The 114385-nt window shown below is 61.7% G+C and carries 101 protein-coding genes and 2 tRNA genes (2 of these 103 only partly in view); 52 read left to right on the top strand and 51 right to left on the bottom strand.

What is annotated here, in order from left to right; translation table 11 throughout:
* The 5 genes in view from GV002_RS20865 to GV002_RS20845 are tightly spaced (at most 57 nt apart) and all read left to right on the top strand, a layout consistent with a single transcriptional unit that may run on beyond the window.
* On the top strand, positions 1–103 hold the 3' portion of the coding sequence (locus GV002_RS20865) for an ABC transporter permease (RefSeq protein WP_160020155.1). It extends 1346 nt beyond the left edge of the window; 103 of the gene's 1449 nt are visible here — the last part of the coding sequence; its start codon lies beyond the left edge, outside the window; the stop codon is at positions 101–103.
* On the top strand, positions 103–801 hold the full coding sequence (locus tag GV002_RS20860) for an ABC transporter ATP-binding protein (RefSeq protein ID WP_160020154.1): 699 nt from the start codon (positions 103–105) through the stop codon (positions 799–801). Before GV002_RS20865 ends, GV002_RS20860 begins: the two co-directional genes overlap by 1 nt.
* Positions 802–858: 57 nt before the next feature.
* Complete coding sequence (locus GV002_RS20855) at positions 859–1947, top strand: acyltransferase family protein (RefSeq protein WP_160020153.1); 1089 nt, start codon at positions 859–861, stop codon at positions 1945–1947.
* Positions 1944–5402, top strand: a complete 3459-nt coding sequence (locus GV002_RS20850; protein ID WP_160020152.1) for a glycosyltransferase — start codon at positions 1944–1946, stop codon at positions 5400–5402. Before GV002_RS20855 ends, GV002_RS20850 begins: the two co-directional genes overlap by 4 nt.
* A complete protein-coding gene (locus GV002_RS20845; protein ID WP_160020151.1) occupies positions 5399–6346 on the top strand; it encodes a hypothetical protein in 948 nt (315 codons plus the stop codon). The genes GV002_RS20850 and GV002_RS20845 overlap by 4 nt, the downstream gene beginning before the upstream one ends.
* Before the next feature lie 262 nt (positions 6347–6608).
* Here the strand turns inward: GV002_RS20845 and GV002_RS20840 are convergent, their stop codons facing one another.
* From GV002_RS20840 to cysD, 3 genes are all read right to left on the bottom strand, one after another.
* Complete coding sequence (locus GV002_RS20840) at positions 6609–7310, bottom strand: sulfotransferase domain-containing protein (RefSeq protein WP_160020150.1); 702 nt, start codon at positions 7308–7310, stop codon at positions 6609–6611.
* A gap of 188 nt (positions 7311–7498) precedes the next feature.
* Positions 7499–9412 (bottom strand): sulfate adenylyltransferase subunit CysN, encoded by a 1914-nt coding sequence (gene cysN / locus GV002_RS20835; RefSeq protein WP_160020149.1) that lies wholly within the window; start codon positions 9410–9412, stop codon positions 7499–7501.
* Positions 9412–10881 (bottom strand): sulfate adenylyltransferase subunit CysD, encoded by a 1470-nt coding sequence (gene cysD / locus GV002_RS20830; RefSeq protein ID WP_160020148.1) that lies wholly within the window; start codon positions 10879–10881, stop codon positions 9412–9414. Before cysD ends, cysN begins: the two co-directional genes overlap by 1 nt.
* Before the next feature lie 69 nt (positions 10882–10950).
* Here cysD and cysQ point away from each other — a divergent pair, with 69 nt between their 5' ends.
* Both cysQ and GV002_RS20820 read left to right on the top strand, forming a co-directional pair.
* Complete coding sequence (cysQ, locus tag GV002_RS20825; protein ID WP_160020147.1) at positions 10951–11739, top strand: 3'(2'),5'-bisphosphate nucleotidase CysQ; 789 nt, start codon at positions 10951–10953, stop codon at positions 11737–11739.
* Complete coding sequence (locus tag GV002_RS20820) at positions 11736–12515, top strand: sulfite exporter TauE/SafE family protein (protein WP_075750567.1); 780 nt, start codon at positions 11736–11738, stop codon at positions 12513–12515. Before cysQ ends, GV002_RS20820 begins: the two co-directional genes overlap by 4 nt.
* Before the next feature lie 410 nt (positions 12516–12925).
* Here the strand turns inward: GV002_RS20820 and GV002_RS20815 are convergent.
* The 6 genes from GV002_RS20815 to GV002_RS20790 all read right to left on the bottom strand — a co-directional run bounded on the left by GV002_RS20815 (position 12926) and on the right by GV002_RS20790 (position 17621).
* Positions 12926–13001: transfer RNA gene (locus GV002_RS20815), tRNA-Thr, on the bottom strand.
* Positions 13002–13295: 294 nt separating this feature from the next.
* Positions 13296–14510, bottom strand: a complete 1215-nt coding sequence (locus GV002_RS20810; RefSeq protein WP_160020146.1) for a methyltransferase — start codon at positions 14508–14510, stop codon at positions 13296–13298.
* 52 nt (positions 14511–14562) lie between these two features.
* On the bottom strand, positions 14563–15252 hold the full coding sequence (locus GV002_RS20805) for an ABC transporter permease (protein ID WP_160020214.1): 690 nt from the start codon (positions 15250–15252) through the stop codon (positions 14563–14565).
* Positions 15253–15329: 77 nt separating this feature from the next.
* Positions 15330–16025 carry an ABC transporter permease gene (locus GV002_RS20800; RefSeq protein WP_160020145.1) on the bottom strand — a complete coding sequence of 232 codons (696 nt, stop codon included), beginning with the start codon at positions 16023–16025 and terminating at the stop codon, positions 15330–15332.
* A gap of 54 nt (positions 16026–16079) precedes the next feature.
* Entirely contained in the window at positions 16080–16832 is a 753-nt protein-coding gene (locus GV002_RS20795; RefSeq protein ID WP_160020144.1) for an ABC transporter substrate-binding protein, read from the bottom strand.
* A 15-nt stretch (positions 16833–16847) separates the two neighbouring features.
* Positions 16848–17621, bottom strand: coding sequence for an ABC transporter ATP-binding protein (locus tag GV002_RS20790; RefSeq protein ID WP_160020143.1), 774 nt, complete (start codon positions 17619–17621; stop codon positions 16848–16850).
* Positions 17622–18047: 426 nt separating this feature from the next.
* On the opposite strand from GV002_RS20790, the gene GV002_RS20785 reads away from it, so the two are divergent.
* Genes GV002_RS20785 through GV002_RS20765 form a run of 5 tightly spaced genes read left to right on the top strand, consistent with a single transcriptional unit; the run spans position 18048 to position 26555 of the window.
* Positions 18048–20024, top strand: coding sequence for a type I restriction-modification system subunit M (locus GV002_RS20785; RefSeq protein ID WP_160020142.1), 1977 nt, complete (start codon positions 18048–18050; stop codon positions 20022–20024).
* Positions 20021–21343 (top strand): restriction endonuclease subunit S, encoded by a 1323-nt coding sequence (locus tag GV002_RS20780; RefSeq protein ID WP_160020141.1) that lies wholly within the window; start codon positions 20021–20023, stop codon positions 21341–21343. The genes GV002_RS20785 and GV002_RS20780 overlap by 4 nt, the downstream gene beginning before the upstream one ends.
* On the top strand, positions 21344–22375 hold the full coding sequence (gene rhuM, locus GV002_RS20775; RefSeq protein ID WP_160020140.1) for a virulence protein RhuM/Fic/DOC family protein: 1032 nt from the start codon (positions 21344–21346) through the stop codon (positions 22373–22375). It abuts the gene before it with no gap.
* A gap of 41 nt (positions 22376–22416) precedes the next feature.
* Positions 22417–25617: a type I restriction endonuclease subunit R gene (locus GV002_RS20770; RefSeq protein WP_160020139.1), complete on the top strand. Its 3201-nt coding sequence runs from the start codon at positions 22417–22419 to the stop codon at positions 25615–25617.
* Between the two features lie 26 nt (positions 25618–25643).
* Positions 25644–26555 (top strand): restriction endonuclease, encoded by a 912-nt coding sequence (locus GV002_RS20765; RefSeq protein ID WP_160020138.1) that lies wholly within the window; start codon positions 25644–25646, stop codon positions 26553–26555.
* Between the two features lie 120 nt (positions 26556–26675).
* On the opposite strand, the gene GV002_RS20760 is transcribed toward GV002_RS20765, so the two are convergent.
* From GV002_RS20760 to GV002_RS20745, 4 genes are all read right to left on the bottom strand, one after another.
* A tRNA-Phe gene (locus tag GV002_RS20760) sits at positions 26676–26751 on the bottom strand.
* A 187-nt stretch (positions 26752–26938) separates the two neighbouring features.
* Positions 26939–27211 (bottom strand): oxidative damage protection protein, encoded by a 273-nt coding sequence (locus GV002_RS20755; RefSeq protein ID WP_099526032.1) that lies wholly within the window; start codon positions 27209–27211, stop codon positions 26939–26941.
* Positions 27208–28275, bottom strand: a complete 1068-nt coding sequence (mutY, locus tag GV002_RS20750; protein WP_160020137.1) for an A/G-specific adenine glycosylase — start codon at positions 28273–28275, stop codon at positions 27208–27210. The genes GV002_RS20755 and mutY overlap by 4 nt, the downstream gene beginning before the upstream one ends.
* Positions 28272–30497, bottom strand: a complete 2226-nt coding sequence (locus GV002_RS20745) for an AsmA family protein (RefSeq protein ID WP_160020136.1) — start codon at positions 30495–30497, stop codon at positions 28272–28274. Before GV002_RS20745 ends, mutY begins: the two co-directional genes overlap by 4 nt.
* 373 nt (positions 30498–30870) lie before the next feature.
* On the opposite strand from GV002_RS20745, the gene GV002_RS20740 reads away from it, so the two are divergent.
* From GV002_RS20740 to GV002_RS20700, 9 genes are all read left to right on the top strand, one after another.
* On the top strand, positions 30871–32529 hold the full coding sequence (locus GV002_RS20740) for an OFA family MFS transporter (RefSeq protein WP_160020135.1): 1659 nt from the start codon (positions 30871–30873) through the stop codon (positions 32527–32529).
* 146 nt (positions 32530–32675) lie between these two features.
* Positions 32676–33269 (top strand): imidazoleglycerol-phosphate dehydratase HisB, encoded by a 594-nt coding sequence (gene hisB, locus GV002_RS20735; RefSeq protein WP_017675949.1) that lies wholly within the window; start codon positions 32676–32678, stop codon positions 33267–33269.
* A complete protein-coding gene (hisH, locus tag GV002_RS20730; protein WP_160020134.1) occupies positions 33270–33908 on the top strand; it encodes an imidazole glycerol phosphate synthase subunit HisH in 639 nt (212 codons plus the stop codon). It abuts the gene before it with no gap.
* On the top strand, positions 33908–34162 hold the full coding sequence (locus GV002_RS20725) for a DUF2164 domain-containing protein (protein WP_160020133.1): 255 nt from the start codon (positions 33908–33910) through the stop codon (positions 34160–34162). Before hisH ends, GV002_RS20725 begins: the two co-directional genes overlap by 1 nt.
* Positions 34163–34199: 37 nt before the next feature.
* Positions 34200–34937, top strand: a complete 738-nt coding sequence (gene hisA, locus GV002_RS20720; protein ID WP_160020132.1) for a 1-(5-phosphoribosyl)-5-[(5-phosphoribosylamino)methylideneamino]imidazole-4-carboxamide isomerase — start codon at positions 34200–34202, stop codon at positions 34935–34937.
* A gap of 84 nt (positions 34938–35021) precedes the next feature.
* Positions 35022–35792 (top strand): imidazole glycerol phosphate synthase subunit HisF, encoded by a 771-nt coding sequence (hisF, locus tag GV002_RS20715; RefSeq protein ID WP_064495061.1) that lies wholly within the window; start codon positions 35022–35024, stop codon positions 35790–35792.
* Between the two features lie 165 nt (positions 35793–35957).
* Positions 35958–36692, top strand: coding sequence for a substrate-binding periplasmic protein (locus tag GV002_RS20710; protein WP_160020131.1), 735 nt, complete (start codon positions 35958–35960; stop codon positions 36690–36692).
* Between the two features lie 84 nt (positions 36693–36776).
* A complete protein-coding gene (locus GV002_RS20705) occupies positions 36777–37532 on the top strand; it encodes a substrate-binding periplasmic protein (RefSeq protein WP_160020130.1) in 756 nt (251 codons plus the stop codon).
* Positions 37533–37665: 133 nt separating this feature from the next.
* Positions 37666–38421 carry a substrate-binding periplasmic protein gene (locus GV002_RS20700; RefSeq protein ID WP_160020129.1) on the top strand — a complete coding sequence of 252 codons (756 nt, stop codon included), beginning with the start codon at positions 37666–37668 and terminating at the stop codon, positions 38419–38421.
* A gap of 180 nt (positions 38422–38601) precedes the next feature.
* Here GV002_RS20700 and GV002_RS20695 read toward each other — a convergent pair whose 3' ends face one another.
* From GV002_RS20695 to gpmI, 3 genes are all read right to left on the bottom strand, one after another.
* The gene (locus GV002_RS20695) at positions 38602–39918 is read right to left on the bottom strand and encodes a S41 family peptidase (protein ID WP_160020128.1); all 1317 of its coding nucleotides are present in this window, start codon (positions 39916–39918) and stop codon (positions 38602–38604) included.
* A 172-nt stretch (positions 39919–40090) separates the two neighbouring features.
* Positions 40091–41338, bottom strand: a complete 1248-nt coding sequence (locus GV002_RS20690) for a murein hydrolase activator EnvC family protein (protein WP_160020127.1) — start codon at positions 41336–41338, stop codon at positions 40091–40093.
* 165 nt (positions 41339–41503) lie between these two features.
* Positions 41504–43036 (bottom strand): 2,3-bisphosphoglycerate-independent phosphoglycerate mutase, encoded by a 1533-nt coding sequence (gene gpmI / locus GV002_RS20685; RefSeq protein ID WP_160020126.1) that lies wholly within the window; start codon positions 43034–43036, stop codon positions 41504–41506.
* A gap of 147 nt (positions 43037–43183) precedes the next feature.
* On the opposite strand from gpmI, the gene GV002_RS20680 reads away from it, so the two are divergent.
* The 3 genes from GV002_RS20680 to secB are packed head-to-tail and all read left to right on the top strand — an operon-like array spanning position 43184 to position 44373.
* Positions 43184–43597, top strand: a complete 414-nt coding sequence (locus GV002_RS20680) for a rhodanese-like domain-containing protein (RefSeq protein ID WP_160020125.1) — start codon at positions 43184–43186, stop codon at positions 43595–43597.
* A 1-nt stretch (position 43598) separates the two neighbouring features.
* Positions 43599–43859, top strand: coding sequence for a glutaredoxin 3 (gene grxC / locus GV002_RS20675; RefSeq protein WP_160020124.1), 261 nt, complete (start codon positions 43599–43601; stop codon positions 43857–43859).
* A 28-nt stretch (positions 43860–43887) separates the two neighbouring features.
* Complete coding sequence (gene secB / locus GV002_RS20670) at positions 43888–44373, top strand: protein-export chaperone SecB (protein WP_160020123.1); 486 nt, start codon at positions 43888–43890, stop codon at positions 44371–44373.
* 101 nt (positions 44374–44474) lie between these two features.
* On the opposite strand, the gene trmL is transcribed toward secB, so the two are convergent.
* On the bottom strand, positions 44475–44942 hold the full coding sequence (gene trmL, locus GV002_RS20665; protein ID WP_160020122.1) for a tRNA (uridine(34)/cytosine(34)/5-carboxymethylaminomethyluridine(34)-2'-O)-methyltransferase TrmL: 468 nt from the start codon (positions 44940–44942) through the stop codon (positions 44475–44477).
* Between trmL and GV002_RS20660 the strand changes: the two genes are divergently transcribed.
* Positions 44941–45384 (top strand): hypothetical protein, encoded by a 444-nt coding sequence (locus tag GV002_RS20660; protein ID WP_160020121.1) that lies wholly within the window; start codon positions 44941–44943, stop codon positions 45382–45384. The genes trmL and GV002_RS20660 overlap by 2 nt on opposite strands.
* A gap of 336 nt (positions 45385–45720) precedes the next feature.
* Here GV002_RS20660 and GV002_RS20655 read toward each other — a convergent pair whose 3' ends face one another.
* Entirely contained in the window at positions 45721–48099 is a 2379-nt protein-coding gene (locus tag GV002_RS20655; protein WP_178094743.1) for a penicillin acylase family protein, read from the bottom strand.
* 120 nt (positions 48100–48219) lie between these two features.
* Here GV002_RS20655 and GV002_RS20650 point away from each other — a divergent pair, with 120 nt between their 5' ends.
* The gene (locus tag GV002_RS20650; RefSeq protein ID WP_160020119.1) at positions 48220–49251 is read left to right on the top strand and encodes an AraC family transcriptional regulator; all 1032 of its coding nucleotides are present in this window, start codon (positions 48220–48222) and stop codon (positions 49249–49251) included.
* A 182-nt stretch (positions 49252–49433) separates the two neighbouring features.
* Here GV002_RS20650 and GV002_RS20645 read toward each other — a convergent pair whose 3' ends face one another.
* Entirely contained in the window at positions 49434–50015 is a 582-nt protein-coding gene (locus GV002_RS20645) for a DUF6436 domain-containing protein (protein ID WP_160020118.1), read from the bottom strand.
* 124 nt (positions 50016–50139) lie between these two features.
* On the opposite strand from GV002_RS20645, the gene GV002_RS20640 reads away from it, so the two are divergent.
* On the top strand, positions 50140–51081 hold the full coding sequence (locus GV002_RS20640; protein WP_160020117.1) for an alpha/beta hydrolase: 942 nt from the start codon (positions 50140–50142) through the stop codon (positions 51079–51081).
* On the opposite strand, the gene GV002_RS20635 is transcribed toward GV002_RS20640, so the two are convergent.
* Positions 51078–51845: a hypothetical protein gene (locus GV002_RS20635; protein WP_160020116.1), complete on the bottom strand. Its 768-nt coding sequence runs from the start codon at positions 51843–51845 to the stop codon at positions 51078–51080. The two genes, GV002_RS20640 and GV002_RS20635, sit on opposite strands and share 4 nt — an antisense overlap.
* Before the next feature lie 113 nt (positions 51846–51958).
* On the opposite strand from GV002_RS20635, the gene GV002_RS20630 reads away from it, so the two are divergent.
* Positions 51959–52582, top strand: a complete 624-nt coding sequence (locus tag GV002_RS20630) for a 2OG-Fe(II) oxygenase (protein ID WP_160020115.1) — start codon at positions 51959–51961, stop codon at positions 52580–52582.
* A 33-nt stretch (positions 52583–52615) separates the two neighbouring features.
* The gene (locus tag GV002_RS20625; RefSeq protein ID WP_160020114.1) at positions 52616–53107 is read left to right on the top strand and encodes a DUF523 domain-containing protein; all 492 of its coding nucleotides are present in this window, start codon (positions 52616–52618) and stop codon (positions 53105–53107) included.
* Between the two features lie 368 nt (positions 53108–53475).
* Here GV002_RS20625 and serA read toward each other — a convergent pair whose 3' ends face one another.
* Positions 53476–54705 carry a phosphoglycerate dehydrogenase gene (serA, locus tag GV002_RS20620; protein WP_160020113.1) on the bottom strand — a complete coding sequence of 410 codons (1230 nt, stop codon included), beginning with the start codon at positions 54703–54705 and terminating at the stop codon, positions 53476–53478.
* Positions 54706–54886: 181 nt separating this feature from the next.
* Here serA and GV002_RS20615 point away from each other — a divergent pair, with 181 nt between their 5' ends.
* The 5 genes from GV002_RS20615 to GV002_RS20595 all read left to right on the top strand — a co-directional run bounded on the left by GV002_RS20615 (position 54887) and on the right by GV002_RS20595 (position 59602).
* Positions 54887–56281: an FAD-binding oxidoreductase gene (locus tag GV002_RS20615; RefSeq protein ID WP_092378399.1), complete on the top strand. Its 1395-nt coding sequence runs from the start codon at positions 54887–54889 to the stop codon at positions 56279–56281.
* Positions 56282–56361: 80 nt separating this feature from the next.
* On the top strand, positions 56362–57027 hold the full coding sequence (locus GV002_RS20610) for a fumarylacetoacetate hydrolase family protein (protein WP_160020112.1): 666 nt from the start codon (positions 56362–56364) through the stop codon (positions 57025–57027).
* 222 nt (positions 57028–57249) lie between these two features.
* Complete coding sequence (locus tag GV002_RS20605; protein ID WP_160020111.1) at positions 57250–58167, top strand: SdiA-regulated domain-containing protein; 918 nt, start codon at positions 57250–57252, stop codon at positions 58165–58167.
* Between the two features lie 101 nt (positions 58168–58268).
* Positions 58269–58616, top strand: coding sequence for a NirD/YgiW/YdeI family stress tolerance protein (locus GV002_RS20600; RefSeq protein WP_160020110.1), 348 nt, complete (start codon positions 58269–58271; stop codon positions 58614–58616).
* Positions 58617–58687: 71 nt separating this feature from the next.
* On the top strand, positions 58688–59602 hold the full coding sequence (locus tag GV002_RS20595) for an SdiA-regulated domain-containing protein (RefSeq protein WP_160020109.1): 915 nt from the start codon (positions 58688–58690) through the stop codon (positions 59600–59602).
* On the opposite strand, the gene GV002_RS20590 is transcribed toward GV002_RS20595, so the two are convergent.
* Together GV002_RS20590 and cadR are read right to left on the bottom strand one after the other, a co-directional pair.
* Positions 59599–59934 (bottom strand): YegP family protein, encoded by a 336-nt coding sequence (locus GV002_RS20590; protein ID WP_160020108.1) that lies wholly within the window; start codon positions 59932–59934, stop codon positions 59599–59601. The genes GV002_RS20595 and GV002_RS20590 overlap by 4 nt on opposite strands.
* 60 nt (positions 59935–59994) lie before the next feature.
* Complete coding sequence (gene cadR / locus GV002_RS20585) at positions 59995–60447, bottom strand: Cd(II)/Pb(II)-responsive transcriptional regulator (RefSeq protein ID WP_160020107.1); 453 nt, start codon at positions 60445–60447, stop codon at positions 59995–59997.
* 79 nt (positions 60448–60526) lie between these two features.
* On the opposite strand from cadR, the gene GV002_RS20580 reads away from it, so the two are divergent.
* Both GV002_RS20580 and GV002_RS20575 read left to right on the top strand, forming a co-directional pair.
* On the top strand, positions 60527–62731 hold the full coding sequence (locus GV002_RS20580) for a heavy metal translocating P-type ATPase (RefSeq protein WP_160020106.1): 2205 nt from the start codon (positions 60527–60529) through the stop codon (positions 62729–62731).
* Positions 62732–62742: 11 nt separating this feature from the next.
* The gene (locus GV002_RS20575) at positions 62743–63078 is read left to right on the top strand and encodes a DUF3703 domain-containing protein (RefSeq protein ID WP_160020105.1); all 336 of its coding nucleotides are present in this window, start codon (positions 62743–62745) and stop codon (positions 63076–63078) included.
* A gap of 176 nt (positions 63079–63254) precedes the next feature.
* Here the strand turns inward: GV002_RS20575 and rpiA are convergent, their stop codons facing one another.
* Positions 63255–63926: a ribose-5-phosphate isomerase RpiA gene (gene rpiA, locus GV002_RS20570; RefSeq protein WP_017675919.1), complete on the bottom strand. Its 672-nt coding sequence runs from the start codon at positions 63924–63926 to the stop codon at positions 63255–63257.
* Positions 63927–64015: 89 nt separating this feature from the next.
* On the opposite strand from rpiA, the gene ilvA reads away from it, so the two are divergent.
* A complete protein-coding gene (gene ilvA / locus GV002_RS20565) occupies positions 64016–65599 on the top strand; it encodes a threonine ammonia-lyase, biosynthetic (protein ID WP_160020104.1) in 1584 nt (527 codons plus the stop codon).
* Between the two features lie 97 nt (positions 65600–65696).
* Positions 65697–66137: a DUF2269 family protein gene (locus GV002_RS20560; protein ID WP_160020103.1), complete on the top strand. Its 441-nt coding sequence runs from the start codon at positions 65697–65699 to the stop codon at positions 66135–66137.
* Positions 66138–66267: 130 nt separating this feature from the next.
* Here GV002_RS20560 and GV002_RS20555 read toward each other — a convergent pair whose 3' ends face one another.
* Positions 66268–66921 carry an HAD family hydrolase gene (locus GV002_RS20555; RefSeq protein WP_160020102.1) on the bottom strand — a complete coding sequence of 218 codons (654 nt, stop codon included), beginning with the start codon at positions 66919–66921 and terminating at the stop codon, positions 66268–66270.
* Between the two features lie 144 nt (positions 66922–67065).
* Here GV002_RS20555 and GV002_RS20550 point away from each other — a divergent pair, with 144 nt between their 5' ends.
* A complete protein-coding gene (locus tag GV002_RS20550) occupies positions 67066–67545 on the top strand; it encodes an RNA pyrophosphohydrolase (protein ID WP_160020101.1) in 480 nt (159 codons plus the stop codon).
* Between the two features lie 18 nt (positions 67546–67563).
* Entirely contained in the window at positions 67564–69843 is a 2280-nt protein-coding gene (gene ptsP / locus GV002_RS20545) for a phosphoenolpyruvate--protein phosphotransferase (protein WP_160020100.1), read from the top strand.
* 78 nt (positions 69844–69921) lie between these two features.
* On the opposite strand, the gene GV002_RS20540 is transcribed toward ptsP, so the two are convergent.
* Positions 69922–70665, bottom strand: coding sequence for an NRDE family protein (locus GV002_RS20540; RefSeq protein WP_160020099.1), 744 nt, complete (start codon positions 70663–70665; stop codon positions 69922–69924).
* Between the two features lie 130 nt (positions 70666–70795).
* Between GV002_RS20540 and GV002_RS20535 the strand changes: the two genes are divergently transcribed.
* From GV002_RS20535 to GV002_RS20520, 4 genes are all read left to right on the top strand, one after another.
* A complete protein-coding gene (locus GV002_RS20535) occupies positions 70796–71578 on the top strand; it encodes a sulfite exporter TauE/SafE family protein (RefSeq protein WP_160020098.1) in 783 nt (260 codons plus the stop codon).
* Between the two features lie 10 nt (positions 71579–71588).
* The gene (gene lgt, locus GV002_RS20530; protein ID WP_160020097.1) at positions 71589–72389 is read left to right on the top strand and encodes a prolipoprotein diacylglyceryl transferase; all 801 of its coding nucleotides are present in this window, start codon (positions 71589–71591) and stop codon (positions 72387–72389) included.
* Positions 72389–73183: a thymidylate synthase gene (locus GV002_RS20525; RefSeq protein ID WP_160020096.1), complete on the top strand. Its 795-nt coding sequence runs from the start codon at positions 72389–72391 to the stop codon at positions 73181–73183. The genes lgt and GV002_RS20525 overlap by 1 nt, the downstream gene beginning before the upstream one ends.
* A gap of 65 nt (positions 73184–73248) precedes the next feature.
* The gene (locus GV002_RS20520; protein ID WP_256667149.1) at positions 73249–74310 is read left to right on the top strand and encodes a transporter substrate-binding domain-containing protein; all 1062 of its coding nucleotides are present in this window, start codon (positions 73249–73251) and stop codon (positions 74308–74310) included.
* A 180-nt stretch (positions 74311–74490) separates the two neighbouring features.
* Here the strand turns inward: GV002_RS20520 and GV002_RS20515 are convergent, their stop codons facing one another.
* The 3 genes from GV002_RS20515 to GV002_RS20505 form a co-directional block, all read right to left on the bottom strand.
* Positions 74491–75873, bottom strand: a complete 1383-nt coding sequence (locus tag GV002_RS20515) for a GTPase/DUF3482 domain-containing protein (protein WP_160020094.1) — start codon at positions 75871–75873, stop codon at positions 74491–74493.
* Between the two features lie 138 nt (positions 75874–76011).
* Positions 76012–77403, bottom strand: coding sequence for a DUF2868 domain-containing protein (locus tag GV002_RS20510; protein ID WP_160020093.1), 1392 nt, complete (start codon positions 77401–77403; stop codon positions 76012–76014).
* A 60-nt stretch (positions 77404–77463) separates the two neighbouring features.
* Positions 77464–78606 carry a glycerophosphodiester phosphodiesterase gene (locus GV002_RS20505; RefSeq protein WP_160020092.1) on the bottom strand — a complete coding sequence of 381 codons (1143 nt, stop codon included), beginning with the start codon at positions 78604–78606 and terminating at the stop codon, positions 77464–77466.
* Between the two features lie 115 nt (positions 78607–78721).
* Between GV002_RS20505 and GV002_RS20500 the strand changes: the two genes are divergently transcribed.
* Positions 78722–79252 (top strand): dihydrofolate reductase, encoded by a 531-nt coding sequence (locus tag GV002_RS20500; RefSeq protein WP_160020091.1) that lies wholly within the window; start codon positions 78722–78724, stop codon positions 79250–79252.
* A 112-nt stretch (positions 79253–79364) separates the two neighbouring features.
* Positions 79365–80012, top strand: coding sequence for a YitT family protein (locus GV002_RS20495; protein ID WP_046492844.1), 648 nt, complete (start codon positions 79365–79367; stop codon positions 80010–80012).
* Positions 80013–80079: 67 nt separating this feature from the next.
* Here the strand turns inward: GV002_RS20495 and gloA are convergent, their stop codons facing one another.
* The 11 genes from gloA to GV002_RS20440 form a co-directional block, all read right to left on the bottom strand.
* Entirely contained in the window at positions 80080–80607 is a 528-nt protein-coding gene (gene gloA, locus GV002_RS20490; protein WP_160020090.1) for a lactoylglutathione lyase, read from the bottom strand.
* Between the two features lie 299 nt (positions 80608–80906).
* A complete protein-coding gene (locus GV002_RS20485) occupies positions 80907–81365 on the bottom strand; it encodes a metallophosphoesterase family protein (RefSeq protein ID WP_160020089.1) in 459 nt (152 codons plus the stop codon).
* 123 nt (positions 81366–81488) lie between these two features.
* Positions 81489–83327, bottom strand: coding sequence for a dihydroxy-acid dehydratase (gene ilvD, locus GV002_RS20480; RefSeq protein ID WP_160020088.1), 1839 nt, complete (start codon positions 83325–83327; stop codon positions 81489–81491).
* A gap of 247 nt (positions 83328–83574) precedes the next feature.
* Positions 83575–87954 (bottom strand): MBG domain-containing protein, encoded by a 4380-nt coding sequence (locus tag GV002_RS24210; protein ID WP_160020087.1) that lies wholly within the window; start codon positions 87952–87954, stop codon positions 83575–83577.
* A 77-nt stretch (positions 87955–88031) separates the two neighbouring features.
* On the bottom strand, positions 88032–89696 hold the full coding sequence (locus tag GV002_RS20470) for a ShlB/FhaC/HecB family hemolysin secretion/activation protein (protein WP_160020086.1): 1665 nt from the start codon (positions 89694–89696) through the stop codon (positions 88032–88034).
* A gap of 123 nt (positions 89697–89819) precedes the next feature.
* Positions 89820–90770, bottom strand: coding sequence for an AraC family transcriptional regulator (locus tag GV002_RS20465; RefSeq protein WP_160020085.1), 951 nt, complete (start codon positions 90768–90770; stop codon positions 89820–89822).
* A gap of 122 nt (positions 90771–90892) precedes the next feature.
* Positions 90893–91747, bottom strand: coding sequence for an ABC transporter permease (locus GV002_RS20460; protein ID WP_160020084.1), 855 nt, complete (start codon positions 91745–91747; stop codon positions 90893–90895).
* A gap of 133 nt (positions 91748–91880) precedes the next feature.
* A complete protein-coding gene (locus GV002_RS20455) occupies positions 91881–93116 on the bottom strand; it encodes an ABC transporter permease (protein WP_160020083.1) in 1236 nt (411 codons plus the stop codon).
* 120 nt (positions 93117–93236) lie between these two features.
* Positions 93237–94310, bottom strand: coding sequence for an ABC transporter substrate-binding protein (locus tag GV002_RS20450; RefSeq protein WP_160020082.1), 1074 nt, complete (start codon positions 94308–94310; stop codon positions 93237–93239).
* Positions 94311–94344: 34 nt separating this feature from the next.
* Positions 94345–95463 carry an ABC transporter ATP-binding protein gene (locus tag GV002_RS20445; RefSeq protein WP_160020081.1) on the bottom strand — a complete coding sequence of 373 codons (1119 nt, stop codon included), beginning with the start codon at positions 95461–95463 and terminating at the stop codon, positions 94345–94347.
* A gap of 384 nt (positions 95464–95847) precedes the next feature.
* Positions 95848–97047 carry a class I SAM-dependent rRNA methyltransferase gene (locus GV002_RS20440; RefSeq protein WP_160020080.1) on the bottom strand — a complete coding sequence of 400 codons (1200 nt, stop codon included), beginning with the start codon at positions 97045–97047 and terminating at the stop codon, positions 95848–95850.
* Positions 97048–97185: 138 nt separating this feature from the next.
* Between GV002_RS20440 and GV002_RS20435 the strand changes: the two genes are divergently transcribed.
* From GV002_RS20435 to GV002_RS20415, 5 genes are all read left to right on the top strand, one after another.
* A complete protein-coding gene (locus GV002_RS20435) occupies positions 97186–98052 on the top strand; it encodes an HDOD domain-containing protein (RefSeq protein WP_160020079.1) in 867 nt (288 codons plus the stop codon).
* A gap of 110 nt (positions 98053–98162) precedes the next feature.
* Positions 98163–98975, top strand: coding sequence for a bifunctional DNA-formamidopyrimidine glycosylase/DNA-(apurinic or apyrimidinic site) lyase (gene mutM, locus GV002_RS20430; RefSeq protein ID WP_160020078.1), 813 nt, complete (start codon positions 98163–98165; stop codon positions 98973–98975).
* 262 nt (positions 98976–99237) lie between these two features.
* Entirely contained in the window at positions 99238–99816 is a 579-nt protein-coding gene (locus GV002_RS20425) for a lysophospholipid acyltransferase family protein (RefSeq protein WP_160020077.1), read from the top strand.
* 76 nt (positions 99817–99892) lie between these two features.
* Positions 99893–100225, top strand: a complete 333-nt coding sequence (locus tag GV002_RS20420) for a multidrug transporter (protein WP_160020076.1) — start codon at positions 99893–99895, stop codon at positions 100223–100225.
* Positions 100226–100314: 89 nt separating this feature from the next.
* Positions 100315–102150 (top strand): Na/Pi cotransporter family protein, encoded by a 1836-nt coding sequence (locus GV002_RS20415; protein WP_160020075.1) that lies wholly within the window; start codon positions 100315–100317, stop codon positions 102148–102150.
* A gap of 33 nt (positions 102151–102183) precedes the next feature.
* Here the strand turns inward: GV002_RS20415 and ggt are convergent, their stop codons facing one another.
* The 6 genes from ggt to GV002_RS20385 form a co-directional block, all read right to left on the bottom strand.
* Positions 102184–103842 carry a gamma-glutamyltransferase gene (gene ggt, locus GV002_RS20410; RefSeq protein ID WP_160020074.1) on the bottom strand — a complete coding sequence of 553 codons (1659 nt, stop codon included), beginning with the start codon at positions 103840–103842 and terminating at the stop codon, positions 102184–102186.
* 108 nt (positions 103843–103950) lie between these two features.
* Positions 103951–104202, bottom strand: coding sequence for a YfhL family 4Fe-4S dicluster ferredoxin (locus GV002_RS20405; RefSeq protein WP_003464019.1), 252 nt, complete (start codon positions 104200–104202; stop codon positions 103951–103953).
* 143 nt (positions 104203–104345) lie between these two features.
* Complete coding sequence (gene coaD, locus GV002_RS20400) at positions 104346–104828, bottom strand: pantetheine-phosphate adenylyltransferase (protein ID WP_160020073.1); 483 nt, start codon at positions 104826–104828, stop codon at positions 104346–104348.
* Between the two features lie 104 nt (positions 104829–104932).
* Entirely contained in the window at positions 104933–106531 is a 1599-nt protein-coding gene (locus GV002_RS20395; protein WP_160020072.1) for a GMC family oxidoreductase, read from the bottom strand.
* A 266-nt stretch (positions 106532–106797) separates the two neighbouring features.
* A complete protein-coding gene (locus GV002_RS20390; protein ID WP_160020071.1) occupies positions 106798–107343 on the bottom strand; it encodes a twin-arginine translocation pathway signal protein in 546 nt (181 codons plus the stop codon).
* A 42-nt stretch (positions 107344–107385) separates the two neighbouring features.
* On the bottom strand, positions 107386–108816 hold the full coding sequence (locus GV002_RS20385; RefSeq protein WP_160020070.1) for a coniferyl aldehyde dehydrogenase: 1431 nt from the start codon (positions 108814–108816) through the stop codon (positions 107386–107388).
* A 210-nt stretch (positions 108817–109026) separates the two neighbouring features.
* Between GV002_RS20385 and GV002_RS20380 the strand changes: the two genes are divergently transcribed.
* Positions 109027–109686: a TetR/AcrR family transcriptional regulator gene (locus GV002_RS20380; protein WP_160020069.1), complete on the top strand. Its 660-nt coding sequence runs from the start codon at positions 109027–109029 to the stop codon at positions 109684–109686.
* A gap of 162 nt (positions 109687–109848) precedes the next feature.
* Here GV002_RS20380 and GV002_RS20375 read toward each other — a convergent pair whose 3' ends face one another.
* From GV002_RS20375 to GV002_RS20355, 5 genes are all read right to left on the bottom strand, one after another.
* The gene (locus GV002_RS20375; protein WP_160020068.1) at positions 109849–110832 is read right to left on the bottom strand and encodes a hydrolase; all 984 of its coding nucleotides are present in this window, start codon (positions 110830–110832) and stop codon (positions 109849–109851) included.
* A gap of 178 nt (positions 110833–111010) precedes the next feature.
* Complete coding sequence (locus tag GV002_RS20370) at positions 111011–111229, bottom strand: hypothetical protein (protein WP_160020067.1); 219 nt, start codon at positions 111227–111229, stop codon at positions 111011–111013.
* A complete protein-coding gene (gene rsmD, locus GV002_RS20365) occupies positions 111226–111825 on the bottom strand; it encodes a 16S rRNA (guanine(966)-N(2))-methyltransferase RsmD (RefSeq protein ID WP_160020066.1) in 600 nt (199 codons plus the stop codon). The genes GV002_RS20370 and rsmD overlap by 4 nt, the downstream gene beginning before the upstream one ends.
* The gene (locus tag GV002_RS20360; protein WP_160020065.1) at positions 111825–113285 is read right to left on the bottom strand and encodes a M16 family metallopeptidase; all 1461 of its coding nucleotides are present in this window, start codon (positions 113283–113285) and stop codon (positions 111825–111827) included. The genes rsmD and GV002_RS20360 overlap by 1 nt, the downstream gene beginning before the upstream one ends.
* Positions 113275–114385: the 3' portion of a M16 family metallopeptidase gene (locus GV002_RS20355; protein WP_160020064.1), read on the bottom strand. It continues 263 nt past the right edge of the window; 1111 of the gene's 1374 nt are visible here — the last part of the coding sequence; its start codon lies off the right edge, out of view; the stop codon is at positions 113275–113277. The genes GV002_RS20360 and GV002_RS20355 overlap by 11 nt, the downstream gene beginning before the upstream one ends.

Raw genomic sequence — 114385 nt, 5'->3', positions numbered from 1 at the left:
TAGTTTGGGCTACGTCATTCTGGCAAGCGCCGTCGTGTTCTTGGCCAATTACTTCATTTATACAAGTCAGCGCAGCAACTTCGTACGGCAGGGCATGCTGTGATGAGCAAGGTATTTCTTTCTCTGCATGATGTGAGTGTGCGCTTCAAAATGAGCGGTAAGGCCAGCCAAAATGACTATATCGAACCGCTTAAAGGTATTTCCCTAGATGTGCACGCAGGTGAAACACTGGGCATCCTCGGGGCCAATGGGGCCGGCAAATCTACCCTGCTCAAAATCTTGTCAGGCGCGCTGCACCCGGACGGCGGTAAAGTGATCAATCGGGACGCTTCAGTTGCACTGTTGGCGCTGCAAGCAGGCTTCGATAGCAACCTAAGTGGGCGGGACAATGCCATCTTCCGCGGAATGTTGCTGGGCTACAGCCGCCGCGAGGTGCTGGAGCGTCTGCAGGAGGTAAAGGCCTATTCGGAGTTGGGCGATTTCTTCGACGAGCCGGTGCACAAATACTCCAGCGGCATGTCGGCCCGTTTGGGCTTTGCTATTAGCACCATTATCAACCCGGATGTTCTGCTGGTGGATGAAGTGCTAAGCGTGGGTGATGCCAATTTCAAGATAAAGGCCGAACGTACCATGATGAAAAAAATTTCTTCCGGTCAAACGGTGGTATTAGTTTCTCACTCTCGTGATCAGATTGCCAACTTATGTGATCGTTGTCTTGTGTTAAATAATGGCAGTCTGATTCAGGGTGAGTCGGTGGATGATGCTCTAAAGATTTACGATAAAATCATGTGGGCCGGATAAGGCTTGGACAGCTTCGCCCAGTACCTTTAAAAGGTATTATTTAGACCTGGAATAAATATGCGGACACTTGCTCAAGCAACAGAATCTCAAGATAATAATCTTACACTGCTTCGCCTAGTCGCTGCGTTAGCAGTGCTGTATTACCACTGTTACCCTCTAGCGATTGGGCGAAATGCACATGATCCGATATCTTTCTGGCTCTTTGAAAACGTCAAAATTGGCCTTGGCGGACTTGCAGTTGGACTCTTTTTCGCTGTAAGCGGATTTCTTGTTACAGCCAGTTACGTGAACCGCGACAGTATCTTCGCTTTCGTCGAGGCGCGGGCGCTGAGGATATTTCCTGGCTTATTTGTCGCTGTTCTCTTTTGTGTGCTACTGGTTGGTCCTCTAGCCACCACACTACAACTAGGTGACTATTTTTCGGATGCCCGCACTTGGCGCTTTCTAGCTTCAAATACAGCCTTGATCTACGGTATTCAGTACAGACTTCCTGGAGTATTCGAAGGTAATCCTTTTGGACCGGCCGTGAATGGCTCATTATGGTCGCTACCGGTTGAGGTCTGGATGTACTCGTGGGTGGCGATTGTCGGGGCACTGGGAGTACTTAAAGAGCGCTCAGTGTTTAATGGCGTTTTCTTTATTGGCGTGCTGGTCTATTTGGCGGCTCCAGAGAAATTTCCCATTACGCAAGTAGATGGGTCGATCCGCAATCCACTATTTTTCCTAATAGGATCTTTTTTTTACGTCAATCGACACTATCTACCTTTAAATTTTCCGGCATTGCTGATTGTTTCGCTGGCAATGCTGGTTTGGCAATATTTTGGGAGTGCAGGGATAGTTTCGGTTACTATTTATATTTCCTATTTGATTTTTTATGTCGCTTACTTTCCTCCATTGTTTGCACTTCGGGCAGGTCGCTTTGGTGATATATCGTTTGGTATCTATATCTATGCCTTTCCTGTCCAGCAGATTATAGCCCACTATTTTATCGACGTCTCACCCATGAGTATGTTTGCGCTCTCCTTGCCAGTGACGCTTGTCCTTGCCTTCGGATCTTGGTGGCTAATTGAGAAGCCGGCCCTGCGTCTTAAGGGAAAAATCCCGATAGGGCGGCGGTTCTTAGATTCAAGAGTAACTGGTTTATGAGTAGTTCAATATGCATTGGGTCAAGTGCTTCTACACCGGTCATCATATTGGGTATGCACCGCTCGGGTACTAGTGCAGTCGCCAGTGTTGTGAGTTCGTTCGGCTATGAGTTTGGTGACAACCTGATAAGTGCAGATAAAGATAATCCCAAAGGGTTCTGGGAAGATCGTGCCCTTGTGGCGATCAATGATCGTCTGCTAGGTGGAAAAAGCTGCTGGGCGAGAGTCATGCCTCATGAGGAGTTTTCTAATGAGCTTCAAGCTGAAGCGAGTACTTGGTACTCCGGGCTAATCGCTATCGGCGAAGGCAAGGTGGCATTCAAAGATCCGCGATTGTGCCGTTTAATGAGATTCTGGTTGGATATTGTCGATCGCCCTAAAGTGCTTCTCGTGCAGCGTAATCCCATCGCGGTGGCCGCTTCACTTCAACGCCGTAATGCATTTACACTCACACATGGAATACTCCTTTGGATCGTCTACAATTATGAAGCCGCCCGCGCAGTAGCAGACCATGGGCTGCAATGGCTGGTCATAGATTATGATCGTCTGATCCTTAATCCTGTCAGTATTACCGAAGAAATTCGGGTTTTCCTTGGCGCCGATGGAGGGGAACCTGAGATGATTGATGAAACTTTGCGGCATAATACTGAGGCGGAGACTCCGGTGCTACCAACAACTTTGACTGATTTCTCGATGCGAATGTATCGGGCAATTCTTGTTGAAGGCCCCTCCTCAATTGTTAGCTTTGAGAACGAGTACCGCCAAATTCTGCGAGACTATGCTTTTGTTGATGAACTTGTTAATTTTCATGCGCACGAAAAGTCTGAGTGGTCTGAGTATCAGCAGCATCTAGAGCGAGATCTGGCTGAGCTTAAACTAAATCTTGATAATCAGTTTAAACTGCATGCGCACGAAAAGTCTGAGTGGTCTGAGTATCAGCAGCACCTAGAACGAGATCTGGCCGAGCTTAAACTAAACCTTGATAATCAGTTTAAACTGCATGCGCACGAAAAGTCTGAGTGGTCTGAGTATCAGCAGCACCTAGAGCGAGATCTGGCCGAGCTTAAACTAAACCTTGATAATCAGTTTAAGCTGCATGCGCACGAAAAGTCTGAGTGGTCTGAGTATCAGCAGCATCTAGAGCGAGATCTGGCCGAGCTTAAACTAAACCTTGATAATCAGTTTAAGCTGCATGCGCACGAAAAGTCTGAGTGGTCTGAGTATCAGCAGCATCTAGAGCGAGATCTGGCCGAACATAAAGTAAATCTTGATAGTCAGTTTAAATTACATGCACATGAAAAGGCTGAATGGTTTGAGTACAGAAGAATGTCTGAGGATAAACTAGCTGAAATGAAAGGATTCCTTTGTAATCAAGTCAATGAACAGAATCTAGTTAAAACAATGTCAGAGTCAGTCAAGGATAGATTAGAACAAGAGTTGGCAGACATTAAAATCCGCTTCGAGGATCTGGAACAACGCTACGTCGCGATGGAAAAAGTCCGCTGGGAGGTCGACGAGTTATTGCTTGAGGCCTACCGGTCGCGGTCATGGCGTTTCACTCGCCCATTCCGGGTAGTGGACGACGTTATTCAAAGTTCTTGCAAGAATATGATCTATTTAAGCAAGGAGTTTTTTTACAGAGCAGCTCTTCGACTATCAGGATTAGCAAACTCTAGCCAGTCTGCAAAGGCAATGGATGCTCTTGTTGAGATGCGCAACTCGGTGGATATCACTGCACTGATGCGTAATCCAGAATGCGAAATCGTGGAGTGGCCAGAGATAACAATCAGTGTCGTCACACACAACAATGGGCACTGGCTCGAAACATTCATGGTCAGCCTACTTGATCAGAAATATCCACTGAACAAGATACATCTTGTTTTTGTTGACAACGACTCCTCCGACGATACCCCCTTAAGGCTAACCGATGCGGTTAAAACTCACGGATGGCGGTTTGCTAGGGCTACCGTTGAGGCGCGAAGTAATAAAGGATTTGGGGCAGGCCATGACTTCGCAATACGTGGCGCTTCTACTCCATTCATCTTGGTCAGTAATATTGACCTCGCATTCATGGTCGACTCAATCACCCGAGTGGTAGCTGTGGCGCTACACGATCCTGAGGCAGCATCGTGGGAGTTACGACAAGCTCCATATGAACATCCAAAATTTGTTGACCCAGTTAGCCTTTGTGTTAATTGGTCCTCGCATGCCTGCATCCTGCTCGCGCGCGAGCACTATTTGCAGGTAGGCGGCTACGAGAAGAGAATCTTCATGTATGGTGAAGATGTCGAGCTGTCTTACAGGCTGAGGAGAGCAGGCCACCTACTGCGCTACGTACCCTCTGCAGTGGTGAGCCACTATACTTACAAGGAGGCTGGTGAATTAAAGCCGCTCCAATTCAGTGGCAGCATTCTCTCTAACTATTATTTACGCCTACGTTACGGCAATATAAAAGATATTCTGTATGCCTTCATAATTCTGTCGAAACTGTTAGCCCGAGGAGCCGGCTTCAAAGGGAGTCGCCGCATGCTACTTTCAGTGCTGCCGCGTGCGATACTGATGACTCCTGCCTTTCTTATGACTCGTGAGCGTACAAAAGCCAACTTTCCTTTCCGTAGCTTTGACTATGAAATTTCGCGCCATGGGGCATTCCATGAAGTGATACCGTTACCCCAATATACCGACGAACTACCCCTGATCACCGTCGTTACTCGTACCGTCGCTGGACGGGGAGCGCTTTTGCGCCAGTGTATGATCTCAGTAATCAATCAGACTTATCCGAAAATTGAGCATCTAGTGGTGGAAGATGGGGGTAACTCTGCTGCCGAATTAGTCGCAGATCTAGCGCGGAAAGCTGGTTCTGGGTATACGGCAAGGCATATAGCCTGCGAGAAGAGAGGGCGATCTCATGCAGGTAATAGGGGGATGGCTGAGGCTGATGGGAAATATTATCTGCTGCTTGATGATGACGATCTCCTGTTCCCAGATCACATTGAAACGCTATATCAGGCATTGGTGAATAGCAAAGCCGATGCCGCATATGCGTTGGCATGGGATGTCCCTGTCGATTATATTGAAAAAGAGGCAGGGCGGTATCGCGAACATAATCACTTCACTGCGCCGCTTTTCCATCAACAATTTGACCGTGAAGTTCTTCGGAAGCATAACTATTTGCCAATTCAAGCGGTGCTTTTCAGTTCGCAATTGTTTGCTCGTTGCGGTGGATTTGAGGAGGAATTATCCCACTTGGAAGATTGGGTCTTGTGGAAAAAATATGCTTTTAACGGGGAGTTCATCTTCGTGCCGAAGACTACCTCGCTCTATAAGACTCCGGCCAATTTACTTGAAATGATGCATCGAAGAGAACTCTTTACTCAAGCGTATGAGCTAGCTTATAAATGGCCGATTCTTTCATACCCGACAGCGACAGACAACGTTCGAGCAGATGCCCCATGACTGGTAAAGTTTATATTCACGTCGGTCTTGAGAAGACAGGCTCTACCTACCTTCAGAGCGTCATCGGGATAAATGAAGAACTTCTCGAATCTAACGACATGAAGTTTTTGCGGGCAGGAAGGGAGTCAGGGCATCACTATTGGGTGGCCAAGGCGTTAAATTTCAAGTACCAAGATATAGCAATTGATCCAACAATGGAGAGAAAGGCGTTAGAGGAGTTGGCTGACGAAGTCGAGGAGGCGGCTGGTCGAACACTTCTACTTAGTAGCGAGCACTTCGATTTTAACGTCGATACTGGTAACACCACCCGTTTGGTTAAGATGTTTCCTGGTCGTGAAGTTCACATAATTATGGTTCTAAGGAATCAGGTCGACTACTCTCGGTCTCTTTATATAGAACATCTGAAGTGGGGTGGACTGCGCACTTATGGCGAGTTCATTCGACATACAATAAAACAGAAAAGGTACAATTTTCTAAGGCGCTATAGATTGTGGCAGGAGGCGGGAGCTAGGGTGACTGTAATTGATTACAGCTCTGGGCGTCTGCTAAAAGATTTTTTGGGTGCAATCGAACTATCGAACCTGACCGACATACTGGAGCTACCTCCTAGCGAGCAGAACGTAACACCATCTATTGATTTGATGGAGTTTGTCCGGCTTGTCAATCAAGGCCTACCACCAGCCAATCGACGCGGGAATTATGAAAAGATTGTGCATCAAATTTCGAGTGTACTGCCCGACTTACTAAAAAAGCGTGATTTTCCGATACCGCCGATTGCTCGTGAAATTTTTATGCAAGAGGAGGCGAATAATCACAAGCTTGCATCGATCCTCGATTTACCGCAGGAGCATTTTCTTGGTGGTCCGATCATCGATCGCCTTAAGGATTGCGACCTCGTGCCGGGACCAGACATTCGTCGCATCGTGGATCATTACTTTTCCTGATTGTCACCGAAAGCTGACTTAGGCATTCAACTGCTGCTGCTCAAATTTTGAGCAGTGGCATGCGGTGCGATCAATACGAAAATGATGGGAAAATCTGGAGGGTCGCCGCTCATTTATAGTCCGGCCGCCCGAGCGGGTACTGAGAGTTGTCTACTTTAGTATGACAGGTCATGCCAGCCATTCTGAGCAGTCCCAGCCAAGAGCTGCTTCCAACTCTTTTATTCCTGTTGAATATACTTCTTTTAGGTACGCGCGCTCACTGTCAGACATCGAGTTTGTATATACTCCTTGGTGTGCTATTAGGGGGGGCGTGAGGTAGTGAGCCTGTATTCTCCGAGCTTTCAATGCCTAGGAAATTATGTATCTCTAGTAAAGTCTCGCGCTGATAATTTTTTAGTCGCCCGCTATCTATAATTAGCGTCTGTTCTTTGTTGAATATATCCCACAGTTTGTTTAGCTGTTTAATATAATGGCCGCGATCTACATAGGAGTAGATTCTATGCTGTTCCGGTAATGCCTCGGCGCAGCGGTGCGCTTCGCAAGTTATGGCCTCCAGGAAGGTTAGATTTTCATTTCCTCTGTTTCGCTCCATATTCCAATGAGAAAACGCTCTTTCAATTGGATTTCGCAAGACTACAATTATTTTAATTTTGTCATTGTATTTTTTTATTCGATCTAGCGCACCATTCCAATATAAATATATTGGCGTTGCCTCGCCTATCGCGCTTTGTTTTTTGTATTCGAGAAAGTGTGAGTGATAGTTTTGGTAGTTGATATCGTTTTCGTATATTGACTTGTTGTCAAAGTAATGTATTTCCTTCTTTGGTATGAATATTGATGGATGCTTTATTAGACTTTCGTGTAGCGCTGTCGTTCCACACTTTTGCGCTCCTACAATAATGAAGTTAACTTTCATTTTTGGCTGTCTTGTATTGAGACTGATGGCGTGTCTGTCGAGGTTCATTGCTTTTTATTTTTCTTTCGATAGCCATGTTTAGATTTGGTTTTTTCAAGGGTGGGTGATTGTTGCTTTGCTGCCACTTTTTATCGCTGTATGCGGTGGTAACATCATGTATTATGGTGAGCGTTTTACTTCATTAATGATTGACTCGTCGCGTCAATATTAAGAAGCCTTGTTTGATCTGGTTGAGATTATAAGTCAGCACTAAACTTCTCAAGCAACTTTCTTGCGATGGCGTCAGGATCTTCTAGTGCGGCGTCAATCTCAATGTCTGCATCAATTGGTGGCTCATATGCACTTCCCACGCCAGATAGATTTGGCAGTAGACCCGCGCGCGCCTTTTTGTAAAGTCCTTTTACATCGCGTTGCTCGCAGGCTTCTAGGGATGTGCTGACGTATATTTCAAGAAAGTTTTTTTCCCCTATAAGCTCTTTTGCCATTTTCCGCTCTCTCCTGAACGGTGAAATAAATGCAGTCATGACAATCATTCCCGCATCCATCATTAGCCTAGCTACTTCTGCAATACGCCGAATATTTTCCACCCGGTCGGCATCGGTGAAGCCCAGGTCCTTGTTCAGGCCTTGGCGAACGTTGTCGCCATCGAGGATATAGGTGCGTTTGCCCAGTGCGAAAAGTTCTTTCTCCAGGGCGTTGGCGATGGTCGATTTTCCCGAGCCGGAAAGGCCGGTGAACCAGATGACCTTGCCTTTATGGCCATTGAGGCGTTCGCGGTCCTCGCGGGTAATGCTGAGTGCCTGGCGGTGTACGTTCTGTGCGCGGCGCAGGTTGTGGCGGATCATGCCGGCGGCGACGGTGTTGTGGGTGTATTTGTCGACCAGCAGGAATCCGCCCAGGGTGTTTGATTGAGCGTAGGTATCGAAAACCAGTGGCTTGCTCAATGCAAGGTTTGCTACTGCGATGTCGTTAAGCCGCAGTTGGCGGCACGATTCATGAGCTTGAGTGTTGACGTCTATGCGGTGCTTCAGTGCGGTAAGGCTGGCGCTGGCCCATTGGTTCGCCAGCTTGATCTCGTAGGAGCGGCCTATCAGGCCAGGCTCGTCGTGCATCCAGACCAGGGTGGCTTCGAACTGGTCGGTCATTTCCAGCGGTTGCTCAGCGCGAGCCAGTATGTCGCCTCTTGAGGAGTCGACTTCTCGGTCCAGCACCAACGTGATTGCATCACCCGGGTTGGCGCAGTCGAGATCACCGTTGGCGGTGACGATGCGTGAGATTTTGGCCGTTTGCCCGGAAGCCGTTACGCGCACTTCGTTGCCAACGGCTAGCTGGCCGGAGGCCAATGTGCCGCTGAAGCCTCGGAAGCTGGCATCCGGACGGTTGACCCATTGAACGGGGAAGACCGTTTTGAATGCCTTGGGGGGGCGAGGGTCGATGGTTTCCAGGCAGGCCATGAGGGTCGGGCCCTGGTACCAGGGCGTATGCGCCGAGCGTGAGGTGATGTTGTCGCCTCTGAGAGCCGACAATGGGATGGCGGTGATGCTGTCGAATCCCAATGGCTCAGCCGCTGTATTGAATGCAGCCAGGGTATCAGCGAACACCTGGGGGTCATACGCCACCAGATCCATCTTGTTGATGGCCAGGATGATGTGCTTTATGCCCACCAGTGACGCCAGGTAGGCGTGCCGGCGGGTTTGCGTCAGCACGCCCTGGCGCGCATCGACCAGCAGTACCGCAACGTCGGCGGTGGAGGCTCCTGTGATCATGTTGCGCGTGTACTGCTCGTGGCCAGGGGTGTCGGCCACGATGAATTTGCGATGCGGTGTGGAGAAGAAACGATAGGCCACATCGATGGTGATGCCCTGTTCTCGCTCGGCTGCCAGGCCATCCACGAGCAGAGCGAAGTCAATGTCGTTACCTTGCGTGCCGTGGCGTTTGGAGTCGGCCTGCAGCGTACTCAACTGATCGTCGAAGACCTGTTGGGCTTCCCACAGCAAGCGGCCGATAAGCGTGCTTTTGCCATCATCGACGCTACCGCAGGTGATAAAACGCAACAGGTCCTGATTGGCTTGCTGCTCGAGCCATTCGCTCAGTGTTGCCGTCTTGTGGGCGTGTTGTTCGGGCGAGGTGCTTTTCTTGAGGCGTGCCATCAGAAGTAGCCCTCTTGTTTTTTCTTCTCCATGGAGCCTGCGCTATCCGTATCGATTCGACGGCCCTGCCGTTCGGATTGTCGTGTGTTGATGATTTCCAGCAGGATGTCTTCCGGCGTCTGCGCTTCTGACTCCACGGCTCCTGTAAGCGGGTAACAGCCTAGTGTGCGAAAACGCACTTTGCGCATCTGAATTTCTTCGCCGGGCAGCAGTTTGCAGCGCTCATCGTCGACCAGCATGATCATCTCGGGACGCACGACTACAGGCCGCAACTTGGCAAAGTACAGGGGCACCATGGGGATGTTTTCCATGTAGATGTAGTGCCAGATATCGAGTTCAGTCCAGTTCGACAGGGGAAATACTCGAATGCTGGCATCCTGGCTTTTACGGGTGTTGTAGAGGTTCCAGAGTTCCGGGCGCTGGCTTTTCGGATCCCAGCGCTGGGTTGCGCTGCGAAACGAGAAGATGCGCTCCTTGGCGCGGGATTTTTCTTCATCGCGGCGCGCGCCACCAAACACGAGGTCAAATTTGTACTTGTCCAGCGCCTGCTTGAGCCCTTCGGTTTTGGTGATGTCGGTATGCAGCGAAGAGCCATGATCGAAAGGGTTGATATTCTTTTCGATGGCTTCCGGGTTGGTGTGTACCAGCAAGTCCATGCCGCTTTCACGTGCTATGAAATCACGGAACAGATACATCTCCTGAAACTTCCAGCGCGTGTCTACGTGCAGTAACGGAAAGGGTGGCGGTGAGGGGAAGAAGGCCTTGCGGGCAAGGTGGAGCATCACGCCACTGTCTTTGCCGATGGAATAGAGCATCGCCGGATTCTGCGCCTCGGCTACCGCCTCACGGATGATGTGAATGCTCTCTGCTTCCAGGCGCTTGAGGTGCGGGGATAGTTCGGATACCGCCTCTGCGGGCATTGAATCGAACCGGTGGAGCTTGAGATGAGGCGGTAGCACCGGCTGGTAGACCTGCACGCAGCAGTGGATGTCAGGCATCTCGTCCGCGTTGCGCATCGAGGCTACCAACGAGCCATGCGGAAACACCGCGACGGGCTTGCCGATGTGTTGTTGCAATGCGACACAGGCCGTACGAATTGTCTCCCGCGCGACATTTGCCAATGGCACCCAGAAGCGCGCGCCCCTGGCATCGTTTGCGTGCAGACAGGGCTTTCCGCTGGGTAGCGGGCTCAGTTGAACGAACAGCACTCTATCGCGGCGTTTGCGCGCTTGCTCCATGGCCCAGGCCAGTACGATTCTGTTGGGGGCGCGGCCATGCTCGTCTTGCAGTGCTTCTTCAGCCAATTCAGCAGGCAGCAGACCCTGAGCGTTCAGGCGGCGCTCGGCGGTGCGCTTGGTATCGGCCTCGCCGCACGCTTTGAGGTGTTCGTAGGCGAGATGGGTATCCCAGACCTGTTCGGCCTCGAGCCCGGTAAAATCACCTGCAGAGGCTGTCGTAGTTTGGGTCATATTGATTCCGGGCAATAAAAATCGCGTGATAAGATTCGCTGATCAAATTAAATCACAGGGATTTACATTATGCGACAGCGTGTATCGATCGACTTGGCTGCTCTTTTGTTGCCAATCGCTCGTCAGGCGGGTGATGCCATCATGTCGATTTACAGCAGCGGGCAGAGCGGTGTTCGTGAGAAGGCAGATCACAGTCCGGTTACCGAGGCTGACTTGGCCGCTCACGTTGTCTTGACCAACGCCCTTGGTTCTTTGCCGCCCGGCTATCCAGTGGTGTCGGAAGAAGATGAGCGTTCGCTGGCGCATCGCAATGGCTCGGGGCGCTTTTGGTTGATCGATCCACTTGATGGCACCAAGGAATTCATTGCGCGTAATGGCGAGTTCACGGTCAATATCGCTCTCATCGATCAGGGCCGCAGTGTGTTGGGTGTGGTCTATGCACCTGCTATCGACTGCATGTATTGGGGTGGCGCCGGCCTGGGTGCATTCAGAGAGACAGCCGCAGGTACGCAGCCGATCAAGGTCAGCGCGGCTGAACCGGATGATGGTTGCCGCGTTGTGGCCAGCAAGAGCCATCTGAACGAAGAAACGCAGGCATTCATCGAGCGGCTTGGATCGGTCAGTCTGATACAGGCTGGCAGCTCTTTGAAATTTTGCCGAGTGGCGGAGGGGGTGGCTGATATCTATCCGCGCCTGGCGCCTACCTGTGAGTGGGACACTGCGGCTGCGCAGGCGGTGCTTGAAGGCGCAGGGGGCGTAGTGCTGGATCGGGAGGGTAATCCCCTGCGCTACGGCAAACCCGATGTTCTGAACCCCTCGTTCGTGGCTGCGCGCAACGCCGTGCTGATCCCTGCATGATTGATTGGACATATTCACTGGCAGGTGCGCTGACCGGTTTTGTCGTCGGATTGACGGGGGTTGGCGGCGGCGCCTTGATGACGCCAATCCTGCTGCTGGTATTTGGGGTGTCGCCAGTCACTGCAATTGCAACCGATCTGTGGTTTGCCGCCATTACCAAGCTGGTGGGCGCGCGTATTCATCATGCCAACGGCCAGGTGGACTGGCAGGTAGCCAAGCGTTTGTGGTTGGGCAGCCTGCCCCTGGCCTTGTTCGTCGTAGTGCTGGTGAGCCTGGGCGCGCAGGTGGCCAAGGTGGAATGGCTAAGCAAGGCAATTGGCGTGGTGGTTTTGATCACTGCCGTGGGGCTGTTGGCGGCGCCGAGGTTGATGGCATATGCCCGAAACCGTCGCGTCAGCCAGGCAGAGCGCTTCAAGGCCGTGCAGCCTGTCCTGACCGTGGTTTCAGGCGCGGTGCTGGGGCTCTGTGTGGCCTTGACCTCTGTTGGCGCTGGCGCGCTGGGTAGTGTGATGCTGTTGTTTCTCTACCCTCTGCGCATGACTCCCCATCGCCTGGTGGCCACCGATATCGTGCATGCCATTCCGCTCGCTGTCGTTGCGGGGCTGGGTTATCTGTTTGCCGGGATGGTGGATGGGTGGATGTTGATCAGCCTGTTGCTGGGTTCGGTCCCGGCGGTGCTGCTGGGGAGCTTGCTGGCCGGAAAAATCACCGGGCGCTGGATTCAGATCGGGTTGGCGCTGGTCCTGATGGTGGCAGGCGTAAAGGTGCTCGCATGACGTTCGCCGGCGCGTATCTGCTGATGCGTGTGTCGGGACAAGTTGGCTCAAGCTGCGGCGGTGTCCCGGTTAAGGGAGCACCTTCTGGCCTGTCTGCTGCGTAGTCCCTGGCAGCTATTTGATCAGGCCAGGTAGCGTTTTTCAAAACTACGCATGATGTCGGCATGTCAGGCATCGCCTGAAGACCCCGATGGGCGTGTCTTCAGGGGCGCGTTTGGTTCGGAAGGTGCTGTAGCAGGTTGGCCGGCTGGTTTTGCGGATTGCCGCTTTCCAGGTGTCGGAGAGTTATTGCGAGAGTTGCCATGTGTTCCCCGAGATGTGCTCGGTACGGGGCTGTACCGAAACTCCAGCTCGGGAACATCCGATTACGGGTTTAGGAAGTTCCAAAGCCCGTAACGGCTTGATGTAGATGGTGCCGGCACCAGGAGTCGAACCCGGGACCTACTGATTACAAGTCAGTTGCTCTACCAGCTGAGCTATACCGGCATTGTGGGGGCGCCATTATATCCATTCGTCAGCCTGAGTAAAGCCACCTTCGAGCCAGGTTTTTCCGGGCTCGGCTATCAGCAGCTTTCGGCTTATGCACAAAGAGAAGGCGTATCCGATAGCCGCGCACCGGCTCTGTGCGCTGGATCACGATTTTTCGCAAGTCATTGTTTTTGCTATAGCTTTGAGTGCTGTACGAAAAATGATCAGATGTCTACGAGGCAATTCCCAAGTGGCTTTGCAGCATTTGCCCAGAAAGGATCAACAGAGTTATCCACAGCTTCTGTGCGCAACTCAGGCGCGCTCGGCCAGCAGTAGCAAGTTGCGCGGGCTTAGTTGGTAATCACAGAAGGTGCCCAGCTTCACCTTGTAGCCCTGGTCCTGCAGATACAGGGCGCGGTCGAGCAGCAGCCAGAGTTCCAGTGGCCGGCGGAACAGGTTGCGCAGCAGTTCCAGATTGCGCACTTCGGCCAGGCGTTGCCAGCCGCGAGCTTCCAAGGCCGGCCAGTCCTGCTCGCCAGGCAGTGGCACGTCGCGCAGCTCGGCGAGGTCATGACAGAAGCTGGCGAACGGTTTGTTGAACCAGTCGCTGGGCAGTGATGGCGTTGGCAGGTAGTCATCGATACCACGTAGCTGACGTTGCAGCAGATCGAAAGCCAGGCGCCAGGCCATCGACTGATTGCGTTGTCTGCGCACGCGGGCACCAGCCGTGACGGTTTCGCTCAGCGGCAGGCCGAGGTCATCGCGGGATAGTTGCAGGCCTGAGCCCTGCGCCGCTGCCGACAGCGGCTGGTAGTGCATGCCGGCGATGCGGTTGTAGCAGCAGGGCGCTACCGCCAGTTGCGGGCATCCGTTGCGGCTGGCCAGTTGCAGCAGGCGTACATGCAGGTCGCCGCAGGCGTGCAGGGCCACGGGAGTATGTTCTTTCGTCAGGCGTTCGTTGCAGTCATCGGCAAGCACATCCTGCTTTAGATGTGCGGCGTTCAGTCCAAGGCGGTTGCTCAGTGCGCTGCCGGACTCGATCAGCGCCGGATCGTATTCCAGGCAGGTCAGGTGTTGATCATCCTGAGTCAGCCAACGACCGAGGTGGCCTTTGCCGGAGCACCAGTCGAGCCAGTGCGTGGGGCGCTGGCGAAACTGCAGGTGACTGGCAAAGGCCTGGATCTGCGCCAGCTTCCTGCCGGGTACATCGACGCTCAAGGCGTGTGCGCGCGGTGGACTGTCCAGGCTCGGAATCTCACCCAACTGACTGAGCGCCTGCGCCTGGCGGGCCAGGTCGGGAAAGGGCGCTGGTGCAGAGAGTGCGAAGGGGCTGTTGTCGCTGGCCTCAGCCTGTTCCAGGGAGCGGCCGCGCAGCCAGGTAGCAAGTGCCGCCAGCTCTGCTTCCCAAGGCAGTTGCAGGTGATGAAACGGGCGCGGGCGCCACAGCGCCTGATGCTGAAGAAGAAAGCTGTCCAGGGCCCGGAAGCGAGCGAGCAGATCGCCAGAGGTAAGGATGGGATCGGACATGGCGTTCATGCGTCTGGTTGAACCGGGCTGCCAAGTGGGCCGCCCGATTGGCTTAGCGACCCTGGCAGGCGTCGACGCGCAACCAGCGCTCCAGCAGGCGGAAGGCGCGCACCAGAACGAAGGCGATGACCAGGTAGAACAGGCCTGCGGCAAAGAAGATCTCCACCGGCAGATAGGTGCGCGCGATGATGGTGCGCGCCATGCCGGTAAGCTCGAGCAGCGTCACGGTGCTGGCCAGGGCGCTGGCCTTGAGCATCAGGATCACTTCGTTGCTGTAGGCCGGCAGACCGATGCGTGCTGCACGCGGCAGGACGATGTAGAACATGGTCTTGGCTCGCGACATGCCCAGCGCGCGCGCCGCTTCTACTTCACCGGGCGGCACGGCCTGAATGGCGCCGCGCAGGATTTCGGCGATATAGGCGGCGGTGTGCAGGGTCATGGTGATGATCGCGCACCAGTACGGCGAGCGCAGGTAGGGCCAGAGTGGGCCCTGGCGCACGGCGTCGAATTGCGCCAGGCCGTAGTAGACCAGGAACAACTGCACCAGCAGTGGTGTGCCGCGGAAGAAGAAGATGTAGCCATAGGGCAGGGCGCGCACGTACCAGTGCTTGGACGCGCGAGCTATACCCATCGGCAGTGCGAGGATCAGGCCGGCGACGACCGCGATAGCCACCAGTTCCAGGGTCAGCAGCGCGCCTTCGGACAGGCGCGGCAGCCACTTGATGATGACGGTCCAGTTCAGGCTGGAAAGGCTCGACCAAAGCGCGTAGGCGACGAGAAGGCCTGCTGCGAGCCAGGCGACGATAGCGGCGTTCTTTCTCATGAGGCGCTCCGGACGAAGCCGCGACTGGCGCGCTTCTCAAGGAAATACAGGCCGATCATGGCGAGAACGGTCAGGCCCAGATAAATGAAGGCTGCAACCATATAGAAGGTGAAGGGCTCCTTGCTGGCGGTCACCGCAATCTGCGAGCGGCGCATGATTTCCTCCAGGCCGATCACCGATACCAGCGCGGTGTCCTTCATCAGAATCATGAACAGGTTGCCCAGGCCGGGCAGGGCGATGCGCCACATCTGCGGCAGGATCAGCTTCCAGAGAATGCGCGCCTTGGACATGCCCAGGGCCATGCCGGCTTCGCGGTGGCCCTTGGGTATGGCCAGGATGGCGCCACGGAACACCTCGGTGGCGTAGGCGCCGAAACACAGGCCAAGGGCGATGGTGCCCGCAGCGAAGGCGGAGAGTTCGAGGCTCTCGACACCAAGCAGGTCGGCCAGGCTGCGCATCAGGCCAACCGTGCCGAAATAGATCAGCAGCACCCAGAGCAGTTCGGGCACGCCGCGCACGAGGGTGGAATAGCTGCCGCCGAGCCACTGCAGCGGCTTGTACGGCGAAGTCTTGGCCAGCGCGCCGAGCAGGCCGAGCACCAGACCTACAGCCAGCGCGCAAAGCGCCAGTTGGATGGTCATCAGGGTGCCGGCGGCCAGGGCGGGGCCGAATCCGTGGAGTTCGAAAATCATCGGAGGGCTCGGGCAACTGCGCCGCCCAATGGGCGACGCAATGCCTTCAGGTCATCAATAGATGCTGAACGGGAAGTACTTGTCGTTGATCTGCTTGTAGGTGCCGTCTTCGATGATGGCTTGCAGAGCGGTGTTCAGCTTCTCGCGCAGCGGGTCGCCCTTGCGCACGGCGATGCCGATCTTGTCGTTGTCGAATACCGGGTCGCCCTTGAACTCGAAGGCCTTGCCGGCGTCGCTCTTGAGCCATTCCCAGTTGACGAAGGTGTCAGCCAGCACGCCATCGAGACGGCCGGAAGCCAGGTCGAGGTAGGCGTTTTCCTGAGTGTCATACAGCTTGATGTCGACCACCTTGTCCAGGTTGTCTTCCAGCCAGGTGCCGGCGATGGTGGCGCGCTGCGCACCGATCACCTTGCCTTTTAGACTGGCAGCATCGGTTTTGAAGTCGCTGGTTTTAGGTGCGATGAACTGCAGCTTGTTGGTGTAGTAGGGCTCGGTGAAATCGACCGCTGCCTGACGCTCTTCGGTGATCGACATCGAAGCGATCAGGAAGTCGAACTTCTTGGCGTTCAGGGCCGGGATGATGCCATCCCAGTCGGACGTGACCACTTCGCATTCGGCCTGCATCTTGGCGCACAGCGCCTGGCCGATTTCCACGTCGAAGCCGGTGACCTTGCCACTGGCGTCGATCAGGTTGAAGGGCGGGTAGGCGCCTTCGGTGCCGAGTTTCAGTTTGTCAGCTGCGACAGCGCTGGTGCCGAAAGCCAGGGTAGCGGCTGCGGCCAGCAGGATCTTCTTATAGTTCTGCATGCATGTTGCTCCGTGTTAGCGATTGCTGGACATGAATTGTTTACAGCGTGCCGAGTTCGGGTTGTCAAACACCTGGGCGGGTGGCCCTTGTTCCTCGACCAGGCCCTGGTGGAGAAACACCACCTCGCTGGAAACCTGGCGAGCGAAACTCATTTCATGGGTCACCAGCAGCATGGTGCGACCCTCGTCGGCAAGCGCGCGAATCACATTAAGCACTTCTTGTACCATCTCCGGGTCGAGCGCCGAAGTCGGCTCGTCGAACAGGATCACCTTCGGCTGCATGGCCAGGGTGCGGGCGATGGCCGCGCGTTGCTGCTGGCCGCCGGAAAGCTGGTTGGGGTAGACGTGACGTTTGTCGGCGATACCGACCTTGGCCAGCAGCGCTTCGGCCACCTCGATGGCCTCGGCCTTGCTCTGGCCAAGTACACGACGCGGCGCCTCGATGATGTTGTCGAGCACGCTCATGTGCGGCCACAGATTGAAATTCTGGAAGACGAAACCGATCTCGCTGCGCAGGCGATTGATCTGCCTGTTGTCGGCGGCAACCAGCTCACCGTTCTTCGCGGCCTTGAGCTTGAGCTCCTCGCCAGCGACGAAAATCTGACCCTTGTGCGGGTTTTCCAGCAGATTGATGCAGCGCAGGAAGGTGGACTTGCCGGAGCCGGAAGAACCGAGAATGGAAATGACGTCGCCGTCTTTGGCGGTCAGGGAAATACCCTTGAGCACTTCGAGATCGCCGTAGCGCTTGTGCAGGTTGCGGATTTCCAGCGCGGGCGTCGCCTCGGCCATGGGGTGGTGTCCTCTTCTTCTTCGAATGCGCTCCGGCGTACGGCGGGCCGTCCTGGCTGGCGGCCAAGCTAGCATAGCGTTTCCGTGACCGCCAAGCCGTTTGCTGGCCCATGGCTTGCTCTATGGTCAGGGTGTCGCCTGGTTACAGCAGGTTGTCGCGCAGATGCAAAACGGGTCGATCAGCTTGCGTCGCTCAAATACAGCTCGGCCATGTCATCGAGGTGCAGCTCATGTTTGGGCAATGCGTTGAAGATGTCACTCGTATTTACCGCTGAGCTCACCCGTATTTGAGGTGATATAGCGATTATTCGGTTGCCGGCTAGGGGGCGGGCAGTCCCTGGCACTACGCTGGATTTAAGGCTGGGCGGCCGATAGGCCAGCGGGTAGTCTTGCGGTTTTATTTTTCCGCGTATTTGGAGTTGTTGCGTGAACACGGAGAATCATTCCCAGACTGCCGCCTTTCTCTGGTCGATTGCCGACCTGCTACGCGGGGACTTCAAGCAATCTCAGTACGGCCGCATCATCCTGCCGTTCACCCTGCTGCGGCGGATGGAGTGTGTGCTGGAGCCGACCAAGGAAGCGGTGATCCGTGAGTCCTATGCGCAGGAAGGCCGGCCTGATCTGGTGCGTGAGCGGCTGTTGCTGCGTGCGGCCGGCCAGCAGTTCTTCAATGCCTCCAAGCTGACCCTGGGCACGCTGTCCGACACCCAGACCGCCGCCGACCTGATGAGCTACGTGCAGTCCTTCAGCAAGGACGCGCGCGAGATCTTCGAGCACTTCCACTTCGAAGACTTCGTGCAGCAGCTCGCCGCCGCCAACCTGCTGTATCAGGTGGTGCAGCGCTTTGCCGCCACCGATCTGAGCCCCGAGCGCATCAGCAACTTCGGCATGGGCATCATCTTCGAAGAGCTGATCCGCAAGTTCGCGGAAAGCTCCAACGAAACCGCCGGGGAGCACTTCACCCCGCGCGATATCGTGCACCTGACCACCTCGCTGGTGATCACCGGGCAGGACGACAAGCTCAAGCCCAACAGCATCGTCACCATCTACGACCCGACTGCCGGCACCGGCGGCTTCCTCTCCGAGGGCGACGAGTACATTCAGTCCATCAGCCAGCAAGTCACCGTGTCGCTGCACGGCCAGGAGCTCAACCCCGAGTCCTATGCCATCTGCAAGGCGGACATGCTGATCAAGGGCCAGGACGTCACCAGCATCAAGCTGGGCAACACCCTGTCCGACGACCAGCTGGCCGACAGCCGCTTCGACTTCATGCTCAGCAACCCGCCGTTCGGCGTGGAGTGGAAGAAGGTACAAAAGCAGATCACCGACGAGCACACGGAAAAAGGCTTCAACGGCCGCTTCGGCCCTGGCCTGCCGCGTGTGTCCGATGGCTCGCTGCTGTTCCTGCTGCACCTGGTCAGCAAGATGCGCGACCCGCGTGAAGGCGGCTCGCGTATCGGCATCATCCTCAACGGCTCGCCGCTGTTTACCGGCGGCGCCGGTTCGGGCGAGTCGGAAATTCGCCGCTACCTGCTGCAGAACGATCTGGTCGAAGCCATCATCGCCCTGCCCACCGACATGTTCTACAACACCGGCATCGCCACCTATGTGTGGGTGCTGAGCAACCACAAGGCCGCCGTGCGCCTGGGCAAGGTGCAGTTGATCGACGGCAGCCAGCACTTTGCCAAGATGCGCAAATCGCTGGGCAGCAAGCGCCAGTACCTCACCGAGGAGCAGATCGACGAGCTGGTGCGCCTCTATGGCCGCTTCGAGGAAACCCCGCAGAGCAAAATCTTCCCCGTCGAAGCCTTCGGCTACCGGCGCATCACCGTCGAGCGCCCGCTGCGCCTGAACTTCCAGACCAGCGCTGAGCGCATCAAGAAAGTGCTGGAAGAAAAAGCCATCGAGAAGATGGACGCCCCGGCCCGCCAGCGCCTGATCGAAGCCCTGCAGGCCATGGACGAAAGCCAGCTGCATCGCAACCGCGAGCAGTTCAGCAAGCTGCTGAAGAAGGCGCTCAGCGCTCATGACGTATCGCCCAGCACGCCCGAGCTGAAGGCCATCCTCAATGCCCTGAGTGAGCGTGATCCCGAGGCGGATATCTGTATGGTCAAGGGCCAGCCGGAAGCCGACACCGGCCTGCGCGATAACGAGAACGTGCCGCTGGGTGAGTCGGTGTACGACTACTTCGAGCGTGAAGTAAAACCACACGTACCGGATGCCTGGATCGACGAGAGCAAGACAGATGCGCAGGACGGCGAAGTCGGCGTCGTTGGCTTCGAAATTCCCTTCAACCGCCACTTCTACGTATTCCAGCCGCCGCGCTCGCTGGCCGAGATCGACCGCGACCTGAAAGCCTGCACCGACCGCATAAAGCAGATGATCGAGGGGCTGTCGGCATGAGTTTTCCTGCTTATCCGGTTTGCAAAGACTCCGGGGTTGATTGGTTGGGCGAAATTCCTAAAGGGTGGAGCATTAAGCCTCTTTGGGCTTTGTTTCGGAGGCATAAGCTTACGGGGTTTCCTGATGAGCAATTGCTATCTGTTTATCGCGACTATGGCGTCATTCCAAAAGCTTCGCGCGATGACAACTTCAACAAGCCTTCAGACGATTTGGGTGCGTATCAACTTGTTCAAGTTGGTGATTTGGCGATTAATAAAATGAAGGCATGGCAAGGTTCCGTAGGAATATCTAGCCACAAAGGAATCGTCAGCCCGGCCTACCATGTTTATGCGCCTGGTCACTCAGAAGCGCCTCAATATCTACATCATCTTTTTCGGTGCAATGAGTACATAGCGGGTTATCTAGCGAACTCGAAGGGTATCCGCGTAAACCAGTGGGACTTGGAGCCACAGCAGCACTCACGCATGGCTGTATTGCTACCCTCATTTCAAGAGCAAAACCAAATCGCCCGCTTCCTAGACCACGAAACCGCCCGCATCGACGCGCTGATCGAAGAGCAGCAGCGCCTGATCGAACTGCTCAAGGAGAAGCGCCAGGCCGTGATCTCCCGCGCCGTTACCAAAGGCCTCGACCCGACGGTGCCGATGAAAGACTCTGGCGTGGAGTGGCTAGGCGAGGTGCCGGCGCACTGGATAGTCCGTAAAGTATCGGTCGATTTTCTAGCCTCAAAAGGCCCAAGAGGAGCGCTACTCACGAAAGAGTATTGCCATGAACACGCTGGGGAATACCCCGTTTACAGTGGCCAAACTGAGAATGGTGGCATCCTGGGAGAGATTGCGGATTTTGATATCGACCTTGGTGCTGAGGGGGCAGTTCTTTCAACAACGGTTGGCGCAAAGGCAATGTCCGTGATGCATATCTCGGGACGTATTAGCCTTTCTCAGAACTGCATGATTATTCGGCCGCTCAGTTCTCATGTGAAGGTGAGGTTCTTTTTTTATCACTTTCAACCTCTGTTCTCCTTAGAGCGACGGATGATCCCTGACCATATGCAGCCATCTTTCCGTATGGAGGACCTCTACTCATTTAGAGTCGCTGTACCTCCGGTAAGTGAGCAAAACCAGATAGCTGAATATCTCGACGCTGCTGTAAATCTATTCGATGAGTTGATCGGTGAGGGAGACAACGGCATTGCTCTGCTCCAAGAGCGCCGCTCCGCCCTTATCTCCGCCGCCGTCACCGGCAAAATCGATGTGCGCGGCTGGCAACCCCCGGCCAGCAGCCAAGCCCACGAACCAGCTATAGCAGAGGCGATGTAAATGGCGGACAGCAAGGAAGCGCCTGACCTGCCGGCCACAAGCCAGCAGATTCAGCTGTTTACCTCGGCCGATGGGCAGGCACAGCTGCAGGTCGCCCTGGAGCACGACACGCTTTGGCTGAGCCAGGCGCAAATGGGCGAACTGTTCGATACCACGCCTGAAAACGTGCTGATGCACCTGAAAAATATCTTCAACGATGGCGAGTTGGTCGAGCTGGCAACCACTAAGGATTTCTTAGTGGTTCGTCAGGAAGGTGCCCGCCAGGTGCGTCGGCGCATCAAGCACTACAGCCTGGATGCCATCATTTCGGTGGGTTATCGCGTGAGTTCCAGGCGGGCTACCCAGTTCCGCCAGTGGGCTACGCGGGTGTTGCAGGCGCATCTGGTCGAGGGTTACACCCTCAATCAGCGCCGTCTTGCGGAGCGCGGTATCGAGTTCGAACAGGCGCTGAGCCTGTTGTCGCGCACCCTGGCCAACCAGCAATTGGTCAGCGAGCAGGGGCGCGCCGTGCTGCAGGTAATCGGCGACTATGCCCGCAGTTGGAGCCTGTTGCAGGGCTTTGATGAGCAAAGCCTGCAAGAGCAGAGCGCACGTCAGACCGACATGCGCGCCCTGGCGCTTGACGATGTGTTGGCGGCCATCGCGCAGTTGAAGGCCACGCTGATGGCCAAGGGCGAGGCGACCGAGCTGTTCGGCCAACTGCGCGGCGATGGCCTGGCTTCGGCCATTGCCACTATCGAGCAGGGCTTTGCTGATGACTGGTTCTACCCCAACGTGGCCAGCCGCGCGGCGAATCTGCTGTATTTCGTCATCAAGAACCATCCGCTGGCCGATGGCAACAAGCGCAGTGGTTCGTTTTTGTTTCTCTGGTATCTGCAACTGAACCAGCACCTGCTGGCGCGCCCGGTGGAGCAGTTGATCAACGACAACACGCTGGTGGCGCTGGCACTGTTGGTGGCCGAGAGCCTGCCTGAACAGAAAGAACTGATGGTGCGCCTGGTGGAGCATTTCGTGCTGCTGAGGCCGCTTTAAAGAACAACACGCACATTGCCGAGCAAGGAGCATAGAGCGTTATGGCGGATAGCCGGGAAGCCCAGTTTCAACACGACATCATCACCGCCATGGTCGCCCAGGGCTGGCTGACCGGCCCGGCCAGTGGCTATGACCGGCGTACTGCGTTGTATACCGAGGACTTTCTCGGTTACTTCAAGGCCGCTTGGCCCGAGCGCTGGGACAAGTTCGCCAAGGCCAACCCGAACAACCCGGACGGCGTGCTGGTGCAAAAGCTGGTGCGCGAACTGGAGCAGGACAGCACCCTGGATGTACTGCGCCACGGCTTCAAGCTGCCGGGGGTGAAGATCGAGACGTGCAGCTTCAAGCCCGACCACGGCATGAACCCGGACACCCTCAAGCGCTACCAGTGCAATCGCCTGCGCGTGGTGCCGGAGGTTTCGTATTCACCTCACTACCGGGAAGGGGAGTACAACCCGCGTCTGGATCTGGTGCTGTTCGTCAACGGCATCCCCACCGCCACGCTGGAGCTGAAAAGCGAGTTTAAGCAGAGCGTGGAAAACGCCAAGCGTCAGTACCGCCAGGATCGTCCGGTCAAAGACCCGCTGGCGCGCAAACCCGAGCCGCTGCTGACCTTCAAGCGTGGCGCGCTGGTGCATTTTGCCGTGAGCCAGGATGAGGTGGCGATGACCACCCAGCTGGCCGGCAAGGAGACCTTCTTCCTGCCGTTCAACCTCGGCAGCCTCGACGGCGGCGCCGGTAACCCGCCGGCGCCGGATGACAGCCAGTACGCCACCGGCTACCTGTGGCAGCGCCTGTTCCAGCCCGATGCCTGGCTCAAGGTGCTGGGGCGTTTCCTGCACCTGGAAAAGAAGACCCGTGAGGATGCCGACGGTAAACGTGTCACCAAAGAGACACTGATCTTCCCGCGCTATCACCAGTGGGAAGTGGTCAACAGGCTGATCGACACCACTCGCAGCGAGGGGCCAGGCAGGCGTTACCTGATCCAGCACAGCGCCGGCTCGGGCAAGTCCAACTCCATTGCCTGGACTGCGCACCAACTGGCTTCGCTCTACGATGCCGAGGGCCAGCGCCTGTTCAATTCGGTGATCGTGATTACCGACCGCACCGTGCTGGACAAGCAGCTGCAGGACACCATCTACCAGTTCGAGCACGCCCAGGGCGTGGTCAAGCGCATCACCCGCGATGTCGGCAGCCAGAGTAAGTCCGAGCAGCTGGCCGAGGCGCTGGCCGAGCAGACACGCATCATCATCGTCACCATCCAGACCTTCCCGGCGCTGTTCGACGCGCTGGACAAATATCCCAAGCTGGCCAGCGGGCGCTATGCGGTGATCGCCGACGAGGCGCATTCCTCACAGACCGGCTCGTCGGCCAGCAAACTCAAGCAGATTCTCGGCAGCGATGCCTCCGGCTCTGATAAAGCAGAACCTGAGGAGATCAGCGCCGAAGAACTGTTAGACGCCGCTGTGGCTGCGCGTGCGCCCAACGAGCGCATCAGCTACTACGCCTTTACCGCTACGCCCAAGCCCAAGACTCTGGAGCTGTTCGGGCGCGTACCCGACCCGACATTGCCGGCCAGTGCCGACAACAAGCCCGAGGCCTTTCACCTGTACTCCATGCGCCAGGCCATCGAAGAAGGTTTCATCCTCGATGTGCTGCGCAACTACACCACCTACAGCACCGCCTGGAAGATCGCCCACCCGGATGGCGACGACGAGGAAGTGGACTCGAAGAAGGCGCGCATGAAACTGGCGCGCTGGGTGCGTCTGCACCCGTACAACATCAGCCAGAAGGTGGAGGTGATCGTCGAGCACTTCCGCGCCAATATCCGCCACCTGCTGGGTGGCCAGGCCAAGGCCATGGTGGTCACCGGCAGCCGGCAGGAGGCGGTGCGCTACCAACTGGCGGTGCAGGCCTACGTGAAGCAGATGGGCTACGGCGACGTGCATCCGCTGGTGGCCTTTTCCGGCAGCGTGATGCCGGATGGGGTGATTCCCGACGAGGTGACGGAAAGCAGCAGCCTGCTCAACCCCGGCCTGAACGGGCGTGACCTGGCTGAAGCCTTCGACACCCAGGACTTCAACGTGATGATCGCGGCCAACAAGTACCAGACCGGCTTCGATCAGCCCAAGCTGTGCGCCATGTACGTGGACAAGAAGCTCCAAGGCGTGGACTGCGTACAAACCCTGTCGCGCCTGAATCGTACCTTTGGCGGCAGCAAGCCGACCTTCATCCTCGACTTCTTCAACGACGCCAAGGACATTCTCGAGGCCTTCCTGCCGTACTACACCAAGGCCGAGCTGACCGATGTGACCGACCCGCAGCTCATCTATGACCTGCAGAAGAAGCTGGATGCCGAGGGCGTCTACCACTGGGAAGAAGTGGCGGCGTTCGCCATCGCCTTTTTCGACCCCAAGGCCGCCGCCAGCAAGCTCAGTTATTACTGCGCGCCGGCCAAGGAGCGTTTTGCCAAGCGCTACAAGTTGGCCCAGGAGTCACGCCAGCATGCGCTGGACTTCAAACGTACCGCCGAGCGCAGCGGCGACAGCGTGGGCTTGAAGAAGGCTGAGGCGGCAATCAAGGAAGCCGGCGAGCAGATCGATCAGCTCGATCTGTTCCGCAAGAACCTGCAGAGCTTCGTGCGCCTGTACGAATTCCTCTCGCAGATCATTCCCTATGAGGATCGCGAGCTGGAGCAGCTGTGCGTGTATGCCAAGCACCTGTATCCGCTGCTGCGTATTGATCGCCTGGATCAGGATGACGTAGACCTTGGTGAGTTGCAGTTGAGCCATTACCGCCTTCGCAAGCGCGCTGAACATCAGTTGCGGCTGAGCGAGGAGCAAGGCCATTACGGGCTCGATCCAGCGAGTGCGCTAGGCAGCGGCAAGGCCCATGACCCGGAGAAGAAGCGGCTATCGGAAATCATCGACGCACTGAACGATATATTTGGTGCGGAAGTGAGCGATGAGGACCAACTGCAGTTCCTCACCGGCATCGCCAAGCGCATCAGCCGCCAGGAAGATGTCATGGCTCAGGTCAACAACCACTCGGTCGAGCAGGTGATGCATGGTCTGTTCCCCAAGCGCGTGTTGGACTCCGTGTTGGATGCCATGACCGACAACGAAAAGATGTCGCTGGAAGTACTGGATAACGAGACCAAGAGCCGGGCGTTTGCGTTGGTGATTTTGAAGATGCTGACGCAACAGACTGGCTTCGAAGAAAGCCGCCTGCGCGGTGTGTGAGCGCCGAAAGGGGAAAGGGAGTAGAGATGGCAATTCCGGATTTTCAGAGCGTGATGCGCCCCGTGCTGGCCACTGTGCAGGATGGTGCGCCGCTGCCGCTCAACGAGTTGCGTGAGCGCGTGGCCGAGCATTTTCAGCTGACCGAGGAAGAGCGCAAGGAGCGCCTTCCTTCAGGCCATCAGACGGTGATCAACAACCGTGTGGGCTGGGCGCGTACCTACCTGAACAAGGCCGGCCTGTTGTGTATTCCGGCCAAGGGCATGGTGCAGATTACCGCGCGTGGCCGGGATACCCTTCTCAGCGGTCCGCAGCGCATCACTGTGAGCTGGTTGAAGCAATTCCCTGAGTTCGCCGACTTCCATACCGCCAAGCCGCAGGCTGCTGATGCACCGGCCATTTTGGCGCTCGATGCCGCAGAGACGACGCCGGATGAGCAATTGGTCGAGGCTCATCAGGCTCTTGTGCAGTCGCTGGCCGATGAGCTTTTGGCGCAGGTGCGGGCGGCGACGCCAGGCTTCTTCGAGCAACTGGTGGTCGATCTGATGTTGGCCATGGGTTACGGCGGCTCGCGCAAGGAAGCCGGCAAGGCGACCCAGGCCACCAACGATGATGGTATCGACGGCATCATCAAGGAAGACAAGCTTGGCCTTGACGTGATCTATCTGCAGGCCAAGCGCTGGAGCAACACCGTACACCGGCCCGAAATCGACAAGTTCATCGGTGCTCTGACGCGCCAGCGAGCTCGCAAGGGCGTTTTCATAACCACTTCGGACTTCTCCACGGGCGCACGCGAAGCGGCCTTGGGGCTGGATATCAAAGTGGTGCTGATCGACGGCGTTGAGTTGGCGCGCCTGATGGTGGAGAACAACCTGGGGGTGAGCGTCAAGCAGGTGTACGAGGTGAAGCAGCTCGACAGCGACTATTTCGCTGAAGAGTGACGGTGACGAGAGAGCTGGGCTTAAGCGGCTTCCCGTGAAAACGCAGGCAATAAAAAACCGGCTCAAAGGCCGGTTTTTTATTGCCTTCAGAAGGTACTTAAACCATCTGAAGTCTGTATATGGTGCCCAGGGACGGAATCGAACCGCCGACACGGGGATTTTCAATCCCCTGCTCTACCAACTGAGCTACCTGGGCCAACGGGGCGCTATTAGACGGATTTGAAGGATCAGTGTCAAGCGCGGGTTTGAAAAATATTTAATTATTTCGGGCGCTTAGGCTCGTGACGGGTAGGGGGCACCGTGCGCACCGCGCTCGAGAGCCGACGGCTGGTGTGTGGGGATACCAGTCCTTGTCGCGGCTAAAGCCCCTCCCACAAGCATTCTTATTCGCTTGGCGGTACGTAGCCTTCGGCCTGGGCGTATTCCTCGCCGGAGAGGAATTTGTCCATCTCGGTTTGCAGGAACTTGCGGTCCTCGGCGTTCATCATGTTCAGGCGACGCTCGTTGATCAGCATGGTCTGGTGCTTTTGCCACTCGTCCCAGGCCTGCTTGGACACGTTGGTGAAGATGTCTTCGCCTTTGGGGCCGGGGTAGGGCGCGCGATCCAGGCCGGGCAGTTCCTGTTTGTATTTGCGGCACTGTACGGTGCGGGTCATGTCGGTTCTCCAGCGGTAATGGCTTGCGCCGCGCGTTTCAGCAGCTTCTTCACCGGGGCGGCGAGCCCCAGGCGCGGCGGGGTGGCGAGGTTATACCAGAGCCAGTCGGCCTCGGCCACGCGACCTGGCTGTTCGGTTACCTCGATCAGCCAGGGTTCGATGGCCAGTTGGAAGTGGCTGAAGGTGTGGGTCAGGCCTTCCTGTTCGCGGCGTTCGCCGAGTGCGAGCTGTTGCTGCTGGGCAAGGTCTGCGAGTTGTGCGAGGTCGTCCAGTTCCGGCAGGCTCCAGAGGCCGCCCCATAGCCCGGTGGAGGGGCGGCGATAGAGCAGGATGTCGCCGGCAGCGTTGACCAGCAGCGGCATCAGGGTGCGTTTCTGCGGCAGTGCCTTGCGCGGTTTGGACACCGGGTAGCGGATTTCCAGGCCGAGCAGGTGCGCCTGGCAGCCGCTGCGCACCGGGCACAGCAGGCAGGTGGGTTTGCTGCGGGTGCAGAGGGTGGCGCCGAGGTCCATCATCGCCTGGGTGTAGTGGTTGACCCGTTCGTGCGGGGTGAAGCGCTCGGCGACGTCCCACAGCTGTTTGGCCACTTTCGGCTCGCCGGGGTAGCCCTCCTGCGCGACGTAGCGCGCCAGTACGCGCTTGACGTTGCCGTCGAGGATCGGTGCACGCACGCCCATGCTCAGGCTGGCGATGGCGCCGGCGGTGGAGCGGCCGATGCCGGGCAGTTCGCTAAGCGCCTCTACGCTGCGCGGGAACTCGCCGCCGTGCTCGCGCATGACGATCTGTGCGGTCTTCTGCAGGTTGCGGGCGCGGGTGTAGTAACCCAGGCCGGTCCACAGGTGCAGCACTTCGTCTTCCGGCGCTTCGGCCAGGTCCTTCACGGTCGGCAGCGCGGCCATGAAGCGATCGAAGTAGCCGAGCACGGTGCTGACCTGGGTCTGTTGCAGCATGATTTCCGACACCCAGACGCGGTAGGGCGTGATGCCCTGCTGCCAGGGCAGGTCCTTGCGCCCGTGCTGGTCGTACCAGGCCAGCACGGCGCCGTTGAATTGCTCGGGGCTCATCGGTTGAACAGGCCCTTGAGTGCGTCTTTCAGTTCCGGGCTGACCTTGTCGCCGAGCTTCTCTTCCAGCTTCTCGGTCAGCTTGTTGCCGGCCAGGCGCGCGGCGATCTTGCCGAGGCCGTCCTGATCCAGGCGGCAGGCCTTGGCGCCGAGTTCCAGCGGGCCACGGCAACGCAGCGGCCATTCGATGCCGACATAGCGCTCGTTGACCTGGCACGCCGGGTCCGGCATTTCGCGCTGGTCGCCTTCCAGGGTGATGCCGACCTTGTAGTCGAGGCCGAGCACGCGCAGGTCGAGGTCGCCGTTGCCGCTGACTGCCAGACCCGGCACCTGGGCCTTGAGGTCCGGGTTGTGGGCGACGCCGTCGCGTACGCTGAGGCTGCCCTTGAGTTCGCGGAAGGGGGTGTCCTTGCCGGTTGGTGGGTTGCTCAGTGTCTTGCGGTTGAGGGTGGCAATGCCACGGCACAACTGCTGTTCTAGGTTGGCGTCGACCAGCACGCCGTCGTTGAGGACGAAGCTGGCGTTACCGTTGAGTGCTTCGACCCAGGCCTTCTGGCTGTTGCCGCGGGTGTTGAATTTGGCATCCAGGTCGAGCAGGCCCTTGATCGGCGAAGGCTGATCGTCCTTTTTCAGCAGCGGCTCCAGCGGTATGCGGGTCAGGCGTTTTTCCACGCTGAGCATCGGCTCGGCCTGGCGCACGTCGATGCGCCCGCTGCTGACGAAGCTGCCGCCCTGCAGTTTGCCGCGCGCCTCTTGCAGGGTGATCAGGCCGCCACGGCCATTGGCCTTGAGATTGACGTCGCTGAGCTGATGCTTGTCGTAGGTGAGCTGGGCGAGGCTGAGCGCCAGTTGCAGGTCGAGTTTGCGCAGCTGATCCACCGGCAGCACTTTTTCGTCGCTCCAGGCCTGCTGGGTGGGTTTGTTGGGCAGTGGGGTGGTGCCGTCCTTGCCGGCGCCGGCGATGCTGTCCTTTACCTCGGCCTTGCGCGCGGCAGCGGCGCTGTCCTGGGTTTTCGGCGGCAGGTAGCGGTTCAGGTCGAGCTTGTCGCCCTTGAGATCGGCGCGCAGGGCCTGCTTGGCAAAGTCGCTCACGCCGAGGTTGCCGCTGAAGGTGCTGCCGTCGAGTTTGAGGTTGAGCTCTTCGAGCATCATGCCCTTGCCCGAACCGTTCAGGCGGCTGACCAGTTCGAACTGGCTGAGGGCATCGCTGGCCTGCATGGCCGGCAGTTCGACGCCGACGCCGTCGAGGAATTCACGCAGGTTGAGCGAGGCGATGGACAGCCCGCCGGAAATCCTGGCGTCCTTGTCCAGTTCGCGTGCCTTGATTTCGCCGAGGGCGCGCAGCTGGTTGGCGGAGAGCTTGAGGCCATTCCACTCGGCAATGTTGGCGGCCAGGTCGACCAGCAGTTGGCCCTGGGCGGAGAAGTTGAGGGTCTTGCCCTTGAGCGGTTCACCCGAGGCTTCGCCGGCCAGTTTCAGATCTTCGAACTGGTAGCGCTTGAGCGCGCGGTCGAAACGCAGCTGGCCTTCAACTTCGCTGCGTGCGCGCAGCACCGGCTGATTGGTGCCGAAGAAGGCGCTGAGTTTGACCGGGATGCTGGCGCCTTCGCGGATGGCGCCGGTTTTCAGCTCGATGTTCTCGACGGTGAATTGCTGACCCTTCTGCGCGTCGCTGTAATCAACGCGCGAGTTGCTCAGGGTGAGGCTGTCGATATCCAGCTTGACCGGTTGGCCGGCCGGTTTGTCGCTCGGCTGGCTCGGCGGCGTGGTGTCGCTCGGCGCCAGCTCGCCAGGTGCTTGCTGCGGCGCGCTGGCCTGGGCCGGGCGGCCGACGCCTTCCCAGTTACCACGGCCTTTGTCGTCACGCTGCAGGTTGAGATTGAGGCCGTCGACGCGGATATCGCTCATCTGCACTTCCTTGCGCAGCAGTGGCATCACGCGCACTGACAGGCCGATCATGCGCAGGTCGGCGAAGGGCTTGTCCGGGGTGTCGGCGCTGGCCAGGGTGGCGTCGGTGAGTTCCAGGCCCAGCCAGGGGAACAGGCTCCAGCCGATGTCGCCCCTGAGCTGCAGTTCGAGGTTGGCCTTGTCGCGCGCGATCTGGCGAATCTCGTCCTTGTAGTCGTTGGGGTCGAACAGATGAGTCAGGGCGAACAGCAGCGCCACTACGATCAGCAGCAAGCCGAGAAAGAAAAGGCCCAGGATCTTGCCTAACGCTTTCATGGACGGGTCCTTGGTTTCGAGAGCTGGAATGGCGGTTTGTAGACGACTGCCGATTATAGCGTCATGCCGTCATGTCCAGGCGCCTGCTTGAGGCGGTGAGCAGGGATCGGCTCGAGCTTGGATCGGAATAGGTTCGAGCGGTTCCCCGGCGCTGTGGCGTGCAGCAGGCGGGGTGTATCGACAGCATCTATCACGCAATAGATGAGGCCTTTTGGGTTTTTGCGAAAAAAACAAGAAATCTGCATGAATTGATAAAAATTGACTTCTTGCGCGGCGATTTGTCGCGCCCTGGTGCTACTCTCCGCAAGCTTTTGCTTCGGCGAGTTGATGCGATTGCCCTTGCTTGCTCGTAACCATAAGAAGAGACCTCTCTATGACTGACGCCTTTGTATTGGACGACGATGTGGCGAAGCCTGCATTCCTGTCCAAAGAGCGCATCATCGCGCGACCCGGTTTCAACCGTTGGCTGGTTCCGCCAGCCGCTCTCGCTATTCACCTGTGTATCGGTATGGCCTACGGCTTCTCGGTGTTCTGGTTGCCGCTGTCGAAAGCGGTCGGCATCACTGCCGCCACGGCCTGCGTACCGGAAATGGGCTTCTTCGAGCAGATCTTCGCCAGTAACTGCGACTGGCAGATTTCCATGCTCGGCTGGATTTACACCCTGTTCTTCGTTTTCCTCGGCTGCTCGGCTGCCATCTGGGGTGGCTGGCTGGAGCATGCTGGCCCGCGCAAGGCTGGCGTGGTTTCCGCGCTGTGCTGGTGCGGTGGTCTGCTGATTTCCGCGCTGGGTATCTATACCCACCAGATCTGGCTGCTATGGCTGGGTTCGGGGGTAATCGGCGGTATCGGTCTCGGCCTGGGCTACATCTCGCCGGTTTCGACCCTGATCAAGTGGTTCCCGGACAAGCGCGGCATGGCGACCGGCATGGCGATCATGGGCTTCGGTGGTGGTGCGATGGTCGGTGCGCCGCTGGCGGCGATTCTGATGAATCACTTCGCTTCGGCTGAAGGCGTTGGTGTCTGGCAGAGTTTCGTGGTCATGGCGGTGATCTACTTCATCTTCATGATGGGCGGCGCGCTGTCCTACCGCGTACCGCCGACTGGCTGGAAGCCGGCAGGCTGGACCGCGCCGGTGGCCAAGGCCAACAACGCGATGATCACCAAGGGGCATGTGCACGTAAATACCGCGTGGAAGACCCCGCAATTCTGGCTGGTCTGGGCTGTGCTGTGCCTGAACGTATCGGCGGGTATCGGCATCATCGGCATGGCTTCGCCTTTGCTGCAGGAAGTCTTCGCCGGCAAGCTGATCGGTGTCGACCTGGCATTCAACGAACTCAGTTCCGCGCAGCTGGTCGAGATCGCCGCCATTGCCGCCGGGTTCACCGGGCTGCTCAGTCTGTTCAACATCGGCGGCCGCTTCTTCTGGGCCTCCTGCTCGGACTTCATCGGGCGCAAGGGCACCTACTTCGTGTTCTTCGGCCTGGGGTTCGCGCTCTACGCTTCGGTGCCGATGCTTGCTCACCTGGGTAGCCTGGCGCTGTTCGTGTTGGCGTTCTGCATCATCCTGTCGATGTACGGCGGCGGCTTCGCCACCGTGCCTGCCTACCTGGCCGACCTGTTCGGCACGCAGATGGTCGGCGCGATTCATGGTCGCCTGCTGACCGCCTGGGCAGTGGCAGGTGTGCTCGGTCCGGTGCTGGTCAACTACCTGCGCGAGTACCAGCTGAGCATCGGGGTGGAGAAGGCTGCGGCCTACGACATCACTCTGTATATCCTGGCCGGCCTGCTGGTGCTGGGCTTCATCTGCAACGCCCTGGTGCGTCCGGTGGCGCCGAAGTACTTCATGACCGAGGCCGAGCTGGCCGCCGAGCGCGCCCATGGCGAGAAGTCGGCGCCGGCAGCTAGCGAGCTGGAGTGGTCGGCTGACCCGTCGAGCAAGCCGGTGGCGGTCGCCGCCTGGCTGGTGGTGGGTATTCCGCTGGCCTGGGGTGTGTGGATCACCCTGCAGAAGACCGTCGTGCTGTTCCAGTAACGTCGTGCTTGTGGAAAAGCCCGCGCAGGCCTGTCGCCTGCGCGGGCTTTTTCGTTTCTGGCCGTTCGACCATCGCCGGTAGCCGTTGTCGCCCCTGCACGCCTATAATGCTGGCCTTTTTCCGTTAGTGATTCGTGGAGCTGGTGATGGCCGAACGTACGGCATTCGTCGAGCGCAACACCCTGGAGACCCAGGTCAAGGTTTCGATCAACCTGGATGGCACCGGCAAGGCGCGCTTCGATATCGGTGTGCCCTTTCTCGAGCACATGCTCGACCAGATCGCCCGTCATGGTCTGATCGACCTCGATATCGAGTGCAAGGGCGATCTGCATATCGACGACCACCACACCGTCGAGGACGTCGGCATTACCCTCGGCCAGGCTTTTACCAAGGCCATCGGTGACAAGAAAGGGATGACCCGTTACGGCCATTCCTATGTGCCGCTGGACGAGGCGCTGTCGCGCGTGGTGATCGACTTCTCCGGTCGTCCGGGCCTGCAGATGCACGTGCCGTTCACCCGCGCGGTGGTCGGTAACTTCGACGTCGATCTGTTCCAGGAATTCTTCCAGGGCTTCGTCAACCACGCGCTGGTCAGCCTGCACATCGACAACCTGCGTGGGCACAACACCCACCACCAGATCGAAACCGTGTTCAAGGCCTTCGGCCGCGCGTTGCGCATGGCCGTGGAGCTGGATCCGCGCATGGCCGGGCAGATGCCGTCGACCAAGGGCTGCCTGTAAATGCAGACCGTAGCCGTAATCGACTATGGCATGGGCAACCTGCACTCGGTGGCCAAGGCGCTGGAGCACGTAGGCGCTGGCCGCGTACTGGTGACCAGCGACGCCAAGGTGATCCGCGAGGCTGATCGCGTGGTGTTCCCTGGTGTCGGTGCGATTCGCGACTGCATGGCCGAGATCAGGCGCCTGGGCTTCGACGAGCTGGTGCGTGAAGTCAGCGCCGACCGCCCCTTCCTCGGCATCTGCGTCGGCATGCAGGCGCTGCTCGAGCGCAGCGAGGAGAACGACGGCGTCGATTGCATTGGCCTGTTCCCCGGCCAGGTGCGCTTCTTCGGCAAGGATCTGAACGAAGATGGCGAGCGCCTCAAGGTGCCGCATATGGGCTGGAACGAGGTCAGCCAGGCGGTGAAGCACCCGCTCTGGCACGACATCCCGGACCACGCGCGCTTCTACTTCGTGCACAGCTATTACATCGAGGCTGGCAAGCCGCAGCAGGTGGTCGGTCGCGGTCACTACGGCAAGGACTTCGCCGCAGCGCTGGCCGAGGGCTCGCGCTTCGCCGTGCAGTTCCACCCGGAGAAGAGCCACACCCATGGCCTGCAGCTGCTGCAGAACTTCGCCGCCTGGGATGGCCGCTGGTAATGGCTCGCGCCAAGGCTCCCAGTCTGGCGCTCGAACCTGCCCAGGAGCAGGCCGCGCTGCTGATGCTGCAACGCTTTCTCGACGAGCGTTTCGAGCTGCAACTGGGCACCTTCGAAGTGCAGGAAGTCCTCGACCAGATCACCCGCGAGCTGGCGCCGCACTATTACAACAAGGCGATTCTCGATGTGCAGGCGCACCTGAAAGACAGGTTCGAGAGCATCGAGAGCGACCTCTGGGCGCTCGAGAAGAGCTGAGCGCCTTACCGAATTCAAACTTGAGCAGGTTCAACCGATGCTGATTATCCCCGCTATCGATCTGAAGGACGGCGCCTGCGTGCGTCTGCGCCAAGGCCGCATGGAAGACTCCACGGTGTTCTCCGATGACCCGGTGAGCATGGCCGCCAAGTGGGTCGAGGGTGGCTGCCGTCGTCTGCATCTGGTCGATCTCAATGGCGCTTTCGAAGGCCAGCCGGTCAACGGTGAAGTGGTCACCGCCATCGCCAAGCGCTACCCGACTCTGCCGATCCAGATCGGTGGCGGCATCCGTACTCTGGAGACCATCGAGCACTACGTGCGCGCCGGGGTCAGCTACGTGATCATCGGTACCAAGGCCGTGAAAGAGCCCGAGTTCGTCACCGAGGCGTGCAAGGCGTTCCCTGGCAAGGTGATCGTCGGTCTGGATGCCAAGGATGGTTTCGTTGCCACCGACGGCTGGGCTGAAGTGTCCAGCGTGCAGGCCACCGACCTGGCCAAGCGCTTCGAGGTCGATGGCGTGTCCGCCATCGTTTATACCGACATTGCCAAAGACGGCATGATGCAGGGCTGCAACGTCGAAGCCACCGCCGCGCTGGCTGCCGCCAGCAAGATTCCGGTGATCGCTTCCGGCGGCATCCACAACCTCGGCGATATCGAGAAGCTGCTGCTGGCGCGTTCGCCCGGCATCATCGGCGCCATCACCGGGCGTGCCATCTACGAAGGCACCCTGGATGTGGCCGAGGCGCAGGCCTTCTGCGACAACTTCAAGGGTTAATGGCGGGTGTGCTCGGCCGCCTAGGCTGCGCGCACCGCTGACGGTTTATCGGTGCGCGCGGCGCACCCTACGAGAGAAGTCGACATGGCACTGGCTAAACGCATTATCCCCTGCCTCGACGTGGACAACGGCCGCGTGGTCAAGGGCGTCAAGTTCGAGAACATCCGCGACGCCGGTGATCCGGTGGAAATCGCTCGCCGCTACGATGAGCAGGGCGCCGACGAGATCACCTTCCTCGACATCACCGCCAGCGTCGATGGCCGCGATACCACGCTGCACACCGTCGAGCGCATGGCCAGCCAGGTGTTCATCCCGTTGACCGTCGGTGGCGGCGTGCGCACCGTGCAGGACATTCGCAACCTGCTCAATGCCGGCGCCGACAAGGTGTCGATCAACACTGCTGCGGTGTTCAACCCCGAGTTCGTTGGCGAAGCCGCGGCGCGTTTCGGTTCGCAGTGCATCGTCGTCGCCATCGACGCCAAGCGCGTTTCCGCGCCGGGTGAACCTGGCCGCTGGGAGATCTTCACCCATGGCGGGCGCAAACCGACCGGCCTGGATGCCGTGGCGTGGGCGCGCAAGATGGAAGAGCTGGGCGCCGGTGAAATCCTGCTGACCAGCATGGATCAGGACGGCGTCAAAAGCGGTTACGACCTCGGTGTTACCCGCGCCATCAGCGAGGCCGTGCGCGTGCCGGTGATCGCCTCCGGTGGTGTCGGCAACCTGCAGCACCTGGCCGACGGCATCCTCGAAGGCAAGGCCGATGCCGTGCTGGCCGCGAGCATCTTCCACTTCGGCGAGTACACCGTGCCGGAAGCCAAGGCCTACCTGGCCAGCCGCGGTATCGTGGTGCGCTAGGTTCTGGCCTGTTGACCGCTTGGCGAGACAGGTATCTAAAGCTGCGGGCGAGTCGACGGCAAAGTGCCAGCGATGCGATTAAAATTGCCCACCATTCCTGAGTCCTATGCCCTCTGCTTCTGGCGGAGGGCATTCCCTTGCCGAACTTTCCGACACGGAGTCCCCATGTTCCTTCTTCGATTCGTGACCATTCTGGCGCTCTTCTGCGGTCTGAGCCTCGCGCGCGCAGAGTCGCTGGTGCTGCTCACGGAAAACCTGCCACCGTTCAACATGTCAGTCAGTGGCAACAACTTCGCGCGGGACGACAACGTCACCGGCATCAGTGCCGATATCCTGCGCGCGGTCTGCGCGCGCGCCGAGTTTGATTGTCAGCTGATCCTGCGTTTCCCCTGGCAGCGCGTATACCAACAGACCCTGAGCGATGCCGGTTACGGCCTGTTCTCGACCGCGCGCACGGCAGAGCGCGAGAAGCTGTTCAAGTGGGTCGGCCCCATCGCCAGTAACGAATGGGTGCTGTTCGCCAAAGGCGACAGCGCCATCCAGCTGGGCTCGCTGGAGGATGCACGGCGTTATCGCATCGGTGGCTATAAAGGCGACGCCAAGACTCAGTTCCTGCTCGATCGTGGGCTGGAGGTGCAGACGGCGTTGCGTGATAGCGAAAACGTCAAGAAGCTGGAAAAGGGTCAGATCGATTTGTGGGTTACCTCCAATCAGGCGGGACGTTTCGTCGCGCGCCAGGAGGGCGTGGAGAATCTCAAGGTGGTGCAGAATCTGCACACCGCCGATCTCTACCTGGCGCTCAACCTGCAGACACCTGACGAGCTGGTGCAGAAGTTGCAAAGTGCACTGGACTCGTTGCGGGCCGAGGGTGCGTTGAAGAGTATCGAGGCGCGCTACTGAGGCACACTGCCAGTAATCGCTGGGCCGGGGAGGGCGCGGCGGTTATCCTGAGGCGGTCTGCCTTTTCATAGAAAGAGAAATGTCATGTTCAAACGTCTGCTAATCACGCTCGCTGGCACCCTTATGGTGCTCGCTGGTGCGGTGCGCGCCGAAGTGGACCCGAACTACAGCGTGGTCCTGCTTACCGAGAATTTTCCGCCTTACAACATGGCGATCAACGGCAAGAATTTCGCTCATGAAGACAACATCGATGGCATTGCCGTGGATGTGGTCAGAGAGATGTTCAAGCGTGCCGGGGTCCAGTACAGCCTGACCCTGCGGTTCCCCTGGGATCGCATCTACAAGCTGGCGCTGGAAAAGCCGGGCTACGGCGTCTTCGTCACCGCGCGCCTGCCGGAGCGTGAGGAATTGTTCAAGTGGGTTGGCCCGATCGGTCCTGACGACTGGGTGCTGCTGGCCAAGGGTGACAGTTCGATCAATCTGGCCAGCCTGGATGAGGCCAAGCAGTATCGCATCGGCGCCTACAAGGGCGACGCCATCTCAGAATACCTGGTGGACAAGGGCGTGGAGCACAGCACCTCGTTGCGTGACCAGGAAAATGCACGCAAGCTGGTGGCCGGGCAGATCGATCTCTGGGCCACGGGTGACCCTGCTGGCCGCTACCTGGCCAAGCAGGAGGGTGTCTCCGGTCTGCGGACCGTATTGCGCTTCGATAGCGCCGAGCTGTACCTGGCGCTGAACAAGGAAACGCCCGACGAGATCGTCGCCAAGCTTCAGGCAGCGCTGGATCAGATGCGTGCCGAAGGCTTCGTCGACGATATTCTCAACAGCTACCTGTAAGCACCGAACACGCGACCAGCCAAGAGCTGGTCGTTTGCCACGGACGGCAGAGCCACTGAGTGCCAATGACCGGGCTCGGGCCCATGCAAGGATGTCGCTAGCCATAACCAAAATCATGCGAGCGGTACGTCTTATGCTGAATACTCTGAAGAAAAGCCTGTTTGTCGCCTTGTTCATGCTCTGCGGTTCCGCGCACGCGGAGTTGCCGCAGGATTACAAGGTGGTGCTGCTGACCGAGAATTTCCCGCCCTTCAACATGGCGGTGGACGACAAGAACTTCGCCCGTGACGACGGTATTGACGGCATCAGTGCCGACATCGTGCGCGAGATGTTCAAGCGTGCCGGCATCGACTACACCCTGACCCTGCGCTTCCCCTGGGACCGCCTGTATCGCCTGACGCTGGACAAACCCAACTACGCGCTGTTCTCCACCACCTATACCGAGGAGCGCAAGCCGCTGTTCAAATGGGTCGGCCCGATTGCCAAGACCGGTTGGGTGTTGCTCGCCGCGCCGGGTAACGACATCAAGGTGTCGAGTCTGCAGGACGCTGCCAAGTATCGTATCGGCGCCTACAAGAACGATGCGGTCAGCCAGAACCTGGAGAGCCAGGGCCTGGAGCCGATCAACGCCCTGCGTGACCAGGAGAACGTGAAGAAGCTGGTGCGCGGGCAAATCGACCTGTGGGCTACCACCGACCCGGTGGGTCGTTATCTGGCCAAGCAGGAAGACGTCACCGGCCTCAATACCGTGCTGCGTTTCAGGGATGCCGAGCTGTATCTGGCGCTGAACAAGGACACCCCGGACGAGGTGGTGCAGCGCCTGCAGAAGGCGCTGGATGAGCTGCGCAGCGAAGGCTTCATCGACGAGATTACCGAGAACTACCTGTAATCCTGTCCGGGTCCAAAACCCTGGGTTGTCGCGGGGCCGCCTGGGCCATGCGCACCAGTCGTGACGCTGGTGTCTGCCTCGGTGCGCACGGCGCACCCTACGGGTAGGTGATCGCCGTACTGCGCGTTGACATGAAAAGCCCGGACAGTTGTCCGGGCTTTTTCGTATTGCCGTATCGCCTCAGTTGCCGCGTGTGACGCTCAGGCCCTTGAGCAGGTTTAGAGCCTGGCTCAGCTGGTAGTCGTCGTCCTGCGGGCGTTCTGTGCGCGCCGCCTGTGCGGCCTTGCTCGGGCGGTCGGCGCCGCCGTTGCCATTGCCCAGATGGCCTTGCAGGTCGGCTTCCTTGATGCCTTCGCTGCCCTGCTCGCGGGTGAGCTTGGCGCGCGCCACTTCGATGTCAGGGATGATGCCCTGAGCCTGGATCGAGCGGCCGTTGGGCGTGAAGTAGAGTGCCGTGGTCAGCTTCAGTGCGCGGTCGTTGTTCAGCGGCAGTACGGTCTGTACCGAACCTTTGCCGAAGCTGTCGGTGCCCATCAGTACCGCACGTTTGTGATCCTGCAGCGCACCGGCGACGATTTCCGAGGCCGAGGCGCTGCCGCCATTGATAAGCACCACCAGCGGTACGCCTTCGCTGGCGTCGGCCGGGTCGGCGTTGAAGCGCAGTTCGGAGTTGGCCAGGCGGCCTTCGGTGTAGACGATCAGGCCGCTCTTGAGGAAGTGGTCGGTCACTTCCACGGCTGCCTGCAGCACGCCGCCGGGGTTGTTGCGCAGGTCCATGACCAGGCCGCGCAGTTTCTTGTTGCCGTTGTCCTGGCGCAGTTTGGTCAGTGCCTTGCCGACCTCCTCGCCGGTGTTGACCTGGAATTGCGAGATGCGCAGATAGCCATAGCCGTCTTCGAGCATCTGGCTCTTCACGCTGCGCACCTTGATCACCGCGCGGGTCAGGGTCAGGTCGAACGGGCGACCGCCATCGCGCACCAGGGTCAGCTCGATCTTGCTGCCGGCCTTGCCGCGCATCTTGTCCACGGCTTCCATCATCGACAGGCCCTTGGTCGGCTGGCCATCGATCTTGACGATCAGGTCGCCGGGCTGGATGCCGGCCTTCGATGCCGGTGTATCGTCGATGGGCGAAACCACCTTGACGAAGCCATCCTCCATGCCGACCTCGATGCCCAGGCCGCCGAATTCACCGCTGGTGCTCTCCTGCAACTCGGCGAATGCTTCCGGTTCGAGGTAAGCCGAGTGCGGGTCGAGGTTGCTGAGCATGCCCTTGATGGCATTTTCCAGCAGGGTCTTGTCGCTCACCGGCTCGACATAGGCTGCCTTGATGCGGTCCATCACCTCGGCGAAGGTGCGCAGATCATCCAGCGGCAGCGGGGCCTTGCCGCTCGCCGCAGCTGCCGGCACGGGGGCAGGCTCGGCGGCGTGCAGGGCTGGAGCGCCGAGCAGCAGCCCGAGGGCCAGGGCCAGGCAGGTGGGGCGGAAGCGATGAGACATGAAGACAACTCCTAGTTAAATTAGGCGCCACCAGGCTGCTGAAAAACTACCTGCGTTGGCAATACTGCGTTAAAAACGGCCTCAGAATGCTCATTTACAGCTCGTAAATTCCGCTTCTTCGGCCGTTTTTGCCTTGTCTTGCCGGCCTCGCTTACGTTTTTCAAAAACTTGGTTATCCCTGCGCGCGGCACCACTGTGCCGGATCACTCGGGCGACCATTCTGGCGAATGGCGAAGTACAGTGCTGATGTTTCCTGGCCACCGCTGCTACCAACGGTGGCGATGGGATCGCCGGCCTTGACCACGTCCCCGGCACTCTTGAGCAGGTTCTGGTTGTGGCCATACAGGCTCAGGTAACCATTGCCATGGTCGAGAATGACCAACAGGCCGGCGCCACGCAACCAATCGGCGAATACCACGCGCCCACCATGCACGGCACGTACCTGACTGCCGGAGGGCGCACCGATCAGCACGCCATCCCACTTAGTACGAGCGTCGCCGCCGCGAGGGGTTCCGTAGCGTGCTACCAATCGGCCATCGACCGGCCACGGCAACTTGCCACGTGCGCTGGCGAAAGGTCCGCCGTATACAGCACCAGATGTCACCAATGGGCCGCTTGGCTGGCTGGGCTGCTGGCCTGGCCGAGCCTGCTCTGCCTGCTGTGCGGCCAGGACGCGCTTGCGCGCCTCTTCAGCCTCGCGCGCCTGGCGGGCCAGGGTTTCTTCGATGGTCTTCAGTACGCGACCCAGCTCGGCCTGTTCCTGCTGGCGCGCCTTGAGTCGCTGATCACGGGTGGCGAAGTCGCGGTTGAGCTTGGCCAGGGCCTGCTGGCGTTCCTTGCGCGCTTCGGCGAGCCGGGCGTGGCGTTCATCCAGGCCTGCCTTCTGCGCCTGTAGCTGGGCCTGGTGGCTGTTGATTTCCTGCTCGACGTTGGCCAATTGGCGCAGGGTCTCGTTGAACGCGGCGAGCTGTTCGAGACGCGCCTGGCTGAGGTAGTCGTAGTAGGTGAGGGTGCGTGAGAATTTTTCCGGGTTCTGCTGGTTGAGCAGCAGCTTGACGTATTCCTGGCGGCCGCTCTGATAGGCCGCGCGGGCCTGGATAGCGATCAGTCGTTGCTGTTCAGTGCGCGCGCCCTGGAGTTTTTTTTTCTCCTGATCCAGGCGCTGGATTTCCTGCTCGCTGCCCTTGAGCTCGCGCTGCAGTTCCTTGACCTGGCCTTCCAGGTCGCCCATCTCGGTCTCGGTCTTCTTCAACTGCTGCTGCACGCCGGATTTCTCCTGCTGCAGTTTCTCCAGCAGCTTCTTCAACTCGGCGACGTCCTGGCGCGCCGCTTCCAGCTGGCGCTGGGTATCGGCGCGCTGATCGGCGATGGCCGGAGCGATCAGGCTGCTGAACAGAATCAGGGCAAGGATGCGAAGCATGGGCGGGGCGATACCTGGCGGAGTAGCGAATGGCGCTTAGTATGCCTAAAAAACCGGCGGCAAGCTGCAAGCCCCAAGCAGCTAGAAGAGCGAACGTAGCGCGTAGCCCGGATGCTATCCGGGGTGAGATTCCCCGGATTGCATCCGGGCTACGATCCTTGCGCTTTATTCCAGCTCGACGATGGTCTTGCCGGTCATCTCGGCCGGTTGTTCCATGCCCATCAGGTTGAGCAGGGTGGGCGCCACGTCGGCCAGCACGCCGCCTTCGCGGATGCGTGCCGGGCGTTTGCCGACGTAGATGAACGGCACTGGCTCGCAGGTGTGGGCAGTGTGCGCCTGGCCGGTGCACTCGTCTTCCATTTGCTCGACGTTGCCGTGGTCGGCGGTGATCAGCGCTTCGCCGCCGACCTTCTCCAGCGCAGCGGTGATGCGGCCGACGCAGCTGTCGAGGGTTTCCACGGCCTTGACTGCGGCCTCGAACACACCGGTATGGCCGACCATGTCGCCGTTGGCGTAGTTGACGATGATCACGTCATAGCGCTGGTTTTCGATTGCATCGACGATCCTGTCGGTGACTTCCGGCGCGCTCATCTCTGGCTGTAGGTCGTAGGTGGCGACGTTCGGCGAGGGGATGAGGATGCGTTCTTCGCCCTCGAACGGCTCTTCGCGGCCGCCGGAGAAGAAGAAGGTGACGTGGGCGTATTTCTCGGTCTCGGCGATACGCAGCTGGGTCTTGCCGTTCTTCGCCAGGTATTCGCCGAGCACGTTGGTCAGGGCTTCCGGGGCGAAGGCGCTGGGGGCAGGGATGCTCGCCGCGTACTGGGTGAGCATGACGAAGTTGACCTGCGGCGCGCGCTGGCGCTCGAACTCCTTGAAGCCGGGTTCGACGAAGGCGCGGGTCAGCTCGCGGGCGCGGTCGGCGCGGAAGTTCATGAACACCACGGCGTCGCCGTCCTCGACCTGTACCGGTGTGCCGATGGTGGTGGCCTTGACGAACTCGTCGCTCTCGCCGCGTTCGTAGGCGGCCTGCAGGCCTTCGACTGCGTTGGCGGCGTTGAACTGGCCAGCGCCGTCGACGATCAGGTGATAGGCCTGCTCGACGCGGTCCCAGCGGTTGTCGCGGTCCATGGCGAAGTAGCGACCGGCGAGGCTGGCGATGCGGCCCTTGCCGAGGCGGGCGAAGGCAGCATCGAGCAGTTCGATGGACGGCTGCGCGCTTTTCGGTGGGGTATCGCGGCCATCGAGGAAGGCGTGCAGGTAGATCTTCTCGGCGCCACGCTTGGCAGCCAGTTCGGCCATGGCGACGATGTGGTCCTGGTGGCTGTGTACGCCACCATCGGAGAGCAGGCCGAGGATATGCAAGGCCTTGCCGGCGCCCACGGCCTTGTCCACGGCCTGGTTGATCGTGGCGTTGTCGAAGAATTCGCCGTCGCGAATCGCCTTGGTCACGCGGGTGAAATCCTGGTACACCACGCGGCCGGCACCGAGGTTCATATGGCCGACTTCGGAGTTACCCATCTGTCCGTCCGGCAGGCCGACGTCCATGCCGCTGCCGGAGATCAGGCCGTGCGGGTAGTTGGCGCGCAGGCGGTCGTACACCGGCGTGTTGGCGGCGTAGATGGCGTTGTACTCGGGTTTGTCGCTGTGACCGAAGCCGTCGAGGATGATCAGAACCAAGGGTTTTGGCGTGGCACTCATTGAACTGGCTCGCTCTGCGTCTGAGGGGGCAATGAAACAGCCCGGCATTTTAGGGCCAAGTGCCTGGCGCGTCACTGCCAGACGGGGTTTGGCCGACCTGTGGGGCTGTGTATACTGGCCGGCATTTTACCGTCCTGGGCCATATAGATGTTCGCCAACCTGATTGAATTCATCATCAACCACTACGTGCTGAGTGGAATGTTCGCCGTGCTGCTGGTGTTGCTGATCATCACCGAAATGCGCAAGGGCGGGCAGAGCCTGTCGAGCCGCGAGCTCACCGCGCTGGTCAACAGCGACAAGGGCGTGGTGCTCGACGTGCGCGCGCAGAAGGATTTCTCCGCCGGGCATATCGTCGATTCGCTGCACATCCCTTACGACAAGGTGGTGGCACGTGTCGCCGAGCTGGAAAAGCACAAGGCCAAGACTATCGTCGTCGTCGACGCCATGGGGCAGCATGCCGGCAGCGTTGCCCGCGAGCTGAAGAAGGCCGGTTTTACCGCCGCCAAGCTGTCCGGTGGCATCGCTACCTGGCGCGGCGACAACCTGCCGCTGGTGAAGTGACATGACCAAGGTGGTCGTCTACTCCAGCGATTGGTGCCCCTACTGCATGCGCGCCAAGCAACTGCTGGCCAGCAAAGGGGTGGACTTCGAGGAAATTCGTGTCGACGGCCAGCCGGCCATCCGCGCGGAGATGACCCGCAAGGCCGGCCGCACCTCGGTGCCGCAAATCTGGATCGGCAGCACCCATGTGGGTGGCTGTGACGACCTCTATGCCCTGGAGCGCGCCGGCAAGCTCGACGCCCTGCTGCAGAGCCCCGCTTGAAACCTCAACGTTAAGGAAGGCAAACGCCATGACCGAGCAAGCCAACAGCGGCGCAGCCGCTGCCGATTCGCAGAACCCGCAATTTTCCCTGCAGCGCATCTACGTCAAGGACCTGTCCTTCGAAGCGCCGAAGAGCCCGGAAATCTTCCGTCAGGAGTGGACGCCGAGCGTCGGCCTGGATCTGAACACCCGCCAGAAGGCCCTGGAAGGCGACTTCCACGAAGTGGTGCTGACCCTGTCGGTCACCGTGAAGAACGGCGAAGAAGTCGCCTTCATCGCTGAAGTGCAGCAGGCTGGCATCTTCCTGATCAAGGGCCTGGACGCCGCCTCGATGAGCCACACCCTCGGTGCCTTCTGCCCGAACATCCTGTTCCCGTATGCCCGCGAAGCGCTGGACAGCCTGGTGATCCGCGGCTCGTTCCCGGCCCTGATGCTGTCGCCGGTGAACTTCGATGCACTGTATGCCCAAGAGCTGCAGCGCATGCAGCAGGCTGACGAAACCACCGCTCACTGAGCGCTCGGTTCGATTGCATGAAAAAGCGCCCCTCGGGGCGCTTTTTTTGTTGTACGTGATCATGATCAGGCCGGGTGGTCAGTTGGTGCGCACGGCGCACTCTACAGATCACCGTCGGCGAAACCGTTCTGTCGCCAGGCCTCGTAAACGGTCACCGCCACGGTGTTGGACAGGTTCAGGCTGCGGCAACCAGCGCGCATCGGCAGGCGTACGCGCTGCTCCGGTGGCAGGGCGTTGCGCACTTCTTCGGGCAGGCCACGGCTTTCCGGACCGAACAGGAAGGCGTCGCCGGGCTGGTAGGCGATCTCGTGGAACGGCTGCGAGCCCTTGGTGGTGAAGGCGAACAGGCGCGGCTGGCCAAGGCTGTCGAGGCAGCTCTGCAGGTCCGGGTGGCGCTTGAGGGTGGCGTATTCGTGATAATCCAGGCCGGCGCGGCGCAGGCGCTTGTCGTCCAGTTCGAAGCCCAGCGGCTCGATCAGGTGCAGCTGGCAGCCGCTATTGGCGCACAGCCTGATAATGTTGCCGGTATTGGGCGGAATTTCCGGTTGAAAGAGGATGACGTGGAACATGCAACACTCCGAGCGCTGGGACGAGCGCCATTCTACGCCGCCAGAAGATCCACGGCCGCGTTTGCGCTGGCGTTTCGTGGCATCGGTGATGCTGATCGCCTTTCTCGTCGGCTTGATGATCGGCCGGGTGTTCGATCCACCACGTCTGCGTATCGAGGATGCCGAGGCCTGGGAGCAGGGACTACAGCTCTGGTTCAATCGTGAGCCACAGGCACAGGCCGAGCATGTCGACGGCGCCCTGGTGTATCGCTACGAGGATGCCTACGGGCGGGTACGCGAGGGGCAACTGGAGCTGCCGCTGGGGCTGGTGAACTGGCGCGTGGAGCGCGACGGACGGGATCTGTTGCTGGTGTTGGTATCACCCCGCCCGCTGGACGGGGAGTGGCGCGGTGCGCAAGAGGATGGACGTTGGCGGGCGCGCCTGACGTTGCGTCCCAAATAAAGAAGGGGATTCCCCGGCCTGCCTGTACCAAGGTCCCCGAAACGGGTGGCGCCGTGCTCATTGGCAGAGCAGCGGCGCGTTACACATGACGCGCGGTGGCGTCGAATAAAGAAGGGGATTCCCCGGCCTGCCTGTACCAAGGTCCCCGAAACTGGGATTGCCTTAGCATATGCAGGGCGTGTGCCAATTTTATTACCGCAGTGCAAAGGCGCTATTTCGCTGGGTTTGAGGCCCTCTGGCGAGGGTTGCGGCGCCATTTGCGGCGCCACGGTGCACCAGCGTGCAGCGTGATGCACCGATGGCGCACCATGCTGTTCTGGGGTGCTGGACAGTTGTTCAGCGTGGCAGCAGCGTCAGCGTGCCCAGGCTGTTGGCTTTGACGTCGGCCTCGCTCAGGTGCTGTGGCTGATATTTGCCGGCCACATGAGACGCTGCCTGATCGCCGTAATGCGCGTCGAACGGTACGCCGCTCTGGCCGACGGGAATGCCGCCCAGCGCCTTGTCGGCATCGGCCAGGTCGACCAGGCGCCGGGTCGAGGGGCCATAGACCACGGGCCAGGGCGCCGGGCCAACCTTGTGCGAGAGGTTGTTCGGCGTTTCATGGCCGCCTGGTGCGGCAAACGGGCCCACGTTCAGCAGCCAGGCCAGCGGCTGCTGCTGGCCAAGTGGGTGCTGATGGGTGAGGGTATGACCGCGGCCCCAGCTCCAGGCATCGACATCATTGCCGAGCACGCTGCGTAGATGCGTCAGGCTAGCGCGCCAGGCGTCGGCGACGATCTGTGCGCGGCTTTCGCGTTGCTCGCTGCCCTGGCGATTCCACCAGGGCGAGTCGGCATTGGCAGTCAGGCGGGGCAGGGCAGTGTCGAGCACGCGGGTTTGCAGCAGGCTGTCGAAGAACACCTCGCCCAGCTCGTCGGCCATGGCTTCGCGGGCAAGCTGATAGGTCAGTTGGTTGAACAGGGTGGCGGCCACGGAATCGAGTGCGTGGTCGCCATTCCACTTGGCCAGTTGTTCCGCCAGTGCGCGCTCCTCATCGGTCGCCGCTGCAGCTCGCAGCTCGTCGAGGATCGGCGCCAGCAGGCGCGGACCATAGCCGGTACCAGGATCGAGTTGCAGCGCCTGGCTGTTCTGCGTGTCCCATTTCACCGAGGCGTCGCTCAGGCGCTGGTTCAGGCGCTGGCCACGATCCGGCAGGTTGTAGTAACCGGGAATCTCGATGCCGCTGGCCGGCACGGGCTGGTAGTTGGCCGAGAGAATGTAGCCGCGCTGCGGGTTCTCTTCCTGCGGGTTGGCGCTGAAGGGGTGATAGCCGAGTTTGTCCGCGTCACCGCTGGCACCATCGAGAATGAAGGTCGGGTTGACCCCGGCCGGGCGCATCGGCAGCTTGGCTGCGGCCCACCAGCCGATATCGCCGCTGGCGCCTGCCCAGATCACGTTGAGGCCGGGCGCTTCGATCTTCTCGACGGCGGCGCGGGCCTTGTCCAGGCTGTCGGCGCGACCCAACTGGTAGAAGGCGTCGAGCATCGGGTTGTCGGTTTCGAGGAAGGCCCACCACATGGCGATCGGCGTGCTGCCGCTGGTCTGGCCCAGGGCATCGTTGATGATCGGCCCGTGCGGCGAGCGGCGCAGGGTGATCTGCACCGGCTCGGCACCTTTGACCTGGATGGTTTCCGTACGCTGCTCGAGGTCGACCCAGTTGCCCTGGTACCAGACCTGGTTGGCGTTGTCCGGGTTGACGCGCTCGGCGATCAGGTCGAGGTCGTCGTTCTGGAACATGGTCAGGCTCCAGGCGAAGTCGCGATTGTGGCCAAGCATGGCGCTGGGAATCAGTGCGTGGTGATAGCCATATAGCTCGTAGCCGGGCGCCTGCAGGTGCGCCTCGTACCAGACCGCTGGCAGCGAGAAGCGAATGTGCGGGTCACCTGCCAGCAGCGGTTTGCCGCTGGCGGTGCGACTGCCGGAAACAGCCCAGGCGTTGCTGCCCTCGAACTGCGGCAAGCCGGTGCCCTCCAGGGCGCTGTTGCTGAGTTGGGCGAGGGCGGAAAGATCCTGCCAGTCGCCGGCTGCCAGGGAGGTGCCGAGCACGCCCTGCGGATGCCAGTCGAGATCGAACAGCTCGAGATAGTCCGCACCCAGGGCGTCACGGATGTGGGTCATCACCGGTTCGGTGCGCAGAGCTGCAGCGAAGCTGTAGGCCATGTAGCCAGCGACACTGAGCGTATCGGCCATGGTAAAGGGACGTGGCTCGATGCCCAGCAGATCGAACTCCAGCGGACGTGGGCGGCTGGCCTGGTACTGGTTGACCCCTTCGAGATAGTGCTGCAGCGCCTGGGTGGACGAGCTCTCGGCGTCCAGCCGGGCGGCGTAGGCATCGGCGTGGCGGCCTATTTCCAGGGTGCGGAAGAGGCGGTCGGTGGGCACCAGCTTTTCGCCGAGCACTTCGGCCAGTTCACCGCGCGCCAGGCGCCGCAGGAGCTCCATCTGGAACAGACGATCCTGAGCGTGGACGAAACCGAGGGCTCGGTACATATCCGCTTCATTCTCGGCGCGAATGTGCGGTACGCCGCGTTCGTCGTAGTCGACCGTGACCGGCGCCTGCAGTGCGGCGAGTACCCATTCGCCGTCGCGTTGCGGTTGCTTGTCGTGCAGGTACCAGGTCAGGCCGCCAGCGGCGGCAGCAACCACCAAAGCAAGGGCGGTCAGGGAGCGTTTCATCGAGCGATCCTTATTGTTGTGAGGCAAGCGTGCGGGCATTTTGCTCAGGCGCGTGGGCAGCGGCATTGACCATATGCCTCAATGCTGAAAGTCTATGGTCAATACTTGCCCGGAACCGCCATGGTCGATAACGCCTTCGTCGCCCTTACCCACTCCTCGACCCTGCGTCGGCTGCTCTACGAGGCCCTGGCGGCGCTGGGGCTCGACCCGACCGACACCTATCGTCGTGCCTACGCCGGCGTGCCGCTGGCTGCGCCGCTGTTGGAAGCGCGCGAGGAGCACGACAATGCGCCGCGCTTCTGGCAGGCGCTGGAGGGCATCAGCGGTGACGCCGATATCGGCCTGCACCTGGGCGAGGTCATGCAGCCCCGGCCGATGGATGTGGTCAGCTACCTGCTGCTGGCGGCTCGCGATCTGCGCCAGGGCCTGCAGGCCTTCGTGCGTTTTCAGCACATTCTGTCCGGCGGTTTCGTTGCGCGGCTGGAGGAGCAGGGGGACGAGGCTCACCTGGTGATCGATCTCAACTACCGCGAGGTTGGCTCGCTGCGTCAGCAGATGGAGTGCCTGGCCGTGCTGCTGAGCAAGATGCTGGCGTCGGCCGCTGGCGGCGAGTTGCCGCTGCTGGGTGTGGAATTTCGTCATCGTGCTCCGCGCAAGCTTGCCGAGCATCGCCGTTTGCTGAGTGTCGAACCCCGTTTCTCGCGGCCGCACGACGTGCTGATCCTGCCGCGTGCGCTGCTCTCCCGGCCTTCGCGCAGCGCCAGCCCGCGGCTGTTCGAGGTGCTCAGCGAGGAAGCCGAGAAGCAGCTGGCGGGTTTGCTGGAGAACCAGCTGCTGGCGCGGGTGCGCTACTGGCTGGAGGTCAATCTGGGCGGTACGACCTGCAGCCTGGAGGCCTGTGCACGGGCGCTGGGCAGCAATCGCGGTGCCTTGCAGCGTTCGCTGAGTGAGCAGGGCAGCAGTTTTCGCGCACTGCACGATGAGGTGCGGCGCCTGCGTGCGTTGCGCCTGCTGGATCAGGGCCTGGGCGTGCGCGAGGTGGCGCGGGCCTGCGGTTTCGCCGAGTTGTCGCCGTTCTACCGCGCCTTTCGTCGCTGGCAGGGCGGGACGCCGCGCGGTCTGGTAGCGCGCCACGGATCGACTGGCGTTTGAGGTGCTCTCGGGTGGGTTAGCCGCCTGTCGCACTTGTCAGTCGATTCGCCATATCAGCTGCGGCGTAACCCACCGCCGGCGTAAGGCGATCTACCGCCTGGTGGGTTACGCGACGCCCTGCTTTGCTCGGTGACTGGGCGTTTGGTGTTCAGCGTCGCTAACCCACCCTTGTATCTACGGGGTCAATCGTTGCTCGGCTTGGCCCATTCACAGAAGCAGCCCACCGCCAGGGTATTGCTGGCATTCACCTTGCGCCCGGCCGCCAGCGCTTCGAGAATCGGCTCGATGAAGCTGTTGCTCGAGTTGCACACCAACCCTTCGCTGTAGGGGCCGAAGTAGGCCAGCTGGCCCTGTTTGTCCCAGATCGCTACGGCAGGGCTGGCCGGCAGGTTGGCGCTGCCGGGTAGCTCATCGATGGGTTGCAGCGCGGCCAGTTCGGCGGGCAGGCGGCCCTGGCTACCGGGCTTCTGTACGACATGAAATTGCACACCCTTTGGCGTGTAGTGTTCGATCAGTTCGGCCAGGTGCTGCTGGTTGCCGACATTGCATGGGCAGGCCGGGTCCCAGAAATGCACCAGGCGGATCGCACCGGGGCCACTCAGTTCAGCGGGCAGTTGCAGTTCGGCGCCGGAGAACACCGCTGCGCGCTCGTCGAAGGTGCGCAGGTAACGCGTTTCGAACCAGCGGTAGGCCAGCACCATGCCGGCCAGCCAGGCCAGGGCGAGCAGGGCGATGAGCAGGTTCTTGCGTGTCAGGCGGGGCATGGGGCAGGCCGGGCGTAAAAGGGCGTGTAGCTTGCCACGATGCGCCGGGCAGCTGAATATCGCAGCATTCGAGGAGATGTCGTCGGGATCGTCCGCGCGCATCCTGCAACCTATGGAAAGCCCTATGTCAGAGCCGTTTCAGCCCGATCAATTGCGCCCTCTGCTGCGACCCTTGGCCGCAGCACACCTGGATCTGCCGGCGCTGCAGGCGTATCGCAGCTTCTACGGCTTCGACCTGTCTGCGCGCTTTGCCGGGCTGGACAACCGCCTCGGCAGCTTCAATGCCGCCGGCTACCAGATTGCCGTGCAGCTGTGGGTGCCGGCCGAACCGCGTGGCACCCTGCTGTTGCTGCACGGCTATTACGACCATATGGGTCTGTACCGGCATGTGGTCGACTGGGCACTGAGCATGAATTTCGCCGTGCTCGCTTGCGACCTGCCAGGGCACGGCCTGTCCAGCGGTGCGCGCGCCAGCATCGGCGATTTTGCCGAGTATCAGCAGGTGCTGGGCGGGTTGTTCGAGCAGGCCAGCGAGCTGGGGTTGCCGCAGCCCTGGCATCTCTGTGGGCAGAGTACGGGCGGCGCGATTGCGCTGGATTATCTGCTCGCTGACGGCAAGCGCCTGGAGCTCGGGCAGAGCATTCTCCTCGCGCCACTGGTACGCCCGCGCGCCTGGGCTTGGTCGAAGCTCAGCTATCGAATGCTCAGCCCCTTCGTCCGCGAAATTCCACGGCGCTTCAGCGAAAACTCCAGCGACGCCGCCTTCATCGACTTCGTGCACAACCTCGATCCCCTGCAGCCGCGCAGTCTGCCGACTGCCTGGGTGGGGGCGTTGGCCAAGTGGGTACCGCGCATCGAGGCTGCCGGGCGCAGCGCACACAGCCCGTTGATCATTCAGGGCGAGGCGGACATGACCGTGGACTGGCGCCACAACCTCGAGGTGCTGCAGGACAAGTTCCATCAGCCGCAGATCCTGCGGCTGACGGAGGCGCGTCACCATCTGGCCAATGAGAGCGAGGCGCTGCGCCTGCGTTACTTCGATTTTCTGCGCGAGCGATTGACTTAGATGCCCTGCGGCGCCGGCGCCAGCTCGTTGGTGCTCATGCCCACCGCAAGGCCTGCGCGCAGCGCCTGCAGGGCGGCCTGGTAATAGGTTTTGCCCGCTTCCGACTGGGCGAATTCGACGAACTGCTCCAGTTCCGGGTCGCTCAGCTCGCGATAGACGTGCAGCAGGGTGTTGTCGAGATCCTGTTCGATCTGCGCCATCAGACGCTCACGCTGGCCATTGAGCAGCCCCTGAGCCTGACCGCCGCCGAGTAGGCCGGGAATCATCTGGCTGAGGCTGTCGGCCGCCACGCCGGCCAGCGCCAGACTGACTTCGGCGCCGGCTTCCTTGGCGGGAATGGCCTGGGCCAGGTGACGAATCAGCAGGCGACGGGTGGCATCGGCGTCGGTGCGTGGCAGACCATTGGCGTACTTGGCCAATTGGTCGCTACGGGTGGCCAGCGTCTCGGCGGCGACGATCTTGCGGCCCAGTGCGGATTCGAAGAAGGCCAGCGCCGGCTGCGGGTCAGCCAGCTCCTTGCTCAGGCTGTGTTGCGCACGCTGGTCGATGGCGGTAGCGGCGAAGCGGCGATTGCTGTTATCCACCAGTGCCTGAAACACCGCCGGTGGCAGGGTGCTGCGGTAGCGCTGCTGAGCAGCGTCGAGCGCCTGATTGAAATGTTCACGCTGTTGCGGCCAGCCGGCAGCCTGATACAGGCGCAGGTGGTCGTCTGCCAGGGCCGGCAAGGTCAGGCCAATCAGCAACAGGGCAAACAGAACGCGCATCGAAAACTCCTTGGCAAACTTTCCTGGCCGGCCGCAGGGTGCTGCGGCCGGTTATTTTCGGCGGCTGGCGGAGGCTTGTCGAGTCACGACATGCCACTGATACAATCGCCGCCATGACCGAATCCAGCCTGCAAGACCTCTTTTCCGGCCTTATCGACGACCTTGCCAGCCAGGGCTGGTCGCAACGGGCGTTGTTCGCCCCAGAAGTTCTGACCCGCGAACTGGCCGTCGAGTGCCGCACGCGTGCACAGAATGGCGAACTCAATGCCGCCAGCGTTGGTCGCGGGGGCACGCAGCAGGTGCAGGAAGGGATTCGTGGCGACCACATTCAATGGCTGGAACCTGGCCAGAGCCAAGCCTGTGATCAGTACCTGCAACTGATGGACGGTTTGCGTCAGGCACTCAATCAGGCGCTCTATCTGGGGCTCGAAGACTACGAATGCCACTTCGCCTGTTATGCACCGGGGGCCTTCTATCAGCGTCATCTCGATCGTTTTCGCGATGACGACCGCCGCACCGTGTCGGCGGTGTTCTATCTGAACGAGGACTGGCAGGCCGAGCAGGGCGGAGCGTTGCGCCTGTATCTGGCCGATGGCCGTGAGCATGACGTACTGCCTCAGGCTGGAACGCTGGCGCTGTTTCTGTCTTCCGAGATGCCTCACGAAGTGCTGCCGGCCACCCGCGAGCGACTGTCGTTGACCGGTTGGTTCAGACGTCGGGGTGGCGCGGTGCTCTGAGTTTTGCGAGCGGCAGTCATGGAGAGCGAGTCGATGCAGAAGATACTGGTCAGCCGCTGCCTGCTCGGGCATCGGGTGCGTTATGACGGCGGTGCTCATGGTCCCTTCGATCAGCTGCAGCGGTGGCTGGACGAAGGGCGAGTGGTGGCGCTGTGCCCGGAGGTGGCGGGTGGGTTGTCGACGCCGCGCCCGCCTGCGGAAATTCGCGATGGACAGGGTGGTGCGGTGTTGGATGGTCGGCTGCCCGTACTGACGATCGAAGGCGCGGATGTCACGGCTGCATTCGTCGACGGCGCCGAACAAGCGTTGGCGCTGGTGCACGAGCACGACATCCGCCTGGCACTGCTGAAGGCGCGAAGCCCTTCGTGTGGCAATCTGGAAAACTACGACGGCAGCTTCAGCGGTGTGCGAGTGCCGGGGGAGGGGGTTACTGCTGCCCTGCTGAAACGAGCCGGGGTGAAGGTGTTCAACGAAATGCAGTTGGACGAAGCAGCAGCCGAATTGGCGCGGTTGGAGCGCGATTGAGGTAGCCCGGATGCAATCCGGGGTACGGTGGTGCGCGCGGCGCACCCTACGGAATGAGAAAGGGAGGCCGAACAGGCTGTGTGAAAACTACTGCGCTTGGTCATGCTGCGTTAAAAACAGGCTCAGAATGCTCATTTACAACTCGTAAACTGCGCTTCTTCGCCTGTTTTTGCCTTGCCTGACCTTCGCTCGCTACGTTTTCACTCGGCCTGCGAAGCCTCCCTTTGTTCATTTCTGCAAACCTCCGGGGCTCGCGAGTCAGAGCGAGACAAGGCGGGAGCGACCGAGGAGAACGGAGTTTACGTTAGTAAATGAGCATCTCCGAGGTTGTTCCCAGCGCCGTATCGCCGACGCGCAGCAGCTCCGGTTTAGAACAGGACGCGGCTGCGGATTGTGCCATTGACGTGCTGCAGTTTCTCCAGCGCCAGGTCGGAGTACTCGGCGTCGACGTCGATCACCACGTAGCCGACCTTGTCGTTGGTCTGCAGGAACTGGCCGGAGATGTTGATGCCGTTGTCGGCGAACACCTTGTTGATTTCGCTCATCACGCCCGGAATGTTCTCGTGGATATGCAGCAGGCGGTGCTTGCCCGGGTGCGCTGGCAGGGCCACTTCAGGGAAGTTGACCGAGGACACCGAAGTACCGTTGTCACTGTACTTGACCAGCTTCTCGGCCACTTCCAGGCCGATGTTGGCCTGCGCTTCTGCGGTGGAACCACCGATGTGCGGGGTCAGGATCACGCGATCCAGGCCACGCAGCGGGCTCTCGAACTCTTCGTCGTTGGACTTGGGCTCGACCGGGAACACGTCGATGGCCGCGCCGATCAGGTGCTCGTCCTTGATCGCATTGGCCAGGTGATCCAGCTCGACCACGGTGCCGCGCGCGGCGTTGATCAGGATGCCGCCCTTCTTCATCGCGCGGATTTCCTTCTCGCCGATCATCCACTGGGTGGACGGCAGCTCAGGGACATGCAGAGACACGATGTCGCACAGGCCCAGCAGCTCGTACAGATCGCCGATCTGCGTGGCGTTACCCAGTGGCAGCTTGGTCACGGTGTCGTAGAAGAACACTTGCATGCCCAGGGCCTCGGCCAGTACCGAAAGCTGGGTGCCGATGGAGCCGTAGCCGACGATGCCCAGCTTCTTGCCGCGGATCTCGAAGGAGTTGGCCGCCGACTTGATCCAGCCGCCACGGTGGCAGGAGGCGTTCTTCTCGGGAATGCCGCGCAGCAACAGGATGGCCTGGGCCAGTACCAGTTCGGCGACCGAGCGGGTGTTGGAGTAAGGCGCGTTGAATACCGCGATACCACGCTCACGGGCGGCATTCAGGTCGACCTGGTTGGTACCGATGCAGAAGCAACCGACGGCGACCAGCTTCTTCGCGCAGTCGAAGACTTCTGCCGTCAGCTGGGTGCGAGAGCGAATACCGATGAAGTGGGCATCGGCGATCTTTTCTTTCAGCTCTTCGCCTGACAGCGCGCCCTTGAGGTACTCGATGTTGCTATAGCCGGCGGCCTTCAGGGTGTCCACGGCATTCTGGTGGACGCCTTCGAGAAGAAGGAACTTGATCTTGCTCTTGTCGAGAGAGGTCTTGCTCATCGGAGTACCTGTTGTCCCAGGGATGTTGGCAGGGAAGGGCCGAGAAACTCAGCCAGCGCCCGTAGATCGCTGCATGGCTCGATTCACGGGGTGCGTATGCTAGCATGTTCGCCTTTTTCAATGCTCGGTTGCGACCTGAATGGTTCTCAGGGCGACCATGAATCCTTTGAGAGTTCCGTAGATGACCACCCCTGCCCAGATCGAAGAGCTGAAGACCCTGGTTGAACCCGGCAAGGTACTGACCGACGCCGATTCCCTCGAGGCCTATGGCAAGGACTGGACCAAGCATTTCGCCCCGGCGCCTTCGGCCATCGTCTTCCCCAAGACTACCGAGCAGGTGCAGGCCATCGTGCGCTGGGCCAACGCGCACAAGATCGCCCTCGTGCCGTCTGGCGGCCGTACCGGCCTTTCGGCCGCAGCCGTGGCGGCCAACGGCGAAGTGGTGGTGGCGTTCGACTACATGAACCAGATTCTCTCGTTCAACGAGTACGACCGTGCAGCGGTATGCCAGCCGGGCGTGGTGACCAAGCAGCTGCAGCTGTTCGCCGAAGAGAAAGGCCTCTATTACCCGGTGGACTTCGCCTCTTCAGGGTCCAGCCAGATTGGCGGCAATATCGGCACCAATGCCGGCGGTATCAAGGTGATTCGCTACGGCATGACCCGCAACTGGGTGGCGGGCCTGAAGGTCGTGACCGGTACCGGCGAACTGCTTGAACTGAACAAGGACCTTATCAAGAACGCCACCGGTTACGATCTGCGCCAGCTGTTCATCGGTGCCGAAGGTACGCTGGGCTTCGTGGTCGAGGCGACCATGCGCCTGGATCGCGCGCCGAAGAACCTCACCGCGATGGTGCTCGGCACCGCTGATTTCGACTCGATCATGCCGGTGCTGCACGCCTTCCAGAGCAAGCTCGACCTGACTGCGTTCGAGTTCTTCTCCGACAAGGCCCTGGCCAAGGTGCTCGGCCGTGGCGACGTGCCGGCGCCGTTCGAAAGCGAATGCCCCTTCTATGCCTTGCTGGAGTTCGAAGCCAGTACCGAGGAAGTGGCCAACCAGGCGCTGGAAACCTTCGAGTACTGCGTCGAGCAGGGTTGGGTGGTCGACGGCGTGATGAGCCAGAGCGAGCAGCAGCTGCAGAACCTGTGGAAGCTGCGCGAATACATCTCCGAGACCATCAGCCACTGGACACCTTACAAGAACGACATCTCGGTCACGGTCAGCCAGGTGCCGGCCTTCCTCAAGGATATCGACGCCATCGTCGAAGCCAACTACCCGGATTTCGAGGTGGTGTGGTTCGGTCATATCGGTGACGGCAACCTGCACCTGAATATCCTCAAGCCCGAGAACCTGTCCAAGGACGAGTTCTTCGCCAAGTGCGCAGTGGTCAACAAGTGGGTGTTCGAGACCGTACAGAAGTACAACGGCTCGATCAGCGCCGAGCACGGTGTGGGCATGACCAAGCGTGATTACCTGCACTACAGTCGTTCGCCGGCGGAAATTGCCTGCATGAAGGCGGTCAAGGCGGTGTTCGATCCCAACGGCATCATGAACCCCGGCAAGATTTTCGCGGTTTGATCTCGTAGGGTGCGCTACGCGCACCCATGATCCAACGCGTCTTGGTGCGCACGGCGCACCCTACTGATCAGGAGTCCCCGATGAGTTATCAGCACCAGTACGTCGACGGAACCACCGTCCACTTCCCCCTCGGCAAGGTCGTTTGCATTGGCCGCAACTACGCCGAGCACGCCAGGGAACTGAACAACCCGGTGCCCAGCGAGCCCTTGCTATTCATCAAACCGGGCTCCTGTGTTGTGCCGCTCGATAGTGGCTTCGCCATTCCCGAGGATCGCGGTTCGGTGCATTACGAGGCGGAAATCGCTGTGCTGATTGGCAAGCCGCTGTCGAAGGCGCCGGATGCCGAGGAAGTGCGTGACGCCATCAGCGGCTTCGCCCCGGCCCTGGACCTGACCCTGCGTGACGTGCAAGCCAAGCTCAAGGAGAAGGGCTATCCCTGGGAAATCGCCAAGAGCTTCGACGGTGCCTGCGTGCTGGCGCCTTTCGTACCCGGCGATGCCATCGAGGACCTGGCCGATATCGGCATTCGCCTGGTGATCAACGGCGAAACCCGCCAAGACGGCAACAGCCGCGACATGCTCAACCCCATCCTCAGCATGATCCAGCACATGGCCGGGCACTTCGCCCTGCAGCCGGGTGACGTGATTCTCACCGGCACGCCGGTCGGCGTTGGCGCGCTGAACAAGGGCGATGAGCTGGTGCTGGAGTTGGTCGGTCACAGTAGTTTCAACAGCCGCGTGCTATAGAACTGCCCACGATCCCGCTGCGCGTCGGCCCTGCGGCGTTAAAAACAGGCTCGGAATGCTCATGTACAAAAGTACACTCCGCTTCCTCGCCTGTTTTTGCCTTGCATGGCTCTAGCTCGCAAGATCGTGCACAGGTTCTATACCAATCGTCGCCTCTTCAGGCGGCGGAACTCTTCCAGACATCGGATGTCGGATCGCCATCAAGCAGCCGAGCCGTCGCCGATGCCCTCCCTTCGTTCCCGCCTTTCTCGTCCCCGTTGCTGGTTGTCCGGCATAGCCGTGCTGGCCGCGATCACGGTCGTAAAAACCCAGCATTGGGATGATCGCGCCCTGCTCTGGTGGCAGGAGGGGCATACGCCGTTGGTCGAGCGCTTGGCCAGCGTCTGGTTGCCTGGCTACCGTGCGGTTATTCAGGCCAAGCCCTTGTCTGGCCTGGAGCGAGATGAAACCTCGGGGCTTACCTACAACCCGGTAACCGGCACACTCTTCACCGTCACGGGCAAGAATCCACTGTTGGTGGAGCTCTCGCGTGAGGGGGAGGTGTTGCGGCGTATCCAGCTGAAGGGCTTCTCTGATCCGGAAGCGGTAGAGATGATGGATAACGGGCGCATGGCCATCGTCGATGAACGTCGTCGTCAGCTCACCACCTTTACCCTGCATGACGACGACCTGGAACTGGATGCGGCCGATTTACCCGGTTTCGACCTGGGCTTTGTCGACGCGGGTAACAAGGGCTTCGAAGCCGTTGGCTGGGATGCGCGCAGCAGCAGCCTGATGCTGGGCAAGGAGCGTAGCCCGATGGGCTTGTTCAGCCTGCCTTTTCCTGGCGAGGACGGTGCTGCTGGCGTGATGCAGCCTTTCAACTACGACAGTCTGGGAGTGCGCGATATTTCTTCGCTGAGTATCGATGCGCGTACCGGCCATGCGCTGGTGCTGTCCGATGAGTCGCGCATGCTGCTGGAGCTGGATCGTAGTGGTCACCCGATCAGCTTTCTCAGCCTTAGCGGCGGTCTCAACGGTCTGGAACAGGGCATCAAGCAGGCCGAAGGCGTGACCATGGACGAAGAGGGCAACATCTATATCGTCGCCGAGCCCAATCTTTTTTATGTGTTCAGCAAGGCGCAACCGGGTGCCAGTTGAGTGGGGTGGCGGATTCAGTTTGGCTTAAGCCGCGATTCAGTCTGGCTTCAGCTAGCGGCACTAATCTGACCCCGTCACTTACGAACAACGAGGTTCACACCATGAAACGTACCGCTCTCGCTCTGATGGTTCTGCCGCTGCTCAGCACTGCCGCTTTCGCTACTGGCTACACCGGCCCGGGCGCGACCCCGCAGGTCACCACCGTGTCCGCTGCACTGGAAGCTGCCGATGACACCCATGTTGTTCTGGAAGGTCAGATCGTCAAGCGCCTGCAGGACGAGCTCTACGAGTTCAAGGACGCCACCGGCACCATCCAGGTGGAAATCGACGACGAAGACTGGCCGGGCCAGACAGTTTCGGAAACCGCCAAGGTGCGTCTGAGCGGTGAAGTCGACAAGGACTTCAACAGCCGCGAGATCGATGTCGATCGCGTCGAACTGATCAACTGATCGCGATATCCCGCCCGCCCGCCACGTCAAGCCCGTGGCGGGCTTTTCCGTGGTAGTCAGAGAAGTCCATCATGCGTCGTTTGCTCTCCATAAGCCCCTGGCTCTATCTGCTGTTCTTCGTGTTGTTGATTGGCGCCGTGCTGGGCCAGCAGTATCGGTTGTTCGAGCGAGCCTGGTTCTCCGTGCAGGAATGGCAGTATGGCGCGCAGTGGCGTGATCAGTCGCTGTGGCTGGGTGACTATCGCGTGGTGATCGAGGCCAAGCCGATTGCCGATATAAGCGATGTGTCGGCACTGACCTATGACCCGGATCGGCGCAGCCTGTTCAGCGTCACCAACAAGCCGGCCAAGGTGATCGAGATCAGCCTGGAGGGCGAGCTCAAGCGCACCATCGATCTTGAAGGTTTTGGTGATCCCGAGGCCATCGAATATGTGGCGCCCGGCACCTATGTGATTGCCGATGAGCGCGAGCAGCGCCTGGTCAAGGTGCGCATTGACGATGACAGTCGCGTGCTCGATGCGGCCGACTTCCAGCAACTCTCCCTGGGTATCGGGCGCAACGGCAACAAGGGTTTCGAGGGTTTGGCCTACGATGCGCAGAATCAGCGTCTGCTGGTGGCCAAGGAACGCGATCCGGTGCGTATCTTCGAGGTGCTCGGCTTCCCCCATGTCGACGAGAGCAAGCCGCTGGCGCTGCAGGTCAATACTGACCCAAAGCGCGATGCGCGGCTGTTCGTGCGCGACCTTTCCAGCCTCGACTTCGATACGGCGACTGGCCATCTGCTGGCGCTTTCGGATGAGTCGCGCCTGGTGATCGAGTTGAACACCGAGGGCAAGCCGATCAGTACCCTGTCGCTGCTACGTGGCCAACATGGCCTGCAGCGCAGTGTGCCGCAGGCCGAGGGGGTGGCGACGGACGACGACGGCAACCTGTACCTGATCAGTGAGCCGAACCTGTTCTATATGTTCAGGAAGCAGGACGACTAGCCCGTCTGGTCGTCCGTTTGCGCATCGGGCGCATTCTTCTGCACCGACTCGATGCCGCTCTTGCAACTGGCGGCGCTGGCATACATCTGACTTTGCCCGACTACCTGGCCGTTGGTGGCCATGAGCAGGAAGTAGTGTTTTTCGTTGCTCGAGGTCTTGGTCTCGAAGGCGCCGTCGCGTTGTGAATTCTTCTTCACCGACTCGATGCCGTTCAGTGCCGAATCCTTGGCCTTGTACATCTCACTGGTGAGGATGACCTGGCCATTGCTGGCCAGCAGGTTGAAGTGGAATTGGCCGTCTTTGGCTTTCTTCAGCTCGAACTTTCCAGGCATGTTCATTTCTCCCTGAGCGCCCGGCGGTATGCCGCAGCGACGTTCAGCAAGCGTAGACCATCAATGCGAATGGCTCTTGCCGACATGGGTATGGCCATCGTCCGGCAGCGGCTGCACGCCGCCGCTGACGTTGAGCTGGCGCAGGATGCCGCAGTCTTCCGCCTCCTTGGGGCCGTTGCAACGGTCGCGCAACTCGGTGAGTTGGTCGCGCAGCGCCTGCAGGCTGTCGATGCGCGCCTGAACATGTTCGATATGTTCGTCCACCAGGCTGTTGATGCCGGCGCAGCTTTCGTGTGGCAGGTCACGTAGGGCCAGTAGCCGCTGAATCTCTTCCAGGGTCATGTCCAGCGTCCGGCAGTTGCGGATGAACACCAGGCGTTCCAGGTGGGGGGCGCCGTACAGGCGGTAGTTGCCTTCGCTGCGTGCGGGCGCCGGCAGCAGGCCTTCACGTTCGTAGTAGCGGACGGTTTCTGCCTGGCAGCCGGCCTTTTTCGCCAATTCTCCGATTTTCATGGGATCGCTCCGTGGGTGCTTGACCCTATAGTGACTACAGGGTGTGTACTCGGCAATAGACACCTGACGGAGATTTGCCATGAGCCGCTGCTGCGATCACTCGCACCAACAGTCACCCGCTCACCCTGGGCATGCCCACGATCACGAGGCCGTACCGCAACCAGCGGACGCCGCGCTGGCGGGCGCGCGCAATACCCGCATTCGCATCGAGCAGATGGATTGCCCCACGGAAGAACGCCTGATTCGCGACGCGCTGGGGCGCCTGCCTGGCGTGGCTGGCCTGCATTTCAATCTGCTGCAGCGCGTGCTGACCGTGAGTCATGACGAGGGCATGCTGGCGCAGGTGCTGCCCGCCATCTGCGCATTGGGCTTCACTCCGCAGGTGGAGGACGAGGGTGTTGCTCGGCAGCCGGTCGTCGTGTCTGAGAGAAAGCCCTGGTGGCCGCTGGCGCTGGCGGGTGGGGTGGCAACCGCTTCGGAAGTCGTGCATTTCACCGGGCTCGGCCCGGACTGGCTGGTAGCGCTACTGGCCGTTGCCGCCATCCTGATGTGCGGGTTGAACATCTACAAGAAGGGCTGGATCGCCCTGAAGAACCGCAACCTCAATATCAATGCCCTGATGAGCATCGCCGTGACCGGCGCGGTGCTGATCGGCCAGTGGCCGGAAGCGGCGATGGTGATGGTGTTGTTCACCCTGGCCGAGTTGATCGAGGCGCGCTCGCTGGATCGGGCGCGTAACGCCATACGCGGGCTGATGGATCTGGCGCCGCCGCGCGCCACCGTGCAGCAGGCTGATGGCAGTTGGCAGGAGGTCGACGTGCAGGCTATCGGTCTGGGCGCCGTGGTGCGGGTACGTCCCGGCGAGCGCATCAGCCTCGATGGTGAGGTGGTCGGCGGTTCGTCGACGGTGAATCAGGCGCCGATCACCGGGGAAAGCCTGCCGGTGGAGAAACGCGCGGGCGACTCGGTGTTCGCTGGCACCATCAACGAGGCCGGCTCGCTGGAATTTCGTGTGAGCGCGACGGCACGCGACACGACGCTGGCGCGCATCATCCATGCGGTGGAAGAGGCGCAGGGCTCGCGTGCACCGACCCAGCGTTTCGTCGATCAGTTCTCGCGCATCTATACCCCAGCGGTCTTTGCCTTCGCTCTGGCGGTGGCCGTGCTGCCGCCTCTGGTCATCGGTGGCGCCTGGCTCGACTGGGTCTACCGCGCGCTGGTTCTGCTGGTGGTGGCCTGCCCCTGTGCGCTGGTGATTTCCACCCCGGTGACCATCGTCAGCGGCCTGGCGGCCGCCGCGCGCAAGGGCATCCTGATCAAGGGCGGCGTCTATCTGGAGAACGGGCGGCATCTGGCCCTGCTGGCGCTGGACAAGACCGGCACGCTGACCCATGGCAAGCCGGTGCAGACCGACAGCCTCCACTTGCTGGAAGTGGATGAACCGCTGCACGCCGCCTGGGCAGCGAGCCTGGCCGCGCGCTCGGATCACCCGGTTTCCAGGGCGTTGGCCCAGCGTGCCGAAGAGCAGGGGCAGGCGTTGCATGCTGTCGAGGATTTCGAGGCGCTGCCCGGGCGGGGTAGCAAAGGGCGGATCGATGGCACGCTTCTCCATATAGGTAACCACCGCCTGGTCGAAGACCTCGGGCTGTGCTCGGCGCAACTGGAGCAGCGCCTCGAGGCACTGGAACGCCAGGGCAAGAGCGTGGTGGTGCTGTGCGACGAACAGCGCGCGCTGATGCTCTTCGCCGTGGCCGACACGGTGCGCCAGACCAGCCGCGAGGCGGTCGCCGAACTTCACGAACTGGGTGTGCGTACCTGCATGCTCAGCGGTGACAACGCCCATACCGCCGCGGCCATCGCCGAACAGGTTGGTGTCGACGAGGCACGTGGCGACCTGTTGCCAGCCGACAAGCTGGCCTGGGTGGAGGCGAGCCAGGCACGCGGCAAGGTGGTCGGAATGGTCGGTGATGGCATCAACGATGCGCCGGCTCTGGCCAAGGCCGAGATCGGCTTCGCCATGGGCGCCGCCGGCACCGACACCGCCATCGAGACGGCCGACGTGGCATTGATGGACGATGATCTACGCAAGATTCCGGCCTTCGTTCGCCTGTCTCGGCAGACCCACGCCATTCTCGTGCAGAACATCGTCCTGGCACTGGGGATCAAGGCCATCTTCCTGGCCATGACCCTGGTGGGCGAGGCGACCATGTGGATGGCCGTGTTCGCCGATATGGGCGTGAGCCTGATGGTGGTGTTCAACGGCCTGCGCTTGCTGCGCAAATGAGGAGTGCTGGCATGCAGGTGGAGCTACGCAAGGCTATCGACGAAGCTTTCGTTCAGGCACGACAAGAACTGCGTGCCAGCCGCAGTGCCGAAGCGATGGTCTGGCTGGAGCGGGCGCACATCCTTACTCAGCGTCGCCCATGGCTGCATGCACGTTCACATTGGTTGATGCTGCGGGCCGGCTGGCAACAAGGGGATATGCGTGAGGTGTTGGGGCAAATGCCGCGCATCCTGGCGGCGCTGCTGTTCTCGCGTATCTGGGTGCCCACCGGCAATACCGGGCGGGCGCGGGTCAGTGCGTTTCAACCCATGCCGATAAGCGAGGAGCTGCGCCGCCTGTTGGAGTAGGGTTGGACAAGCGCACCTGCCGTTTCCGGTGCGCATGGCGAATCGCAGGAGGCTCGGATTGCATTCGGGCTACCGACTGCGCAAACCAGAGTGGGTGGAACAACGGACTCTGTGGGAGGGGCTTCAGCCGCGACAATCGCCGCTGAAGCGCCTCCCACAAGATATGCCGGTCAGATTCAACGCTTGAGCGTTTTCACGCCTTCGGCAGTGCCGAGCAGCAGCAGGTCTGCCGGGCGAGCGGCGAACAGGCCATTGGTGACCACGCCGACGATGGCATTGATATCCGCTTCCAGCTTGACCGGGTCGGTGATCGACAGGTTGTGCACGTCGAGGATGACGTTGCCGTTGTCGGTCAGCACGCCTTCGCGGTACACCGGGTCGCCGCCCAGTTTCACCAGCTCGCGCGCCACATGGCTGCGCGCCATCGGAATGACTTCCACCGGCAGCGGGAAGGCGCCCAGCACCGGCACCAGCTTGCTGGCGTCGGCGATGCAGATGAAGGTCTTGGCCACGGCGGCAACGATCTTCTCGCGAGTCAGCGCCGCGCCGCCGCCTTTGATCAGGTGCAGACGCTCGTCGCTCTCGTCGGCGCCGTCGACATAGAACTCCAGCTCGGCGGTGCTGTTGAGGTCGTAGACCGGGATGCCATGGCCCTTCAGGCGTGCGGCTGTGGCTTCGGAGCTGGCGACGGCGCCATCGAAGTCCATCTTGTGCTTGGCCAGCGCGTCGATGAAGAAGTTGGCGGTGGAGCCGGTGCCGACGCCGACGATGCTCTTGCTGTCGAGGCGCGGGAGAATGTGGTCGACGGCGGCCTGGGCCACGGCCTGTTTCAGCTGATCCTGGTTCATCGCGGGAGAATGCCTGGGAAGGTGTAGGAAGTAGGCGCGAATTATAGCCGCAAGTGACGTGCTGACGGGGCAGAACCCACGTGTTTCGTATGGTCGTCCAGCGCGGCGCTGGGGTAGACTCGGCAGTCCCTCAAAGCCCGAACGCCTGCGAAATCGCCATGCTCGAACAGTACGTGAAGAAGATCCTCACCTCGCGCGTCTATGACGTCGCGGTGGAAACCCCGCTGCAACCCGCCCGTCAGCTCAGTGAGCGGCTGGGCAGCCAGATTCTGCTCAAGCGTGAAGATCTGCAGCCGGTGTACTCGTTCAAGATTCGCGGCGCTTACAACAAGCTGGCGCAACTCTCGCCCGACGAGCTGGCGCGCGGCGTGGTCACTGCTTCGGCCGGCAACCACGCGCAGGGCCTGGCCCTGGCGGCCAAGCATCTGGGGGTGAAGGCGACCATCGTCATGCCACGCACCACGCCTGAGCTGAAAGTGCAGGGCGTTCGCTCGCGTGGCGGCAAGGTGGTGCTGCACGGCGACGCCTTCCCCGAGGCGCTGGCGCATTCGCTGAAGCTGGTTGAAGAGAAGGGCTACACCTACATTCACCCGTACGACGATCCGTTGGTTATCGCCGGCCAGGGCACTGTGGCCATGGAGGTGCTGCGTCAGCATCAGGGCCATATCGATGCCATCTTCGTGCCCGTCGGTGGCGGCGGTTTGATCGCCGGCATCGCGGCGTACGTCAAATACCTGCGGCCAGAGATCAAGGTGATCGGCGTAGAACCGGACGACTCCAACTGCCTGCAGCAGGCGATGACGGCTGGCGAGCGCGTGGTGCTGCCGAGCGTCGGTCTGTTCGCCGACGGCGTGGCGGTGGCGCAGATCGGCCAGCACACCTTCGACATCTGCAAGGATCACGTCGACGAAGTGATCACCGTCAGCACCGATGAGATCTGTGCGGCGATCAAGGACATCTACGACGATACCCGTTCGATCACCGAGCCGGCAGGCGCGCTGGCCGTGGCTGGGATCAAGAAGTACGTCGAGCGTCAGGGCGCCAACGGTGAAGTGCTGGTGGGCATCGATTCCGGCGCCAACGTCAACTTCGACCGCCTGCGCCATGTGGCCGAGCGCGCCGAGCTGGGCGAGAAGCGCGAGGCGATCATCGCCGTGACCATTCCCGAGCAGCCAGGCAGCTTCAAGGCCTTTTGCGAGGCGGTGGGCAAGCGCCAGATCACCGAATTCAACTATCGCTATCACACCGATCGCGAAGCGCACATCTTCGTCGGCGTGCAGACCCACCCGGAAAACGACCCGCGCCAGGCGCTGGTCGAAGGGCTGCGCGCGCAGGGCTTTCCGGTGCTGGACCTGACCGATAACGAACTGGCCAAGTTGCATATCCGCCATATGGTCGGTGGCCATGCCGCCGGTGTCGGTGACGAGATGGTGCTGCGTTTCGAATTTCCCGAGCGGCCGGGTGCGCTGTTCAACTTCCTGCAGAAACTGGGCGGGCGCTGGAACATCTCGATGTTCCATTACCGCAATCACGGCGCTGCCGATGGTCGCGTACTGGCAGCGTTGCAGGTGCCGGCGGACGAACGTCATCTGGTGCCGGCGGCGTTGGACGCCATCGGTTACCCCTACTGGGATGAGAGCGAAAATCCCGCCTATAGCCTGTTTCTGGGCTGAGCACTGCCTTCGAACCGCAGGGCGGGTGTAGCCCGCCAGTGCGCGCTGGCGGGTTGCTCCCGCCCTACGTAATCGCCTGACAACAAAGGAAGCCTCGATGGAGCATTATCTGCTGGTTCGCATCCTCCACAGCGCCCCGGGCGTGTTGCTGCTGCTCGGCCTGATCGCCCATGGCGTCATGCTGTTCAAGGCGCAGCGCGGTGGCGATGCCGCCGTGCTGGCGCGCAAGCTGCGCGTGACCCTGCTGTTCAGCTTCCCGGCATTCGCCGTGCTGGCGCTGAGCCTGCCGGTCACCGGCTACTGGCTGGTGGACACCGTCGGCTGGCCGCTGGGGCAGACCTGGCTGTTGCTGGGCAGCATTCTCTATGCGCTGATGATGCTGCTGGGTTTGCTGCTGGCCGGTCGTCTGGCGGTCTGGCGTGCGCTGGGCGATACGCCGGCGTCGACGGCGCTGAAGCGTCTGTGCCTGATCTATGCCGGGCTGATTCTGGTGCTGCTGATCGCCATCATGGCGTTGATGGGCGCCAAGCCTGCTTAAACGCAGGGTTATTGCTGACTTGTAGGAGCGGCTTCAGCCGCGATTGCCGCGATGACAGGTTTCGCGGCTGAAGCCGCTCCTACCACTGCGTGTTCAGGGCATTAACGAGGTGGGCGCACCCTACTTCATCTCAGCGCAGTGAAATCACCGGCCAGCCGCGTTCGGTGGCGGTGGCGCGCAGCACCTCGTCCGGGTCGACCGCCACCGGATTGGCCACGGCCTCCAGCAGCGGCAGGTCATTGCGCGAGTCGCTGTAGAAGTAGGCGCCATCGAGGTTGTACCCCGTCTCTGCCAACCACTCGTTCAGGCGCGTCACCTTGCCGCCCTGGTAGCATGGCGTGCCGGCGATCTGCCCGGTATAACGGCCGTCCTGCATGCCGCATTCGGTAGCGATCAACGTTTCCACGCCCAGGCGCTCGGCAATGGGCGCAGTGACGAAGCGGTTGGTGGCGGTGATGATCACCAGCTTGTCGCCAGCGGCGCGGTGCTCGGCCAGCAGTGCCTCGCCCTTGGCCAGGATGATCGGCTCGATCACCTCGGCCATGAACTCGCGGTGCCACTGCGCCAGTTGCGCCATTTCACTGCGACCCAGAATGGCCTGGCTGAAATTCTGGTAGGCCACCACGTCCAGTTTGCCGGCGCAGTAGTCGGCATAGAAGGCATCGTTGCGCGCCAGGTACTCGGCCGCGTCGACCAGGCCGCGCTGGCAGACGAATTCGCCCCAGCTGTGATCGCTGTCGCCAGCCAGCAGGGTGTTGTCGAGATCGAAAAGGGCCAAGCGCACGGTTCGTTACCTGTTCTGTAGAAAGGGAAGGCGCGCCAGAATAGCTGCTTTGCCGGGGCTTTCAAACAGCGCCTAAACCCGCGTTGCTGCTGCCGCCGGCTTTGTGGAACAATGCCGGAACTTGCGTGTACGAGGTTGCTTGCCGTGATCGATTCTGATGGTTTCCGCCCGAATGTCGGCATCATCCTGACCAATGATGTCGGCCAGGTGCTCTGGGCCAGGCGTATCAACCAGGATGCGTGGCAGTTTCCCCAGGGTGGCATCAATGATCGTGAATCGCCGGAAGAGGCGCTTTACCGTGAACTGAATGAAGAGGTCGGGCTCGAAGAGCAGGATGTGACGATCCTCGCCTGTACCCGCGGCTGGTTGCGTTATCGTTTGCCGCAGCGTCTGGTGCGCACGCACAGCCAGCCGCTGTGCATCGGACAGAAGCAGAAGTGGTTTCTGCTGCGCCTGACGGGGGCGGAAGACCGTGTACGCATGGATCTGACCGGCAAGCCCGAATTCGATGGCTGGCGCTGGGTCAGCTACTGGTACCCTCTGGGCCAGGTGGTCACATTCAAGCGCGAGGTCTACCGCCGTGCGCTCAAGGAACTTGCCCCGCGCCTGATAGTGCGCGACTGATACGGACCCCAATCGAGCATGCTCAATACGCTGCGCAAGATCGTCCAGGAAGTAAACGCCGCCAAGGATCTCAAGGCGGCGCTGTCGATCATCGTGCAGCGGGTCAAGGAAGCGATGGGCAGCCAGGTCTGCTCGGTCTACCTGCTCGATCCGGAAACCAATCGCTTCGTGCTGATGGCCACCGACGGTCTCAACAAGCGCTCCATCGGCAAGGTCAGCATGGCGCCCAGCGAAGGTCTGGTTGGCCTGGTCGGTAGCCGTGAAGAACCGCTGAACCTCGAAGACGCCGCCAGCCATCCCCGCTACCGCTACTTCGCCGAGACCGGCGAGGAACGCTATGCCTCCTTCCTCGGTGCGCCGATCATCCACCACCGGCGGGTGATGGGCGTTCTGGTGGTGCAGCAGAAGGAGCGCCGCCAGTTCGACGAAGGCGAGGAAGCCTTCCTGGTCACCATGAGCGCGCAGCTCGCTGGCGTTATCGCCCATGCCGAGGCGACCGGTTCGATTCGGGGGCTCGGTCGCCAGGGCAAGGGCGTGCAGGAGGCCAAATTCGTCGGCGTGCCGGGTGCGCCGGGGGCAGCGGTCGGTACCGCTGTCGTGGTGCTGCCCCCGGCCGATTTGAATGTAGTTCCAGACCGCAGTGTCGATGACATCGCTGCCGAGCTGGAGCTGTTCGACAAGGCGCTCGGCTGGGTGCGCGAGGACATGCAGGAGCTGTCCGAGAAGCTCGCCACTCAGCTACGCAAGGAAGAGCGCGCGCTGTTTGACGTCTACCTGATGATGCTGGAGGACGCCGCACTGGGTAACGAGGTGCGCAAGGTCATCCGTACCGGCCAGTGGGCACAGGGCGCCTTGCGCCAGGTGGTGCTCGACCACGTCAATCGTTTCGAGCTGATGGATGACGCTTACCTGCGCGAGCGCGCCTCCGACGTGCGCGACCTCGGCCGGCGCCTGCTCGCCTACCTGCAGGAAGAACGCAAGACCACGCTGGTCTACCCGGATAACACCATCCTGGTCAGCGAGGAGCTGTCGCCGGCGATGCTCGGCGAAGTGCCCGAGGGCAAGCTGGTCGGCCTGATTTCGGTGACCGGCTCGGGCAACTCCCACGTGGCGATCTTCGCCCGCGCCATGGGTATTCCCACGGTCATGGGTGTGGTCGACCTGCCGTACTCGAAGATCGACGGCATCAAGCTGATCGTCGACGGCTACCACGGCGAAGTCTTCACCAACCCCAGCGAGCTTCTGAGCAAGCAGTACGCGGAGGTGGTCGAGGAGGAGCGTCAGCTCACCGAAGGGCTCGACGCCCTGCGCGCGCTGCCCTGCGAGACCCTCGACGGCCACCGCATGCCGCTGTGGGTCAATACCGGCCTGCTCGCCGACGTGGCGCGTGCTCAGCAGCGTGGCGCCGAGGGTGTCGGCCTGTACCGCACCGAAGTGCCGTTCATGATCAACGAGCGCTTCCCCAGCGAGAAGGAACAGCTCGCCACCTATCGCGAGCAGTTGCAGGCTTTCCACCCGCTGCCGGTGACCATGCGCACCCTGGATATCGGCGGCGACAAGTCGCTGTCCTACTTTCCGATCAAGGAAGAAAACCCCTTCCTGGGTTGGCGCGGCATTCGCGTGACCCTTGATCATCCGGAAATCTTTCTTGTGCAGACCCGCGCCATGCTCAAGGCCAGCGAGGGGCTGAACAACTTGCGCATCCTGCTGCCGATGATTTCCGGCACGCAGGAGCTGGAAGAGGCGCTGCACCTGATTCACCGTGCCTGGGGCGAGGTGCGTGACGAGGGCACCGATGTGCCGCTGCCGCCTATCGGCGTGATGATCGAGATCCCGGCAGCCGTTTATCAGACTCGTGAACTGGCGCGTCAGGTGGACTTCCTCTCGGTCGGCTCCAATGACCTGACCCAATACCTGCTGGCGGTCGACCGCAACAACCCGCGCGTGGCGGATCTCTACGACTTCCTCCACCCGGCGGTGCTGCAGGCCTTGCAGAAGGTGGTCAACGACGCGCATCTCGAAGGCAAGCCGGTGAGCATCTGCGGCGAGATGGCCGGTGACCCGGCGGCTGCCGTGTTGCTGCTGGCGATGGGCTTCGATTCGCTGTCGATGAACGCCACCAACCTGCCCAAGGTGAAATGGCTGCTGCGTCAGATCACCCAGAGCAAGGCCAAGGAACTGCTCGGCCAGGTGATGACCATGGACAACCCGCACCTGATCGACAGCACCCTGCACCTGGCACTGCGCAACCTGGGGCTGGGTCGGGTGATCAATCCGGCGTCCAATATCCAGGCCTGACAAGCGGCTGCAAGAGCGTTTTGTAGCCCGGATGCAATCCGGGACAACGGCGCTCTCCATTCCCGGATTGCATCCGGGCTACCCGCGCAAGGTGACCTCGCCCAATAGGGCTCCCTGCGGACCGAAGCTGCGCTCGGTGATATTCCAGCGCCCATCCCGGCCAAGGTTCAGCACCGTGCTGGCGCGGGTGCCATAGGTGGCTGTGGTAATGAAAATACTCGACAGTACGCGCTCCGTCGCCAGCCCGACGCCGGTGTCCGGTAGCAGGTGATCGGCCGGAAGGCTCCTGTCGCTCAGCAGCTCCAGTAGCGCTTCATCCTCGCGCTCGACGCTATCGCTCAGGGCATTTCTGGCGCGTAGCAGTTTCGGCCAAGGCGTGTCGAGGCTGGCGTTGGACATGCCGTAAATGCCGCTCTGCAATTGCCGAGGCAGGCCTTCCTGGGAGTTGAAATGCCAGAGCTGATGGCGGTCGCCCAAAAGCAGGTTGAAGCCGGCATGCTCTTCTGCGTCGCGCATGATCCTGTCGAGATAGGCAGGTGCCGAGTCCTGGCCCAGCAGGTAGTCGGCCGTCAGCGCGCCGCGTGAGCGAGGGCCGGCCTTTTGCTGCGGGTCGCGGATATTGGTCAGTGCCGCGAAGCGACCTTGCGCGGTAACGCCGAGCCAGGTGCCCCCAGCCTGCAGATCACGACCGGCGAATACGCCAGGTGCATCCGACCATTCACTCAGTGCTGCGCTGGGGCGCGCGTAAAATTCGTCGCGATTGGCCGCCAGGCGCAGCACTGTCGGGCTTTCGGGCTGCCAGGCGAAGACGATCAGGCACATGCGCATTCCTCCACTGACGGAGTCTGGCAGGCTAGCGAGCTGAGCCCGGTGCGGCAACCGTTCCGTCGATCCGTGTGCCGTTGAGGGGGCATTTCCGCTACCATGCCGCTTTGTTTTTTGGGGGGTGTCGATGGAGCTGCTGCTCTACCTGGTGCTGGGTTCGGCTGCCGGTGTGCTGGCGGGTCTGTTCGGCGTGGGCGGCGGTCTGATCATCGTGCCGGTGCTGGTGCTGAGCTTCACCGCACAGGGTATGGCAACGGAAATCCTCACTCACCTTGCAGTGGGAACGTCCCTGGCGACCATCGTCTTTACCTCGATCAATTCGCTGCTCGAGCACCATCGCAAGGGCGCGGTGCGCTGGCCACTGTTTCGCTGGTTGACCCTGGGCATTGTGCTTGGTGCAGCGCTGGGGGCTATGACCGCGTCGCTGATCCAGGGGGCCTTGCTGCAGAAGATCATCGGTACGTTCGCCATCATCGTTGCCGCGCAGATGGCGCTGGACCTGAAACCCAACGCCAGTCTCGGTGTCCCAGGCAAGCCGACGCTGACGGTAGCCGGCGGGGTGATCGGCTGGGCGTCGGCGATCTTCGGGATTGGCGGTGGTTCGCTTACCGTGCCTTTTCTGGTCTGGCGCAGCGTGCCGATCCAGCAAGCGGTGGCAACTTCGGCGGCTTGTGGTTTGCCGATTGCCATCGCCGGTGCGCTGAGTTTCATGGTTACCGGCTGGGGGAATCCGAGTCTGCCGCAATGGAGCGTCGGTTTCGTGTATCTCCCGGCATTGCTGGGGATAGCCCTGACCAGCATGTTCTTTGCCCGTTTTGGTGCGCGCCTGGCTCATCGCCTGTCGCCACTGTTGCTCAAGCGTCTGTTCGCCCTGCTGCTGTTCAGCGTGGGCCTGAGTTTTTTCATCTAAGGAGTCCTGGATGCTGCCTTATCCGCAGATCGACCCGGTGGCCATCGCCCTCGGTCCCCTGAAAATCCATTGGTACGGCCTGATGTATCTGGTCGGTATCGGCGGTGCCTGGTGGCTGGCCTCGCGCCGGCTTGAGCGTTTCGACGCGACCTGGAACAAGGAGAAGCTTTCCGATCTGGTGTTCTGGGTGGCCATGGGGGTGATTCTCGGCGGGCGCCTGGGCTACGTATTTTTCTATGATTTTGCCGCCTATATCGCCGAACCGGCGAAGATCCTGCGGGTTTGGGAGGGCGGCATGTCCTTCCATGGCGGCCTGATCGGGGTGATGCTGGCGACCTGGTGGTTCGGCAAGCGCAACGGCAAGAGCTTCTTCGAACTGATGGACTTCATCGCGCCACTGGTGCCGATTGGCCTGGGTGCTGGGCGCATTGGCAACTTCATCAATGCCGAGCTGTGGGGCAAGGCCACCGACGTGCCCTGGGCAATGATCTTCCCCACCGACCCGCAGCAACTGGCGCGCCACCCGTCGCAGCTGTACCAGTTCGCCCTGGAAGGCGTCGCGCTGTTCACCATCCTCTGGTTCTATTCGCGCAAACCGCGTCCGACCATGGCCGTTTCCGGCATGTTCGCCGCTTGCTACGGTGTATTCCGCTTCATCGTCGAATTCGTTCGCGTGCCGGACGCCCAACTTGGCTACCTGGCCTGGGGCTGGTTGACCATGGGGCAGGTCCTCTGCATACCGATGATTCTCGCCGGCCTGGGCCTGATCGCCTACGCCTACAAGCGCCAGCCCGTACAAGGAGCCGTCTGATGAAACAGTACCTCGACCTGATGCGCCACGTGCGTGAGCGCGGCACCTTCAAGGAAGACCGCACCGGCACCGGCACCTACAGCGTGTTCGGCTACCAGATGCGCTTCGACCTGGCCGATGGCTTCCCCATCGTTACCACCAAGAAGTGCCACCTGCGCTCGATCATTCACGAGCTGCTGTGGTTCCTGCAGGGCGACACCAACATCAAGTACCTCAAGGAAAATGGCGTCAGCATCTGGGACGAGTGGGCCGACGAGAACGGCGACCTCGGCCCGGTCTACGGCTACCAGTGGCGCAGCTGGCCGGCGCCCAATGGCGAGTCCATCGACCAGATCGCCAAGCTGATCGAGATGATCAAGAAGAACCCGGACTCGCGCCGCCTGATCGTCTCGGCCTGGAACCCGGCGCTGGTCGAGCAGATGGCGCTGCCGCCGTGCCACGCGCTGTTCCAGTTCTACGTGGCGGACGGCAAGCTCAGCTGCCAGCTCTACCAGCGCTCGGCGGACATTTTCCTCGGCGTGCCCTTCAACATCGCCAGCTACGCGCTGCTGACGCTGATGGTGGCGCAGGTCTGCGACCTGCAACCGGGCGAGTTCATCTGGACTGGCGGAGACTGCCACCTGTACGCCAACCACATCGAACAAACCGACTTGCAACTCACCCGCCAGCCGCTGCCGCTGCCGACCATGAAGCTCAACCCTGGGGTGAAGGACCTGCTGGCCTTCAAGTTCGAGGATTTCGAGCTGGTCGGTTACGAGGCCCATCCGCATATCAAGGCGCCGGTCGCGGTCTGAGATAGACCCGCAGGCAGGGGCAATTTGCTACCCTTTTCCCTCAACGAGTGAAAAGGGAGTCCCCCGTGAGCCGAATCGCACTGGCCCTGCTGCTGGTCTGCAGTTGTTTGACGAGTCATGCCGACACCTCGCCGCTGCGGGTCGGCATCACCGAAGTGCCGCCGTTCGTGATCAAGCGTGACGACGGCAGCTGGAGCGGCATCAGCATCGATCTGTGGAATGCCATCGCCGAGAAGAATGGCTATGCCTTCCAGTACGAGCCGATGCCCTTCGACAGCCTGCTCGACAGCCTCGAGCAGAGCAAGGTCGACGTCGTGGTCGGTGCGATGACCATGACCCCCGAGCGCGAGGCGCGCTTCGACTTCACCCATCCGTTCTACTTCACCGGCCTCGCCATCGCGGTGCCGGCAACCGCCTCGGCGGGCTGGTGGACGACCTTCAAGAGGCTGTTCTCCTGGCGTTTCATCAGCGTGGTGCTGGGGCTGGCTGCGGTTCTGATGCTGGTGGGGGCCTTGATCTGGTTCTTCGAACGACGGCGTAACCGCGAGCAGTTCCCCGAGGAGCCTATGCGCGGGCTGGGCGATGGTTTCTGGTGGGCTGCAGTGACCATGACCACCGTTGGCTACGGTGACAAGTCACCGGTGACGCTGGGGGGACGGCTGGTCGCGGTGGTGTGGATGTTCGCCGCGTTGATCATGGTCTCGACCTTCACTGCGGCGATGACCACGGCCCTGACTGTGAGCAATCTACAGGGCACCATCCAGGGCCCTGGCGACCTGCAAGGCGCCCACGTCGCCAGCGTGCAGCGCACAGCCAGCTCGCACTGGCTGCAGGAGCGGCGTATTCGCCAGAGCGACTATCCGAACCTGACCAAGGCGCTACTGGCCGTACAGCAGGGGGAGGCCGATGCCATCGTCTACGACAAACCTATCCTGCAGTACCGCAACCGCGAGCTGGTCGGCGTGCGCCTGCAGGTGTTGCCCGGAACCTTCGAGAACCAGAGCTACGGATTCCTGGTGCGCAGCGGCAGTCCGCTGCGGGAGCCGATCAGCCGGGCGGTACTGGGCATCATGGATGATCCACAATGGCCGCGAACGGTGAGCGACTACCTGGGCGAGGAACTCTGAGTCGGGTGGCTGTTCAAGCGTCGCTTGCGGCTTGGTCTTCAGCGAGAAGCGTTGCGCGATCTCATCGATGAATTCGCGCGGCCCGCTGATTGCCCATGCCAGCCAGTTGTCCCTCTTCAGCCTCCGCTCATCCAGGCCCGGTGCAGACTGCCTTCAGGGTGGGCCGGGCTGCGTTCCGCGCTAGCCCGCTGGTTGCATGGAGAGGTCGCTGCGCAGGCGTTCCACCTGTTCGGCACGCTCGGCGTCTTCCAAACGTGCGAACGAGTTCAGTGACGACCATTCGGGATGCGCGCGTGCCACGTTCAGTGGTACTGGCAGCTTGCCCTGGCGCCACAGGGTTTCCTGCGGGGCGCCGAGGGTGATGGCGTCCATCGCGGCGTGTCCGCGTACGTCCAAGGCGGCCAGCAGCTGCTGCTGACGCAGGGCGAGAAGGCGCAGCACGGCATCGTCGATGGTCAGCTCGCGCTGGCCTTTCAATTTTCCTTTCAGCCTTTCTCCGTAATTGCGCAGGGTCTGCGCGCTGCCGCCGATCACGGCGCCCAGTGCAGCGGCGGCGCCCAGGGTGAGGCCGCCGACCAGCAGGTCGACACCGACGCCAGTGGCGGCGCCGGCCGCCATGCCGCCGCCGACCTTGATGCCCAGCTGCTTCAGCGTTTCCGGGTTGAACAGGTCGTCGCCCCAGCGGCCATCGAGCAGCGGCAGGTCGGCCGCCTTGGCATCGGCGCTGCGGAAGGCGTACAGGCGCAATAGGGCCTCGACGCAACGTTGCTCGCGTTGGCGAATCGCATCGCGTAGCTCGGTAATGGCGCCCTGTTCCAGCACCGGCTGGGCGGCGACGCTGCGGCGGCAGGCGGCGCAGTCGATCAGCAGTTCGGCGATCAGGCGGTTGCCGGCCTGGCGACGGGCCAGGCGCTGCGCTTCATGATCCTCGATCAGTCGTTGCAGCTGCGGGCGTGAACGCTCCAGCAGCAGGGCCAGGCTTTCGTACAGACGGCGTTCTCCATCTTCGGCTGGCGCCACGCTGTCGAACGCCACCAGCGCATGCAGACCAAGGCGGGCCAGGGCTTCGCGCCACTCGCTTTCACGATGGCTGGCGCTGGCGACGAAGTTGAGCACCGGCAGCAAGGGTCTGCCGCACATGTTGAGCACCGCCAGTTCGTCTCGATACTTGGCCAGCACTGGCTCGCGCACGTCGATCACGTACAGCCCGGCGTCGGAGGCCATGAGCTGGCGCAGTACCTTGGCTTCCTGTTCGTAGCGCTGGCGGGCTTCGCTGCCTTCGAGAAAACGCGCCAGACGTGCCGGGCCGTCCAGCCGCTCGCCGGGGCGGTCGAGGCGCTCCAGGTAGTCGAGCAGGGCGATGGCATCCTCCAGGCCAGGGGTGTCGTACAGCTCCAGCAACGCCTGGCCATCTACCGACAGGCGCGCACCCTCGACATGGCGCGTGGTGCTGGCGCGCGGTGAGACTTCGCCGAACTCCACGTCACGGGTCAGAGTGCGCAGCAGCGAGGTCTTGCCGACGTTGGTGTGGCCGACCAGGGCGAGCTTCAGTGGTTGGCTCATGGTGCAGACCCCGACGCTGTGTTCCCGGATTGCATCCGGGCTACGGCAGTTGGGAAGCGTAGGGTGGATGACGCTTCACCCATCCACCGGGGAGGATGGTGGATGAGAAAAGCGTCATCCACCCTACGGCGAACGCGTTCAGTCATGTCCTGTCTCCAACCAGCTCAGCGGCGCCGTATCGTCATGCTGCAGCCCCAGGCTGGCGATTGCCTGGTGCCAGTCCGCCAGGCGTGCGCTGTCCAGGCTTTCACCTGGGGCGGGCGGTAGCAGCCAGATGCGTGTGGCACTCGCGCAACGCGCCAGTTCGCCGAGCAGCGCCAGGGTGCCGCGATCCGGCGAGCGGCGCGGGTCGCAGGCGATGCCCAGGCGCTCGGGCGGGAAGCGGGTCAGTTGTTCGAGCAACTGGCGGCGTTGTTCGCGGCTGTCGACCACACCGGCATCCGCCACACCCTTTGGCAGCGGCATCGGCGGCCAGGGGCGCCGCTCATCCAGTTCGATGCCGAGCAGCAGCGCGCCACTGCCGGCTTGGGCGCTGGCGCCGCCTTGCGGCTGATGCAGGGCGGCGGGGGGCAGGTCGCAGATGCCGAGACGCTCGCTGTCCGGTTGCAGGCGCTGGCGCAGCAGGCTGTAGCCCGGCAGGTCGAGATCCAGGCGCAGCGCGCCTTTTCCGGATTGCCAGCGCCACAGGCACAGCAGCGCCAGCAGCAGGCGTGGCAGCAGGCCGTAGACCAGCACCACGCCGACCAGCCAGCCAGCCCAGCTCTGCCGGGCTGCTTCACTGGCGATGGCGGCGTCGCCACTGGCGCGGATGACGTCGATATCCGGCAGGCTGAAGCCGAGCAGGGCGGGTAGGGCGCCGATGGCTTGGGTCAGGGCGATGAAGGTGTCGCCAGCGAGAATGGTGGTTTCCCAGACGAAGCCGTAGCGACGCGTGGCGAGCAGCAACAGCAGGGTGACCAGTGCCGCGAGCATGGCCAGCGTCCACAGGCCGTTGACCATCAGACCCAGGCCCCAGCGGGTCAGGCGCTGGCGTTGCAGCATCAGCAGCAGGGCCGGGGCCAGTTGCGCGGCGCTGGCATCGCGCGCCAGTTTTTCACTGAGCCACAGCCACAGGCGACCGAGCGCGCCAGGGTGGTCGCGGGTCAGCAGCAGGCCCAGCAGCCAGCCAAGCAGCATCAGCAGGTTGAGCCCGAGGAGGCTGCCCAGCGCCCAGAATACGTTGACGGGTTGGCGCCCGTCACCCAACGCGGCCAGCGCCAGACCGAAGCCGCTGAGCAGGGCCAACAGCGCCAGCAGCAGACCGGCCAGGCGTGCGCCCTGCAGCCAGTGCAGCAGCGCCTGCCACTGACCATCTCGACGGGCCAGATGCAGGGCGCGATGCTGGATGCGCTCGGCCAGGTCAACCTGCTCGGCACGGGCCAGGCGATTGGCTTCGGCGTCTTCGAGCGGGCCGGCGTGTTCCTCGCGCAGGCGAATGGTCTCGCTGAGCCAGAGGCGTTGGAAGGGCGTTGGGGAGGAGGCGTCTGTCACGCGGCGTCTCGTCGTTCGGATCAGGGGTTGAGGATAACCCCTGATCCGCCTCGGTGCGAATCAGCGCTGCTGGCGCACGCGCACGGCGATGTCCGGTTGGTCGATGAACAGGCCGTCGATGCCGGTGGCGAGGAAGGCACGCAGCTCGGCGTCGATGTCGCCGCGATTGCTTGGTACGTCGCCACTGCGCAGGCTGGTGGGCAGGAAGGCGTTCTCGGCGCGGAAGGTATAAGGGTGCACCTTGAGCCCGGCAGCATGAGCGTCACGTACCAGGCTGGTCGGCGCGGTGAGGTTACCGGCGGCATCACGCGGGATGATCATGCCTTTCTCCGGGCCTATTCCGGCGGCGTAACGCGCGATATTTTGCAGGCCTTCAGGGGTGATCATCTGTTGATAGCCAAGGTCGCTGCCCAGTACCTGCTGGTCGAAGGGTTGGCCCTCTATCCACAGCAACTGCACCAGGCGGATTGAGGTCAGTTTGCTCAGTGTCTTGAGGTTATCCACTTCGAAGGACTGGATGAAAACGGGCGCGTCGGCACTGTCATAGCCGTTGCGTTCGAGCACCGCCAGCAGCGGTTTTTCCATGGCCAGGTCGAGTTGCTGGAAGTGGGTGGGGTGCTTGGTTTCCGGGTACAACCCGATGGTTCGTTGCTGGAGCGCTTCCAGCCGTTTCACCAGATCGATGATCTCTTGCAAGGTAGGAATCTCGAACTGGCCATCGAAGCGGGTATTGCCCGGCCGTTGCTGCGGGATGCGCTCGATGGCGCGCAGGGTTTTCAGCTCGGCCAGGGTGAAGTCTTCGCTGAACCAGCCTTCCAGGCTGCGTCCGTCGACGCTCTGGGTGCGTTTGCGGTCAGCGAACTCGGGGCGCTGCGCCACATCGGTGGTCAGCCCCAGTTCATTGTCGTGACGGGCGACCAGTTGGCCGTCGCGGATCATCACCAGGTCGGGCTCGATGTAGTCGGCGCCTTGCAAGGCGGCCAGCGCGTAGGCGGCCAGGGTGTGCTCAGGCGCGTAACCACTGGCGCCCCGGTGGGCGATCACCAGTGGAGCCTTGGTGTCCCGGGTCTGGGGTTGCTTGGCGCTGGGTTGCTGCTGGGCCCAATCAATGGCGGCCTGGACGTTGTCCAGAGCCGGGCTGGCGAAGACCGACAGTGGCAGCAGTGTGACGCCCAATATCCAGGCGGAGAGTGATTTCGACATGACGCTAGCTCCTTGCTCGTAAGTTCAGCCGCTAGCCTGCTACGGCGAATGTGACGATACGACGACAGCGTTGCTTCGGCCACGGGTGGGCTGCGAGGCCGCTGGGTGCTCTGTTATGCTCGCGGCCATGAAAACGACTCTACCTCTTTCCCTGATCGCCGCGCTCGCGCACAACCGCGTGATTGGTCGCGACAACCAGCTGCCCTGGCATCTGCCAGCAGACCTCAAGCACTTCAAGGCACTGACGCTCGGCAAGCCGATCATCATGGGGCGCAAGACCTGGGATTCGCTCGGTCGGCCGTTGCCCGGCCGGCTCAATATCGTGGTCAGCCGCCAGGCGGGCCTGGCCCTGGAAGGGGCCGAGGTATTCGCGACGCTGGAAGAGGCCATCGAACGAGCCGACGCCTGGGCGCGTGAAGAGAATGCCGAGGAACTGATGCTGATCGGCGGCGCGCAGCTCTATGAGCTGGGCCTGGCCCAGGCTGATCGCCTGTACCTGACGCGTGTCGGCCTCGACCCCGAAGGCGATGCCTTCTTTCCCGAGGTCGACGAGGCTACATGGCGCATGACCTCCAGCGTCGAGCACCCGGCTTCACCCGAGACACCGTTCTACGCCTTCGAAGTGTGGGAGCGCCGCGGCGCATAACCCTACCGAGCTTTCCGGCCATCTCTGCCGCCAGATTTCCCAGCGCGCGGTGATGGCCACTGCCTTGCCTCTGCCGTAATTTTCTTTCGTGCATCCTGATGCAGGTTTTTACATGTCTGAGCAATCGCCCGACGACGAGCAACTGAACGCCGTCGCAGCACTCTTCGTGCGCCATCCACTCTGGGAAGATGCGCTGGCCCTGCTGTTCGGCACCGCTCTGGTGGCGCTGGGCATCGCCTTCTACGCCCATGCGGGGTTGTTGACGGGTGGCACTGTCGGCATCGCCTTTCTGGCCAACTACCAGGCTGGTTGGTCGTTCGGTCTGGTGTTCTGTCTGGTCAATCTGCCGTTCTATCTGCTCGGCATCTGGCGCATGGGCTGGGGTTTCACCTTGCGCACGGGCTGCGCGGTATTGCTGGTTTCGCTGCTGGCGGAGCTGACGCCGCAGTGGGTCGCCTTCGCCCACCTCAGCGCCGTGTATGCCGCGCTGTTCGGTGGTGCCGCCATGGGGCTGGGTTTGCTCATGCTGTTCCGTCACCGTGCCAGCCTGGGTGGGGTGAACATTCTTGCGCTGTACATGCAGGAGCGCTTCGGTTTCCGTGCGGGTGCCGTGCAGATGGCCATCGACGCGAGCATCGTGCTGGCGGCGATCTTCGTGGTGTCGCCAGACAAGGTGCTGCTCTCGGTGCTGGGGGCGGTGATGCTCAATCTGGTGCTGGCGATCAATCACCGGGCGGATCGCTACGTCGGCGTCAGTTGAGCCCATGAACGAACGAGGAGCTGCCTCGCTGGAGGCAGCCCCTCGTCGTTTTTCGCGGGCGCGAGAATCAGATCACTTCGGTGAACTGGATGATCTCGACCCAGTAGCCGTCCGGGTCCTTGATGAAGGCGATGTCGCGCATGCGGCCGTCGGTCAGGCGCTTCTGGAAGTCCACACCGAGGTCTTCGAAGCGCTGGCAGGCCGCCTTGATGTCCGGTACCGACACGCACAGGTGACCGAAGCCACGCGGGTCGCTGTTGCCGCTGTGGTAGGAAAATTCCGGGTCTTTCTCGGTGCCGTAGTTGTAGGTCAGCTCCAGCACGCCGGGAATCGACTTGCGCCACTGATGGCGGACAGCCGGGTCAGCCGGGATTTGTGACTTGTCGTTGATCAAGGCGAGGAAGTACAGACTGAACTCGGCGTCGGGGAAGTCCTTCTTCTCCAGCAAGGTGAAGCCCAGCACGCGGGTGTAGAAATCCAGGGATTTCTGCAGATCCTTCACGCGGATCATGGTGTGGTTGTAGACGAAGTCGGCAGTGGCGACGTCGGGTTTGGCGGTCACGCCGGCAATGGCGTTGAGCTCGTCGAGGGTCATGGGGTTCTCCATCAGGCGGGGAAAAGGCTGTACCAGCTTAGATGGACGCGGTGGGCGCATTTTTCAAGGGTGTGGGGTGAGCCTTTGCCAGCCCTGACCAAGCAACGATGCAGGGGGCGTTTGTAGGAGCGGCTTCAGCCGCGATTGGCCTGAGGGCGCGAAGCATCGCGGCTGAAACGGAATGCCGCCCAGCCGCTCCTACGGTTCGTGTCAGTGCGTAGGGTGGAGAACGCTGTTTTTGTCCACCATGGGTTGGCAGGCGGTGGACGGATGAAGCGTCGTCCACCCTACGGTTGGCTTCAAACCTGCAGCGTGATCAGCTCGGCCCGGACCGTCTGGTCGTCGATATGCAGGATGCCCACGCCGATGGGCAGCTTGAACCGTCGTGGTCCGGCGCTGCCCGGGTTGAGGTAGAGCACGCCGTTGCGCTCTTCGTGCAGCGGCTTATGCGAGTGACCGGCGATTACTACGTCGATGTTCTGCTCAGCCGGGTCGATATCCAGCTGCTTGAGGTCGTGCAGCACATGCAGGGTGATGGCGCCGAAGCGTAGCGTCAGGCGCTCGGGGATGGCGTTTGCCCAACTGTCCTGATCATTGTTGCCGCGTACCACGGACAGCGGCGCGATGCGCTCCAGCTCGGCCAGGATGTGCGGCCCGCCGATATCGCCGGCATGGATCAGATGATCGACGCCCCGCAACAGAGCTAGCGCCTCGGGACGCAGCAGATTGTGAGTGTCAGCGATCAGGCCGATACGCATGATGGGCTCCTGAGCATGGATGCAGGAGCCAGCTTGCTGGCGATCCGCGTCAGATGCAAAACCTTCCGTCAACAAAAAGCCCGGCAAACCAGGCCGGGCTTTTGCTGTAGCAACGTTGACGAATCAGCCGTCCAGCATGGCCTTGTTGCGCACCGCGCCCTTGTCGGCGCTGGTGGCGAGCAGGGCGTAGGCCTTGAGTGCCGTAGTCACCTTGCGGGTGCGCGGTGCGGCTGGCTTCCAGCCTTTCTTGTCCTGCTCGGCGCGGCGGGTGGCCAGTTCGTCATCGCTCACCAGCAGGTTGATGCTGCGGTTGGGGATGTCGATCAGTACTTTGTCTCCGTCCTGCACCAGGCCGATGGCGCCGCCCGCGGCAGCTTCCGGCGAGGCGTGGCCGATGGACAGGCCGCTGGTGCCACCGGAGAAACGACCGTCGGTGAGCAGGGCACAGGCTTTGCCCAGGCCTTTGGATTTCAGGTAGCTGGTCGGATAGAGCATTTCCTGCATGCCCGGGCCGCCTTTCGGGCCTTCATAGCGGATGATGACGATGTCACCTTCCTTCACTTCGTCGGCGAGGATGCCCTTGACTGCGCTGTCCTGGCTCTCGAAGACCTTGGCGGTGCCTTCGAAGACGTGGATCGACTCGTCGACGCCGGCAGTCTTCACCACACAGCCATCGAGGGCGATGTTGCCGTACAGCACCGCAAGTCCACCCTCTTGGGAATAAGCGTGCTCGACGCTACGAATACAACCATTCTCGCGGTCGTCATCCAGGCTGTCCCAGCGGGTGCTCTGGCTGAACGCGGTCTGGCTGGGGATTCCGGCCGGGCCTGCCTTGAAGAAGTGATGAACCGCCTCGTCCTGGGTCTGGGTGATGTCCCATTGGGCGATGGCTTCGGCCATGTTCGGGCTGTGCACGGTGTGGGCGTCGGTGTGCAGCAGGCCGCCACGTGCCAGCTCGCCGAGAATGGAGAAGATGCCGCCGGCGCGGTGCACGTCTTCCATGTGGTACTTCTGAATGTTCGGCGCGACTTTGCACAGCTGCGGCACCTTGCGCGACAGGCGATCGATGTCGCGCAGGTCGAAGGCGATCTCCGCTTCCTGGGCAGCAGCCAGCAAGTGCAGGATGGTGTTGGTCGAGCCGCCCATGGCGATGTCCAGGGTCATCGCGTTTTCGAACGCCTTGAAGTTGGCGACGTTGCGCGGCAGCACCGACTCGTCGCCTTCGCCGTAGTAGCGTTGGCAGAGTTCGACGGCCAGGCGACCCGCGCGCAGGAACAGCTGTTCACGATCGCTGTGGGTGGCCAGGGTCGAACCGTTGCCTGGCAGCGCCAGACCCAGGGCTTCGACCAGGCAGTTCATCGAGTTGGCGGTGAACATGCCGGAGCAGCTGCCGCAGGTCGGGCAGGCGCTGCGCTCGTACTCGGCGACCTTCTCGTCGGAGGCGCTGGAGTCGGCGGCAATCACCATCGCATCGACCAGATCCAGGCCGTGGCTAGCCAGCTTGGTCTTGCCGGCTTCCATCGGCCCGCCGGAGACGAACACAACCGGGATGTTCAGGCGCAGGGCGGCCATCAGCATGCCGGGGGTGATCTTGTCGCAGTTGCTGATGCAGACGATGGCGTCGGCGCAGTGGGCGTTGACCATGTACTCCACGGAGTCGGCGATGATCTCGCGGCTCGGCAGCGAATAGAGCATGCCGTCGTGGCCCATGGCGATGCCGTCGTCGACGGCGATGGTGTTGAATTCCTTGGCCACGCCGCCGTGCTTCTCGATCTCGCGGGCGACCAGTTGACCCAGGTCCTTCAGGTGCACGTGGCCGGGCACGAACTGGGTGAAGGAGTTGGCGATGGCGATGATCGGTTTCTTGAAGTCTTCGTCCTTCATCCCGGTGGCACGCCACAGGGCGCGGGCGCCGGCCATGTTGCGGCCGTGGGTGGAGGTCTTCGAGCGGTAGTCAGGCATGACGATGATCCTGCGGCTAATTCGGTTATGTAGGCGGTGAGCGTCGTGGGCGGCAGGTCACCGCGTGTCGTGGGCTGCATGACGAGACGGGATCACCGTTCGCGCAGCCAGGGCTCACAGGCCCGCCGGAGGATGCCTGGCGGGAAATACGTCGATTCTACGCCGCAGCAGGCGCCAGGGGAAAGGCTGCTGACAGTCACCATCCTTGGTGATCCGTCAGATTCAGGGTGGAGGGGTAATGCAGCGATCAATTGTCTCGCGACGCTCCGTCAAGGCCTTCTGGTAGCCGGATGCCTCTATCGGCGATTCGATAGAGTTCGTCCGGGTTGAGTGAGGGAGTACTCGCCTCGCTATCAGGGTCGCTTTGAATGGCGGCGAGAATATCGGTGTAGGCCCGAGGTATTTCTGCCACCGGGTTGCTTGGCTGGCCCTGGGATTGGCCGCTGATGGTCAGGGTGCCGTCTATGAAGGTAATGGCGTAGTTGCCGGAGGTCAGGCCATTAGTGCTGATAGCATAACTGCCGTTATTGATTGCACCCTGTGCGCTACCACCGTAGACCAGCGTGCCACCAAGCACGCCGGCGTCCTCGCCATTGACGAAGCCGCTGTAGCTGACGCCGTTGCCGCCAGTGAAGGCGAGACCATCGTACGTCTTGCTGGCGTCGTTGGCGATGACGCTGAGCGCGGCCTTGTCGATGGTCAGTGTGCCATCGACGAACATCAGGTTGTAGTTGACGTCCGTGCCACTGGCGCTATGGGTGTAGCTGCCGGCATTGATGCCAGCGCCGCCGGTGGTGCTGATACCGCTGAGCACGGTTGCCGTTTCACCGTTGACCAAACCGCTGGCGGTGAAGCCGGTAATGCTCTGCTGTTGGCCGTTGTAGGTCACCTGACCGCTATTGGCGGTGATGGTAGCTTGGGCCTTACCGACATTCAGGCTACCTGTGGTGTAGCTGATGGCGTAGTTGTCGGCGCTCAGGCCGCTGACGCTGAGGTCATAGTTGCCGGCGTTGACCGCACCCTGTGCGCTACCACCGTAGACCAGCGTGCCACCAAGCACGCCGGCGTCCTCGCCATTGACGAAGCCGCTGTAGCTGACGCCGTTGCCGCCAGTGAAGGCGAGGCCATCGTACGTCTTGCTGGCGTCGTTGGCGGTGACGGTGAGTGCGGCCTTGTCGATGGTCAGGGTGGTATCGGCGTAGCTGACGTCGTAGCCCTGCTGGCCCGAATACAGCCCGTCCAGGCTGAGACCACCATCGGTGGTGCTGTAGCTGCCGGCATTCTGCGAGGCGCTGGAGTAGGTCAGGCTACCAAGCAGCAGATCATCATCCAGGGTAGTGCCAAGATCCGTTGTATAGCCACTGGTGCCGCTGCTCTGGCCATCGTAGGTTTTATTGCCGATGTCCGTCGCCGTGATGGTCACGCTTTGCATGAAACTGCGCAGCAGCGGTGCAGTTTGCCCTTCATAGATCCTCCACACTGCATTGCTGCCGCCGCTGGTGGCCAGGTTCCAGGTGGCATAGTTGGAGGCGTCGCGTAACGCCGTGCTGTCCAGGCCGTGTAGATTCTCCACGGTCGCAGATCCACCAATGGTGCCCGCGCCGGGGCCGCTGAAGGTATCGGTATTCCAGAACGAGTCCACTACGCGTCCGGTTCCTATATCGCCTACCAAACCCCCTACGGACGTCACTCCGCTCACGCCACCGGTGGCGTAGGTGTATTCGATCAAGCCGCCGGCATACCCGGCCAGACCGCCTACATACTGTGTGCCTTGCACCTGGCCGGTGGCATAGGCGTTGCGGATGGTTCCGGTGTTGGTACCTATGAGACCACCGGAAAATATGACCCCGTTGACGTTGCCCGTGGCATAGGAGTTTTCCACCAGGCCCCAGTTTTCACCGGTCAGTCCACCTACGACGTTCTCCGCGCCGCTGACATTGCCGGTGGCATAACTGTTGCGAATGATGCCGTTGTCCCGGTTGCGTGCCACCAAGCCACCAGCTCCTCGCTCAGTGGCGCTAATGGTGACGTTGGTATGGAGGTCGCTCAGTATGCCGCCGTAGTTGATGCCTACCAGGCTGGCAGCATTGGACCCGCCATGAACGCTGCCACCCACCATTCCCAGGTCGTGAATCTGCGCCCCAGCTGCTGTCTGCCCGATCAGTGCCACTTCGCTTTCGTTTGCACGATTTATCCTGAGGTCGCGAATCAGGTGGCCTTGGCCATCCAGCGAGCCGGTAAAGGGAGTGCTGGAGTTGCCCACCGGTTTGAACCCTGCCGCTCCCCAGACGTCGCCGTAGTAGCCATTGCCGCCTGCTGTCAGTGCCTCACCGAGATTCAGGTCGGTACCCAGGCGGTAGTTGGCCGACAGATTCAGTACCATCAGTTGCAGGGCGTGGGGCGTGAAGAGGGTCGTCGAGTACTCGCCGCGCAGCATGGGCCGCGTATCGCCCTCGAACATCACCCAGGTATCGGTGAAGTCGAAGCCGGCGTAGGTGGCTTGGGTGCGGGCGTTGGTGGAGTCGATGCCAGTGCCGGCGGCACTGCTTGCTTGGCCGGTCGAATCCATATCCCAGTAGCTGTTGGTGACCGTAGCGCCGGAGCCATCAACATTTCCCACCAGCCCTCCAGTACCGGTCACTCGGCCGCTGGCGTAAGCATTGGTCAATGTGGTGCCCTGCACGGTACTGCCGATCAGCCCACCGATGGCACTCCCCGTACCGGTCACCGCTCCCGTTGCATAGGCGTCCGTGACCGAGGCGGCACGATTGCGACCGATCAAGCCACCCACCTCACTCGCCCCGCTGACCGTAGCTGTAGAGGAGGACTGGCTGACGACGCCCTGATCGCTCCAGCCCACCAGCCCGCCGACCCTATCGCCCTGCGCAGATACTTGCCCGGTGACATGGGTATTGGTCAGGCTGGCAGCGTTACTGCTCAGCCGTGCTACCAGGGCACCCACGGTGGCGGCGCCAGTGACGGAGATATTGGACAGGGTCAGATCGCGGATGGTGGCTTCAGTCAGGCCGAACAGACCGACAGTCGACTCGTTCGGACGGTTGATGAGCAGGCTGTCGATGGTGTGCCCGAGGCCGGCGAAAGTGCCGTTGAAGCCATCGATAGGAGCAAAGCCTGCTCCAGCATTCCAGGTGCTGGTCGCAGCGGCATCGAGGTCAATGGCGAGCGCATAGTGGCCGCTTCCCGAGATTCCTTGCAGGGCGCCGAGGTCGCGAATCAGGGTGTAGTCGATGCCACCGAGATTCAGTCCGGCATTGCCTCCGGATAGGGTAATGCGGGCGCCCTGGTTCAGGCTGTAACCATTGCCATAGGCCAACACCAGCGCTGCATTGTCGCCGCTGGCGGTGATGTCCTTGTTGACGTTTATGCGGCCGTGGGCATCGAGCGTCAGCGTGGTATCCGCGCTCCAGCTCACGGCAGCATTGACGTTGATGTCGCCGTTTTCGCTGCCTCCCGCCACGGTCTGTAGCGTGACGCTGGTGTTCTGCAGGTTGGTGCTGAGGGTGGTGGCGCCGATGCCGCTGGTGGTCTGGCTGGCACCGCCAGCGCTGACGGTGAAGTCGGTCGGGTCGATCAGCCAGGTGCCGGTTTGCCCGGTCGTGGCCTTGGTGGTGACGGTCGTGCCTTCGGCGATCTGCACATGGGCGCCGCTGGTGTCGATAAAGCCGCCATTGCCGCCATCCGCCGCGCTGGCATCCAGGGTGCCGGCGACCTGTACCGTGCCGCCGTCGAAGTCGCCGAGCAGGACGATCCTGCCTTCTTTCTCGCCCAGGGTGCGGGCCTGGATTACCCCGTCGTTGTTGACCACCGTCTGCAGCAGGGCATCGGCCGCGCTGGCGGTCAGGATGACGTTGCCGCCATCGGCCTGGATCAACTGACGATTTTCCACCAGTGCGTCCTTCACGGCCTCGTCGACCTGCACGTTGAGCAGACCGTCACCCGCGAAATCGAGGGTGACGGCATTACCAGCGGCCAGGGCCACCGTGCCCTGGTTGGCGATGATCACGCCGTTGTTGCTTACCGCGCCACCGAGCAGGGCGACGCTGCCGCCGTCGGCGGCGGTGATGCGCCCATCGTTGATGATCGAAGCGTTGCTGCCGTCGCCCTTGAAGGCATAGTTGCCTGCTTCGAAATCGCTCACTGAAAGATCCAGCGTGGAGGCGACCAGACCGCCTACGTTGACCTGCGCCCCGGCGCCGAAAAGCACCCCGTTGGGATTGATGATGAACACCCGGCCATTGGCGTCGAGCTGGCCCATGATTTTCGAGCCGTCGGTGCCGAGCACCCGGTTGAGGGCGATCGAGTCGGTGCCGGGCTGGTTGAAGGTCACCTTGTTGCCGGTGCCGATGTTGAAGCTCTGCCAGTCGATGGCCAGCTTGTTGCTGGCCTGATCGATGACCATCTGCTGGCCGTTGGGCTGGCTGATGCTGCCGTTGCCGGAGACCACCTGGCCGCCAGTGGGCAGGTCGGCGGCGAAGGTAGAGCCGGCCAGCACGAGGCTCGCCGCCAATACCGCACCGGCGCCCTTGCCACGTTTGCGGGCGTGTTCATGGGCGACGGCCCAGCTGCCCAGGGCGTGGTTCCAGATTAGAGCGTAGCTGCGGTTCATGGGTGTCCCCTTATCAATCGTCTGGCTGCGGAGTGTTGCGTTTCGGCCTGCGGTGTAACCATCAAGGGTTTGCAGCGTTAGAAGAAGCGCACCACCTGCGCCCATACGCGCGGGCTGCGGTCGACATCGCTCTGCGGGTCGCTGTTGCCCAGTTTCCAGGCGGTCACGGCGCTGACCTGCCAGCCGTGGGCTGCCCAGCGTGCGCCCAGGCCAGCACCGGAAAGGCTGCGATGATTCTCGCCGGAGGCCCAGGTGTCCTTGTTAAGGCGCACCTGGCCATGGTCGACGAAGGCACTGAGCTGCCAGGCGTCGGTCAGCGCATAGCGCAGTTCGAGGTTGGCCAGCCAGCCCTGGTCGCCGGAGGCTTCGCCTTGCGGGTAGGCGCGCACGCCGTAGGCGCCGCCCAGGTAGAGCTTTTCCGAACTGTCGAGGTTGCCGTCAGCCCATTGGCCTTGCAGCTGGGTGTACAGGCTGAAGCGTTCGGTCAGGCGCTGCAGGCGTACCAGGCTGGGGTTGAGTTTTTGGAAGCGCCCGGCCGTGCCGGCGGTGAGGTCGTCGATACGTTGCGCAGTGGCATCATCGATGTTCAGGCTGCCCTGGCTCCAGGCCAGGGCGAAGCTGTTGACGCCACCGCCGAGCAGGGTGTCGCGGCTGTTGCCGTTGAGCGTCAGGATGACCACGCGCGAGCGTTTCTCGCTCTTCTGGTCGAACAGGTCGATGTCGTCCTGCAGGCGCTTGTCGTCGAATTGAGCCTGGGCATAGAGGCTGAAGTCCCGCGAGCGCACGAGCGGTTGCAGGGCGAAGACGCTGGCTATGCGTGCATTGCCATGGGCATCGAGGTCTTCGAAGTCCTTCGCCAGCTCATAGTCCATGTCCGAATAGGCCACGCCGAGCTGAGTCGACCAGGGGCCGACAGGTAGCTGATAGGCGATGCGGCCGTAATTCTGTTCTTCGTCCGAACCCATGGCGCGCAGGGTCAAACGGTCACCCAGTCCCAGTGGACTGTTGATGTTGAGTGTGCCGCCAAGGCGGTACTGACCGGTGAAGCGGTTGCCGTAGTTGTCGGCGTCGATGGAGCCGGACAGCAGCGGTGCGCGCTCGATATTCACCAGCAGGTCGGTGCTGCCGGTGCTGGTGCCGGGGCGCAGGGTGGACTTCACCTCGACGCCGGGCGTGTCCTGCAGCAGCAACAGGCTGCGTTCGAGCGGCCTGGCCTGCACCGCATCGCCGGCTTGCAGTGCCGCCAGGGGCGCGAGGGCGCTGCCACCCAGGCCGGCCTTGTCGTTGATCTGCACCTGGCCGTAGCGGCCTTCGAGCACGGCGATCCGAACCATGCCGCCATCGATCTCCTGGGCGGGCAGATAGGCGCGTGCCAGCGGGTAACCGCGTTCGCGGTAGAAGCGGGTGATGCGATTGGCGGCGCCCTGCAGATCGCCAAGTGTGAGGGTGCGATTGTTCAGGTCATCGAGCAGCGTCAGCAGTTGCTCATTGGGGATGGCGCTGTTGCCCTCGAGGACGAAACCTGTGACTTGCAGGCTCGGCCCAGCGCTTTGCTCCTGATCACCGGGTGAGTCGGGCAGGTTGATGTCTATGGATTGCCGCTTGGGTAACTGCAGAGGCTTCTGGTCGAGGCTTTGTTGGGTCTGACCAGCATCCGGCGCTACGGCTGCCAGAGCCGAGTTGGTGAGGATATTCCCGGCGGCCAGCAAGGCGACGGACAACAGGCTCGTGGCAACACGCATGGCGATCAGCTTCCTTCTGGCAGACGGCTGCTCAGGCCTTGATAATTTACGCAGGCCGAAGACAAGGGCGAAGAATAGGGCGTGTGACCTGGATGCAGCTTGATAGAACTTGCTGTGTTCACCTCAGCCCTCCAGGCCGAGGGCGATATCCAGGCATTGTTGCGTGGCGTCACCCGACCAGGGTGGCTGGCGATACAGCTCATAGCCACCTTGGGGGACAAAACGCTCGCCGGAACTTTCCGGCCAGGCCACAGCGAGGGTGCGATAGGCCGCGAATACCTGATCGTATGGTGCCTGGTGTTGCAGACAGGCGTAGCGTCCGGCTGGCAGTCTCATTCGGCTCAGTGGGGCGCCACCGATGGGGAGTCCGAGGTCGACCACTGCGCAGTCATAGCGCACCAGGTCGTTGGGGGTGATCTCCGGGTTGTCGGTGATGGCTCCGATGGCCCTGGCGTTATCCAGTGGGTAGCCGATACGTTTCAACTCTTCGGCAAAGCGTTGCCAATGATCCATAACTCGCGCATAGCTGCCGTAGAAACGCATGCTCAGCAACGCTAGATCGGGTAAGTGGATGACCTGCACTTCGGCAGCTCTCCGATATTCCTCGGTGGTGGCGGGGATGCTGGCCTGGCGCGCGAACTGACGGTACTGGGTGGGTGTCAGGGCGAATTGGCGATGGAAGGCACGGATGAAAGCCTCATGACTGGAGTAGCCAACGGACAGGGCGATGGAAAGTACCGACTCCGGGTAGATCAACAGGTGAATCGCCGCGCGGTCGAGGCGGGTGCGACGAATGTATTCGCTTGGGCTTTCGCCCATGACCTCTCGGAAATGGCGTTGAAAATGGAAGGTGCTCAAGCTGGCGCGGGCAGCCAGGCGATCAAGAGAGAGCGGCCGATCCAGATGGGCTTCAATGTAGCGAATGGCAAGCAGGATGCGCCGGTCTTCCAACGCATGGGGCGGTGGTTTGTCCCGTTCGTAGGGTTTGCGCGGCCCCGCATGCGGGCGTTCGAACAGTAAAGCGCGCTCCTGCTCTGCCAGGCGCTGCTCATGTACGTCTCGGGTTGCATCCATGGTCAGGGCGTGTCGTGCTCGAAGCAGGTGGATAGGCAGGGCGGGCCGCTGATAATAAAGGCGATGGGCTTCGGACGAACAGTGGCGGCGTTCTGCGTGATGCTCGCCCTTCGGGGCGGGTATCAGTTCGGAATCTCGATCCCTCGCATCCGCTCGGCGCGGCGGCGTAGCAGTTCGATGGTCACCAGCAACGCGATGGATACCAGGATCAGCAGAGTGGCGATGGCCAGGATGCTCGGGTTGATCTGCTCGCGCAGGCCCGAGAACATCTGCCGCGGAATGGTGCGCTGTTGTGGTCCGGCCATGAACAGGATCACCACCACCTCATCGAAGGAGGTGATGAAGGCGAACAGTGCGCCTGAAATCACGCCGGGGCGGATCAGCGGCATGATCACGTCGAAGAACACGCGTATTGGCGTGGCGCCGAGATTCAGCGCTGCGCGCGCCAGGCTGTAGTCGAAGCCGGTGAGCGTGGCGGTGACAGTGATGATGACGAAGGGCGTGCCGAGCGCCGCGTGGGCCAGGATCACACCTAGATAGCCGCCGGCCAGGCCGAGGTCCGAGTAAAAAAAGAACATGCCAGCGGCGGTGATGATCAGCGGCACGATCATCGGCGACAGCAGCAGGGCGGTGATGAAGCGGCGAAAGGGCATCTCGTCGCGCGCCAGGCCCACGGCGGCGCAGGTACCCAGAATCGTGGCGAGAATGGTGGAGAGGATGCCGATGAAGAAACTGTTCTTGATTGCCAGTATCCACTTCGGATCGTTGAAGATCTCCTGATACCAGCGCAGCGAGTAGGCCTCGGGGTCCAGTCTGAGCATGCCTTCGGTGAAGCTGAAGAACGGCTCGGCATTGAACGACAGCGGCACGATCACCAGAATCGGCAGGATCAGGAACAGCAGCACCAGCCAGGAGCTGACCTTGAGCAGCCAACTGCCGAGGTGGTGCCAGAAGCCGTAATAGGCGGGGATTTTCATAGCGCTGAGCCCGGGTTGTAGGGACGGCGAGTGCCGCCCGTAGCCCGGATGAAATCCGGGGAGGGATGGGGGCCGGTTTTCCCGGATTGCATCCGGGCTACGCCGTTATGAGGAAATGACGGTACGGACATGTTCATCCCAACTTGATATTGCTGGCGCCGACGAAACGGTCGTACACCCAGTACAGCAACAGGATCAGCCCGAGCAGCAGCGAGCCCAGCGCGGCGGCCAACTCCCAGTTGTTCGAGCGCTGCATGTGGAAGGCGATGATGTTGCTGATCATCTGTCCGTCGGTACCGCCGACCAGCGCCGGGGTGATGTAGTAGCCCACCGAGATGATGAACACCAGCAGCGCTCCGGCGCTGAGGCCAGGCAAGGTCATCGGGAAGTAGATGCGGGCGAACGCCGGAATGGGTTTGTCGCCGAGGCTCAGCGCCGCGCGCATGTAGCTGGGGTCGATGCCGCGCATCACGCTGTACAGCGGCAGGATCATGAACGGCAGCAGGATGTGGGTCATCGCCACCACGGTGGCGAACGAGGTGTAGAGCATCTCGAAGGGCTGACTGATCAGGCCGATGCCCATGAGGAAGGAATTGATCACGCCGTTGGTCTGCAGCAGGGCTATCCACGAGGTGGTGCGCACCAGCAGCGAGGTCCAGAACGGCAGCAGTACCAACACCAGCAGCAGGTTGGCGCGATTCGATGGCAACCCGGCCAGGTAGTAGGCCAGCGGGTAGCCGAGCAGGGCGCAAAGCAGGGTGATGACCAGCGCCATGTTCAGGGTCTTGGTATACAGCTGCAGGTAGATCTGCGTGTCCTGGCGTACCTGGATGCCCTCGTCGGGGTGCAGCTCCAGGTCCAGGGCAGTCAGGTAGTAGTCGTAGGTGTAGACCTTGCCGGCGCGCTCGATGGCGTACCACAGCTCGGGCTTGCTCCAGTTGCGATGGGCGTCGAGCAGGGTCTTTATGCCTTGGCTCTGCAGCTCTTGCGCATCCAGCCGGCCAACACGGCGGGCGGTGGATTTGACCACGCTGGACATGCCGGTGTACGCACGGTTGAACTCTTCGGAGAGCTTGCCAGACAGGCGTTGCTCGTTAAGACCATGCAGCTCTGTGACGAATACCTGCAGGGTATTGTCGTCCGGTAGTTGTTTGTGATCGTCCCAGCGCTCGAGTTCGGCCAGGGTCTGTGGAATCAGTTCGGCCACGGTCGGGTGATGCACGCTGCGCCACAGCATGGTACCGATCGGTGCGACGAAAGTGACGATGATGAACAGCAGCAGCGGCACCACGAACAGGAAGGCGGCGAGGCGTTTCCTGCGACGGGCGCTGGCGGCTTGGCCAGCTTCGCTGGTGGTGAGAGAGGTCAAGACATTACTCCGGGATAAGCCCCTTCTCCGTTGGACCTCGGTACCCGTGGGAGGGGCTTCAGCCGCGACCGTCGCCGCTGAAGCGCCTCCCACAGGTCGTCCGTGGGGAGGGTGTGGTGCTTACTTCAACAGCCACTCGTTGAATTTCTCGCCCAACGACTCGCCATAGTCAGCCCAGAACTCGGAGCCAGCCTGGATGCCTTTGTCCAGATGAGCGGTCGGCAGGTGCGGCGCCGCACTCTGGTCGGCCAGAGGCATGGAGGACTTGCGGGTCGGGCCGTAGGCCACGTCCGGCATGCCGGCCAGCGGCTTGGAGCCGGTGGCGTACTTGATGAACTCCATGGCCAGGTCCTTCTTCTTGCTGCCCTTGACGATGGCCCAGGCGTCGAGGTCGTAGACGTGGCCGTCCCAGACGATTTCGAAGGGTTTCTTTTCCTGCACGATGGCATCGTAGAAGCGGCCGTTGGCCGATTGCACCAGCACTGCACCACCGTCGTTGAGCAATTGCGGCGCTTGCGACCAGGAGTCGAACCAGACGATGTCATCCTTGATGCTGGCCAGTTTGTCGAAGGCACGTTGCTGGCCTTCCGGGGTTGCCAGTACTTCGTAGACTTCCTCAGGTGCGACGCCGTCGGCCATGAGGGCCCATTCCATGTTCACCTGCGGGCGCTTGCGCATGGCTCGCTTGCCCGGAATCTTGGCGGTGTCGAAGAAGTCCTCGATGCTGGCAGCCTTGGTACCGCCGATGGTGTTCTGGTTGTAGGCGAATACCACCGACCAGACGATATTGCCCACCGCGCATTCGCTGGCCAGTGCTTCGGGGATGAAGTCCTGAGCGGCCGAGGTGCCGTCGATGCCGGCCGGCAGCACGCTGTGGTCGAGGGTTTCCAGCAGGCCTTCGGAGCAGGCGCGCTCAAGGTCGATCACTTCGAAGTCGACCACGTCCCACTGAATGTTGCCGGACTCGACCTGGGCCTTGATCTCGGCGACGCCGCCCGAGTAATCCTCGAACAATACCTTGACGCCGGATTCAGCCTGGTAGGGGTCGATGACGTGTTTTTTCTGCGCGGCGCCATAGGCACCGCCCCAGGAAACCACGGTGAGGCTGTCCTGGGCCGTGGCGTTGCCCGCTGTGAGTCCCAATGCCGCCACCAGGGCGAAGGTGGAAAAGCTGGTAGTCAGTGATCTAGCCATTGCTGTGCTCCATTTGCTTCTACTAGTTGTGGGGTCAGAGCGTCTTCGGCACTTCCGATCGGTCCAGGGCCTGGCTGTCTTCCGGCAGCCAGGCGAGGGCGATCTCTTCCTGAGCGCTGAGTTGCGGGGCTGAACTGTCGTTCAGATTCTTCACCACCAGTTCGGCGCCGCTGGCGGTCTCGAAGTGGTAGCGGATGTATTCGCCGACGTAATGGCGCGTGACGAAGTGGGCCTTGACCTGATTGCCGCTGGCGCCGAGTCGATCGGTGAAGTTGAGCTTCTCCGGGCGTACCGACACCGTGGTGGCTTGGCCGACTTCGGTGCAGTTGGCTTTCAGGGTGCTCACCAGGCCACCATCGTCGAGACGTACCTGGACGCGATCAGCCTCGACCGCCTCGATCACGCCGTGCAGCTTGTTGCTCTCGCCGATGAAGTCGGCGACGAACAGATTGGCCGGACGTTCGTAGAGCACGTGCGGCGCCGCGCACTGCTGCACCACGCCGTTGTTGAACACGGCGATGCGGTCGCTCATGGTGAGCGCTTCGGTCTGGTCGTGGGTCACGTAGATCACGGTGAAGCCGAGCTGCTCGTGCAGGCGCTTGATCTCGAACTGCATCTGCTCACGCAGCTTCTTGTCCAGCGCGCCGAGCGGCTCATCCATCAGTACGATGTCCGGAGCGAAGATCAGCGCGCGGGCCAGGGCCACTCGCTGGCGCTGGCCGCCGGAGAGCTGGGCGGGGTAGCGGCCGCCGAAGGCCTGCAGTTCGACCAGTGCGAGGTACTCCTCGACCTTGGCGCGAATCTCGTCCTTGGGCAGTTTGCGAATCTTCAGCGGGTAGGCCAGGTTCTCGCGGATGGTCATGTGCGGGAACAGCGCGTACTGCTGAAAGACCATGCCGATGTTGCGAGCATAGGGGGCGATGCTGGTGACGTTACGGCCGTTGATCAGGATCTCGCCGCTGGTCACGTCCTCGAAGCCGGCGAGCATCATCAGGCAGGTGGTCTTGCCCGAACCGGAGGGGCCGAGCAGGGTGATGAATTCGCCCTTGGCCACGTTGAGGTTGAAGTCCTTGACCACCAGGGTCTTGTGATCGTAGGTCTTCTTGACGTTGGTGAATCGCAGGAACGCATCGTTCCCAGCCTGCGCAGTCATAGTCCTCCCCGCTGTTGTCCGTGAAAGGCCGCAATATGGAGTCAGCTCGTGGCCAAGGCTCCAACTTCTGAGTCGATTCGCCTCCTGCGTGGAAGGCGTTCGTTATGTTGATAGCCAAAAGCAATAAGCACGCCAGTTAGCCAGTGATTGGCTGATAGCGCTCTGCTATGCAGGTTAAAGCCTAGTCCATGCTGGGCGAGATGCGAGGCGGGTGTGGGGGGAGGTAACAGCGAGAGGAGGGATGGGGCTCCTGTCGACACGCACATGGCAGGTGCACGGTCTGGAGAGCGTCCCTGTTTCGGCGCGTGTCGCGTAGGGTGTGCCGTGCGCACCAATGATGCTTGATGACACCGGCATTTTCGGTGCGCATGGCGCACCCTACGTTTAGCTGTTGGGCAGCAGACGCACGGTCAGACTCTTGATATAGCGGGTCTCGTTGATCGCCGGGTGCACCGGGTGATCCGGGCCCTGGGCGCCGCGCTCGAGCAACTGGATATTTCGATCCAGATGACGGGCGCTGGTCAGCAGGATGTTCTGCAGGTTGTCCTCTTCCAGGTGCATGGAGCAGCTGGCGCTGACCAGGATGCCGTCCTTGTTCAGCAGGCGCATGGCGGTTTCATTGAGGCGCCGGTAGGCCGCTTCGCCGTTCTTGATGTCCTTCTTGCGCTTGATGAAGGCGGGCGGATCGGCGATCACCACGTCGAAGCGTTCTTCAGCGGATTTCAGCTCACGCAGCGCGGCGAACACGTCACCTTCCACACAGGTGACCTTCTCGGCGAAACCGTTGAGCGTGGCGTTGCGCTCCACGCCATCGAGGGCGAAGCCGGAAGCGTCCACGCAGAACACTTCGCTGGCGCCGAAGGCTGCGGCCTGCACACCCCAACCGCCGATGTAGCTGAACAGGTCGAGCACGCGCTTGCCTTTGACGTAGGGCGCCAGGCGTGCGCGGTTCATGCGGTGGTCATAGAACCAGCCGGTCTTCTGCCCTTCGATCACCGGTGCTTCGAATTTCACGCCGTTCTCTTCCAGCGCTACCCACTCCGGCACCTCGCCGTAGGCGGTCGCCACATAGCGCTCGAGGCCTTCGGCGTCGCGCGCGCTGGAGTCGTTCTTGAACAGGACCCCGCTGGGCTTGCACACCTGGATCAGCGCGGCGAGCACGTCGTCCTTGTGCGCCTCCATGGTGGCAGAGGCCAGTTGCACCACCAGAATGTCGAAGAAGCGGTCGACCACCAGCCCCGGCAGCAAGTCGGAGTCGCCATATACCAGGCGGTAGCAGGGCTTGTCGAACAGGCGTTCGCGCAACGACAGGCAGACGTTGAGGCGGTGCACCAGCAGGGATTTGTCCAGTACGTGCTTGATGTCCCGCGACAACAGGCGCGCGCAGATCAGGTTGTTCGGACTCATAGCGACAATGCCCAGCGGCTTGCCGCCGGCGGCTTCGAGAACAGCCTGGTCACCGGCGGCAAAACCATGCAGCGGGGTGGCGGCGACATCGATCTCGTTGCTGTAGACCCACAGGTGGCCGGCGCGCAGGCGTCGGTCGGCGTTGGCTTTCAGGCGCAGACTGGGCAGGGAAGACATGAGTTCGGGCTCCGCGGGGAAAAGAGCGGGATTATAGCGGTTTGCACACGGGGACGGCGGTTACAAAAGTCGACTGCGGGCTGGCCAGTGCTTTGGCTAGACTGTGCGCTACTTCTCACCCTGCACGATCCCTCTTTCATGACCTACGAACTTACCGCCGAACAGATCCAGCAAGTCCTGCAGGGGATCAGCGTACCGCCGCAACCACAGATCATGGTCGATCTGCAGATGGAGCAGATCATGCCCAGCCCCGATTTGCGCAGCATCGCCAAGCTGATCAGTCAGGACCCAGGGCTGTCCGGCGCGCTGCTGAAAATCGTCAACTCGCCGCATTTCGGCCTGGCCAATCGCATCGCCTCGATTCAGCAGGCGGTCAATCTGATGGGCTGCAACACCGTGATCAACCTGATCAATGCGCAGTCGATCAAAGGCGAGCTGACCGACGAAGCGATCCTGGTACTCAACCGCTTCTGGGACAGTGCCCAGGACGTGGCGATGACCTGCCTGACCCTGGCCAAGCGCCTCGGTTATCACTCGCCCGACGAAGCCTACAGCCTGGGGCTGTTCCACGATTGCGGCATTCCGCTGATGCTCAAGCGCTTCCCCAACTACATGCAGGTGCTGGAGGAAGCCTACGCCAGTGCCAGTGAAGAGCGCCGTGTGGTCGATACCGAGAACCGCCTGCTGACTACCAATCATGCCGTGGTCGGTTATTTCACCGCACGTTCCTGGCGCCTGCCGGAGCATCTCTGCGAGGTCATCGCCAACCACCACAACGCCTTGTCGATCTTCAGCGATGACTCGGGGCGCGACGCTCAGTTGAAGACGCTGCTGGGCATTCTCAAGATGGCCGAGCATATCTGCGAGACACACCGCGTGCAGGGCGGGCAGGCCATCGACATGGAGTGGCAGTCCATCGCGCAGCCGATTCTCGAGTATCTGGGGTTGTCGGAGTATGACTTCGAGAACCTGCGCGAAAGCATCCGTGACCTGGCTGTGCTCTGAGTCTTCAAGCGCTTGCGCCGCCGGGCAGGTGAGCGGGTAAGCTGCGGACCCTACCGCTTGCTGCGCGGCTCCTGCTAAGGTGGCGCACCGCCGTTTCCTGTCGTACTGCCATGCCTGAATTACCTGAAGTCGAAACTACCCGTCGCGGTATCGCGCCTTACCTGGAAGGTCAGCGCGTCAGCCGCGTGATCGTGCGTGAGCGCCGTCTCCGTTGGCCTATCCCCGAAGACCTGGACGTGCGTCTGTCCGGCCAGCGAATCGAGTGCGTCGAGCGCCGTGCCAAGTACCTGTTGATCAAGGCCGAAGTCGGCAGCCTGATCAGCCATCTGGGCATGTCCGGCAGTCTGCGTCTGGTCGAGTGCGGCCTGCCCGCGGCCAAGCACGAGCACGTGGATATCGAGCTGGAGTCGGGGCTCGCCTTGCGTTACACCGACCCGCGCCGTTTTGGTGCGCTGCTATGGAGCGAAGATCCGCTGCGCCACGAGCTGCTCAGCAAACTCGGCCCAGAGCCGTTGGGCGGATTGTTCGAGGGTGAGCGTCTGTTCCAGATGTCGCGCGGTCGTAGCATGGCGGTGAAACCCTTCATCATGGATAACGCCGTGGTCGTCGGCGTGGGCAACATCTACGCCACCGAAGCGCTGTTCGCTGCCGGTATCGATCCGCGCCGCGAAGCCGGCTCCATCTCGCGGGCGCGTTACCTGCGCCTGGCCGAGGAGATCAAGCGCATCCTGGCTCATGCCATCGAGCGTGGCGGTACCACCTTGCGTGACTTCGTCGGCGGCGACGGCCAGCCGGGCTACTTCCAGCAGGAGCTGTTTGCCTACGGGCGCGGCGGCGAGTTCTGCAAGGTCTGCGGCAGTACGCTACGTGAGGTCAAGCTGGGGCAGCGGGCGAGTGTGTACTGTCCCAAGTGCCAACGCTGAGAACCTGTTTACGATCTGCTGCGCGTCGGCCCTACTGCGTTAAAAACAGGCTCGGAGGCCGCTCGCGGCCAACGCACTTCAGTGCGGCCCCGAAGGGGCGAGCGGAGCGATTCATGCTCATGTACAAAAGTACAGTCGAGCGCGACTCCGACCGTTCCTCGCCTGTTTTTGCGGGGTCGCCATCGGTGTTGTATGGCTCTAGCTCGCGAGCTCGTAAAACACGTTCTGGTAAGAAAACAACAACAAATACCGAGGTTGATCGATGTCCGGTAACTACCTGCCACGCAATCCGGCCGCTGAGTGGCTGGGGCGCAGTGTGCTGAAACTGATGGGCTGGCGTATCGAGGGACAGTTGCCGAAGCTCGACAAGTTCGTCGCCATCGGCGCTCATCACACGTCCAACTGGGATTTCGTGATCTTCATAGCGCTGAAATTCGTGCTGCGCCTCAACGCCCGCTGGTTCGGCAAGCACAGCATCTTCCGCTGGCCCTTCGGTGGCCTGATGCGCAGCTGGGGCGGTATTCCGATTCGTCGGGATCGCCAGTTGAACACCGTCGAACAGGCCATTCAGGCCTTTCGTGAGCATGACGAGTTCATCCTGGTGTTGTCGCCCGAGGGCACGCGCAAGAAGGTCGAACGCTGGAAGATGGGCTTCTACCATATCGCGCTGGGCGCGGGCGTCCCCATAGTGCTGGGCGCGCTGGATTATCAGAATCGGCGGGTGGTGATCGGTCCGATCTTCCAGCCAACCGGTGACGAGAAAGCCGACCTGACAGCCATGCTGGCGTTCTTTCGTCCTTATGTGCCGAAAAAGCCGGAATATGCCTTTCACGGCGATTGACGTCCGTCACGCTGACAATTATCAATGCGCTGTTATAGTTACTGGCACTTTCCCGAATAATCTGAAGGACTGCATTATGAACCTGTTCCGCACGACCGCAGCCGTCATGTCGCTGCTTATGGGCCTACTGGCGTTGCCGGCGCAGGCGCAGCAGAACGTCAGCGGTGATCCGTTTTACACAGTTGAGGCGCCGGGCGCTTTTTCCATGGCAGCTGATCTGGTGATCGCTCGTCCTCTACTGATTGGCGCTACTGTTATCGGCGCTGGTCTGTTCGTGGTCTCCCTGCCATTTTCCGCGATGGGTGGCGGGATTGGAGCAGCGGGTAAAGCTCTGGTCGTCGAGCCGGGCAAAGCGGCGTTCGTACGCTGCCTGGGTTGCACCGGCGACGGTTACAATCAGCGTCAGTAATTGAAATGCGGTTCTTGCGGCCCCTGGTTTGGTAACGAGCCAGGGGCCGCTTACGTTTGGTACCACTAAAAAGGGATGAGCCGGTGGTGATGAAGTACCTGCGCTGGGTGATGTTGCTGCTGGTTGTAATGGGGCTGATCGCCTCGTTCTGGTTCAGCCAGGGCTGGCTGCAACTCTGCGCCGGGCTCGCGATTTTCCTGTTCGGCATGCAGTGCCTGGAAGAGGGCTTGCGCCAGCTGGCGGGCAGCAAACTGGAGCAGATACTCGGGCGCAGCACGTCTACCCCTTTCAAGAGCCTGCTATTCGGAGTGGGCGGTACACTACTGCTGCAATCCAGCACGCTGGTGTCGCTGTTGACCATCGCCTTCATCAGCACCGGTCTGATCCAGTTGGCCGGCGGCATTGCCATCCTGTTCGGTGCCAATCTTGGCGCCACCAGCGGCATCTGGCTGCTGGCGCTGGCCGGGCAGAACCTCAGCCTAAGTCCGCTGGCCCTGCCGCTGTTGGTATTCGGCGTGCTGGCCGGTTTCTTCGGGCCCAGGAGCAAGGCGGCTGGTCGTATCGTGCTGGGTATCGCCTTCATCTTTCTCGGCATCGATCAGATCAAGGACGGCTTCGCCAGTTTCGGTGACGGCCTGGACATGACCGGCTACCAGGAGGGCGGGCTGCGTGGTGCGTTGCTGTTCACCGCCATCGGTTTGGCCATCACCGTGGTGCTGCAGTCCAGCCACGCTACCTTGATGCTTACGCTGGCGGCTTTGGCCGGCGGCCAGCTGGAGCTTGGTCAGAGCCTGGCGATCGCCATTGGCTCCAACGTCGGCAGCAGCGTGACCACCGCGTTCGTCGGCTCCCTCGGCGGTAATCGCAATGGCCAGCGCCTGGCCCTGGCGCACGTGCTGTTCAACATCACCACCGGTACGCTCGCCTTCTGCCTGCTGGGTCCGCTGACCTGGCTGGTGCATGCGCTGGCCGAACCTCTGGGCCTTGGCGAGAGCAGCCTGATCCAACTGGCGATGTTCCATACCCTGTTCAATGCCATGGGTGTCGCGCTGTTCTGGCCGCTGCAGGGGCGTCTGGCGCGGTTGTTGATCCGCTGGCTGCCGGAGCGTGCCGAGCCACAGGTATTGATTACGGAGTTGGCGTCCGAAGAGGTCGCCGAACCCGAGCGCACGCGTGCGCGCTATCTCAATGAGCGCGCGCTGGATTCGGTGGATGCCGCCTCCGGCGCGGTGGTGCAGGAGCTGGGGCACCTTGGCCGCTTGAGCCTGGAGGTGATCTGCCATGCACTCTATCTGCCGGTTGATCAACTGGCGCGTGCGCGGGCGGATGAGCAACTGCTGCAGGCCAAGCCCGCGCAGGGCGGCTTCGAAGCGGAGCACTTGTACCAATTCCATATCAAGGGCGTGTATGGCGATCTGCTGAGCTTCATGGGGCGCATGGAACTGCCCATGGACGAAGCGCATCAGCAGTTCTGGGTCAGTTGCCAGTTGGCGGCGCTGCAGCTGGTGGATGCGGTCAAGGACGCCAAGCACCTGCAGAAGAACCTTGGCCATTATCTGGACGCACCACCTTCGGCGGTGCGTGATGCCTACGTGGAGCTGCGTCGCCATTTGCTCACCACCCTGCATGAAGTGCGTGAGTTGGCCCGTGCCGATCTGCCGGACGAGGTGTGGCAATCGCGCCTGCGCTGGCTCGACGAGCAGGCGGCGAGCTTCGATGCGAGGTTTCGTCAGCGCCTATTCGCCGAGGTACGCGACGGCCACCTGGATGGCCTGCAGACCAGCTCGCTGATGAACGACCTGGGCTACGTCAGCCGCATCTTCCAGAGCCTGCGCAACGTGCTGATGCTAGGCAGCGAGCAGGCACTGTTCCGCGAATTGCGCAAGTTCGGTGAGGAGCAGGAGAGCCTGATCCAGCTCTCCTGAGCCCGGGCTACGATCACACTCGAGCGCTGCGCTTCACGGCGTCGCCGTACCAATCCCGCGCGGGTCGCTTGCGGCCTGCACTTCACCGCTGACCTTGTCCCAGAACAGCACCTGCTGGTTGCCGTACTGCCGATCCAGACGCTTGAGTTCATGGCCGCGTCGTTGCAGCTCGGCGATCTGCTCATCGCTGAAGGTATCCGGCTCATGCTCGATCACGTCCGGCAGAAACTGGTGGTGGTAGCGCGCCACCGCCGGCCAGCGCTCGATGGGCTTATCGTCCAGGTATTCGAGCATCGACAGCAGCACCATGCTCGGAATACGGCTGCCGCCCGGTGTGCCGAAGGCGGTGAATTCGTCGCTGCTTTCGACAAAGCTGGGGCTCATCGATGACAGTGGGCGTTTGCCACCTGCGATGGCGTTGGCCTGGCTGCCGGTCAGGCCGTAGGCGTTGGCGCCCTGTACGTCGGCGGCGAAGTCGTCCATCTCGTCGTTGAGCAGCACGCCGGTGCCGGGCACGGTGAAGGCCGCGCCGAACGGCAGGTTGATCGACAGCGTCGCCGCCACGGCATTGCCCTCGGCATCGAGCACGGCGAAGTGGGTGGTGTGGTCGCCTTCGTGCCAGGTGCCGGCAGGCGGCAGGCTGGCGCTGGGCGTGGCCTTTTCGGGGTCGATACTGCCGGCGAGCACGGCCAGATGCCCGGGTGACAACAGTTGCTCTACAGGATTCTTGATGAAGTCGGGATCGCCCAGTAGGCCACGGTCACGGTAGGCACGACGCAGGGCCTCGACCACGTAATGCGTGCGCTGTACGGGCTCGGCATCGCGCCAGGGCAGCTGTTCGAGTATGGCCAGGCTCTGCGCCAGCGCTATACCGCCAGCCGAGGGTGGTGGCGCGCTGATCAGCTCGCGGCCGTCTTCCATGGGGAAGCGCAGCGGCGTGCGACGGGCGATGCGGTACTCGCGCAGATCATCGAGCGTCCAGATGCCACCGGCATGGCGCACGCCGCTGACCAGACGCTCGGCCACCGGGCCGGTATAGAAGCCCGCGCGGCCATGCTCGGCCAACGCCTGCAGGGTGGTGGCGAGGTCGGGCTGGCGCAGCATATGGCCTTCGGCGGGTATTTCACCCTGATCGAGAAATAGCTTGGCGGTTTCGGCATCGTCACGCAGCGCTGCCAGGCGCCAGGTTGCGCGCTCGCGGTAGACGCGATCGACCGCGAAGCCTTCGTTGGCCAGGCGAATCGCCGGTGCCAGGCTGGTTTTCAGCGGCAAGCGGCCGTGCTTCTCCGCCAGCTCGACCAATGCTGCCGGCAGCCCTGGAATGGCGGCAGCAAGTGCGCCGTTGAGCGACAGCTCGCGCTGCACTTTGCCATCGCGGACATAGAGATTCGGCTTGGCTTCCAGCGGTGCACGTTCGCGGGCATCGAGGAAGTCGTAGCCTGGCGTATCGCCAGCAGTGCGCAGCAGGAAGAAGCCGCCGCCACCAAGGCCAGAGCCGTAGGGTTCGACCACGGCCAGGGCCGCGCTGGCGGCGACGGCGGCATCGAAGGCGTTACCGCCGGCGTCGAGCATCTGCTGCGCAGCGGCAGTGGCGGCAGGATGAGCGGTGGCAATGGCGGCTTGCTGCGGAGCGGCCTGGGCCAGGAGGCTGGCGCCGAGCAGCAGGGTCGATAGCAGGAGTGTGCGCAACATGCGAGCTACCCGAGGCGGCTGAAGGAGGCTGGAAGCTTAACAGCCTTGCTCTGGCGAAGGGCAGAACGGGCACGGAGGAAACGGGAGGCCGGTAGCCTCCCGGAAAGGTCAGGCCTTGCCAGTGATGATGCGGTATTTGTGCATCAGTTCATCCTTGCTCTCGACGTTGTTCTCGTCGAGCGGGATGCAGTCCACCGGGCACACCTGCTGGCATTGCGGCTCATCGTAGTGGCCAACGCATTCGGTGCACAGGTTGGGGTCGATCACGTAGATCTCCTCACCCTGGGAAATGGCGCCGTTGGGGCACTCGGGTTCGCAGACGTCGCAGTTGATGCAATCGTCGGTGATGATCAGGGACATGGGGCAACTCCTGTCGACGCGCAGGCTTCGACACTTTACGGGCAACGATGCTGCGAATTGTGCCGGATTACCGGCAGGGGCGCCATGAGGCGTGAGATCGCTGCTGCCATCAGGTGCGCATGGCGCACCCTACGGCGTTGGCTTCAGTTCTTGCGAAAACGCTCGTTCAGCGCGTCGGCCACGGCGGGGTGGACGAACTTGGTGATATCGCCGCCCAGGGCTGCGATCTCGCGCACCAGAGTAGAGGAGATGAAGGAATATTTTTCCGACGGGGTGAGGAACAGGCTTTCCACGTCCGGCGCCAACTGACGGTTCATGTTGGCCAGCTGGAATTCATATTCGAAGTCGGACACCGCGCGCAGGCCGCGCAGGAAGACATTGGCGTTCTGTTCCTTGACGAAGTGCGCGAGCAGCGACGAAAAACCCACCACTTCGACGTTGGGCAGGTGCTTGGTCACCTCGCGGGCCAGCTCGACGCGTTGCTCCAGGGAAAACAGAGGGTTCTTCTTGGGGCTGGCGGCGACGGCGATGATGACGTGATCGAACAGGCGCGCGGCGCGTTCGACCAGATCACCGTGGCCCTTGGTGATGGGGTCGAAGGTGCCGGGGTATAACACTCGATTCATCGGGACGTCCTGGCGGGTCGAAAAGGAGTCGGATGGTAGCGCAGCGCATGCCAGCGGCCAAGCCACGGCCTGCGTTGCGTTCTCCCGTGCCAGGACAGTGGCGTCTAGCTCGGGCTTTTCAGTCGCTCGGCCAGCAGCGTCGCAAGCTTGGCGGTCAGGCCGTAGATCGACAGCTGCGGGTTGGCGCCGATGCTGGTGGGAAATAGCGAGCCGTCATGGATCGACAGGTTGGCCAGGTGATGGTGCCGGCCGAGGCTGTCGACCACGGCCTGCTGTGGATCCTCGCCCATGGCGCAGCCGCCCATCACATGAGCACTGCCCAGGCGGGTGCGGTACAGCGCCAGGTCGAGGTTCTCGATCATGTCCTTGGCTTCGCGCCAGGTGCTGACGTAACGCGCATCGGTGTGAGTCGGCATCACGGCCTTGGCGCTGGCGGCGAACTGGATTTCCGCCATGGTCAGGTAGGCCCGGCGCACGCCATCCCAGGTGTAGTCGGTCATCTGGTAGTCGAGTACCGGGCTGCCATCGCTACGCAGCTCCACGCGGCCTTCGGCGCTGTCCTCGTGGAAACCGTCGCGCAGCAGGGCGAGCATCACGTTGGTGTGGGGCAACTGTTCCATGCGCAGGGCGTTCTCACGGCCGAAATCACCGAGCAGGGTGGCAGTCAGCGCCGGTTGCAGCGGCGGCACTTCCAGTTTGTAGGACAGCCGCCCGCTGGTGCCGTCGTCCCACTGAAAATGGTCGGAGTAGACCGATTGCGGGGCACCATAGAAGGGGTTGATCACCTGCTCGAACTGCGCCGCAGAGAAATTCACCAGGTGCAGATAGGTGCGGCGGCCGACGCGCTGGTGCGGGTCGGGGGCTTCGGAGCGCAGTAGGATGCCGGGCGTATTGATGCCGCCGCCGGCCAGCACGTAGTGCCGCGCCTTGACGCGGATGCGCCGACCATTGGGCGCCACGCAGCGTTCGTCCATGCCCAGGCAGTCGATGCCGACCACCTGGTCGTCTTTGATCAGCAGCTTGTCGGCGCGCGCCAGATAGAGCAGTTCGCCGCCGGCGTCGAGGGTGGCGGGGATGGTAGTGACCAGCATCGACTGCTTGGCGTTGGTCGGGCAGCCCATGCCGCAATAGCCTAGGTTCCAGCAGCCGCGTACGTTGCGCGGGATCGGCGACCAGTGATAGCCGAGCTTGTCGCAACCGCTGCGCAGCACCTCGTTGTTGGCATTGGGCGGCACCGCCCAGGGCGCAACGCCCAGGCGCTGTTCCATTCTCTCGAACCAGGGCGCCATGGCTGCTTCATCATGCCCTGCCACACCGTGCACCTCGGCCCAATGCGCCAGGGTCTGTGGCGGGGTGCGAAAGCTGCTGGTCCAGTTGATCAGCGTGGTGCCGCCGACCGCGCGGCCCTGCAGGATGGTGATGGCGCCGTCCTTGCTCATGCGCCCGATGCCTTCCTGATAGAGCGACGGGTAGGCGTCGGCTTCCTGCATCTTGAAGTCGTCGCTGGTCTTCAGTGGGCCTTCTTCGATCAGCAGCACCTTGTAGCCGGCGGCGCTGAGGATTTCCGCCGTGGTGCCGCCCCCGGCGCCGCTGCCGACGATGGCGACGTCGGCTTCCAGGGTCAGGTCGTTTTCCAGACGCGAACCGTCGTATGTCTTCCAGCCCTTGGCCAGGCCTTGCTTGAACAAATCGGGTACAGGCATTGTTTTTCCTCGGAGTCACTGAAACCTACTGCGCGATCCGATTGCGGCGTCAGGTTCTCGCCCGTGGCTCGGCGTACTTCAGTACAGCCTCGCCACGTGCTGCGAGCCTTCCTTGCGCTCGAACCGCTCGCTACGGTTTCAGAGGCCTCATTCTGATAATCGCGGTTGGCTAAATTCCAGTTGGTAGGGTGGGCTTCAGCCCACCAAGCTGTCTCTATTGGTGGGCTTAAGCGGATCGCCGGCCGGCCCACCCTACGAAGCAGCCGTTATACGGTGGGCGGCCCCGGGTAGCCGCAATGCGCCCAGGCCTCCTGGCGGCTATACCAGGCCATCATCACCAGTTGCAGCAGCGAGGCGTGGCCCATGCGTAGCAGGCTCAGGCTGCTGTTCTGCCAACGGCCAAGAAAGTTGCGCACGTCATCGCCGCTGGCGTTTTCCCAGCTGCCCCACACTCCGGTCAGTGGGCCGCGGGTGATGGGTAGGGCGAGCACGTCGAACAGTTGCACGGTGAGCCCCCGCATCTCCGGCGACAGGTGCGCGAGGCTGTTGTCGAGGCTCTGCAGCGTGCCGTCGATGGCCAGCGGCATATGTTCGGCATTGACGGCGCCATCGAGCATCACCGGGATCAGTGCGCGCAGAAAGGGCATGTCGCTGCTGCGCAGGATCAGGTAACCATTGGCCGGCGTGCTGGCCGAGCATCCGCTGAGCGTTGCGGTCAGCCCGGCGGTGCCGAGCAGCGCCGTGCCCAGCAAGCCGACCTTGAGCAGGCTGCGCCGCGACAGTTGCGGCGCGTTCAGGGTGGTGTCGTTCATTGTTGTTATCACCAGGCGTAGAACGGGCCGGGCCCGCGTGGATCAGCGCACGAACAGCTTGTAGACCAGCTTCTGGATCGACTTGCCATAGGGCGGGTAGATCAGCCGCGCGGCATTGAAGCGCTGCTTGATGAACACGCCCTTGGCCTTGCTGAAGGTCAGGAAGCCTTCGTGGCCGTGGTAATGGCCCATGCCGGACGGGCCGACGCCACCGAACGGCATGTCATCCTGGGCCACGTGCAGCAGGGTGTCGTTGAGGCACACGCCACCGGAGTGGGTCTCGTGAAGCACGCGCTGCTGCTCGTGCTTGTCGTAGCCGAAGTAGTAAAGCGCCAGTGGGCGTGGCCGTGCGTTGACGTAGGCAAAGGCATCTTCCAGGCGCTCATAGGGCACCACCGGCAGCAGTGGACCGAAGATTTCATCCTGCATCAGCTTCATGTCGTCGTTGACGTCGAGCACCAGGCTCTGCGGCAGGCGTCGACCCTGCGCTTCGGGGTACAGCGAGACGATGCGTGCACCCTTGGCCTCTGCGTCCTGCAGGTAGCCGTTGAGGCGTGCCAACTGGCGCTCGTTGATGATCGCCGTGTAGTCGGGGTTGTCCTTGAGCACAGGGTAAAAGCGCTGCACCACGTCGCGATAGGCGGCGACGAAACCGTCGATACGGTCACGCGGTACCAGCGCATAGTCCGGCGCCACGCAGGTCTGCCCGGCGTTGAGGGTCTTGCCGAAGGCGATGCGTTCGGCCGCGTCCGCCAGTGGCACATCGGCAGACACGATGGCCGGCGACTTGCCGCCCAACTCCAGGGTCACCGGGGTGAGGTTCTCTGCGGCGGCGCGCATCACGTGCTTGCCGATGCTGGTGGCGCCGGTGAACAGCAGGTGGTCGAACGGCAGTTTGGAGAAGGCCATGCCGACTTCCGCCTCGCCCAGGACGACGCTGACCAGGTCCTCGGGGAAGACGCGCGCCAGAAGGTCCTTGACCAACTGTGAGGTGGCCGGGGTGGACTCGCTCATCTTGATCATCACCCGGTTGCCGGCCGCAAGCGCGCCGGTCAGCGGGCCGATGGCGAGAAACAGCGGGTAGTTCCACGGCACGATGATGCCGACCACGCCCAGCGGCTGGTAGATGACCTTGGCCGAAGCCGGCATGAACTGCATGCCGACGCTGCGCCGTGACGGTTTCATCCACTTCTTGATGCGTTTGCTCGCGTAATGGATGCCATGCAGGCTGGGCATCAGTTCGGCGAGCAGGGTCTCGTCAGCCGAGCGGTTGCTGAAGTCTTCGGAGATCGCTGCCACCAGGGCGTTCTGTTGCTGAGTGAGCAGTTCGCTGAGGGATTTCAGCCATTGGATGCGTTGGTCGGCCGAAGGCATCGGGTTGGCGGCAAAGGCAGAGCGCTGCAGGGCGAAGGTGCCGTCCAGCTGGTTGATCTGCTGCTGGCTGTGCTGCAGGTAGGCGATGTCGGCGACCATGGGTTTCTCCTCGACGTTCCAGCGGGCTGCTTGGGGCTGAGCTGGATTTTTAGAGCAATTACTCTAATGTGTCAAACAGGATGCCGCGATGCCTCCCTCGCCGCACCCTAACCAAAGGTCTGCCAAGGCTTGCGGGGTGCATCAGGGGGTAACACTTCGGCTGTTTCGCCTGTACCTTTGCTACTTTTGAAGTCGAGATCGAGCTGCCTCATGGCGCCACCCAAGACCCGCGACCGCATCGTTGCCGAGAGCCTGGCCCTGTTCAACAGCCAGGGCGAGCGCACTGTCACCACCAACCATATCGCCGCGCACCTGGGGATTTCGCCGGGCAACCTGTACTACCACTTTCGCAACAAGCAGATGATCATTGCCGAGCTGTTCGCCCAGTACGAAGTGCAGGTCGACAGCTTCCTGCGCCTGCCTGAGGGGCGCGCGCTGACGGTGGCGGACAAGACCTTCTATCTGGAGGCGCTGCTGGCTGCGATGTGGCACTACCGCTTCCTGCACCGTGATCTGGAGCATCTGCTGGAATCCGACGCCGAGTTGGCCGAGCGCTACCGTGCTTTCGCCCGGCGCTGTCTGATAGGTGCGCAGTCGGTCTATCAGGGATTCGTCGAGGCCGGCATTCTGTTGATGACGCCGGCGCAGATCGAGGCGCTTACGCTCAACGCCTGGATCATCATGACCTCTTGGGTGCGCTTTCTCTGCACCGCCGGGGCTAACCCGGACAATCTCAGCCAGGACATGCTGCGCCGTGGCATCTACCAGGTGCTGGCGCTGGAAAGTGGCTACATCGCCCCTTCAGCCCGTGATGCGGTCGAGGCGCTGTATGGCCGCCTGCATGTGCCGTTGGAGCAGGTGCTGGGGTGATTACCTCGCACACACGTCTTTGTGGGAGGGCTTTAGCCGCGAGCTTTTCGCCGTTGACGCGTCTCCTACAGTCGATAGCGATTGCCGTGCTCGGTTGCAGTCCGGCGCGTTTTCCCGGATTTCATCCGGGCTACGGTTTTTGCGATCCGCGTAGAAGCGGCTTCAGCCGCGATTATCCAACCACTGTGGAATGCGCCGTTCCAGGTAATAACCAGGCCGGCGCGGGCTGCCCTCGACGAAACCGACATGGCCGCCTTTGGCGTGCAACTCTAACTCGGTTCCCAGGGCAAGCTCGCTGGCCTCGGGCAGGCTGTGGCGGAAGATGAAGGGGTCGTCCTCGGCCTGGATGATCAGCGTGCGCGTGCGAATCTCACCCAGATAGAAACGGCTGGACGCGCGCCGGTAGTAGTCTTGGGCATCGGCAAAACCGTGCAGCGGCGCGGTGATACGTCCGTCGAAGTCCCAGAAGGTGCGCATGCCATCCAGCGGGCCCAGGCGCTGCAGCACCGACAGGCGTTCTCCCTGGCCGCTCTCGGCGAACAGGCGCTGCTTGTTGTTCACGTAGGCGACCATCTCACGCATGAAATGCGCCTGATACACCCGTGAGAAGCCCAGACCTATGCGGTCGGCGCACTGGTCCAGACGAAACGGTACCGACACGGCCACGGAGCCTTGCAGTTGGCTCTGCGTGCCACTTTCACCCAGGTACTTGAGCAGCACGTTGCCACCCAGCGAATAACCGACGGCGTACAGCGGCGCCATCGGCCGTTGCGCGCGCAGGTGAGCCACGGTCGACGCCAGATCCTCGCTGGCGCCGGAGTGGTAGCCGCGCGGCAGCAGGTTGGGCTCGCCCGAGCAGCCACGCCAGTTCAGCGCCGCACTGGCCCAGCCGCGCGCGGCCAGAACCTGCTGCAGGCCGAGCACGTAGAGCGAGTTGGAGCTGCCGGTCAGGCCATGCAGTACCAGCACCAGCGGCGCATGGGCGTCATGCGGGCCGTGCCAGTCGAGATCGAGGAAATCGCCATCGTCCAGCCACAACCGCTCGCGCTGGCGTTCGAGCAGCGGCGGCTTGCGACAGAAGGGGTTCCACAGCGTCTGCAGATGCGGGCCGGGGAGCCACCAGGCGGGGCGAAAGTCAGTGTTCATCGGGTGGTTGGTCGTTGCTTGGAGCTTATTCTGGGGTAGGGCGTACTCGGCTTTGGCTTCCTGCGTCGCTCTACCTCCTGCATCCATGCAGTCGTCGCGAAGCAGTACGCCATAGGTTTTTGCCAGCATCAAGGAGTGGCGGACTGTTCGCTGGCGCTCCTTAGTCCGCCCTACGCCATCAGCGGCGGCGCTTGCGCAGTATGCGCCAGGCGCACCAGGCCAAAACCAGCAGGGCGGCGATACGCTGGTTGGCTAGGCCGATGGTAATGCCTGCGTTGGGATTGTGCGGTATCGCGCGTTGAAGGTTGAGCGCCATTTCCTGCTGGCTGAACAATACCGGTAGCGCCAGGGCGATCAGCAGCAGGTAGGGCAGGTGGTCGTAGATGAAGTCTTTCATCCACGCTGCCACAGTGCGTAATGCACCTGGCCTGTGTGCTTCTCGCGGTGCAGGCGCCAGTTGCCGGGCAAGCCGAGGGTCGAGGGCGCCGTTTCGCTTTCGGTATAGACCCAGGCGTCATCTGCCAACCAGCCCTGTGCTTCCAGCAGGTTGCAGGCGTCCTGTAGCAGATCCTTGTGGAAGGGTGGGTCGAGCAGGACGATATCGAAGCAGCGCGGCGCCGGGCGGGCCAGCATCTGCAGGGCGTCGCCCTGCTGGATCTCGCCGTCGCTGCACTGCAGTGTCGCCAGATGGCTGCGCAAGGCGCTCACCGAGGCCGGGTTGAGATCACAAGCCAGGCCGCTGGCGGCGCCGCGCGACAGCGCTTCGAGCAGCAGTGCACCACTACCGGCGAAGGGGTCGAGCACGTGAGCGCCCTCGACATAAGGCGCCAGCCAGTTGAACAGCGTCTCACGCACCCGATCCGGGGTCGGGCGCAGGCCTGGCCCGTCGGGGAAGGCGAAGCGCCGCGAACGCCACTGCCCGCCGATGATGCGTAACTGGCCCTGGCCGCCGTGAACCTTGGCGGCAGGATTTTGCGGTGTGCGACCGCGCATCAGTGTGGCACCGCGCTGGGCAGTTCGGCCGGCCGGTCGGTGGGCGGCGGCAGTTCCTTCTGCGCCACGGTCGGGCCAGCGGTGACCACCACCAGTGCCTCGGAGTCGAGGTGTTTGGTCATCGCCGTTTTCACTTGTTCGGTGCTCAGGCTTTGCACGTCACGCATGAAGTCGTCCAGATAGGTCAGCGGCAGGTCGTAGAAGCCCATCGACGCCAACTGGCCGACGATGTCGGCATTGCTGGCTGTGGACAGCGGGAAGCTGCCGGCCAGTTCGCGCTTGGCGTTGTCCAGTTCCTGCTGGGTCGGACCGTCACGCAGGTAGTCGGCGAGCAGTTGCTTGACCAGAGCCAGGGTGCCTTCGCTGAGCTCGGCACGGGTCTGCAGATTGATCATGAACGGGCCACGCGCCTGCATGGCGCTGAACCCGGAGTAGACGCCATAGGTCAGGCCGCGTTTCTCGCGCACTTCGCTCATCAGGCGCGTACCGAAACCGCCGCCGCCAAAGATCTGGTTACCCAGGTACAGCGCGGCATAGTCCGGGTCGCGGCGGTCGATGCCGAGCTGGGCGATCATCAGATGGGTCTGGTTGGACGGGTACTCGATATGGCTGACGCCCGACTTGGGTACTTGCGGCTGGGTGATCTTGGCCAGTGCCGGGCCTTGCGGCAGGGCTACGGACACCTGATTGGCGATGGCCTCGGCCTCTGCACGCGAGAGATCGCCGACCAGGGCGATCACCGCATTGCCGGCACTATAAGCGCGAGAGTGGAAGGCCTGCAGTTGTTGGCGAGTGATGGCCGGGATCGACTGCGCCGTGCCGTCGCTCGGGTGAGCGTAGGGGTGCTGGCCGTACAGGCGCTCGAACAGCTCCAGGCTGGCCAGCTTGCCGGGGTTCTGCTTCTGGAACTCGAAGCCGGCGAGCAACTGGTTCTTGATCCGTGCCAGCGAGTCGGCGGGGAAAGTGGGCTTGCCCAGTACATCGGCGAACAGTGCCAGGGCGGGCGCGCGTTGCTCCTGTGCGCTGAGGCTGCGCAGGCTGGCCACAGCCATGTCGCGATAGGCGCCGTTGCCGAACTCGGCACCAAGGCCCTCGAAACCGGCGGCGATGGCGCCGACGTCCTTGCCCGGCACGCCTTCGTTGAGCATGGCGTTGGTCAGGGTGGCCAGGCCCGGCAAGCTGCCGTCCTGGCTGCTGCCGGCGGCGAAGGTCAGACGCAGGTCGAACATCGGCAGCTCGTGCGCTTCGACGAACAACACCTTGGCGCCTTGCGCGGTAGTCCAGGTCTGGATATCCAGGGTGCGGCGCGTTGGCGCCTTGCCGTCGAGCGCAGCCAGAGATTGTAGCTTGGCGGCGTCGCCAGTCACTGTGCTATCGGACAGGTTGGCGCAGGCGCCCAGCGCCAGGGCGCTGGACAGGATCAGGCCGAGCAGGCCCAGGCGGCGGTGCTCAGTCTTCATGACGGGACTCCTCATTGCGAGACTCTTCGGGCAGTACGTGGGCGACGCTCAGGCGGTCGCGGACGAAGAAGGTGCGCGCGGCTTGCTGGATGTCGGCCGGGGTCACGGCCTCCAGCTCGGCCAGCTCCTGGTCGATCAGTTGCCAGGACAGGCCAACGGTTTCCAGTTGGCCGATGCTGGTCGCCTGGCTGGTGATCGAGTCGCGCTCGAACACCAGGCCGGCGATAACCTGGGCGCGCACCCGCGCCAATTCGTCAGCGGACGGCGGAGCTTTCTTCAATTCTTCCAGCTCGCGCCACAGGCCGGTTTCGGCCTGCTCCAGGGTCTTGCCTTTTTGCACGTTGGGCGTGGCCGAGAGAATGAACAGGCTGTCGCCGCGGGTGAAGGCGTTGTACCAGGCGCTGGCGCCGGAGACGAGTTCTTCGCCACGCTCCAGGCGGGTGGACAGACGAGCGCTGTAACCGCCGTCAAGCAGGGCAGCGGCCAGGCGCAGGGCATAGACCTGTCGTGGCGTTTCGGCGGTGGCCAGGCCTGGCACGTTGAAGCCCATGATCAGGCTCGGCAACTGCGTCTTGAGGTACAGCGTGGTGCGGCGTTCGCCCGGCGCAGCCAGTTCCAGCGGCAGTTTGGCGGTTGGCACCTCACCGCGCGGAATGTCGCCGAAGTAGCGCTGCACCTGGCTCTTGACCTCATCCGCGGTCACGTCACCGACCACCACCAGGGTGGCGTTGTTCGGTGCGTACCACTTCTGGTGCCAGGCACGCAGCTCGTCGATGTGCATGCGGTCGAGGTCGGCCATCCAGCCGATGGTGGGGATGCTGTAGCCGCTGGCCGGATAGGCCATGGCCTTGAAACGCTCATAGGCCAGCGAAGACGGACGGTCGTCGGTGCGCAGGCGGCGCTCTTCCTTGATTACTTCGATCTCCTTGGCGAACTCGTCAGCTGGCAGCGTCAGGCTGGCGAGGCGATCGGCCTCCAGCTCCAGGGCCACGCCCAGGCGGTCACTGGCCAGTACCTGGTAGTAGGCGGTGTAGTCGTCGCTGGTGAAGGCATTTTCCTCGGCGCCCAGCTCACGCAGGATGCGCGAGGCTTCGCCGGGG

Origin of the sequence: Pseudomonas sp. 8O, assembly GCF_902506495.1 — a bacterium.
GTDB lineage: Bacteria > Pseudomonadota > Gammaproteobacteria > Pseudomonadales > Pseudomonadaceae > Aquipseudomonas > Aquipseudomonas chaetocerotis.
Note: the sequence above shows the minus strand (reverse complement) of the source record. Positions and strands in the feature narration are given on the sequence as shown.

Bases quoted from the DNA above. Each gene is read 5' to 3' on its own strand.
- GV002_RS20700 (WP_160020129.1), top strand. From the start codon at position 37,666: ATGCTGAATACTCTGAAGAAAAGCCTGTTTGTCGCCTTGTTCATGCTC.
- GV002_RS20465 (WP_160020085.1), bottom strand. From the start codon at position 90,770: ATGGATGCAACCCGAGACGTACATGAGCAGCGCCTGGCAGAGCAGGAG.
- GV002_RS20855 (WP_160020153.1), top strand. From the start codon at position 859: ATGCGGACACTTGCTCAAGCAACAGAATCTCAAGATAATAATCTTACA.
- GV002_RS20420 (WP_160020076.1), top strand. From the start codon at position 99,893: ATGAACCTGTTCCGCACGACCGCAGCCGTCATGTCGCTGCTTATGGGC.
- GV002_RS20405 (WP_003464019.1), bottom strand. From the start codon at position 104,202: ATGTCCCTGATCATCACCGACGATTGCATCAACTGCGACGTCTGCGAA.
- GV002_RS20560 (WP_160020103.1), top strand. From the start codon at position 65,697: ATGGAGCATTATCTGCTGGTTCGCATCCTCCACAGCGCCCCGGGCGTG.
- GV002_RS20650 (WP_160020119.1), top strand. From the start codon at position 48,220: ATGGTCGATAACGCCTTCGTCGCCCTTACCCACTCCTCGACCCTGCGT.
- hisB (WP_017675949.1), top strand. From the start codon at position 32,676: ATGGCCGAACGTACGGCATTCGTCGAGCGCAACACCCTGGAGACCCAG.
- cysD (WP_160020148.1), bottom strand. From the start codon at position 10,881: ATGACCCAAACTACGACAGCCTCTGCAGGTGATTTTACCGGGCTCGAG.
- GV002_RS20660 (WP_160020121.1), top strand. From the start codon at position 44,941: ATGCAACACTCCGAGCGCTGGGACGAGCGCCATTCTACGCCGCCAGAA.
- cysN (WP_160020149.1), bottom strand. From the start codon at position 9,412: ATGGCACGCCTCAAGAAAAGCACCTCGCCCGAACAACACGCCCACAAG.
- GV002_RS20610 (WP_160020112.1), top strand. From the start codon at position 56,362: ATGAGTTATCAGCACCAGTACGTCGACGGAACCACCGTCCACTTCCCC.
- GV002_RS20630 (WP_160020115.1), top strand. From the start codon at position 51,959: ATGACCGAATCCAGCCTGCAAGACCTCTTTTCCGGCCTTATCGACGAC.
- GV002_RS20515 (WP_160020094.1), bottom strand. From the start codon at position 75,873: ATGAGCCAACCACTGAAGCTCGCCCTGGTCGGCCACACCAACGTCGGC.
- GV002_RS20725 (WP_160020133.1), top strand. From the start codon at position 33,908: ATGGCTCGCGCCAAGGCTCCCAGTCTGGCGCTCGAACCTGCCCAGGAG.
- lgt (WP_160020097.1), top strand. From the start codon at position 71,589: ATGCTGCCTTATCCGCAGATCGACCCGGTGGCCATCGCCCTCGGTCCC.
- GV002_RS20435 (WP_160020079.1), top strand. From the start codon at position 97,186: ATGACCTACGAACTTACCGCCGAACAGATCCAGCAAGTCCTGCAGGGG.
- GV002_RS20485 (WP_160020089.1), bottom strand. From the start codon at position 81,365: ATGCGTATCGGCCTGATCGCTGACACTCACAATCTGCTGCGTCCCGAG.
- GV002_RS20635 (WP_160020116.1), bottom strand. From the start codon at position 51,845: ATGCGCGTTCTGTTTGCCCTGTTGCTGATTGGCCTGACCTTGCCGGCC.
- GV002_RS20425 (WP_160020077.1), top strand. From the start codon at position 99,238: ATGTCCGGTAACTACCTGCCACGCAATCCGGCCGCTGAGTGGCTGGGG.
- GV002_RS20500 (WP_160020091.1), top strand. From the start codon at position 78,722: ATGCTCGCGGCCATGAAAACGACTCTACCTCTTTCCCTGATCGCCGCG.
- GV002_RS20820 (WP_075750567.1), top strand. From the start codon at position 11,736: ATGATTGATTGGACATATTCACTGGCAGGTGCGCTGACCGGTTTTGTC.
- GV002_RS20860 (WP_160020154.1), top strand. From the start codon at position 103: ATGAGCAAGGTATTTCTTTCTCTGCATGATGTGAGTGTGCGCTTCAAA.
- ptsP (WP_160020100.1), top strand. From the start codon at position 67,564: ATGCTCAATACGCTGCGCAAGATCGTCCAGGAAGTAAACGCCGCCAAG.
- GV002_RS20535 (WP_160020098.1), top strand. From the start codon at position 70,796: ATGGAGCTGCTGCTCTACCTGGTGCTGGGTTCGGCTGCCGGTGTGCTG.
- rsmD (WP_160020066.1), bottom strand. From the start codon at position 111,825: ATGCGCGGTCGCACACCGCAAAATCCTGCCGCCAAGGTTCACGGCGGC.
- GV002_RS20705 (WP_160020130.1), top strand. From the start codon at position 36,777: ATGTTCAAACGTCTGCTAATCACGCTCGCTGGCACCCTTATGGTGCTC.
- grxC (WP_160020124.1), top strand. From the start codon at position 43,599: ATGACCAAGGTGGTCGTCTACTCCAGCGATTGGTGCCCCTACTGCATG.
- secB (WP_160020123.1), top strand. From the start codon at position 43,888: ATGACCGAGCAAGCCAACAGCGGCGCAGCCGCTGCCGATTCGCAGAAC.
- GV002_RS20800 (WP_160020145.1), bottom strand. From the start codon at position 16,025: ATGATTTTCGAACTCCACGGATTCGGCCCCGCCCTGGCCGCCGGCACC.
- GV002_RS20390 (WP_160020071.1), bottom strand. From the start codon at position 107,343: ATGAACGACACCACCCTGAACGCGCCGCAACTGTCGCGGCGCAGCCTG.
- GV002_RS20600 (WP_160020110.1), top strand. From the start codon at position 58,269: ATGAAACGTACCGCTCTCGCTCTGATGGTTCTGCCGCTGCTCAGCACT.
- trmL (WP_160020122.1), bottom strand. From the start codon at position 44,942: ATGTTCCACGTCATCCTCTTTCAACCGGAAATTCCGCCCAATACCGGC.
- GV002_RS20445 (WP_160020081.1), bottom strand. From the start codon at position 95,463: ATGACTGCGCAGGCTGGGAACGATGCGTTCCTGCGATTCACCAACGTC.
- mutM (WP_160020078.1), top strand. From the start codon at position 98,163: ATGCCTGAATTACCTGAAGTCGAAACTACCCGTCGCGGTATCGCGCCT.
- GV002_RS20370 (WP_160020067.1), bottom strand. From the start codon at position 111,229: ATGAAAGACTTCATCTACGACCACCTGCCCTACCTGCTGCTGATCGCC.
- hisF (WP_064495061.1), top strand. From the start codon at position 35,022: ATGGCACTGGCTAAACGCATTATCCCCTGCCTCGACGTGGACAACGGC.
- gloA (WP_160020090.1), bottom strand. From the start codon at position 80,607: ATGACCCTCGACGAGCTCAACGCCATTGCCGGCGTGACCGCCAAACCC.
- GV002_RS20380 (WP_160020069.1), top strand. From the start codon at position 109,027: ATGGCGCCACCCAAGACCCGCGACCGCATCGTTGCCGAGAGCCTGGCC.
- GV002_RS20580 (WP_160020106.1), top strand. From the start codon at position 60,527: ATGAGCCGCTGCTGCGATCACTCGCACCAACAGTCACCCGCTCACCCT.
- GV002_RS20770 (WP_160020139.1), top strand. From the start codon at position 22,417: ATGGCGGATAGCCGGGAAGCCCAGTTTCAACACGACATCATCACCGCC.
- GV002_RS20525 (WP_160020096.1), top strand. From the start codon at position 72,389: ATGAAACAGTACCTCGACCTGATGCGCCACGTGCGTGAGCGCGGCACC.
- coaD (WP_160020073.1), bottom strand. From the start codon at position 104,828: ATGAATCGAGTGTTATACCCCGGCACCTTCGACCCCATCACCAAGGGC.
- gpmI (WP_160020126.1), bottom strand. From the start codon at position 43,036: ATGAGTGCCACGCCAAAACCCTTGGTTCTGATCATCCTCGACGGCTTC.
- GV002_RS20640 (WP_160020117.1), top strand. From the start codon at position 50,140: ATGTCAGAGCCGTTTCAGCCCGATCAATTGCGCCCTCTGCTGCGACCC.
- serA (WP_160020113.1), bottom strand. From the start codon at position 54,705: ATGAGCAAGACCTCTCTCGACAAGAGCAAGATCAAGTTCCTTCTTCTC.
- GV002_RS20595 (WP_160020109.1), top strand. From the start codon at position 58,688: ATGCGTCGTTTGCTCTCCATAAGCCCCTGGCTCTATCTGCTGTTCTTC.
- GV002_RS20780 (WP_160020141.1), top strand. From the start codon at position 20,021: ATGAGTTTTCCTGCTTATCCGGTTTGCAAAGACTCCGGGGTTGATTGG.
- GV002_RS20605 (WP_160020111.1), top strand. From the start codon at position 57,250: ATGCCCTCCCTTCGTTCCCGCCTTTCTCGTCCCCGTTGCTGGTTGTCC.
- GV002_RS20680 (WP_160020125.1), top strand. From the start codon at position 43,184: ATGTTCGCCAACCTGATTGAATTCATCATCAACCACTACGTGCTGAGT.
- GV002_RS20470 (WP_160020086.1), bottom strand. From the start codon at position 89,696: ATGCGTGTTGCCACGAGCCTGTTGTCCGTCGCCTTGCTGGCCGCCGGG.
- GV002_RS20695 (WP_160020128.1), bottom strand. From the start codon at position 39,918: ATGTCTCATCGCTTCCGCCCCACCTGCCTGGCCCTGGCCCTCGGGCTG.
- cadR (WP_160020107.1), bottom strand. From the start codon at position 60,447: ATGAAAATCGGAGAATTGGCGAAAAAGGCCGGCTGCCAGGCAGAAACC.
- GV002_RS20655 (WP_178094743.1), bottom strand. From the start codon at position 48,099: ATGAAACGCTCCCTGACCGCCCTTGCTTTGGTGGTTGCTGCCGCCGCT.
- ilvD (WP_160020088.1), bottom strand. From the start codon at position 83,327: ATGCCTGACTACCGCTCGAAGACCTCCACCCACGGCCGCAACATGGCC.
- GV002_RS20590 (WP_160020108.1), bottom strand. From the start codon at position 59,934: ATGCCTGGAAAGTTCGAGCTGAAGAAAGCCAAAGACGGCCAATTCCAC.
- rhuM (WP_160020140.1), top strand. From the start codon at position 21,344: ATGGCGGACAGCAAGGAAGCGCCTGACCTGCCGGCCACAAGCCAGCAG.
- GV002_RS20450 (WP_160020082.1), bottom strand. From the start codon at position 94,310: ATGGCTAGATCACTGACTACCAGCTTTTCCACCTTCGCCCTGGTGGCG.
- GV002_RS20710 (WP_160020131.1), top strand. From the start codon at position 35,958: ATGTTCCTTCTTCGATTCGTGACCATTCTGGCGCTCTTCTGCGGTCTG.
- cysQ (WP_160020147.1), top strand. From the start codon at position 10,951: ATGCGACAGCGTGTATCGATCGACTTGGCTGCTCTTTTGTTGCCAATC.
- GV002_RS20850 (WP_160020152.1), top strand. From the start codon at position 1,944: ATGAGTAGTTCAATATGCATTGGGTCAAGTGCTTCTACACCGGTCATC.
- hisH (WP_160020134.1), top strand. From the start codon at position 33,270: ATGCAGACCGTAGCCGTAATCGACTATGGCATGGGCAACCTGCACTCG.
- GV002_RS20495 (WP_046492844.1), top strand. From the start codon at position 79,365: ATGTCTGAGCAATCGCCCGACGACGAGCAACTGAACGCCGTCGCAGCA.
- GV002_RS20375 (WP_160020068.1), bottom strand. From the start codon at position 110,832: ATGAACACTGACTTTCGCCCCGCCTGGTGGCTCCCCGGCCCGCATCTG.
- GV002_RS20740 (WP_160020135.1), top strand. From the start codon at position 30,871: ATGACTGACGCCTTTGTATTGGACGACGATGTGGCGAAGCCTGCATTC.
- GV002_RS20360 (WP_160020065.1), bottom strand. From the start codon at position 113,285: ATGAAGACTGAGCACCGCCGCCTGGGCCTGCTCGGCCTGATCCTGTCC.
- ilvA (WP_160020104.1), top strand. From the start codon at position 64,016: ATGGTCGTCCAGCGCGGCGCTGGGGTAGACTCGGCAGTCCCTCAAAGC.
- GV002_RS20755 (WP_099526032.1), bottom strand. From the start codon at position 27,211: ATGACCCGCACCGTACAGTGCCGCAAATACAAACAGGAACTGCCCGGC.
- GV002_RS20795 (WP_160020144.1), bottom strand. From the start codon at position 16,832: ATGCAGAACTATAAGAAGATCCTGCTGGCCGCAGCCGCTACCCTGGCT.
- ggt (WP_160020074.1), bottom strand. From the start codon at position 103,842: ATGTTGCGCACACTCCTGCTATCGACCCTGCTGCTCGGCGCCAGCCTC.
- GV002_RS20845 (WP_160020151.1), top strand. From the start codon at position 5,399: ATGACTGGTAAAGTTTATATTCACGTCGGTCTTGAGAAGACAGGCTCT.
- rpiA (WP_017675919.1), bottom strand. From the start codon at position 63,926: ATGAACCAGGATCAGCTGAAACAGGCCGTGGCCCAGGCCGCCGTCGAC.
- GV002_RS20440 (WP_160020080.1), bottom strand. From the start codon at position 97,047: ATGTCTTCCCTGCCCAGTCTGCGCCTGAAAGCCAACGCCGACCGACGC.
- GV002_RS20765 (WP_160020138.1), top strand. From the start codon at position 25,644: ATGGCAATTCCGGATTTTCAGAGCGTGATGCGCCCCGTGCTGGCCACT.
- GV002_RS20615 (WP_092378399.1), top strand. From the start codon at position 54,887: ATGACCACCCCTGCCCAGATCGAAGAGCTGAAGACCCTGGTTGAACCC.
- GV002_RS20690 (WP_160020127.1), bottom strand. From the start codon at position 41,338: ATGCTTCGCATCCTTGCCCTGATTCTGTTCAGCAGCCTGATCGCTCCG.
- GV002_RS20645 (WP_160020118.1), bottom strand. From the start codon at position 50,015: ATGCCCCGCCTGACACGCAAGAACCTGCTCATCGCCCTGCTCGCCCTG.
- GV002_RS20415 (WP_160020075.1), top strand. From the start codon at position 100,315: ATGAAGTACCTGCGCTGGGTGATGTTGCTGCTGGTTGTAATGGGGCTG.
- GV002_RS20790 (WP_160020143.1), bottom strand. From the start codon at position 17,621: ATGGCCGAGGCGACGCCCGCGCTGGAAATCCGCAACCTGCACAAGCGC.
- GV002_RS20810 (WP_160020146.1), bottom strand. From the start codon at position 14,510: ATGTCCGATCCCATCCTTACCTCTGGCGATCTGCTCGCTCGCTTCCGG.
- GV002_RS20505 (WP_160020092.1), bottom strand. From the start codon at position 78,606: ATGTCGAAATCACTCTCCGCCTGGATATTGGGCGTCACACTGCTGCCA.
- hisA (WP_160020132.1), top strand. From the start codon at position 34,200: ATGCTGATTATCCCCGCTATCGATCTGAAGGACGGCGCCTGCGTGCGT.
- GV002_RS20575 (WP_160020105.1), top strand. From the start codon at position 62,743: ATGCAGGTGGAGCTACGCAAGGCTATCGACGAAGCTTTCGTTCAGGCA.
- GV002_RS20395 (WP_160020072.1), bottom strand. From the start codon at position 106,531: ATGCCTGTACCCGATTTGTTCAAGCAAGGCCTGGCCAAGGGCTGGAAG.
- GV002_RS20460 (WP_160020084.1), bottom strand. From the start codon at position 91,747: ATGAAAATCCCCGCCTATTACGGCTTCTGGCACCACCTCGGCAGTTGG.
- GV002_RS20540 (WP_160020099.1), bottom strand. From the start codon at position 70,665: ATGTGCCTGATCGTCTTCGCCTGGCAGCCCGAAAGCCCGACAGTGCTG.
- GV002_RS20840 (WP_160020150.1), bottom strand. From the start codon at position 7,310: ATGAACCTCGACAGACACGCCATCAGTCTCAATACAAGACAGCCAAAA.
- GV002_RS20385 (WP_160020070.1), bottom strand. From the start codon at position 108,816: ATGGTCGCCGACATCGCCTACCTGCAGCACAGCCAGCAGCAGATCAAC.
- GV002_RS24210 (WP_160020087.1), bottom strand. From the start codon at position 87,954: ATGAACCGCAGCTACGCTCTAATCTGGAACCACGCCCTGGGCAGCTGG.
- GV002_RS20625 (WP_160020114.1), top strand. From the start codon at position 52,616: ATGCAGAAGATACTGGTCAGCCGCTGCCTGCTCGGGCATCGGGTGCGT.
- mutY (WP_160020137.1), bottom strand. From the start codon at position 28,275: ATGAGCCCCGAGCAATTCAACGGCGCCGTGCTGGCCTGGTACGACCAG.
- GV002_RS20745 (WP_160020136.1), bottom strand. From the start codon at position 30,497: ATGAAAGCGTTAGGCAAGATCCTGGGCCTTTTCTTTCTCGGCTTGCTG.